The following is a 111,543-nucleotide window of genomic DNA, read 5'->3' as shown; positions in this document are numbered from 1 at the left end:
CAGCGTCACCGAGAATCCCGAGTTTTGTCCATGCTGGTCGACAGCCACTGCCATCTCGACTTTCCGAACTTCGCCGAGGATCTTCCCGGCGTGATCGCCCGCGCCGAGGCGGCGGGCGTGACGGGGATGCTCACGATCTCGACGCGAGTCGCCAAGGCGCGGGTCTACGAGGCCCTGTCCGAGGCTCATCCGCAGATCTGGCACACCGTAGGCACCCATCCCAACGGGGCAGGGGACGAGCCTGACGTGCCGACGGAAGAGATCGTCGCCCTCACCCACCATCCGCGCTGTGTCGGCATCGGCGAGGCGGGGCTCGACTACCATTACGAGGACGCCGCGCCGGAGTCGGTGCAGGAGCGGGTGTTCCGCCGGCATATCGCGGCCTCCCGCGAGACCGGCCTCCCCCTCGTCATCCATGCCCGCGATGCCGACGAGCACATGGAATCGGTGCTCGTCGACGAGATGAAGCGCGGGGCCTTCAAGGCGGTGCTGCACTGTTTCTCCTCGGGCCGACGCCTGGCGGAAGTCGGGGTCGAACTCGGCCTGTCCATCTCGTTCTCGGGCATCGTCACTTTCCGGCGCTCGCACGAGCTGCGCGACATCGCCCTGGCCGTGCCCCGCGACCGCATCCTGGTGGAGACCGACGCGCCGTTCCTGGCGCCCGAGCCGCATCGCGGGCGCAGCAACGAGCCGGCCTATACCGCCGACACCGCCCGCTCCCTGGCCAAGACCCTGGACATGGAGTTCGAGGCCTTCGCGAGCCTGACGACGGCGAATTTCCACCGCCTGTTCGACAAGGCGACCCCGTCCGGCAGCCGGGCGGCATGACAGCGGCCCGCGCGCTCCGCTACCAACGGACCGGGAGGTGCGGATGGGTTCTCTGACGCTGACGATCCTCGGCTGCGGCTCGTCCGGCGGCGTTCCCCGCGTGGGCTACGGCTGGGGCGCCTGCGACCCGGCCGATGCCAGGAACCGGCGGCGGCGCTGCTCGATCCTCGTGGAGCGGCGAGGGGAGGCGGGCGCCACCAGCCTCCTCGTGGACACCTCACCCGATCTGCGCGAGCAATTGCTGTCGGCGGGGGTCAGCCGCCTCGACGCAGTGCTCTACACACATGCCCATGCCGACCACACCCACGGCATCGACGACGTGCGACCGCTGGTGATCCACATGCACCGGCGCATCCCGGTCTATGCCGATGCCGAGACGCGGGCCCTGCTGACGATGCGCTTCGGCTATTGCTTCGAGACGCCCCCCGGCAGCGCCTATCCGCCGATCCTCGACATGAACGATCTCGTGGCAGGCGAGCCGGTCACGATCCGAGGCGAGGGCGGTGCGATCGAGGCCGTGGCCTTCGGCATGGAACATGGCGCCGAGTCCGCCCACGGCTTCCGCTTCGGGCCAGCGGCTTACGCACCCGATGTGAGCCTGATGCCGGAGGCTGCCAAGGCGCGGCTGCGCGGCCTCGATCTCCTCATCATCGATGCCCTGCGCGACACCCCTCACCCGACCCATTACTCGGTCTCGGATGCGCTCGCGCTGATCGAGGAGGTGCGCCCGCGCCGCGCGATTCTCACCAACCTCCACACCGATCTCGACTACGCCACCCTCGCGGCCAAGCTGCCGCCGGGCGTGGTGCCGGCTTATGACGGGTTGTCTGTGAGCGTGGACCTCTGAAGCGCAGGCAGGCGGCGGGGAGAGGGCGCGCCTCAGTTGCGAAGGGGGTCGGCCGGGATCAGGCCGGCATTGACCAGAATCTGCGCCGTGGCGGCCTTGGCGAGGCGGTCGTAGCCCGCATCGGTCATGTGCAGCCCGTCGGGGCCTATCATCTGCGCCGGGCTCAGGAGGCCGCTGGCGGCCCAGGTCCGCATCAGGGCGTGGCGGCGGATCACCGGCACGTCGAGTTCGGCCGCGAGGCTATGCAGCGCCTCGCCATAGCGCTCGGCGCCGTTGGTCGTGCTCAGCCGGCGGCACCATTGCTGGTCCATGAGGATCACGTCCGAACCGGCGGCGCGCATCGCCGTGATGCCCTGGCGGGTCAATTCGGTGAAACGCTCCACCGTGACGCCGGTCATCGGGTCGTTGCTGCCGGTCTGCCAGATCACGAGGTCCGGCCGCTCGGCCAGCACGTCCCGGTCGAGGCGCCGGGCCATGGCCTCGGCGTCGTCGCCGCCCTTGCCGCGGTTGAGGACCGTGACGATGGGGTGCTTGGCGCCGGCGATATCGAGGCGGCCCTGCAGGTCTTCCTGCAATTGCGCGGGGTAGGCGGCGGCCGGGGAGGAGGCCCCCGACCCTTCCGTGGACGAGGAGCCGAAGGCGACGATGCGGATGTCGGATCCCGCCTTCACCAGGGCGGCCACGTGGGAGAGCTTGGCCAGCGCCCGGGCGGGAATGGCCGGCTTCGATGCCACGGGCTCCGCCCATGCCGGAGCGCCGAAGCCCAGAGCCGCGAGGGCCAGGCCGAGAATCGGGGCGGCGCAGGATTTGGGCAGGGTCAGCATTGGATCCGCTTCGAGAACGATCGGGGCGGGCGGTCGTGAAGACCGGTCCCACTCCGCCACGGGTTAGACACGCGGTTTGAGATAGGATTGTGACGATCGCGCCGGAAACTGGCGGATCGCTTAAGGAAGCTGGTGAGCGAGTCGTGAAGTCGCCATCTCTCGGCGGCACCTCATGGAATGGTGAATCCCAGCTTCCTGTCAAGCTGCGGTCGAAGCCCCCCCTCACCCCGCCTCCAGTGGCCCATAGTTCCATAATATATCTTATGCGAATGGCAGATGTGGGCTCTGAAAGGGCTTGATCCGCCGTGCCGGTTCGCCATTCCGGACGGCACCGACCGACGGCTCGCCCCGGATCTCCCTAGGATGTCCGCACCGTATCCGGCGCCCTGCCCTCGCCGGTGGTGAACAGGCCGTAGCGCAGGGCCAGGGTCGGCAGGATCAGGAGGTTCAGGACCGTCGAGGTCACGAGGCCGCCGAGGATGACGATGGCCATCGGCCCCTCGATCTCGCGGCCGGGCTCGCCGGCGCCCAGCGCCAGGGGCAGCAGGCCGAGACCGGTGACGAGGGAGGTCATCAGGATCGGCACCAGCCGGTCGGCGGCGCCCTCCACCGCCGTGTCGCTGTCCCACGCCCGGCCGTCGATGGCGACGAGATGCTCGTAATGCGAGATCATCATGATGGTGTTGCGGAGCGAGATGCCGAACAGCGTCACGAAGCCGACGATGGAGCCGAGCGACAGCACGGCCCCGGTGGCGAAGACCGCCAGTACCCCGCCGACGAAGGCGAAGGGCAGGTTGACCAGGACCAGCATGAGGTTGCGCGCGCTGCCCGTGACCATGGCCAGCAGCAGCACGATACCGAGACCGGCGAGACCGGAGAACAGCAGCAGGTCGCGCTTGGCCCGCGCCTGGGCCTCGGCCGAGCCCGAGAAGCTCACATAGACGCCGCTCGGCAGGGCCACTTCCCTGGCGATCTTGCGCCGGGCGGCTTCGACGAAGGAAGCGACGTCGCGCCCCGTGACGTTGACGGTGATGGCCTGGACGCGCTGGGCGCCCTGGTGCTGGACCTGGTAGCGTCCCGAGGTCTCGTAGATGTCCGCCACCTGGGCGAGGCGGATGAAGCGGCCGTTCGAGGAACGCAAGGGGAGGTCGCCCACAGCCGTGAGACGCCCCCTCGCCCCGGAATCGAGGATGACGAGGACGTTGAAGACCGCATTGCCCTCGTAGGTCTGGCCGACCACGTCGCCCTGATAGGCGGTGCGCACCACCTCCATCACCTCGACGGCCGAGAGCCCCCAATGGCGAAGGTCGTTGGGCCGGAGACCGACGTTGATCTGCGGCAGGCCCGCCGGGGAGGCCTGCTGGATGTCGGTGGCGCCGCGCACCTCGGCGAGCTCGCGGGCGATGTCGCGGGCGGCGGCCTCGATCCGGGCGAGGTCGTTGCCGAACACGTTGATGACGACCGGCGCGGTGTAGCCTGAGACCGTCTCCTCGATCCGCTCGGTGAGGAAGGTCTTGAGCGAGAAGGCAGCACCGGGAAACCCCGCCATCAGGGTGCGGATATCGGCCTCGGCCCTGCCCTGCCCCGCGCCGTCGAGCCCCGGTTCGAGGTCGATATGGATCTCGCTGTAATGGGTGCCGGCGGTGTCCTGCCCCGCCTCGGCGCGGCCGATCTGAGAAGCCACGGCGCGGATGCCGGGTATCTTCCGGAGTTCGGCGGTGATGCGGGTGCCGAGGCGCATGGATTCCCCGAGCGACGTACCCGGAGCCGCCGCCATGTGCAGGATCAGGTGGCCCTCCTTCAGGTCAGGCAGGAAGGTGCTGCCGAAGAAAGGTGTCGCGGCAGCGCCCGCCAGGGTCACCAGGATGCCGCAGGCGATGACGATGCGCGGCGCACGGTTGATCCGCTGGAGGAGGCGGGTGTAGCCGCCGCGCGACCAGCGCATCACCGGCGGGTCGCGCATGTCCGTCTCGTGCCGCCCGGTGAGAAGCATCATCGACAGGGCGGGAGTGACGGTGAGCGCCACGGCGAGCGAGGCCACCACCGCGAGGATGTAGGCGAGGGCGAGGGGGGCGAACAGCTTGCCGGCGATGCCGGACAGGACCAGCACCGGCAGGAACACCAGCAGCACCGCGAAGGTGGCATAGGCGACCGCGGTGCGGACTTCGAGAATGGCGTCGATGACCACCCTCCCCTCCGGGACGGGCGAAGCGAGGCGCCGGTTCTCGCGCAGGCGCCGCACCACGTTCTCGACGCCGATCACCGCGTCGTCCACCACCTCGCCGATGGCGATGGCGAGGCCGCCCAGGGTCATGGTGTTGAGGCTCTCGCCCATGGCCTGGAGCGCCACCACGGCGGCGATGAGCGAGAGCGGGATCGCCACCGACGAGATCACGCAGGTGCGCCAGTCGTACAGGAAGGCGAACAGCACCACGACCACGAGGATGCCGCCGAGCCCCAGCGCCTGGAGCACGTTGGCATTGGCGATGGTGATGAAGTTCGCCGGCCGGAACAGATCCGCCCGCAACGCCACACCTTCGCGGTCGAGGGCCGGACGCAGGTCTTCGAGAGCGGCTTCGACGCGGGCGGTGACCTCGCGGGTATTGGCGCCGTATTGCGCGCCGACCATGAGGAGCACGCCGCGCTTGCCGTCCACCAGGGCGGCGCTGATCGGCGGCTCGCCGGCGGCGACCACGGTGGCGACGTCGCCCAGCGTCACGCTGGCGCCGCCCTCGTTGATGAGGACCGTGCGGGCCAGTTCCTCCGGGGTGAGCGATTGCCCCTCGGTCTGGAGGGTGACGCGCTGGTTGATCGTGTCGACGAAGCCCGCACCGCGCACGCCGGTGGCCTTGCGGGCGGCGGCGAGCACGTCGTTCATGCCGATATTGTAGCGGATGAGGTCGGCCGGCCGGATCTGGACCTGGAGCGAGCGCACGGCGCCGCCATAGACCGAGACCTGACTGACCCCCGGCACCGCCAGCAAGCGGAGGCGCACGGTCCAGTCGGCGATGGTGCGCAGGTCGAGGTCGGAGCGCCGATCCGAGGTCAGGCCGACGAGGAGCACCGTGCTGGTGGCCGAGGTCAACGCTGTCATCGCCGGAGGCAGCACGCCCTGGGGCAGGCGGCCGGCGAGCGCCGTCAGGCGCTCGGTGACAAGCTGGCGGACGCGGTAGACGTCGCTGCCCGTGCCAAAGGTGACGGTGATGACCGACAGGCCCTGGATCGAGCTCGACCGCAGGGATTCGATCCCCGGCAAGCCGTTCACCGCCACCTCGATCGGCTGGGTGACCAGCACCTCAACCTGTTCGGGGTTGAGGCCGGGCGCCTCGGTCTGGACCACCACGGAGGGCGGCGCGAATTCGGGGAACACGTCGTACTTCGCGTCCCCGAGCACGTAGATGCCGTAGCCGGCGAGCGCGAGGCTGAGCGCCAGGACGATGCCGCGAAAGCGCACCGCGAAGGCGACGAGCGCCGCCTGGGGGCCGCTCGGGGAAGCGTTCGGAACGTCGCTCACGTCAATCGTCGTCCACGCCGCCGGAGACGGAGAGCAGGCTCTTCATCTCCTCGGACAGGAGCGCCTGCGCGCCCGTCAGCACGATCTCGGTCTCACCGGGCAGGTCCTCTACCACATAGGCATCGGCCGACATGGGCGGGTCGGCCTTGAGGGCGTGGCGGGCGAAGGCGTCGGGCGCCACCGCGCGGTAGATCCAGGTTCCGCCCTGCCAATGCACCACCGCATCCTCGGGCACGCTGATGCCGGTGACGGTCCGGTCGGAGGCGAGGAAGGCGAGCATGCTCATGCCGGGCAGGAAGCCGCTATCGCCCGGCACGGTGTAGAAGTAGCTGAGGCCCTGGATGCGCTGGTCGGTGCGGGTGGCCGGCGAGACGTAGCGCAGGGTGATCCGCGCGCTCTGCGGCGGCACCTCGGCGAAGGCGGCGGCGGGTTGGCCCTTGATGCTCTCGCCCGGCGGCAGGGTCACCTGGACCAGGAAGTCGACGCGCTCGATCAGCCGGGTGATGGCCGGCGAGCGCTCGACAATGGCCCGTCCGATCACCGGCCCCCATTCCTGCTGCGCGGTGGCGGCGAGGGTGCGGACCTGCGATTCCGCCGCCGCCAGAGCGGCCTGGTCGGTCTGGAACGTGCCCTCGGTGGTCTCGACCTGGACGGTGGTGGCGTAGGGGCCGAGATTCTTGGCACGCTGGAAGGCGTTGCGCGAGACCTCGACACGGGCCTGGGCGGTCTGCAGCTGCGCCCTGGCGCTGGCGTAGGAATTGGTGAGGTCGGTGACCCTGGCGACGTCGAGGACGCTGCCATAGGCCTGGAGTTCCTCGCGGTGAGGAGCGGAGGGCCGCACCTGCGTGGCGATGCCGAGGCGCTCGCGCTCCTCCGGCTTGAGCCGGACCACTGTGCGCCCGTCCTCGATGGCGGTGCGCTGGGCCGGAAGATGGCGCGGGGCAGGGGGACCGGGGGCGACCCGCTCCCGCAGTTCGGCGATGAGGGCCGTGCCGGCTTCGCTCACCGCGAAGGCGGCGATTCCGGCCACGATTCCCGCGAAGAGAAGACCACGCACCCACGACACCAGAACCGCCCTCCCCGGCCTCGCGATCGATGCGCCGCGCTTGATCCTTTGAACGGATACAGCGTCCCTCGCCACCCCGATACGGGGCTTGGCGGGATATCCCACCCTCCCCGGCGGTTGCGCGGCGGTTTCCCGTTGCCGCGCGGGTATGCGATGAACCGGGAGGCCGGAGCCGATCGTGACCCACACCCTCCCCCTGCCCTACAAGCCGCCCTACGACTGGCCCGCGATCCTGGCCTATCTCGGCGGCCGGGCCATTCCGGGTGTCGAGGTGGTGACGGCGGATGCCTATGCCCGGACCGTCTACCTCGGCGGCGGCCCCGGCACGATCTCCGTCATGCAGGGCCGTGGCGATACCCTCGTCGCGACGGTGGATCATCCCGATCCGGCGGTTCTGCCGGACGTTCTGGCACGGCTGAGGCCGATGTTCGATTGCGACGCCGACCCGGCTCTCATCGCGGCCGCGCTCTCTCGCCACCCCGACCTCGCACCCCTGGTGGCCGAACGGCCGGGCCTGCGGGTTCCGGGCGCCTGGGACGGGTTCGAGATCGCGGTACGCGCCATTCTCGGACAGCAGGTCTCGGTCAGTGCGGCGACCCGGCTCGCCGGCCGGCTGGTTGCCGCCTTCGGTGAAGCGATGGCGCCGGAATACGCCGGAACGGGGCTGACCCACCTGTTCCCGACGCCGGATCGTCTGCTCGATGCAGACGTGGCCGCGACGCTGGGCATGCCGGGGGCACGCGGCAGGGCGATCAGCGCCCTCGCGGCTGAGGCCCATGCGAATCCCGCTCTGTTCGCACGGGGACGCGGGCTCGATCCGGCGGTGGCCGCCCTGAGGGCGATGAGCGGGATCGGCGAGTGGACGGCGCAGTACATCGCTCTCAGGGCCTTGCGCGAACCGGATGCGCTGCCGACGAGCGACCTCGCCCTGCTCCGGTCCCTCGATACCGGGGCGGGGCGTCCGACACCGGCGCAATTGCTCATCAGGGCCGAAGCCTGGCGTCCCTGGCGGGCCTACGCCGCCGTGCATCTCTGGATGAGCGACGCCGCGCGGATCGCCGCCGCCCTGCCTATTCCCAAGCGCCGCCCTGCCCGGCCCATCTCCGGGTAGGATCCGTGATGTCAGCCCTGCTTCCGGCGGGCTTGCTCTGCCCGTCATGGACGGGACAGAAGGGGATGGCGGTACCGCCAGCGAAGAACCATCTCCGAGCAAAGCCGCCGAAGGGATCATGACCTCTCCGTCCGCCTCCCCCGGTCCGGCCGTCGAGACCCGCGCGGTCGCCGCCGCCTACCCGCTCCTCCTGTTCACGACCCTACTGTGGGGCGGCAACGTGGTTGCGGGCAAATGGGCCGTCGGGGAAGTCTCGCCCCAGGTGCTCACCTGCCTGCGCTGGGCTTTCGCCTGCCTCGCGCTGGCCTGGCCGGCCTGGCGCGGGATCGTGGCCGAGCGCCACCTGATCGCGCGCCACTGGCGCTACGTCCTGCTGATGGGAGCCTGCGGCTACACCGCCTATGCGAGCCTGTTCTACGCCGCCGGCATCTACACCACCGGGGTGAACGTCGCCCTGTTCCAGGGAGCGATTCCGGTCCTCGTCATCCTGCTGAACTACGTCGTGCACCGTGTTGCGGTCACCGGGGCGCAGATCCTCGGCGTCGTCATCACCCTCGGCGGCGCGGGCGTCGCGGCGACCCACGGCGACTGGCACATCCTGTCGACGCTCTCCTTCAACATCGGCGACATGCTGATGCTCGGCGCCTGCCTACTCTATGCCGGCTACACCGTCGCCCTCGCCGACCGGCCCAAGATGTCCGGCCTGACCTTCTTCTCGGCGATGGCGCTGGCGGCCCTCGTGACCTCCCTGCCCGCCCTCGTCCTCGAACAGGCCGCCGGACGCCTGATCTGGCCGACACCGAAGGGGTGGGCCATCGTCGCCTTCGTGGCCCTCGGCCCGTCCCTCATCGCCCAGCTCTCGTTCATGCGGGGCGTCGAACTGATCGGCCCGAACCGGGCGGGGGTGTTCGTGAACCTCGTGCCGATCTTCGGCTCGGGCCTCGCCATCCTCGTCGTCGGCGAGCCCTTTCAATGGTACCAGGCCGCGGCCCTGGCCCTCGTCCTCGGCGGCATCGTCATCGCCGAGCGCTTCGGCCGCCGCGACAGCGCCAGCGGGAGGTGAGGCCGGACGCCGCGCGCCCGTCTCAGCCGGCGGCCGCGCGCTCGAGGGCGGCGATGTCGAGCTTGATCATGTCCTGCATGGCGGAGAAGACCCGGCTCGCCACGGCCAGATCGGGGTCGGCCAGCAACCGGGGGAGGATCGTGGGTACGATCTGCCAGGGCACGCCCCATTTGTCCCGGAGCCAGCCGCACATGATCTCGGCCCCGCCATCCGCGATGAGCGCCGCCCATAACCGGTCGACTTCATCCTGGTCGGCGCAGGCCACCGAAATCGAAGCGGCGGTGCCGTAATCGGCCGTGGCGCCTCCGTTCAGGGCCTGAAAGCTCTGTCCGCCAAGGGTGAAGGCCACGAGCAGCGCATCGCCCGCCTCCCCGCCCGGCCAGGGTCCGGGCGAGCGCTGGACATGGTCGATCCGCGAATCGGGTACGAGGGAGACGTAGAGGCCGACCGCCGCCTCGATGTCCTTGCCGAACCACAGGCAGGTGCTGACCTTGGCCATCGTCGACTTCTCTCGCGAGACTGGACCCGGATGAAGATATCAACGATCCGGCCTCGAGCCCATCAGATGATGAGCCCCCGCCGCAGGGCGATGGCGACGGCCTGGGTGCGGTTGACGGTGCCGAGCTTGGCGCGGGCGGAGCGCAGGTGGAAATCGACGCCGTGGGCTGAGATCCCCATGACCTCGCCGATCTCCCAGTCGGTCTTACCTTCGGCCGCCCATTGCAGGGCCTCGCGCTCGCGCGGGGCGAGGCGCGCGGAGGCCGCCGGGCTCTGCCCGTTCAGCAGCAGCAGGTGGCCGAACGCGTAGGTGGCGATCAGCTGAAGCATCCCCCGATCCGCCGGATCGATGACGAGGCGCTCGCCCGAGACGCTGAACCCGGCGGTCTCGCCGTCGAGGGTCATCAGCGGGATCGTCAGGCCGTCGCACAGGCCGAAATCCGTCGCCTCGTCCATCACCCTGCGCGCCAGGGGATCGTCGGCTCGCTCCTCGGTGGCGTCACTCCAGGCGAAGGGCGCGGTGGAGTGGCCGAGGCGCCGCACCGTGGGGTCGTGGAAGGCATAGCCGCGCGTCAGGTAGCGCCGGCCCCATTCCATCGGGAAGGTGTTGAGGAGAACGTGGCCGCGCTGCTGTCGGACGGGCGCGCCACGGGCCGGCACGGTGGCCGCCATGATATGGGCGACGCCGAGATCCGCCAGTTCCGCCATCAGAAGCCGGGCGACGTCCTCGCCGCTCGCCGTCCGGTCGAGGGAGCGGAGGAAGCCGAGGGTCTGATCGAGGGATTTGCGCGTCACACGCGTACTGCCAGGAGAGTCCGATCACGTCTTCATGATCGAAGGGCATGTGAGCGACCTAACTCTAGATTGTCAACGCATTCCCTCGGGTAGGATCGATTTTGCGCGACCGGGTTCCGAGGGAGAATCAGCCGAACAGGTCGACGGTCCTGAAACCGGCCGCCTCCAGCCGCTCGGCCAAGACGCGGCGATGGCACCGTTCCGGATCGCGCTCGAAACAGAGGAGACAGGTGGGCGCCCGCGCGGCGAGCTCGCACAGGGCATCGAGGGCGAGGCCGCCATCGGCGGTATCGAGGACCTCCTCGCAGTAGATCCGGCGCATCAGCACCGCGTCATGGGCCCGGGCGGCTTCCCGCCCGGCCTTGGGCGTGCCGAGTTCCCGCGCATGCGCGTAGGTGAGACCCGCCTCCTCCAGGCTCGTCTTCAGGGCGTTCTTCGAAAAACCTCGCTTGCGCGAATTCGCCACCGCGCGAACGTCGGCCAGGGTCGCGACGCCGGCATCCTTCAGGGTCGCCACGAAACGCTCGGAATCGAGCCCTTCGTAGCCGATGGTGAACAAAACCTTCTGCAGTCTCCCCTCCCCTCGAAACACCAGACCGGCTCGTGACTTAGCCTCGGGCGCCGGCCTGCGGCCTAAGCGCCGGAATGCACCCTATGTGGCTCGCAGGCAACGACTTCCGGAATTCCGCCGCATTGCCGTCAAAGCTCTGTTAACCGCGCAGGGGCCATCCCTTAGCGATGAGTGTAGCGCGTGAGAACGGTGGGCCGGGCATCGATGTCGCTTAAGAACGGGATCGCCCCGACAATCATGGCCGGGATGCCACGCGGCGTCGCCATGCGCTGGGCCAAACGCTCTCTGACAGCCGCCCTGCTCGCGACTCTCGCGGCCTGCGCCGGAAACCACAGCGACTTCTACCCCACCAAGGGCGACGTGAAGCCCCATCCGGGGGTGGCGCGCGCCAAGCAGCACCCGATCCAGGGCATCGACATCTCGAAATGGCAGGGGCCGATCGATTGGGCCTCGGTGCGCGGTGCCGGCACGCAGTTCGCCTTCATCAAGGCGACGGAGGGCGGCGACCACGTGGACGAGCGGTTCCGCGCCAATTGGGACGGCGCCGCCAAGGCGGGCGTGCCCCGTGGGGCCTACCATTTCGTGTTCTGGTGCCGCTCGGCCCAGGACCAGATGGAGTGGTTCAAGAAGAACGTCCCCAACGATCCGACCGCCCTGCCCCCCGTCCTCGACGTGGAGTGGAACGGTCATTCGCAGCTCTGCCCCAAGAAGCTGCCGAAAGCCCAGGCGCTGGCGATGATGCGCTACATGCTCGACGAGATGGAGCGCTACACCGGCAAGCGTCCGATCATCTATACCGACATCACCTTCCACAAGGACGTGCTCGAGGACGAGCTGCCCGACTACCCGCACTGGGTCCGCTCCACGGCGGCCGAGCCCGAGCAGCGCTACGCCAAGCGCAAGTGGATGCTGTGGCAGTTCACCTCCACGGGCCGGGTTCCGGGCGTGCGCGGCGACGTCGACCGCAACGCGTTCTACGGCTCCACCGCGGAATGGGCCTCGTTCCTGTCAACGGATTGCGACCCCCGCGACCATAGCCGGCTCGCCGGACAGGGGCTCTGCAGCGGGAAGTAGGGGAAGAACCGAAACGTCGGGGGACGTGTCACCGAGCGCCGCTAGGGAGCGGCGCTCATCACGCTCGCGAGGACGGTGCCGTAATGGCAGGCCGTGGCGGCGAGGACGAAGGCGTGCCAGATCGCGTTCTGGTACGGCAGGCTGCGCCAGACGTGGAAGATGACCCCGGCCGAGTAGAGCACGCCGCCGATCGCCAGAAGCCAGAGGGCCTCGGGGTTCAGTGCGCCGATCACCGATTCGTAGGTGGCGACGCCGCTCCATCCGAGGAGCAGGTAGAGCCCGATGGCGGCCCGGTCGAAACGGCCGGGCAGGAGCAGCTTCAGGGCGATGCCGATCGCCGCCAGCACCCAGATGAAGGCCAGAAGCATCCAGGCCGTCGATCCGCGCCCGACCAGGGCGACGAGAGGCGTGTAGGTGCCCGCAATCATCAAGTAGATGAGGGCGTGGTCGGCCCGGCGCAGGATCCACTTGCGGCGCCCCACGGGCCACATGTTGTAGGTGGCCGAGACACCGAGCATCGACACCAGGGCGGCGGCATAGACCGCGACGCCCGCTCGCTCGGTCCAATCCAACGGCGCCATCGCCGCCAGGATGACGATGGCGATGGAGCCCGCCACACCGAACGCGATGCCGGCGATGTGCACGGCGGCATCCGCCATCAGCTCCCGGCGGGTGTAATTCCAGGTCAGTCCGATGGGTCTACCGTCCTCAGCCAGGAACATCGCTGACTCCGAACTTTCCTAACCCAAGCTTAAGCGCCGAAGGCCCAGACTCGTTCCCTGCTCGAACTGCGTAGGCGGCGAGCATCGTGAACCGCCGCCTACCTGATTGCCGCATATTTTCCCGGCGAAAATATTCCTAGAATGAGAAGGTCGAGAAGCGGCTTGCGAGGACGACGGCCCAGGCGGCGCCGAGGAGTCCCGTGAGACCGACGACGACCTTACGGGTCCGTGCATGGCGCGTCCCGTCCGTGTCGGCGCCTTCGCGTGCCGACTGGTCGCGCTCAACGAGTACCTGCTCTTCCGACACGAGGCGTTGGTCGTGCATGCTGGACGGCCTTTCGGTTGTGGCGTGACATTGCCGGACGCCGCTTTCGCGGCGCCATCGACACATCGGCTAACGGTACGAACCCAAGCTTGGTTTCGCTGCGATGCAACAAAATATGGTCGGGGCGACGCTCGCCGATGTGGACCGACACGGTGCAAGCATCCGGCCAATCCGCACCTACCATCCGGCATAGCGGCGATGCGGTCTGTGCGATGCAGCAGCCGGCGCGCCGATGAGATCCGGAAAGCGGGCCGGGACAGCCCCCCTCGCCTCCGGGCAAGAGGCCGTCTCCCCGAGCCCCCCTCGGCCTCCGCTACGATGTGTTCCCGGAGAGGGGCTAAGCGCCTCGGCCCGTCATGCCCTCGAAACCGAAGGCGGCGGAACTAGCGACGGGAGACGGCAGGGTCCGCGGGGTCGCTCCCCGGCTGAGCCGGGCATGCACCGTCGCCATCATCAGGACCGCCATGGCGAAGACCTGATGGGTGAGGCCCGCCCAGAGGGGCACCGCCAGCAGAAGCGTCACGATGCCCAACCCCGCCTGCGCCAGGGTCAGACCGGCGATGCCCATTGCGCGGCGGGCCGTGCCGCTGCCGGGAAGCCGCTTGCCCGCGTCGACGGCGTGGAACAGCGCCACCGCCAAAAGGAGATAGGCCACGAGGCGGTGGTTGAACTGCACCAGGGTGACGTTGTCGACGAAGTTCTCGATCCACGGGCTGACCGCGAACAGGTCCGACGCCCCCGGCACGAGGACGCCGTCCATGTCTGGCCAGGTGTTGTGCACGAGCCCGGCCTTCGATCCGGCGACGAGGCCGCCGAGACCGATCTGGAGCAGGACGAGGATCGGCAGCAGGGCCGCCATGATCCTCAGGCGACCGGGTGCCGGCTCGGACGGGCCGGACCTCAACCCGGCCGCCAACCAGACGAGGCCCGCCAGGATCAGGCTCGCCGTGGTCAGGTGGAGGGCGAGCTTGAGGGGCGCCACCGCCGTCATGCCCGGCTGGAGGCCGGAAGCGACCATGATCCAGCCGATGGCGCCCTGAAGACCGCCGAGGGCGCCCAGCGCGAGGAGCCCGTATCCCAGGCGCCGGTCGACGAGACCGCGCCACCAGAACACCAGGAGCGGTACGAAGAAGGCGAGCCCGAGGATGCGCCCGAGCAGGCGGTGGCCCCATTCCCAGGCATAGATGACCTTGAAGTCCGACAACCCCATGCCCTGGTTGAGGATGCGGTATTGCGGCGTGTCCTTGTACTTGTCGAACTCGGCGGCCCAGGCCTGTTCGGAGACCGGGGGGACCACGCCCGTCACCGGCCGCCATTCGGTGATCGACAATCCCGATCCCGTCAGGCGGGTGGCACCGCCGACGGCGACCATGGCCACGACGAGGATCGCCAGCGTGTAGAGCCAGATGCGCACCGGGTTCGTGGAACGGACCGGCGCGGTCGGGGTGGTTTCGCGTGAAGGCATCGCGGTGGGGAGCTCGCGTGGTGTCGGGATCGGCGCGGGTTTCCCGTGCCTTGCGCCCCTGCGTTACGCATGCGCGGCCACGGGGGCAACGTCGCCGAGGGCCGCAGAGGGTTTGGATGCGGCGCGAGCGGCAATTGCCTTGCCGGGGCGGTCGGCCTAACCCCGGCGGACCTGACGCTGGGGGAGAAGGCCCCTCGCCAAAGGCCCCTATACAGGAGAGCGCCCATGCGCCGCCGCACCCGCACGCTGCTCGGCACGATCGGCATGCTCGCCTTCGTGGCGCTCTACGCGCCCCTCGCCATGGCCTTGGCCGACAGCCGCATCTCCCAGACGCCCCCGGCCGTGCAGGCGATCCTTTACGCCTTCCTTGGTATCGCCTGGATATTCCCGTTGATGCCGCTGATCCGCTGGATGGAGCGAAAGGACGTCGACGGCGGGAGCTGAGAGCCGGGGTTTCACCCGACGCCGGGATTTCGCCGCACTCGGCCGTCACAGGCTTGGGCACGCTTCGATGTTCCCTCAGACCCAGGCCGAGATCCGCCGCTCCATGAACCGATCCTCATGAACCGATTCCTCGCGTCCTTCCTGCTCGTAGGCGTCGGCTGCGCCGCTCTCCCGGCTCTCGCCACCCGGGCCTCGGCGCAGAATGCGCCCCGCTCGATGGCGGAATGCGAGCGTCTCAAAAACGACCTCGCCTACAACCAGTGCCTCGCGATGTTCGGACCGGCCGCCAAGAATGTCGGAGGCGGGGGCAGCGATGGCGGGTCGGCCTCCTCCGTAGCGACGGCGCTCGCCGCCGTGCCGCCCGTCAGCACCGAATCCCTGCCCATGGCCGACGAGCCCGCGCAGGAGGCGGGCAGGGGCCAGCGCGGCAGGCGCGGGCGCTATACCCGCCACGGCCGCCAGAGCGCCAGCTTCACCGTCGGTGGAAGCGAGGGCCGCTCGTCCTACCGTCGCCGCCGCCGGCATTAGCCGGGTGGGCCGGGCTCATTCGACATCGAGCCGTCGCCCGCGATTCCAGGCGAGGAACGGAACCCCCGACAGCAGCGCGGAGAGCGCCGCCTTCGATTGATGCAGCCCATTCACCGAGACCCGCGGCAGGGCATGGAGATGGGCGGCATGGCCGGGGAAGAGATGGCCGGGGCGGGTCGTCACGGCCGTGACGAACCCGGCCTCGCGGGCGATGTCGAATTCCCGCCCCCCGGCCGAGGTCGGATCGCCGACCGGATAGGACAAGTGCCGCACCGGCCGTCCGATCTCCCGTTCGATCCGCGCCCTGCCCTCCCCGATCTCATGGCGTACCCGCGCCTCCCCGTGTTTCGCCAGCATGGGATGGCCGATCGTATGGGCCCCGATCGACAAGGCAGGATCGGCCGCGAGATCGCGCAACTCCCCCCAGGACAGGCAGAGTTCCTTCGCCACACGCCCGATTCCGATGCCGGCCTCGCCGCAGAGGGCGGCGATGGTGGCGAGTAGGCGCTCCTCCGATCCGGCGCGCAGGTGCCGGTAGATCACGGCGAATGCCGCCATCTTCTCCCCGGCCGTGGCGGCGGGCAGGTCGAGGGGCGGGGCCTCGTCCCGACGCACCCTCACCCGGTCGAGGCGACCGATCGCGCGTTCGAGTTCGATCCACCACAGGCGGCCCCGCCCCTCGGCGAAGTCGCTCGCGACGAACAGCGTCCAGGGAACGCGATGCCGGCTCAGGATGGGAACGGCGTGGCGGGCATTGTCCCGGTAGCCGTCGTCGAAGGTCAGGACGGCGAAGGGCCTGTCCCCGCCGGGCCGGACGAGCCGCTCTGGCACGGAATCGAGGCCGATCACGTCGAACCCCTTCGCGGCCAGCGTGACCATCACCAGGTCGAGGAAGTCCGGCGTGATCGAGAGGAGGCCGTTGGGGGCGTAGGCCCTCGCGGGGGCCGGATCGACATGATGGAAGGTCAGGATCAGGCCGCGCCCCTGCGCGACCCGCCTCAGCCAACGGTCGGCTCCCGAGGCGGCGATGGCGCGAAAGCCCGCATCGAACAGGCGGTGACGGAACTCGGGCGAGGGCATGGACGTCACCAGAGAAGGGCGGGACGGGCGGAGATTCGATCACCAACCCGCAAGGTTTCGTTACCCACATCGCGAGATGATGCCTTGCCGTTTTCCATCGTCACCGGCGCTTAAGGAGCCGGAGGTCTAGTACTGGACGATGCATGCTCGTGCGCCGCGCTTGCGGAGCCGTGCCAGGGAGCGGTGATGGCGGTTCTTGTTCACGATCTCACCGGAGCGGGTATGATTCAGGAGCGCGTCCGCGGGCAACTGGTTCCGGAGGTGTTTCGCGACCTGGCCAGTGTCGAGGCTTTGTGGCGGAGCGTCGAGAGCGATCCGGCCGCGCTGTCTACTCCCTATCAGCGATTCGACTGGGTCTCGGCCTTCGTCTCGGCCAAGCTCGGCTGCACCCCGGCGGAGCAGGACGCCTCCCTGCGGGTCATCGTCCTGCGCGATCCCGGCGGACGACCCCGCGTGATCCTGCCGCTGCAAGTGGCACGCGAGCGCGGCGTCCGCGTGGCGCGGGTGATCGGCTGCAAGCACGCGAACTACCACATGCCGATGTTCGCCTCCCGCGAGGCGGCGGCCATGCGTGCCGAGGATCTCGTTGGGCTGCTGCGCCGCGTCGGGCACGAGGCCGGGATCGATGTCTATCTGCTCGGGCATCAGCCGCGCTTCTGGGACGGCGCCGCCAATCCGTTGAGCCTCCACGCCGCGCCGGCCGTGAGCGACGCCTACGGCCTGATCCTCGGCCCCGACCCCGAGACCACCGCAAAGCGCGTCTTCAGTGCCGATGCGCGCAAGAAGATGCGCTCGAAGGAGAGGAAGCTGATCGAGGCCTTCGGCCCCGTGGAGTATCGGGTGGCCGCGAATGCCGAGGAGGTGAGAGTTTACCTCGCCGCCTTCTTCACGCAGAAGGCCTCGCGCTTCGCCGCCATGAGCATCGCCAATCCCTATGCCGACGAGGGGATCCGCCGCTTCATCGCCACGGGCGCCTGCCGGCAGGACGATCCGAACGAGGTCCGGGGCGCCGCGATCGAGGTCTCCGCCCTGGTGGCGTGCAACGATGGGCGCGTCTTCGCGACCTTCGCCGGTGCGGTCAGCGATGCGCGCTACAGCGGCATGATGACCTCCTTCGATCAGGATCCCGTGGTCGGACGGTCGAGCCCCGGCGACATCCTGCTGCAGCATCTCATCCGCGATCAGACCGAGCGCGGACGCCGCAGCTTCGATCTCGGCGTCGGGGAGGCCCGCTACAAGGCCAATATCTGCGACGAGACGATTCAGCTGGGCGAGGTCACCATCGCCGTCACCCTGCGCGGCCATCTCTTCGCCATTCCGTCCATGGCCGCCACCCGCCTCAAGCGCCGGATCAAGCGGAGCGAGCGACTGGCGCGCTGGGCGAAGGCGGTCCGGAAGGCGATCCGACGCTCGGGCCGCCATGGCCGGAGCGTCGGCGAGGCGCAAACCTGACGCGACGGCTCGCTCAGGCCGCCGAAAGTCCTCAGGCCGCCGAAAGTCTTGCGCCGGCCCCCGGCTTTCCAGCAGCGGCGTGCTCGTTCGCGGGGTACTCTCCGGCGACGAGGACGGAGCCGGATCCCTCCCGGTCGGCCAGGCCGTAGAGCGCGACGAGCTCGGGATCCTCGGGCGACGTGTCGGAGGCGATGACGATGGCGTTCATCCGGCCCGCCATGGCCGTCAGCAGGTCGCGAGCCCCCTCGGACTGGGCCTCGCCCAAGCGATAGACGACCCAATCGTAGCTCTGGGCGAGGGCATCGAGGGCGATGGCCAGGGCCTCCGGCTCGTCCGTGAGGATGTCGCACTCGACGAAGCCGCGCGGGATGGCGTGGAGCCTGCGCACCGAGGGCACCGACCGGATCACGTCGAGGAAGGCCGCCTCGCCCGCCACGAGGTCGGTGAGGCCGGCATCGTCCGAGGGTGAGGCCGGGCCGTTGACGTCTACGAGGAGGACGCGCCCGCTCGCGGCCAAGGCCTCCGCCAGGATCCCGGCGAGCTGCCGGTCGGCGTCCGTATCGGTCTCCGCCACCAGGAGGCTTCCGCCATTGCGGCCCATGCGCTCGCGCAGGCGACGGGTGAGGGCCTGGAGATCGTAGCTGGGAACGGCCGTCCGGCCCGCTTCCCCGGCGGCCTCTTCCATCTCCTCCCGCCCCGGAGACGGCGCGGATGCCGGGGCGGAGGCGGGAGCGGCGGCGACGAGGGGGACGACGACGCGGGCGATCAACGGCGCCTCGTAGAGGGCGGCGGCGGTACCGGTGCGCGACAGGGCCGCGGACGCTTCCGGGAAGGCGAAGGGGGCGGGCTCGGGAGCCCGATCGTCCGGCCCTGTCCGGCGGGTCTCGTCGGGATCGCGGAGGAGATGGCGTGCCGCCACCCCGCCGCTGGACAGCAGCAGCGCCATCACGAGGGCGAGTGCCACGATGGGCAGCTTCTTCGGGAAGGACGGTATCTGGGGCACCACGGCGCGGGAGACCACGCGGGCATCGGCGGGGGCCGCGCTCTCGGCATCGCGGGCCGAGGCCTCGCGATAGCGCGAGAGGTAGGATTCGAGCTGGTCGCGCTGGGCCTTGGCCTCGCGCTCAAGGGCGCGCAACTGGACCTCGCTGGAATTGCCCTTCGAGACGACCTCGCGCTGCGCGTCGACGGCGGCGTTCAGGCTCTCGACCCGGGCCTCGGCGATACGGGCGTCGTTCTCCATCGTCCGCACCACCCGGTCGGCGGTGGCCTTGATCTGCGCATCGAGGTCGCCGATCTGCGCGGTCAGTTCCTTGATGCGGGGATGGGCCGGCATCAGCGTCCGCGATTCGAGGGCGAGCTGCCCGCGCAGGGTGATGCGCTGCTCCACCGTGCGGCGGATGACCTCGTTGTTGGCCACATCCGGGATCTCGAAGGCGCGGCCGTCCTTGATCATCTCGCGGATGAGCTTGGCCCGGCTCGTGAGATCGGCCTTGACCGTGCGGGCCTGGGACAGCTGGGTCGACAATTCGCTGAGCTGCTGGGTGCCCAGAGGTTGGCTGGTGGCGCCGCCGCCGCCGCTGATCAGGCCGTTGCGGGCGCGGAAGGCCTCGACCTTCGCCTCGGCCTCGGACACGCGGGTGCGCAGGGTGTCGATGTTGCCGCCGAGCCAGGTCGAGGCGTAGCGGGCGGTGTCCACCTTCGCCGATTCCAGGGAGGCGATGTAGAGTTCCGCGATGGTGTTGGCGGCCTTGGCCGCGAGGTCCGGATCGCGCGAGCGGAACTCGACCGTCAGGATGCGGGACTTGCCGGCCGGGTAGACCAGGAGCCGGTCGAAATAGGTCTCCAGCACCCGGTCCTCGGGCGCCCGCTCCATCGGGTTCCTGCCGAGCCCGATCATCATCAGGACGCGCTGGACCGGACCGATGCCGTCGACCTCGGGATCGAATTCGGCATTGCCCACGAGCTTCAGGCGGCGGATCGCCTCCCGGGCGATATCCCGGGACATCACCACCTGGACCTGGCTCGCCACCGCCTGTTCGTCGATGGCCAGGGGCTGTTCGCCGCGTTCCTGGGCGGTCCGCGCGAAGCTCGCGTCGCGGCTCTCCAGCAGGATCTTGGCCTCGCCGGTATAGCGGGGCGGAACCACCTGCACGAAGACGATGGCCCCGATGCCCGCCGCCAGGGTGGGAAGGACGATCCAGCGCCAGGACCGCGCCAGCACCCCGAACAGCTGGGACAGGCCGAGCCCCTCGTCCCGCTGTGGGATCGGTTCGATCGAGGAAACGGTCTGCTGCGAGCGGGGCATGAGACGATCTTTACGCAAGGCAGGACGGCGTATCGGACGCCTCACGGAAGAGTAGAACTCGTTAAGATTGATCGTCGGTTAAGATCGACTGCAACGCAGCGCATTCCGGGCGGCGCATCAGCTTTTGTTAACCATATGAACCTACCAATAGAGGCAGAAACTTGCTCTTAGCGGCTTGGATGATGAACCGGCGCTCCCTTCTCCTCGCTCTCTCCTCCACTCTGGCACTGGGCGGATGCCTGCGTCCCGACTTCCGGACCGCGCAGCTCGACGCCACCGCCACCGGATCGATCGGCGGACGCTATACGCTCGCCACCGGCGACCGGCTGCGCGTCATCGTTTTCGGCCAGGACAATCTCTCCAACATCTACGCCATCGACGGGACGGGCGGCATCGCCATGCCGCTCATCGGGCTCGTGAAGGTGGGAGGGCAATCGACGGCCCAGGCCGCCCGGACCATCGAGGCCAAGCTGGCGGCGGGCTTCGTGCGCGAGCCGCATGTGACGGTGGAGGTGGATGCCTATCGGCCGTTCTACATCCTCGGCGAGGTCACCACCTCGGGGCAGTACCCTTACGTGAACGGTATGGCCGTGGAGACGGCGGTGGCGATCGCGGCGGGCTTCGGGCCGCGGGCGGCCCGCGACTATGCCGTCCTCACCCGCGAGGGACCGAACGGCCTCGTCTCGGGCATCGTCCCGATGACCTACCTAGTGAGGCCCGGCGACACGATCGTCATAAAGGAACGCTTCTTCTGAGGACGTCTCGTCGTCGATCGATATCGGCCCGGATCCATCCGATCCGGGCCTTCGTCGTGTCTCGCCCGATCAGACGATGTCGAGATAACTCATGCTCGCGGCACTGGCGGCATTGCTGATGACGACCACCGTGTCGAACATGTGGTCGGCGTTCTGATCGGACAGCAGGTACCCCGTCTTCGTCGAGGTGTTGTACAAGAACAGGTGTGTCATGTCGTCGTTCTTCAGGACGCCGTCATAGCGCGCATAGGCCATCTCGGCAGAGATCGTCGTGGTCCTCGTCTCGAAGTAATTGTCTCGCGTACCTGCATATTTGAGGTCGATGCTGTCGTAGGTCGGATTCCAGTCCAGGATCGTATCCGAGCGTGAGATCGCGCCGGCGGTCTTGTCCAATGCGAAGACGAAGGTATCGAGTCCCTTGCCCCCGCCGCCGGACAGAGTGTCCTTATCGGCGCCGCCATTCAGGATATCGGAGCCGGCCCCGCCGAGCAGGGCGTCCGTTCCCTTGCCGCTGGTGAGGTTGTCATCGCCATCCTGCCCGAGGAGCGTGTCGTTGCCGGAGCCGGCGTCCAGCTTGTCATTACCGTTTCCGCCTTCGAGGCGGTCGTCTCCATAGCGGCCCGCAAGTTTGTCGTTGCCGGAGCCGCCATAAAGCTTGTCGTTGCCGAGATAGTCGCTGTCGGAGCCGTTGCCGCCGTCGAGGCTGTCGTCTCCCCCGCCCCCATAAAGCCTGTCGTTGCCATCATACCCGATCAGCGAATCGTTCGCCGCGGAACCGATCAATTGATCGTTCCCACGAAAGACCAGCTGACGGTTGTCCTCGGCAGAGCGGCCCAGGATCTCGGAGAAATCGACATCGATTTTGGTCAGCTCGAAGGCGCCCTCGTAGCGAACATCGATCGAGAATTCATACCCATCCTCGTCCTCATAATATTCCTCTTCATATTGATAATAATTGTAATTAACCGATTTTATATTACCAGATATAATCTGGTCATAATATACGTATATTTCCCCCTCATCATACTCCTCATAATATTTGAAATTCGACCCTGAATATAGCATCGAGTCACCTGAATCGCCGTCGTCATATCCGAACTGATAGTGACTCTCGCTTCCGTCAATTTCGTCCCAGTATGTCGGCAATTTCGGTAGTTCGATCCAATTCATGTCTATCGAGCCGGAAACAGTCAATTTGGCCATTGGGGTCTCTTTCCGAAGGGCGGGGCGCCTATCGACCCGTTACAAGCCGCTTTGGAAGACGGCATCCCTCACTTGAAGGATGCCGGCAGGGTTCGATGACGAAATCGTCGACCGTCGCCCGATTGGCCGGCGCATTAGCGAAGGATGGACACGATCTGCCGCGCCGTGTGGTATCGGCATGCGCCACGAAACGGCGGTGATCCGATGGGCGCCCCTCACCCGCTTGGGACCGCAGCCTCGTGCAACGCGTCACCCCGACCCGGCCCATTCGATACCCGGCTCAATCCGCCGAGGACCCGTCGTCCGGATCGGAATCTCCAAATGCGAGCCCGGTCCGGGAGATGGGCAGTTCCGAGCCTGCACGCAGCCTCGCCGTCAGATAATATCCAGGTAGCTCATGCTCGAAGCCTTGCCGGCATTGGCCATAATCACCCCAGTATCGAACCTGTGGTCACCATCCTGATCCGAAAGGAGGTATCCGGTCTTCGCGGTCCCGTTGTAAAGGAAGAGGTGTTTCATGTCGGCGTTCTTCAGCCCGCCGCCATAGGGGGCGAAAGCCTCGCCGATAGACTCGGCCTTGGTGCTGGCTTCGAAGTAGTTGGTGGCCGTACCGGCATGCTTCAGATCGATGCTGTCGTAGGTCGTGCTCCAATCCAGGATCGTGTCCGCTCGTGCGATCGCACCCACAGTTTTATCGATCGCGAACACGAAGGTATCCAGCCCGCGCCCGCCGCCACCAGAGAGGGTGTCCTGGTCGAGACCGCCGATCAGCGTATCGGAGCCGGCGCCGCCGATCAGAAGATCAGCTCCCTTGCCACCGGAAAGACTATCGTCGCCGTCCTGTCCCAACAAGGTGTCATCGCCGGACCCGGCATCCAACTTATCGTCCCCCTCGCCGCCTTCGAGGCGGTCGTCTCCGTAGCGCCCCGACAGCCTGTCGTTGCCCGAACCGCCATAGAGCTTGTCGTTGCCGTAATAGTCGCTGTCGGCGCCATTGCCTCCATCGAGCGAATCGTCCCCCTCGGCGCCGTAGAGCTTGTCGCTCCCCCAGTAGCCGACCAGCGTGTCGTTCTCGTTCGATCCCGTGATGACGTCGTTGCCGTCGAAGACCAATTTTTGGCGATCCTCGTTGGACGACGCGATGAAATCGGCGAAGTCGATCTTCAGGCGATAAACCGAATAACCGCCGCTGTAATATTCCTCGCCATACTCGTACTCGCCGGTCTCTTCGTTGATGTATTTATCGTAGTCATGATAATACCACTCATGCCTAATCTGATTTATTGAACCGGATTTAATCATATCGAATTCGTCGTAAGTAAATTTCGATCCATAATACTCTGTGTAATTCCCATCCTCGATGTCGTCATACCCCAGTTTGAGAGAGGTGCTGTTCGCATCGAGATAGTCGCCCTGATAATCGATCTGTGAAAAATCGAACGCGCCCATGTTGATGGCGCTGTACGCATTGAAAATTGCCATGGTGATCTCCGTCGGATGTAGGCGGGTGCCTGATGGGAGCGCGGTCCCGTCAGCGCGGAATCGAACCTTTGTGACGCTTCGACCCCAACGGCCTGGCGCACGACGAGGCGAGGCTCAGCGATCAAGGAATGAGGCACTCGCCGCCGTAGACGGCCTCGGACCGCCGATCGTCTAGAGCGCACTGCGGCGACGTGGATGCCGGTTCGGCGACAGCGAGTGCGGCACCACAAAGGCCGGGAGAGGCGTCCCGACCCGACCTGGTCGGGCGCAACTCCAGGCCACTTTCTCGGCCGAAGCTGCCCCTGGACCTTCGAAGGAGACGGAACCGTCCCCTCCTTTCATCAATGTCGGCACATGTGCCGGCACGGATCACAGGATGAAGTCACCCGCATCGATGGTGGGCCGTCCGGCGATCCTGATCTCGAACTCGGCGGAGGCGTCCTTGTCGACGCTGCCTTCGATCACCGTATAGATGCCGTCACGGGACAGGCGGATCTGGCCGGCACCGGTGAACTGCGCACCCTCGATGTAGGTGAAGCTCTCGTTCGTTGTCGTCGACGACGCGACGGCGTCGATGATCGACAGGTCGATCAGGTCACCGTCCGCCACGCGGAAATCGAGGATGGTATCGCTGGAATAGCCGCTGGTGGTCGCGCGGTCGAAGACGAAGCTATCCGCGCCGCCGCCACCCAGGAGGATGTCCTCGCCGAGATTGCCGAACAGCCTGTCGGCGCCGTCGCCACCGCGCAGGATGTCGCTGCCGCCGCCGCCATAGAGTGTGTCGTCGCCGGCACCGCCGTAGAGCAGATCGCTCCCGCCATCTGCCTCGGTGACGGCCTTGGTCGTGGCGCCTCCGTAAAGGACGTCGTTACCGTCCTCGCCGAACAGGCGATCCCCGCCCTCCCCGCCTATGAGAGTATCGTTGCCGGCACCGCCGAAGAGATCATCCGTGCTCGTCTTGCCCGTGATGCTATTGTTCGCAGCGGATGCACTGAACACGAACGAGCTCACATCGAGTTCGTCGGGGGAAGCTCCGGCGATCACGAGGCGCTGGGCATATCCGTTGCTCGTGATCTCGATGACGGCATTGCCGTCCTCGTCGATGCTGAGGATCTCATCGAGCGCCTCGATCGACCCGATGCCGAAGGCCGACAGGTCGATCCGGTCGCCATGGGCCGTATCGGTCTCGCCATCGAAGCTCGGCGCCTCGAAGTCGAAGATCGTGTCGGTCTCCGATGCCGTCAGCTTCCGCATCACGAAGGTATCGTCGCCGGCGCCGCCATAGAGCGAGTCGTCGCCGTTCTGGCCGAAGAGCTTGTCGGCGCCGTCGCCGCCACGCAGGACGTCGTTGCCCCCGCCCCCGTAGAGGGAGTCGTCGCCGGCGCCGCCGATGAGGATGTCGTCGCCGTCATAGAACGACTTGTCCGCGACGGTCGTCCCGACGCCGCCCTGCAGGATGTCGTTGCCATCCTCACCATAGAGCCGGTCGTTGGCGTCGCCGCCGGTCAGCGTATCGTTGCCGAGGGCACCGAACAGGTCGTCGTTGTAATCCGACCCGGTGATGCGCTCGCTCTGGACGACGAGATCGAAGACGAAGTTGCTCGCCCCGAGCGTAGACCGATCGACGTTGGCCAGGATCAGGTCGGTGGAGATGCCATCGCCTTCGATGGACAGCACGGTATCGCCATCGGAATTGACGCCGAGAAGATCGTTGACCGTCGCCATCGACGAGATGTTGAACGCGCGCAGGTCGACCTTGTCGCTCGCCACGTCGAAATCCCGGACGGTATCGGTCTCGCCGTATTCGTGTGGCGCATAGACGACGGTATCGGAACCGGTACCGGTCACAAGCTTGTCGTCCTCGCTGCCGCCATCAAGGACGTCGTCACCGGAACCGCCGTTCAGACGATCGTAACCGCCATTCCCGAAGAGCCGGTCATTCCCGGCGGCACCGACCAGAAGATCGGCGGAATACGCTTCCGTGGCCTCGTCGGCATCGCCGATCAGCGTGTCGTTGCCGGCCTCGCCGAACAGGCGATCGTTGCCCTCCAGGCCCGTCAGGGTGTCGTTGCCGAGCCCGCCGAACAGATCGTCGCTCGATGAGGTGCCGTCCAGGACATCGTCGGCCGCGACCTTCGACAGCACGAAGTTCGAGGCGCTGAGCCGGAAGGGGGCGACTCCGAGGAACGTCGTCTGCTCCACGTAGGAACCGAATGTGTACGACAGCGTCGCATCGCCACTGCCGGTGGATGTCAGCAGGTGCCGAATCGTATCGAACGACGAGATATTCAGCGACGACACATCGATGAGGTCGGATGCCCGCGAGAAATCGAGCACCGTGTCGTAATTGGAGTAATAATACTCCCCATCCGCGAAACGCTCGATCACGACGACGTCGGCTCCGTCACCGGTCAACAGAGTGTCGCCGCCGTCGCCGCCGGTCAGCCTGTCGTTGCCGGCCCCACCGACGAGCAGGTCGGCACCCACTCCGCCGAACAGCTTGTCGTTGCCGTCTCCGCCATCGAGATAATCGTCACTGTCGTCGTCATCCTCGGGGGCAACGACAGTAGACGTGCCGCCATAGATGGTGTCGTTCCCACCATTTCCATAGATTTCGTCCCCGCCTCCGAACCCTTTTATCACATCCGCTGACGATTTTCCGTTCAGCAGATCAGCGTATTGCGTCCCGTTTATCGAGGCCATGATGGATCACCAACTTAATATTGCAATTATAATATTCAATATATCCATATTCGTCAATAAATTGAACAAGAATCGGGTATATTGCTCGGTTATTGTGACTATTAGGGAGCGTCTATATTGACAACCCCAATTTGAGGTATGAGGGCGCAAAAAATGGAAATCTCGGTATTTTCCGCAGGACGGCCCACGGTGGAGGCAAGGCCAAGCCGCTGGCGGGGGCGGTCGTTCGGGGAGCGGCGTGCCATCGGCGGATCTCCCCGCAAGGCGGAAGCCGGGCTTCACCCTTGACGGGGATGCCGCATCGTCGAGATTCCGTTAGGGGCCGCCTGACCGAACGAGAGGTGTTCGATCTCCCGACCGCCTGAACCGATCCTGCGGCGTACGGTCCTTGACAGTGGTAACATCTCTGGAAACCAGTCTTCGCTAAGGTCGTACCGTCGCCCGGTTCGAATGGTCGTCGCGTGGAGCTTGTCCGTCGTGAGTGCGTCCGCCTCCATCCCGTCCCTTCGCCCCTCCCCCGGCGAGGGCGGGAGCGTCTACCGCATCCTTCACGTCTTCCGCGCGCCGGTGGGAGGGCTGTTCCGCCACGTCTGCGACCTCGTCAGGATCCAGGCCGCCGCCGGACACGAGATCGGCCTCGTCTGCGATGCGTCCACCGGCGGCGAACACGCGGCGCGGGCGCTCGAGGAACTCCTGCCCCACCTCGCACTCGGCATCGTCCGGCTCCCCATGCGGCGCAACCCGCACGGATCGGACCTCGCTGCGGTACGCGCGGTCGCCGCACGGGCGCGGGAGGTCCGCGCCACGATCCTGCACGGCCACGGCGCCAAGGGGGGGGTCTATGCCCGCATCGCCCGCCTGCCCCCGGGTTCGCCCTCGCCGATCCGGGCCTACACGCCGCACGGTGGCAGCTACAATTACAAACCCGGTTCCCTGCGCCACCGGCTCTACATGGGGGTCGAGCGCCTGCTCGCGGCGCGCACCGACGTGTTCCTGTTCGAGAGCGAATACGTGGCCGGCCGGCACCTGCGCTTCGTGGGGGGCACGCCCCGCACCCTACGGATCGTCCATAACGGCATCGACGAGGCGGAGTTCGCGCCGGTGCCGCAACGGGCGGGCGCCTACGACCTCGTCTATGTGGGCGAGCTGCGCGAGGCGAAGGGGATCACGGTCCTGCTCGACGCCCTGGCCGCGCTAGGGGCCGAGGGGCGCCCCTGCCGCCTCCTCATGGTGGGATCGGGCCCGGACGCCGACCTCTTGGCGGAGCGGGCGCGACGGCTCGGCCTGTCCGCTTCCGTGGCGTTCGAGCCGCCCCAGCCGATCCGTGCCGCATTGGCGAAGGGACGGATCATGGTGGTTCCGTCGCTCGCCGAATCCCTGCCCTACGTGGTGCTGGAGGCCGCAGCGGCATGCCAGCCCCTCGTCTCGACCAATGTGGGCGGCATCCCGGAGATCTTCGGGGCGGCGGCGGACGATCTCGTGCCACCCAAAGACCCCGTCGCCCTCAAGGATGCCATCCTGCGCCTGCTCGACGAAGACCCCGCCCGGGGGCTCGCGCGAGCCAAGGCACTCAGCGAATCCGTGCGGACACGGTTCTCGATGAAACGGATGGGGGCGGATGTGCTATCCGGCTACGCCGCCGCCCTGCGGCTTCGAGGAACGTTTACCGTAGCAACAGCGCTGCCGCCGATGAAGGAACTGCCGAAGTCGCGCTAACTTACTCTTTGCCATGCTTTCGGTGGCCGGGCCTTCGTTAAATGTTCCGTGATGCCGGCTTGGCATCGTCCCCCATCTCACCGACGAAAAGTTCGAGCGAAAGCAGACGATGAGCGCCTTCGACGTTCGCGACCTTCTGAAGGCGGCGGGGAATCCCAGCCAGCCGAATGCGGTCGATACGGCTCATAACGGCCGCGCCGAATCCGCGATTCCTCCCGCCGAAATCGGGGCACCCCGCGACCATGGCGGGGTCCTGTCTCCCGTCGTGCTGTCGGGGAGCGTGCGGCTGGCGGACATGGCGCTCATCGCCATCCTCGGCTTCGCCACCCACTTCGCGCAACTCCGCGGCATCGTCGCACTGGGATGGAGCTATCCCACGGCGATCCTGTCTGTGGCCGGGCTCGCGGTGGCGTTGTTCCAGATCTTCGGCAGTTATCGGATCGCCGCCTTTCGGACCTTCTTCAAACCCGCCCTGCGCCTCACCGCCGCCTGGTCGCTGACGTTCCTCGTCGTTGCCACGGTCATGGTCTTCGCCAAGGTCGCCGACCATTATTCCCGCATCTGGCTCGCACTGTTCTACGCCCTGGGGCTGGCCCTGCTCCTCGCCGAACGCCTCGTCCTGCTCCGTTTCGTCACCGCCCGCATGCTGCGGGGACAGTTCGACCGCCGCACGGCCATCGTCGGGGGCGGGCCATTGGCGGAAGAGCTCATCCGCGCACTGGAAGCGGAATCCGATGCGGGCATCCGCATCGTCGGCGTGTTCGACGATCGCGGGGACAACCGGTCCTCCTCGGTGATCGCCGGCTACCCCAAGCTCGGCACGGTGAGCGATCTCGTCGATTACGCGCGCTCCACTCGCCTCGACCTCGTGGTCTTCACGCTGCCGATCGCGGCCGAGGATCGCCTGCTCCAGATGTTGGCCAAGCTCTGGGTGCTGCCCATCGACATCCGCCTCTCCGCCAGGGCGACGAAGCTCAAGCTGCGCCCGAGGGCCTATTCCTATCTCGGCTCCGTCCCCGTCCTCGACGTGTTCGACAAGCCGATGGCCGATTGGGACATCGTCACGAAGGCCATCTTCGATCGCGTCGTCGGCATGGCGATGCTGATCGTGCTGGCGCCGGTCATGCTCGGTCTGGCCATCGCGGTTCGCCTCACTTCGCCCGGTCCGATCCTGTTCCGGCAGAAGCGCCTCGGCTTCAACAACGAGACGATCGAGGTCTACAAGTTCCGGTCGATGTATGCCGACCAATCCGATTTCACGGCCGCGAAGCAGGTCACCCGCGGCGACCCGCGCGTCACGCCCCTCGGCCGGTTCATCCGCAGGACGTCGCTGGACGAGCTTCCGCAGCTGTTCAACGTCCTGAAGGGGGAGTTGTCCCTGGTCGGTCCGCGGCCCCACGCCGTCCAGGCCAAGACCAGCACGACCCTCTACGATCAGGTGGTCGACGGGTACTTCGCCCGCCACAAGGTCAAGCCCGGCATCACCGGCTGGGCACAGATCAATGGCTGGCGCGGCGAGACCGATACCGACGAGAAGATCCAGCGCCGCGTCGAACACGACCTCTACTACATCGAGAACTGGTCGATCCTGTTCGACGTGCAGATCATGCTGGCGACTCCGCTCTCCCTCGTCACCACCAAGAACGCCTACTAATCCGACATCCTCACGGGATGCACCCGGCAACGCAAAAAGGCCGCCCCTCGCATCGCGAAGGGCGGCCTTTGCAGTTTTTGCGCCGGAGGCCGACGCGTCAGGTTTGTTCCGTTACGGCAGGGAGCCCGCGGCCTTCTTGGCCTCGGTCATCGTGTCCTCGCAGCCCTTGGCATCCCCGGCCGCTTCCTGCTTGCGCGCTTGCTCGATCAGGTGACGGGCGTGGTCGACGCTCTTGGCATTCGGGGTGGTCGAGGGATCGGTAGGCTTGCCGCCGGGAGGTGCGTCGAGCCCCATCGACGGATTGGACGCGACCTTGCCGTCGGCCGAGGCGGTTCCAGTGACCGACACGGCGCCGGAACTGTTGAGGCGCCGCTCGATCGTGGCGATCTGGTCGGAACACGCAGAGGCGAAGGCCGGACCGGCAATGGCGGTGAAGACGAGGGCGGGCACGAGGACGCGGATCAGCGGCGAGGCCGTGGTCGGCGAATGCGCCTTGTCCGAGGACGTCCTGGTCTCGTTGAGGGCCTTGGTCATGCGATGCTTTCCGGTGATGTCGAACATGGCACGCCAACGCTCGACCCACCCAGCATGTTGCTGCGACATCGTTGAACCAGGAGCGGATCATTCCCTGTCGAGGCCATCGGCCGCACGCAGCGACCGACAAAAAGGCCGCCGCCCCGTCTCCGGAGCGGCGGCCCATCGTAGGGGCTCGAGGGGCGGCTACCAGAAGATGCGCATTCCGCCATAGGCCGCGATCGGCGCGCCGGGGGCCAGGCTCCGGTTGGAGCTGGCATTGGGCAGGGCCAGGATCGGAACCTCGCCGACCGGCGAGAAGGTGCCGAAGGTCGCGTATTTCGCGTTCAGCGCGTTCTCGACGTAGCCATAGAGCTCGATGTTCTCGTTCACCCGGTAGCTCGTGTTGAACCCGATGACCGCGTAGTTGCCGGTGGTCTTGTTGAGGTTCGATTCGTCGCCCACGAGGAACTTGCCGGTGGCGACACGGCCGAGGACGCCGACCCGCCATTCCGGCGTGACGTTGTACTGCACGCCGACCTTGACCTGATGCGGCGCGACGCCGGGGAGCTTGTCGCCGCGTCGCACGAAGATCTGGTTGGCTTCCGAGTTGTCCGGCTGGGCCGGGTTCGGATTGGCGAACGGATTGCCGCCGGAGGCCAGGGTCAGAGGCGACTGGAAGGTCGCGTCGACGAAGGCGTAGTCGATGAAGGCGTTCCAGACCGGGGTGGTGATGGCGAGGCTCGCCTCGACGCCCTGGCGGCGGGTGGAGCCGACATTCTGGAAATAGGCACGGCCGATGGTGATGTCGGAGGGCACGAAGGTGATGTCATCCTCGTTGCGGGCCCGGAACACGCCGGCCTTCCAGCTGAGTACCCCGAGCTCGATTGGCGAGGGCAGCTTGCCGCGGAAACCCGCCTCCACCGTGCGGGAGATGACCTGCTTCAGCGGCGGATCGCCGACGAAGAAGTTGGTGAGCGAGCACGGGGCGAGCGGATCGGCGCAGGAGAGTTCGGCCGGGGTGGGCGCGCGGTTCGCCTCGACATAGCCGCCATAGACGGTGAGGAGATCGGGCACGAGTTTGTAGGTCGCGCCGACGCCCGGATTGAACCGCTGGAAGTAGTGGTTGCCGTTCAAGGCCGTGCCGAGTTGATCCTCCAGCACGATCTTGGCCATGTTGAACCGGCCCTGCAGCGTCAGGGTCAGGCGATCGGTCAGGTCGGTGTTGTTCTGCAGGTAGATGCCGCCGTAATCGTTGCTCGACTTCACGCTCACCGGCGTGATCGAGTTGTCGTCGCTGCGCACGACGATGCCGGGGCCGAAGAAGCCGCGGTCGAAGGTCAGGCCGCCCACCGCGTTGTCGGCGGTGAAGGCCGTGCGGCCGCCATCGTAGGAGCCGCCCAGCACGAAGCGGTTCGGCAGCCCGAACAGCGTCTCGCGCACGTTGGTCTGGACCGAGACGCCGAAATTCTCGGTGTTGGTCCGGGTCGAGTTGAGGAAGGCGTAGGGGCCGCCCTCATCGAACCGCTCCGCGAAGGCCGGAAGCCGGGCGAAGTTGGCCGTCCTGACACTGCTCGCCTGGACGCGACGGTTCAGCCGGTCGCGCAGGAAGAACTGCTCTTCGTTGGCGCCTTCCGAGCAGAGGAACCGCTCGTTCGCCTCACAGCGCTCCACCTCGGCGGCGTCGCCATTGGCGGTGTTCTGCTCGAACCGACCGTAATAGGCGTTGCCCTGGATCGTCACGGTGGGGGTGATGTCGTAGGTGCCGGAGAGCCCGATGCGTCCGAACGCGTTCAGGGTCTTGTCGGGATAGGTGAAGACCTCGTTGCGCTTAAAGTCCAGCAGATCGACGGGCAGGGTTCCGTTGCCGGTCAGGCTGTTGATCGCGCCCATGAAGTTGAGGTGGAACTCGCCCTTCTCCGCCTGCACGCCGAGATCGCCGTAGAACTGGCGCAGGCGCGAGGGCGAATGGCTGCGCCATCCGTTCTCGGAAAGGGCCGTGCCGGCGACGTAGAGGCCGACATTGTCCGAGCGCTGCCCGTGCTGGAACGAACCGCCGAAGCGCCCGAACGAACCGCCCGAGAGGTTCAGCTCGGTGCCCTGATAGGTGAAGCCGTTCTTGAGCTGGACGCTGAGCGCGCCGCCGAGGGCATTGAGGCCGTAGGCCGGGTTCGAGCCTTCGAGCTCGATGCGGTCGACGGCGATGTCGGGGATGAGATCCCACTGCACCGTGTCGCCGAAGGAGGTGTTGAAGCGGTTGCCGTTGACGTAGACAGCCACGCCCTGGGGGCTTCCGCCCAGGGGCGAGGCTTCGAAGCCGCGATAGGTGATGGTCGGCTGGAAGGGGTTGCCCTGCGCGTTGTTGATGCTGATCGAGCCGATCCGCTCGTCGAGGGCGCGCAGCACGCTCGGGGTGCCGACCCGGTTCACGTCCGCTGAGGTCAGGACGCTGGTGTTCTGGGGAAGCTTGTCACGGTCCTGGCCGAGGAGGACGCCCTGGGCGTTGCGCAGGGTGGGCGTCGGCGTGGTGGCGACCACGTCGAGTTCCTGCAGCGTCACGGCCTGCTGGCCGCCGACGACCGTCGTTTGCGCATAGGCGACGCCCGGCAGCAGCGCTACCGAAACGAGGAGGCTGCTCCGCAGCGTCCGCTTCTTCATGTCCCGAGACCCTTCGATTCACAATGGCGTGGCCGGTTCGTCCCGGCTCGTTACCGAATGTTGCGGGGCGTATCGGGCTTCGACAATGCGGTCGCGGGGGGATTCGACGATTCTAATAAGGACACCACAGAGATGGCGTCCGCGCGTGATCTACGGGCAACACGATTTGCCAGAGAATACAAAGACTTCAGGATCAATAGGAACGACGAACGGGACGATTAGGCAATAAGCGCTGCCGGAATGTTTTCCGTGTCTTGGGGATGGGATCAGCCTATTCGGACGTGGCGGACCGTCTCGAAGGTCGGGCGAATCGATGGCGTCCAATCCTTCCGCGTCCGCGGCGAGCATCCACGGCAAGGAAAAGGCCCGCCGGAGGGTTCGGCGGGCCTGAGGACACTTCGCTTGGCGAAAGCCCGATGGTGACGTCGGGTCAGAGGCGCGCCTGGATCTTACGGGCGACCTCGCCGAGACGCTGCTCCAACAGGGTCGGCACTTCGCAGACATAGGTCAGGGACTGGCTGCGCTCCTGGAAGATGCGCCGGTCCCAGGCGAATTTCGTCTCCAGTTCCGAGGCTTCCTTGGGCATCTCGCGGGCGTCGTTGGCACTGGGGCCGTCCTTCACCGAACTGATCTGATCGGCCTCCTGGCGGATGCGCTCCGCCATCCGCCGCTGCCCCTGCGCGTAGCGCGTGATCCCCCCGATTACCCGGTTGCGCTCGTTGTTCACTACCTCGAACACGCCGGCGAAGACGCGGGTCAGGCGCTTGGCCTTGTCGTCGCCGGCCTTTTCCGCGCCGGCCTTGGCGACGAATTCGTCGAGGAGGGGATCGACCTCGCCGAGCTCGGTGCGGCGCGAGGCGATCTTCTGGGCGAGCGAGGCCGCCTCGTAATCGTCGCCCCACGGGCCGGCGGCCTCCAGATCCGGCCCCGTCCAGACGGTGCCCGGGCTCAGGGTCGAGACCTTGCGCTGGACGCAGGGCCAGTCCGGATCCGCCTTGGGCTGGGCGAGGGCCGGCCCACAGAGGAGGGCGCCGGCCGCCATGGCCAGCACGAATGTCCGCGAAAGAATCATGAATTGTCTCCGGCCGGTCCGCCCCGCCGGGCCATGATGCCGCGACCGGGATCGTAGGCGATGACGGCGAGGGTGAAGAAGGCGATGGTCGTACCCAGGACGACGGCGCAGGCCACGGGTTCGAACTGCCCGTAGAGGGCGAAGCGCACGAGCTGGACGGCATGGGTGAAGGGATTGGCCATGCAGATCAGGTAGAGCGTCTCGCTCGACTCGCGGATGCGCCAGAGCGGGTAGAGGGCCGATGAAGCAAAGAACATCGGGAAGATCACGAAGTTCATCACGCTGGCGAAATTCTCGAGCTGCTTGACCATCGAGGACAGGAGCAGGCCGATGGCGCCGAGCATCAGCCCCGAGGCGATGAAGGCCGGCAGCGCCGCCGCGTAGCCGATGAGCGGGATGTCGAGTTCCCAGAACCAGGCGATGGCGAGAAACGCGTAGGCCTGCACCACCGAGACGGTGACGCCGGCGATCAGCTTGGCCAGCAGCAGCAGCCAGCGCGGATAGGGGCTGGTCAGCAGCACCTTCATCGAGCCGACCTCGCGGTCGTAGACCATGGAGAGCGAGGATTGCATGCCGTTGAACAGCTGGATCATCACGGCCAGCCCCGGCACCACGTAGACCTCGTAGAGCACGTAGGTCTGGTAGGGCGGCTCGATCGAGACCCCGAGCGTGTTGCGAAAGCCCGCGGCGAAGATGAACAGCCAGACCAGCGGCCGCACCAGGGCTGAGAAGAACCGCTCCTTCTGATTGAAGAACCGCAGCAATTCCCGGCGCACGATGCCGCCCAAGCAAATCAGGTAGCCGACCGCGTCGAGCCGACCGAGATGGGGCACGGGTTTTTCTGTCGGGCCGGCAACCGTCGAGGCGGTGGTGGCGACGGACTTCGTCATGACGGTAACCGCTCGTTCGACCGGATCGCGAACAACCCTCCCCCCTCCGCGGGGGAGGGTGCCTGCGGAGCAGGCGGGAGAGGGGACGACCTCTCCGGACGCGGCGCTCCCCTCTCCCGACCCACTTCGTGGGCCACCCTCCCCCGCATAGGGGGGAGGGAAGCAGCGCGGCGCTCGGCCATCGTCGGGTTGAGTCCGAACTGTACGCTCATGCGGCCTGCCTCGGCGGTTCGGCGACGAGGCGCCGGAAGGCGGCTTCCAGGGTCTCGTCGCCTTGCGCGATGGACGAAGCCGTCCCGCGCGCGACGATGCGCCCTTTGTGAAGGACGACCGCGTCGTCGGCAGCGTCGATCTCCTCGAAGATATGGGTCGCCCAGAGGACCGACAGCCCCTCCTCCCGCACCAGGGCGCGGACGATGGCGACGATGTCGGCCCGCGATTCGAGATCGAGCCCCACGGTAGGCTCGTCGAGGAGGAGGAGTTTCGGCTCATGCACCAGGGAGCGGGCGATTTCGATGCGCCGCGACTGGCCGCCGGAGAGGGTGCGCACCTTGTCGTCGCGCCGGTCGCTCAGGCCCACGCGGGCGAGCAGCGCCGCGATGCGGGCCTTCGCGGCCCGGCGCGCGATGCCGTGCAGGCTGGCATGGTAGAGAAGGTTCTGTTCGACGGTGAGGTCGGTGTCGAGGGTGCGGGCCTGGAACACCACGCCGAGGCGGGCGAGCGCCCGGGACGGCTCGCGGTCGAGGCCATGGCCGAAGATCGAGACCCGCCCGTCCTGGTTGGCGTAGAGCCGGGTGATCACCGAGAACAGCGTGGTCTTGCCGGCGCCGTTGGGGCCGAGCAGGGCCATGAACCGGCCCCGCTCCACCCGGATCGAGACGTCGGACAGGGCCGCGCGCGCACCGAAGCGGTGGCTCACACCGGCCACGTCGAGGGCCGCACTCTCCCCTGCCCCGTCGCTCACGGCTTCATCGCCCGCTTGGCGTCACCGACGGCATCGAGGCACTCGTCGAACTCGCCCTCGCCCTGCTCGCGCTCAGCCACGCGCAGCGCCTTCTTCAGCTTCGGCGCGGCCGTCTCGGACGGCCCCTTGGCGAGGGCGTCCTTGATCGTGGCGATGCCCTCGGCACAGGCGGCCTTGTCGTCGGCGAGCACCGGGCCGGCGGCGAGGAGGAGGGTGAAGGTGGGGATGAGGAGACGCATGCGGAGGCCCTGCCTTACTTGACGATGAACTTGCCGGTCATGCCCTTGGACTCGAGCCCATGGATCGACCAGGGATATTCGCCCGGCTTGATCGTGACGAACTCGATGGCGATCTCGCCCGGATCGTCGAATTCGAGGTGGTCCGGCGGGCCGCTGCCGTGGATCTCGAGATGCTGGATCACGATCTGGTTGAACCAGATGTTGCGGAAGAACTCGGTGGCGTAGAACTTATATTCCTGCCGGCCCTTGGCGACGATGCGCAGGCGATAGGCCTTGCCGGATTCGAGTTCGATCTCGCGGTTCTCGACCACGAAATCGTTGCCCTCCTCGTTGCCGAGGACGAGATCGGGGAGATTCGCGCGCTTCTTGGTGAGATCGAGGGCCGAGGCCGGCCCGGTGGCGAGCAGGGCCGCCAGGGCGAGGGCTATCGTCCGTTTCATGGTTCCGTCCTCCCGTGTCGCCGCCTTCGGCGGTCGATGTTTCGTCGAATCCGCGTCCCGCCCTCCACCCTCATCCTGAGGTGACCTGCGGGCGATCATCGATCGGCTGCAGGGCCTCGAAGGAGGGCTCCAGTGAGCGCAACGCGTACTGGAGGCCTCCTTCGAGGCCTCCGCTTCGCTCCGTCACCTCAAGGATGAGGAACAGGGTGGGACGCTGAGGCCCCCTCGAGAATCAATTCGGCGACACCGTCACGCCCCAGGGCAGCAATCCCACCGGGATGCTCTTGATCACCTTGTCCGCCTCCACATCCACCACCGAGACGTCGTTGGAGGAGCCGTTGGTGGAGAACAGGTATTTCTGGTCCGGCGTGAAGGCGAGCTGCCAGACCCGCTGTCCCACAGGCAGGTACTTCTGAACCTCGTAGGTCTTAGCGTCGATCACCGCGATGCGGTTGGCGGGGCCGAGCGCCGCGAAGGCCTTGGTCCCGTCCTTGGTGATGCGGATGCCCACGGGCTGGATCGCCTCGTCGTTCACGCCCGGGATCTTGAAGGTGATCTTCTTGATCACCCGCCGCGCGGCGACGTCGATGATGCTGATCGTGCCGCCGACCTCGGCCGAAACCCAGAGGAACTTGCCGTCCGAGGTGAATTCGGCGAAGCGCGGCCGCGCATCCACCAGCACGTTGTCGATCACCTGGAACGTGGTGGTGTCGATGAAATGCGCCATGTTGGTGGTCTCGGAGGTGTTCACCAGGATCTTTCCGTCCGGCGACAGACCCATTCCCTCCGGTTCCACGCCCACGGGCACCTCGGCCAGGACCTTGTTCTTCTCGATGTCGATGACCGTGACCTGGCTGTCATCCTCGTTGGCGACGTAGAGCGGGTTGCCGCCCGGTCCCAGGATGAACTGCTCCGGGTCGGGTCCGGAGCGGAGCGAGCGCACCACCTTGCCGGTGGCGGTATCGAGCACGTCGATGCGGTCGTCGTCGCTGGCGCAGACGAACAGTTCCTTGCCGTCCTTGCTCGTCGTCACCCCGCGCGGGCGCCGACCGACCTTCCAGGTACCGGTCACGGCCATCGTCGCCGTGTCGATGACGCTGACGGTGTTGCCCTTCTCGTTGGTCACGTAGACCGTGTAGGCCTGCGCGGTGGCGGTCAGAGCCATCGTCGCACCGACGAGGGCGGCCACACACACGCCTGCCTTGAAGCCGAGGCTCATTCCGTCTTCTCCCTGGGCATCGCTTCTTTGCGCGATTGACAGTGATTATAGTGCAGTTTGTCCCGACGGGGAGCGCATGCCTGCACGCGGAACGCAAGCGCGTTGCCGCAGGACGGGCGCGAAAATTTGCAGATCCCCGAACATTCGCGGACCGTCAGAACTTGCACGCCGTCTCGGGAAGGTCGACGCCGAGGGTATCCAGCGGTGTGCGCTGGTGGGTGAAGCCCTGCTCGGGCGCCACGGTCACCATGGCCTTGGGCTGCACCACGATGATCGGCTGGCGCAGCTGGTGGTCCCAGGGACGGTAGGTCAGCGAGACGCCCTTGTAGGCAGGCAGGCTGAAGGCCGGGTCGGCGAAATAGGGTCCGAGCACCGCCGGATCGGCGGTCTTCTTCTGCGCCGCCGCCTCGCCCACCGAGCGCACCGCAGCCCAGACCTGGTAATCGAGGGGCCGCATCAGCCGGCCGGCGAGACGCCGGAAGCGGTTCTGCGCCTGCGCCGCCCCCCAGGTCTCCAGGGTCGGGTGCCAGGTGGCCGCGATGAGCCCCTGCGTTCCCGCGACCGGCCGGGGGTCCACGGTGCGGAAAGGGACGTAATCGCCCCAATCATTGGCCTCGTCGGCGACGATGGCGAGGTCGTAATCGATGCCTCGGGTGAAGACCATCGCCTCGGAGCGGGTCGGCGTGTCGCCCCGCGCCTTAGCCAGCGGCCCGAAGGTCCAGGGCTTTTCGGCGGTGATCTTCAGGGAGAACTTCTTGGCCGAGGCACGGAACGCGTCGGCATAGAGCTTGTCGGTGTCGTTGGGGCCGACGATCAGGAACATCTTGCGCCAGCGCATCAGCGTGAAGAACTGCGCCAGCGCGTCGGTCTGCATCGCCCGGCTCGGGATCACGTGGAAGACGTTCCTTCGGCAATCGGCGCCGCGCAGGCGGTCGTCGGGCGCGGCGGTGTTGAACACGGTCACGCCCTCGCCTTTGACCGCATCGGCGACCGCCAGAACCTCGTCGGCCGGCAGCGCCAGGACGAGATAGCGGATCCCCTTGCCCACGAGGTCGCGGGCGGCGTCGACAGCGCTTTTTCCCTCCGTGAGGGCGACCTCGTCGAGGGCGTAGGTCTGCTTGGTGAAGCGCCCGGTCGTATTGTTGTCCTTCACCGCCATGCGAGCGCCGGCGACGCCCTCGTCCTCCGGCGCGGCCTCGGCATCGTAGGAGGACGGCGCGATCTCGGGCCGGTAGATCAGGCCGATATGGGTGTCACCCGGAGCGGCCTCCGCCGCCTGCGCGGAGGCCGCCGGTTCCTGCGCCACCGCGAGGGACGCCGTGCCGCCGAGGCCGAGCGTGAGGACGAGGGCGGCGGATCGGGAGAGGAGCGATGCGTTCATACGGTCGGCACGCTAACAACATTGCGCGGATACGCTCAATCGCGGAAGCATAAGGAAACCCTAAGACGCGACGGAGCGTCGCTTGCGCGCCGATGGGCACGAATACACGCGAGATCGCTCGGCGCAGGCGAGCCGATTTGCACGACTTGTCAAATCCGGTCACTGCTCGACTTTGAAGGCTCGGGCGCGGTGTCCGCCGCAGGCCGCATCGATCGTGACACAGGTTCGCCATGTCCCCATTCGTCAGGTCTCGTCGCGCCACGCCCATGATGCCAAAGTCCGTGAAGTCATTGCCGCCAACCGGCCTTGGGACCGCGGTGACGCGGTCCGCCGCCCTCGCCCTGGTCGCGATCCTGGCCGGATCGGTCCTGGCAGGACCGGCCCTCGCCGCTCCCGACAAGGCGGCGATCTTCGGCATCGAGCTCAACGATCCGGGTGTGGTCGGCGGCCGCAAGGCCCGGCCGGACGAAGCCCGACGCCTCGCCCTGGTCACGGAGGAGCTCCGCAAGGCGCTCACCGCCAGCAATGCGGTGGAGGTCGTGGACGTGGCGCCCCAGGCCGCCGAGATCGCCAAGCAGGCGCCCCTCTTCAAATGCGAGGGCTGCGCCGCCACCATCGCCAAGACCCTCGGGGCCGATCTGGCCGTCAACGGTTTCGTGGAGAAGGGCTCCAACCAGATCTTCAATCTCTACGTCCTCATCTCGGACGCCGCTTCCGGCAAGGTCGTGCGGGCTGGACAGGTGGTGATCCGGGCCGATACCGACGACACATGGGCCCATGCCATGCGATGGGTGGTCAAGAACCGTCTCCTGGCCGAACCCTTGCCCAACCGATCCTGAGTCTCCCGTTGCCCCATCATTCCGTGTCGAAGCCGATATCATCCGATCTGTGCGCGCGTCCCCGCCTCCTCGTCAGCGTCCGCGACGCCGACGAGGCCGTGATGGCGGCGCGGGCGGGCGCCGACCTCGTCGATGCCAAGGACCCCGTCCGGGGCGCGCTCGGGGCGCTACCGGTCGAGACGGTCCGGGCGATCGTCGCGTCCATCGCGGACGAGGCCGTCAGCAGCGCGGTGGCCGGCGAGCCGCAGGACGCCGCTTCCCTGCCCGGATCGGTGGCGGCGATGGCCGGGACCGGCATCGGCTACGTCAAGGTCGCCGTGCGGGCCGATTTCGACGACGACGCCCTCGCCGCCGCGGCGCGGGCCGCCCCCGGCCGCCTGATCGCGGTCCTCTTCGCCGGAGCACCGATGCCGGACGACCTCGTCGGCCGCCTCGCCGGGGCGGGCTTTGCCGGGGTGATGATCGACACCGCCACCAAGGACGGCCGGCGCCTCGGCGACCTCCTGCCCGCCCCTCGCCTCTCGGCCTTCACCGCCGACGCCCGCCTCCACGGCCTGCTCTCCGGCCTCGCGGGATCGCTGACGATCGCCGACATCGCCGTCCTCGCCGCGCACCGGCCGGACTATCTCGGCTTTCGTGGCGGCCTCTGCGTCGGCAGCGACCGGACGCGCGGCCTCGACCCGGAGCGCGTGGCCCTGGCCGTGCAGACCCTCCGCGGGCTCGACCGGCGGAACGCGGCGTGACGGGCGCGCCTCCCACCATCGTGAAGCTCGGCGGCAGCCTCGTCTCGGACGCAGCGCGGCTCGGACGGCTTCTCGGCGTCCTGGCGGATGGCGGGGAGGGCCGCTGCGTCGTCGTGCCGGGCGGCGGCCCCTTCGCCGATGCGGTGCGTCAGGCCCAGGGGCAACTGGGCTTCTCGGACGCCCTCGCCCACCGCCTCGCCCTCGATGCCATGGGCCGGATGGCGGAGGTCTTTTTCGAGGTCGAGCCACGCCTGCCCATCGTGCGGAGCGCGGCCGAGGCCGGCGCCGCCGGGGCTTCGGCGATCTGGGATCCGGTCGCGCTAAAGGCCGGCGAGCCGGCGATCCCCGAATCCTGGGACGTCACGTCGGACAGCCTCGCCCTCTGGCTCGCCACCGAACTCGGGGCGCCCCGCTGCATCCTGGTGAAATCCATCGATCGCCCGGCGGGTGCGAGCCTGTCCGACCTTGTCCGGATGGGCGTGGTCGACGCGGCTTTTCCCGCCTTCGCCGCATCCTACGCTGGCGAGATCGTGATCCGGGGTCCAGGCGCGGACATTGTAAGGGCCGCCGCGTGAGCACGCCCGAACATCTCGTCTTCATCACCGGCCGGATGGCGAAGGCGCGCTTGGAGAAGGTCGCCGCGACCCTGCCGGCCGAGCGCTTCGCCTGGAGCATCGCCGATGCCGGCGTGAAGGTCGCGGCCCTGATGACCGAGGAGATCATCCGCCGCCGCGTGACGATCCCCGAGGGTGCCACCCGCATCGTCCTGCCGGGCCGCTGCCGCGCCAACCCGGAGGCGCTATCCGCCCATTTCGGGCTGCCGGTGGAGCGCGGCCCCGACGAGGTGGTCGACCTTCCGGCCTATCTCGGCCTCGCAGGACGCAACGTCGATCTCTCGCGCCACGATCTGCGCATCTTCTCCGAGATCGTCGATGCCTCGAAGATGACGCCTGAGCAGATCCTGGCCAAGGGCCTCGACCTGGCGCGACGCGGCGCGGACGTGATCGATCTCGGCGGCCTGCCCGACACCGAGTTCCCGCATCTCGAAGAGTGCGTGCGCCTGCTGAAAGGGGCGGGGCTCAAGGTCAGCGTCGATTCCTTCTCCCTCGACGAGCTGACCCGCGGGGCGAAGGCCGGGGCCGACTTTCTCCTCAGCCTCAACGAGGAGACCCTGGACCTCGCCTTCGAGACCGATGCGGTGCCGGTCCTGGTGCCGATGCGGCCCGACGACCTGCCCTCCCTCGACCGCGCCATCGAGCGCATGGAGAAGGCCGGGCGGCTCTACATGGCCGACCCGATCCTGGAGCCGATCCATTTCGGCTTCGTCGAGTCGATCACGCGCTATCACGAGACGCGCAAGCGCTGGCCCGGCATCGAGATGATGATGGGCACCGGCAACCTCACCGAACTCACCGAGGCCGACAGCCTCGGCGTCACCGCCCTCCTCGTGGGCATGTGCTCGGAACTGTCGATCCGCAACGTTCTGATCGTGCAGGTCTCTAACCATACCCGGCGCACGGTGGAGGAGCACGACGCCGCCCGCCGGGTGATGTTCGCGGCAAAGGCCGATTCCGCCCTGCCCAAGGGCTACGGCCGCCAATTGCTGGCCTTGCACGACAAGCGCCCCTTCGTGCAGAGCCCGGAGGAGATCGCGGCCCAGGCGGCGGAGGTGCGCGACCCGAACTACCGCATCGCGGTGGCCGAGGACGGCATCCACGCCTTCAACCGCGACGTCCACACGATCGGCACCGATGCGATGGCGTTCTTTCCCGACCTCGATGTCGCCGCCGACGGGGCCCACGCCTTCTATCTCGGCGGCGAGCTGACCAAGGCCGAGACCGCCTGGCGCCTCGGCAAGCGCTACGTTCAGGACGAGCCCCTGCGCTGGGGCGTCGCCGCGGACGAGGAGGTCGAGGACACCACCGCCTTCAAGAAGGCCGGACATACCAAGCATTCCGGCCCCGGCGGCGCGGAGCGCGCCACCCGCGATGCGACGCCCGTGGAGGCCGATGCCGCCAAGCCCGAATTGGTGGAATCCGGCGAGGCCAAGTCCTCAGACACCGAGGCCACGGGCGACAGGGGCGCGCGCATCGTCTGCGGCAAGCTCGTTCCCGCTGGCGAGTCCTGATCCGATGCCGCTGATCCTCGAGACCATCGTCACCACCACTTCGCCCTCCGGCGACCTGCATCTCGTGCCCTTCGGCCTCATCCGCGAGGGCGAGGAGTGGGTGCTGGCCCCGTTCCGGCCCTCCCCCACCATCCTCAACCTCGACGCCAATCCGTTCTTCGCCGCGTCGAGCCCGAGCGACGTGCGGGTGATCGCCGGGGCGGTCACCGGGCGGCGCGACTGGGCCACCCTGCCCTGCGACCGCATCCCGGGCCGGCGCCTCGCCGAGAGCTTCGGCCATGCCGAGTTCGAGGTGATCGCTGTGGAGGACGATGCGACGCGCCCGCGCTACCGTGCCCGCATGGTACACAGCGCCAGCCATATGCCGTTCTTCGGCTATAACCGCGCTCAAGGTGCGGTGCTGGAGGCGGCGATCCTGTCGACACGCCTGCACATGTTGGAGCCGGACAAGATCCTGACGGAGATGCGCTACCACGCCATCGCGATATCCAAGACAGCCGGGCCCGCCGAGCGCGAGGCCTGGGACTGGATCGAGGACAAGGTCGCCGCCGCCCTCGGGCGCGACGAGCCGGTTCTCGCACGAGCCCCCCAAGCACCCTAGAAGGTGCGTTCCCGAGGAGACAGGGTTGATGAGATTCAAGACGCTGGCCGCCGTGGCGGCGCTCGCCACGGTATCCTTCGCGGCGCAGGCCCATGGCCCGACCCGCCAGAAGGTCTCCCAGACCATCGAGATCAACGCCCCGGCCGACAAGGTCTGGGCGGTGCTCGGCAATTTCCAGGATGCCAGCTGGATTCCGGTCGTCGAGAAGACCGAGGGCAAGGGCGGCAACGAGGTCAAGGCCAGCCGCGTCCTGACCCTCAAGGGCGGCGCCACGGTCGAGGAAGAGCTCGCCAAGTACGACGCCGAGAAGAAGACCTACATGTACCGGATCACCAAGGTGGACGTGAAGACGCTGCCGGTGAACGACTATTCCTCGACCATCGAGGTCGAGGGCGACGGCGCCAAGTCCAAGGTCACCTGGCGCGGCGCGTTCTACCGCGGCTACATGAACAACGATCCGCCGCCCGACCTGAACGACGACGCCTCCAAGGCGGCGGTCCTCGGCCTCTACAAGGCCGGCCTGGATAACGTGAAGGCCAAGGCCGAGAAGGGCTCCTGATCGGAGCCTTTCCCGAGGCACGGCGGCGGTGCGCATCGCCTCTCCCCGTGCGCGGGGAGAGGATCGCTGGCACTTCGTCGTGCCGGCGATGAGCGTGAGCGAAGCGATGGTAACGGGGCGAATCCGAATGAGGCTGTTCCGGCTCCGCCCCCTCACCCTCGGCTGCCGCCTCGCCGCGCCGACGACGGAGTCGTCGCGGCCCTCTCCCCGCGTGCGGGGAGAGGGGATTGCCGGGATGGCGCGTGCGGGCGCTCTCGCCCTCGCACTGTTCGCATCCCCCGCCCTCGCCGACGAGGCCCTGGTCACGGCGCAGGGCGCCAACATCCTCGCGGTGGTCGATCTCGACACGCAGGTCGTCACCGCCCAGATCCCGGTGGACGGGGCGCCGGCCGGCATCGCTCTGTCGCCCGATCGCAAGACCGCCTATGTCACCCGCCCCGAGGGCCACGGCCTCGCCATCGTCGATCTCGACGCCCGCGCGGTGACGGGCACGCTCGCCCTGCCGGGCGGCCCGCTCGGCGTCGCCGTCAATCCGAAATCCGGGGCGGTCTACGTGGCCGACTGGTACGGCAGCCGCATCTTCGTGGTCTCGGCCGACGGTTCGAAGATCGAGACCGAGATCCAGGTGGGCGCCTCGCCCTCGGGCATCGCGGTGACGCCGGACGGCGCCACGATCCTGGTGGCCAACCGCGAGGGCAATTCCGTCTCCGTGGTCGATGCGGCCACCGCCACCGAGACGGTGAAGATCCCGGTGGGCGAGCACCCGTTCGGCATCACCCTCGATGAGACCGGCACCCGCGCCTATACCGCCAACGTCATGTCGAACGACGTCTCCGTCATCGACGTCGCCGAGCGGCGGGAATTCGGCCGGGTCACCACCGGCGAGCGGCCCTACGTGGTGGCGCTGACCGCCACGCGGGGCTTCGTCACCGACCAGTATTCGAACACCGTGACGGTCTTCAACCTCAAGACCCTCACCAACGTGGCGGCCATTGAGGTGGGCGACCACCCGGAAGGCATCGCCGCCTCCCGCGACGGCAGCCTTCTCTACGTGACGAACTGGGGCTCGAACACGCTGGGCGTCATCGACGCGACGACGCTCAAGGTGATCAAGGACATCCCGGTGCCGGACGGCCCACGCTCGTTCGGGGATTTTTTGCGGTAGGGGGCGCATCCCCGCCGGCGGCGCTACGGCATACGCACCTCTGCTCTCTCAGGCAGAGCGCGTCCCTCTCCCCCTTGTGGGGAGAGGTCAGGAGTGGGGGTGGTTCCGCCAGCCTCCGCAAGCTGAGGGTCGCCCCACCACCCCCACCTCCAACTCCTCCCCACAAGGGGGAGGAGGGTAGGGCGGCGCAGCCCGCGAGGTGTGTGAATCCAAGAGGCTGGCGGCAAGAGGGACGGACACCCGTCCTCCCTACGACACCAGCGACACCGCTCCGCTGCCATGCCGCTCGATCCGGCCGTCGAGTTCGAGTTCCAGCAGCGTCGTCTGGACGATGCGCACGCTGAGTCCCGCCGCGCGGGCGAGGTCGTCGGTGCCGATGGGGGTCGGACTGAGATAGGCGATGAGGCGGGCGCGGTCGTCGGCGGGTTCCGGCTCCTCGGGCTCCAGCCCATCGATCTCCTCCCCCGGCTCGGGGACCGGACCGCCGATCCCGTCGAGCTCGTCCCAGAAGATCGGCGCGTCGGCGAGGTCGGGCCGGTCGAGGGCGAGCTGTCCGCTCTCCTGCTCGAAATCCCCCCGCCCGATCAGCGGCGCGATGGCGGAGGTGACGTGGTCCACGTCCGAGACCAGGGTCGCGCCCTGGCGGATGAGGTCGTTGGTGCCCTCGGCGCGCAGGTCGAGGGGCGAGCCGGGCACGGCGAAGACCTCCCTGCCCTGTTCGAGGGCGAAGCGCGCGGTGATGAGCGAGCCCGAGCGGCGCGCGGCCTCCACCACCACGGTGCCGTAGGCGAGACCGGAGATGATGCGGTTGCGCCGGGGAAAGTCCCGGCCGCGCGGCTCCCAGCCCATGGGCATCTCGGCCAGCACCGCGCCGCCGGCATCGAGAATGCCCTCCACCAGGGCCTCGTGGTTGGCCGGATAGATCCGATCATGGCCGCCGGCGAGCACCGCCACCGTCCCTGAGCCCAGGGACGCCTTGTGCGCGCGGGCATCGATGCCGCGCGCCAGCCCCGAGACCACGACGAGGCCGGCCTCGCCGAGGCCCCGTGCCAGCCGCTCGGTGAAGCCGAGGCCGCCGCCCGAGGCGTTGCGGGAGCCGACGATGGCGATGGCGGGCCGGGAGAGGATCGGCGCCTGTCCCCGGATCGCGATCAGGGGCGGGGCCGAATCGGCGGCCTGGAGCAGTTTGGGGTAATCGTCCTCGCCCATGGCCACGAGGCGGACGCCGATCCTGGCTGCGGCCTCCAATTCGGCTTCCGCCTGCGCCCGCGTTACCGGCACGACGCGCTTGGCCCCGCGTTTCGCGAGGTCCGGCAGGGCTTCCAGCGCCGCGCCGGCTCCGCCGAAGCGGTTGATCAGGGTGCGGAAGGTGCGCGGGCCGACGCCCTCGGTGCGGATCAGCCGGAGCCAGTCGAGGCGCTGGGCGGGGTTGAGTTGCATGCCCATGCCCCGGACCTCCCTCGACGATCGATCGGGTCAGCCCTTCTGCCCGATCCGCCCCTCGGAGCCGTCGAGCAGTCGGCGGATGTTGGGAGCGTGCTTCCACCATAGCAGGATCGCGAGCACGAGGAAGAGCAGCGCAACCGCAGGCTGTCCCGCCGCCCACAAGACGATGGGTGTTGCGGCCGAGGCGGCGAGCGCGGCGAGCGACGAGTATTTCAACGTGAAGGCGAGGCCGAGCCAGATCGCCGCGAAGGCGGCGAGCCCGATGGGGCTGAAGGCGAGGAGCACGCCGAGGAAGGTGGCAACGCCCTTGCCGCCCTTGAACCCGAGCCAGACCGGAAAGAGGTGGCCGAGGAAGGCGCCGAGCCCCGCCGCCAGGGCCGCACCCTCGCCGAAGCGGGTGGCCACCAGCACGGCGAGGGTGCCCTTCAGCGCATCGCCGAGCAGGGTCGCGGCGGCGAGCCCCTTGCGGCCGGTGCGCAGCACGTTGGTGGCACCGATATTCCCCGAGCCGATGGCGCGGACGTCGCCGAGGCCGGCGAAACGCGTGACGATCAGCCCGAACGGGATCGAGCCGGCGAGATAACCACCGGCCAGACTCGCGAGCAGGAGCGGCCAGCCGGCATCGAGGAGAGGGGTCACGCCGCCGCCTCCGTACCCTGCACCGCCCGGAAGACGATGCGCCCGCCGACCATGGTCAGGATCGCCGCCCCCTGTAGCCGCGCCTCGTCGAAGGGGGAGTTCTTGGAGCGCGACTTGAGGCGCCGCTTGTCGAGCACATAGGGCAGGTCGGGATCGATCAGCACGAGATCCGCCGGCGCGCCGACGGCGAGACGTCCGGCCTCGCGTCGCAGGATCGCCGCCGGGGTGACGGTGAGGGCCTCCAGCAGGCGCGGCAGCGCCACGTCGCCGGTATGGACGAGGCGGAGCGCTGCGCCGAGCAGGGTCTCGATGCCGAGCGCCCCGTCGGCGGCCTCGGCGAAGGGCAGGCGCTTGGTCTCCACGTCCTGCGGGTTGTGGTCGGAGACGATGACGTCGATCACGCCCTCGTTCAGGGCTTCCACCAAAGCGAGGCGGTCGGTCTCGTGGCGCAGCGGCGGCGAGAGCCGGCAGAAGGTGCGGTAATGGCCGATATCGCCCTCGTTGAGGACAAGGTTGTTCACCGAGGCACCGCAGGTCACGGGCAGGCCGTCGTGCTTGGCCCGCCGCACGATCTCCACCGAATCGGCACAGGAGATCATGGCGGCGTGGTAGCGGCCGCCGGTGAGACGCACGAGGCGGATGTCGCGCTCCAGCATCACCGTCTCGGCCTCCCGCGGGATGCCGACGAGGCCCAGCCGCGAGGCCATCTCGCCCTCGTTCATTACGCCCTCGCCGACGAGGTCGGGCTCCTCCACGTGCTGCATCAGCAGGGCGCCGAAGTCGCGGGCATAGGTGAGGGCGCGGCGCATCACCTGGGCGTTCCGCACGGCCTTGAGGCCGTCGGTGAAGGCGACGGCGCCGGCCTCCTGCAGCAGGCCGAACTCGGTCATCTCCTGGCCCGCCAGCCCCTTTGTGATGGCGGCGGCGGGCAGGACGGTGACGCAGGCCGTGTCGCGGGCGCGGCGCAGGACGAAATCGACGATGGCCGGCCCGTCGATGACCGGGTTGGTGTCGGGCATGCAGACCAGGGTGGTGACACCGCCCGCCGCCGCCGCCGCGCTGGCGCTGGCCAGGGTCTCGCGGTGCTCGGCGCCCGGCTCGCCGACGAAGGCGCGGAGATCCATGAGGCCGGGGCTGAGGACATGCCCGCCGCAATCGACGATCTCGGCGCCCTCGGGAGCGGCGGGCGACGCGCCCCAGGCGATGTCGGCGATGCGGCCGTCACGGACGAGGACATGCCCCGGCCCCTCGCGACTCGTGGCCGGATCGAGGAGGCTGGCATTGGTAAGGAGGACGTGTCCGGTCATGACCATCACGCGTTCGGCAGATGCGTCGCGAGGGCTTCGAGGACCGCCATGCGGACGGCGACCCCCATCTCCACCTGCTCGCGGATCAGGGATTGCGCCCCGTCGGCGATCTCGGACGAGATCTCGACGCCGCGGTTCATGGGTCCCGGATGCATCACCAGGGCGTCGGGCGCGGCCAGCGCCAGCTTCTCGGCGTCGAGGCCGAAATAGCGGAAATACTCCTTCACCGAGGGGACGAAGGAGCCGTTCATGCGCTCGCGCTGGAGCCGCAGCATCATCACGATGTCGCAGCCCTCGAGCCCCTTGCGCATGTCGGTGAAGACCTCGACGCCGAAGCGCTCGATCCCGGTGGGGAGCAGCGTCGAGGGGCCGATGACCCGCACGCGGGCGCCCATGGCCTGGAGCAGGATGATGTTGGAGCGGGCGACGCGGCTGTGCAGGACGTCGCCGCAGATCGCGACCCTCAAGCCCTCGATCCGCCCCTTGTTGCGGCGGATGGTGAGCGCGTCGAGGAGGGCCTGGGTCGGGTGCTCGTGGGCGCCGTCGCCGGCATTGACCACCGAACAATCGACCTTGCGGGCCAGGAGATGCACGGCGCCGGCCGCGTGGTGGCGCACGACGATGATGTCGGGCCGCATGGCGTTGAGGGTGGCGGCCGTGTCGATGAGGGTCTCGCCCTTCTTCACCGAGGAGGAGGCCACCGACATGTTCATGACGTCGGCGCCGAGACGCTTGCCCGCGAGTTCGAACGAACTCTGGGTCCGGGTCGAGGGCTCGAAGAACAGGTTGATCTGGGTGCGGCCGCGCAGGGTGGTGCGCTTCTTCTCCACCTGGCGGGAGAGCGCCACGGCATCCTCCGCCCGGTCGAGGAGGGCCTCGATGTCGGGGCGCGACAGCCCCTCAATGCCGAGAAGGTGCCGATGGGGGAAGGAGGCGGGTGCGACGGTCATTCTGAGACCATGGCTATAGGGAGGCGGACGGGGAGCGGCAAGGAGCCATGGGCCGGGGACCGGTCGCTTGGTGTGTCGGCGCGACGGGGGCGTGTAACCTTTCCGCCCCGTGGCTCGTAGTCTCTTTTAGAATGCGTGCTTCCGGCGGGTCCGGATGGACGCGATTCGTGATCGAGGCCGGAGTCCGCCCCTTGGCAGCCAGCACGACGAGACGGTCCGACGAGCGGATCGAGACGATCCGCCGCCGCTGGATCTTCCGTCACCCCGCGGTGATCCGGGCCGCCCACTGGATCAATCTCGCCTGCCTCGCCGTGCTTCTGATGAGCGGGCTGCAGATCTTCAACGCCCATCCCGCCCTGTACTGGGGCTCGGCCTCGACCTTCGACGCGCCCCTCCTCGCCGTCACGAACGACGAGACGGCGGAGGGCGCGGCGCGGGGGATCGTCAGGATCGGCGATCACACGCTCGACACCACCGGCTGGCTCGGCCTCTCCACCGCGCAGGGTCAGAGTACGGGCCGGGCCTTCCCCGCCTGGATCACGCTGCCGGCGCACCAGGACCTCGCCACCGGGCGGCGCTGGCACTTCCTGTTCGCCTGGGCCTTCGTCATCAATGGGCTGGTCTACCTTATCTACGGCATCGAGAGCGGCCAGTTGCGCCGCCGGATCGTGCCTCAGAGAGACCAGTTGAAGCATTTGGGCGACTCGGTCCGCGAGCACCTCACCCTGACCTTCCCCAAGGGCGAGGAGGCCCGGCGCTACAACACCCTGCAGAAACTGAGCTACCTCGTGGTCATTGCCATCCTCCTGCCGCTGATGCTGCTCACGGGCCTCGCCATGTCGCCGGGTTTCAACGCCGTGCTGCCCCTGCCCGCTCTGTTCGGCGGGCGGCAATCGGCGCGGACCGTCCATTTCATCGTCACGAACCTGCTCGTGCTGTTCACCCTCGTCCATGTGGCGCTCGTGCTGGTCTCGGGCGCCTGGAACAACCTGCGCGGCATGGCCACCGGCTGGTTCGTGATCGAGACGACCAAGACCTCTTATCCAGGCAAGACCTCCGATCCGAGGAAGAGCCGATGACGCGCGCTCCCAACCGTCGCGGCATCCTCACCGGCGCCGCCGGCCTGCTGGGCGCCACCCTCCTCGGCGGCTGCGACCGCATCGCCGGCAGCGCGTGGGGAAGGCGCACGCTGAAGCTCGGGGAGGATGCCAACCTGTTCGTGCAGCGCCTGCTGCTGACGCCGGCCTCCCTCGCCCACGAGTTTGACGAAGGCGACATCTCGCCCTGGTTCAAGCCGAACGGCACGATCGACCCTCCGGACGACGACTACAAGGCTCTGGTGCAAACCGGGTTCGCGACCTTCAGGCTGAGAATCGACGGCCTCGTCGAGCAGCCGCAGGACCTGTCCCTCGCGGATCTGCGCGCCCTGCCCTCGCGGACCCAGATCACCCGGCACGATTGCGTCGAGGGGTGGAGCGCCATCGGCAAGTGGACGGGCGTCCCGCTCGGCGAAGTCCTGACCCGGGCAAGGCTGAAGCCGAACGCACGCTACGCCGTGTTCCATTGCGCCGACACGATGGAGATGGCCGGTGGCGGTCTCGAGGGCGGGGACGTGGCGGAGACAGAGGCCGGCGATGGCGGTCCGAACGGCCGTCCGATCCGGTACTACGAGAGCATCGACCTTACCGACGCCTTCCACCCGCAGACGATCCTGGCCTACGACATGAACGGCAAGGCCCTGCCCGTCTCGAACGGCGCACCCTTGCGCCTGCGGGTCGAGCGGCAGCTCGGCTACAAACACGCCAAATACGTCATGCGGATCGAGGTGGTGGAGAGCCTGTTCGGTATCGGCGACGGCCAGGGCGGCTATTGGGAGGATCGCGGCTACGAATGGTATGCGGGGATCTGACGGGTACCGCATCTTGCAACGGCACCGCCTCCTCCCGATTTGACAACCCCGCGCCCTTGACCCACTTGTCCCCCGCAAAGCGCCGGGCCGGCCATGGTGCCAGGCCACGTTCGAAGTCTTGCACACAATCTGTGAGTCCCGGTGGGAGAAACCCCGCCGGCTGCGAGTCCCGGCGGCAGCTCGGGCGCTGACGAGAGGCTGATCCGCACATGAAAGTCGTCGTCGTCGAGTCGCCGGCCAAGGCCAAGACGATCAACAAGTATCTCGGCCGCGACTACGAGGTGCTCGCCTCGTTCGGCCATATCCGCGACCTTCCGGCGAAAGACGGCTCCGTCGACCCGGAGGCGGATTTCCGCATGCTGTGGGAGCTCGACGACCGCGGCTCGAAGCGCGTTTCGGAGATCGTCAGGGCACTCAAGGGCGCCGACGGCCTGATCCTCGCCACCGATCCGGATCGCGAGGGCGAGGCCATCTCCTGGCACGTGGTCGAGGCCCTCAACGCCCGCAAGGCGATTAAGGGCATGCCGATCGAGCGCGTGACCTTCAACGCCATCACCAAGGCGGCGGTGGACACCGCCATGCGCAACCCGCGCCAGATCGACCAGGCCCTGGTGGACGCCTATCTGGCGCGGCGCGCCCTGGACTATCTCGTCGGCTTCAACCTCTCGCCGGTCCTGTGGCGCAAGCTGCCGGGCGCCCGTTCGGCCGGCCGCGTCCAGTCCGTGGCGCTTCGCCTCGTCTGCGAGCGCGAGCGCGAAATCGAGACGTTCAAGCCCCGCGAATACTGGTCGCTGGTGGCGACCCTGGTGACCCAGGACGGCGCCGTCTTCGAGGCGCGTCTCGTCGGTGCCGACGGCAAGCGCATCCAGCGTCTCGATGTCGGCAACGGCGAGGACGCCGCCGCGTTCAAGCGCGACCTCGAACTGGCCACGTTCCAGGTCGGCAGCGTCGAGGCCAAGCCCGCCAAGCGTCACCCCGCCCCGCCCTTCACCACCTCGACCCTGCAGCAGGAAGCCTCGCGCAAGCTCGGGATGGCGCCGGCCCAGACCATGCGGGCGGCGCAGAAACTTTACGAGGGCGTCGAGATCGGCGGTGAGACCGTGGGTCTGATCACCTACATGCGGACCGACGGCGTCGACATGGCCCCGGAGGCCATCGCCGACGCACGCCGCGTCATCGGCAAGGAATACGGCGAACGCTACCTCCCCAACGTCCCGCGCCGCTACAGCGCCAAGGCCAAGAACGCGCAGGAGGCCCACGAGGCCGTGCGGCCCACGGACATGAGCCGCCTACCGAAATCCGTAGCCCGCTACGTGGATGCCGAACAGGCCAAGCTCTACGAGCTGATCTGGACCCGCACGGTGGCGAGCCAAATGGAATCGGCCGAGCTGGAGCGCACCACCGTCGACATCGTCGCCTCCGTCGGCCCTCGCAGGATCGAGCTGCGTGCCACTGGCCAGGTGGTGAAGTTCGACGGCTTCCTCACCCTCTACCAGGAGGGCAAGGACGACGAGGAGGACGAGGACGGCAAGCGCCTGCCGTCGATGAAGGCGGGCGACGCGCTCAAGCGTGAGCGCATCGTCTCGACCCAGCATTTCACCGAGCCGCCGCCGCGCTTCTCCGAGGCCAGCCTCGTGAAGCGGATGGAGGAACTCGGCATTGGCCGGCCCTCGACCTATGCCGCCGTGTTGCAGACCCTGCGCGACCGCGAATACGTACGGATCGAGAAGAAGCGCCTGGTGGCCGAGGACAAGGGGCGCCTCGTCACGGGCTTCCTGGAGAGCTTCTTCAAGCGCTACGTCGAGTACGATTTCACTGCCGATCTCGAGACCCAGCTCGACCGGGTCTCCAACGCCGAGATCGACTGGCGCGAGGTGTTGCGCGATTTCTGGAAGGACTTCTCGGCCGCGATCTCCGGCACCAAGGAGCTCCGCGTCACCGAGGTGCTCGATGCCCTGAACGACCTCCTCGGGGCGCACATCTTCCCCGAGAAGGCGGACGGCTCGAACCCGCGCACCTGCCCGACCTGCGGCAGCGGTCAGCTCTCGCTGAAGCTCGGCAAGTTCGGTGCCTTCGTCGGCTGCTCGAACTACCCCGAGTGCAAATACACCCGCCAACTCGCGGCTAATGCCGTTGAGGGCGAGGGCGATGGCACCTCCGGCGGCGGTCAGCCCGGCACGCGGGTACTCGGCGACGATCCGGTCACCGGCATGTCCGTTACCCTGCGCGACGGGCGCTTCGGTCCCTTCGTCCAACTCGGCGAAGCCTCCACCGAAAAGGAGGCGCCCAAGCCCAAGCGTTCGTCCCTGCCGAAGGGATTGAGCCCCTCCGACGTCGATCTGGAAAAGGCGCTGCGTCTCCTCGCCCTCCCCCGCGAAGTGGCGAAGCACCCCGAGAGCGGCGAACCGATCCTGGCCAATCTCGGCCGGTTCGGTCCTTACGTGCAGCACGGGAAGATGTACGCCAATCTCGGCCGCGACGACGACGTGCTGGAGATCGGCGCCAACCGCGCCATCGATCTCATCGTCGCCAAGGAGCAGGGGGGCGGGCGCCGCGGCCCGGCCTCCGATCCCGGCCGGTCGCTCGGCAACCATCCCGAGACCGGCAAGGCCATCGTGGTGAAGTCGGGCAAGTACGGCCCCTACGTCACCGACGGCACCACCAACGCGACGCTGCCCAAGACGCTCGCCGCCGACGACATCGCCCTGCCCCAGGCGCTGGAGCTCATCGCCGCCCGCGAGGCGTCGGGCGGCGGCAAGAAGAAGGCCCCGGCCCGCAAGACGGCGACCAAGACCGCGACGAAGACGGCCGCCAAGGCGGGGGCGGCGAAGGCTCCCGCCAAGAAGGCGGCGGGGACCAAGGCAGCAGCCGGGACGGCAGCGAAGAGCACGGCGACCGCTGCCAAGACGAGCACTCCCAAGACCACCACGGCAAAGAAGCCGGCAGCAAAGACGGCCGCACGCAAGAAGGCCTGATCCGTCGACTCGTCGAGGATGGGGTCGTCACGGCTCTCTCCCCGCATGCGGGGAGAGAGGATGCGCTCCTAGCGCGTCGGCTTTTGCGAGCGGCCGGGACAAGGACCGTTGAGCGTTATGGCCCTGGACGCCGGGGCGGATTGCGCTATCGCTCGCGCCCGAGAAAACGGCGAGACACGGGCGGCCCTACGCGATGCGCTCTCTGAAGGTCCGGTTCGCGCTGCTGCTCGGCGGCGCTGCGTTGCTGGTGATCCTGGCGGCGCTCGGGGTGCTGGGCTCCATCGGCGCGGCCGAGCGCACCATCGACCGGACGCTCGCGGCGCAGGCGCGGCTCGAACTCCTGGTGGAACTGTCCGGCCGCATGACCCAGTACGGCCTCGCCGCGCTGGAGACGGTGAGCAACCCGGACGCCCAACCCGAAGGGCTGTCCATCGCCCGCACCAATGTCGACCGGGCGCTCGTCGCCGTCGACGAAGCGCTGGGCAAGAGCATTGCCGTCAGCGACGATCCCCTCGACCGGATGCAGTACGCCGCGCGCACGCGACCGCTGGCGCAGCTCCGCTCGGCCCGCGCCATCCTCGACCGGCAGGTCTCCCAGGTCCTGCGCCAATCCGAGGAGGATCAGCGGCGCAACTCCATCCGCGGCGCCCTGAACGGGTTCGGCGCCATGACCGGCCAGCCGCTCTCCTTCCTCATCGAGGTCGAGCGCCGCTCGATGATCGCGGGCTCGGACGAGGCGCGCCAGCTCTCAGCGACCCTGCGGATCGCGTCGCTCGCCGCCGTTATCCTGGCACTGGCCCTGGTCTTCGTCCTGTACCGGGCGGTGACCCGGCCGACCTTGGCGCGGATCGAGGCGGTGCGCCAGGCGGCGGGTGCCGTCGGGCGCGGTGAGCTCGACACCCGCCTCTCGGTGGCGACGCGGGACGAGCTCGGCCTGCTGGTGGCGAATTTCAACCGTATGGCCGCGCGCCTCGCCCGGCGCGAAGGGCGCCTCGCCGCCGACCGCGCCGCCCTTGAGGACACGGTGGAGGCGAGGACCACCGACCTGCGCGCCGCCAACGAGCGCCTGGAAGCGGTGGACCGCTCGCGCCGGCGCTTCTTCGCCGATGTCAGCCATGAGCTGCGCACGCCGCTCACCGTGATCCTCGGCGAATGCGACATCGCCGCCCGCTCGGCCGGCCGGGCGGGGGTCGATTACGCCCCGGTCTTCGCCACCATCCGCAAACGGGCCCTGCGCCTTCAACGCCGCGTCGAGGATCTCCTCAGGGTCGCGCGCTCCGAATCCGGCCAGATCGAGCTCGACCGGCGCGCCGCAAGCGCCCTCGCCATCCTCACCGATGCCGTGGACAGCGCCGCCTCCGAGGCGGCACGTCGGCGGGTGAACCTCATCCTCGACCCCGCCCCCCGCGACGCGACGCTTCTCGCCGACCGGGAATGGCTGCGGCAGGTGGTGGAGAGCCTGATCGACAACGCCCTGCGGCACGCCACGGGGCTGACACGGGTGGTGGTCGCCCTCGCCGTCGACGAGGCACGTTCGGCCACGATCACGGTGACGGATGACGGGGCTGGCTTTCCGGCGGTCGGTGCGGACCTGTTCGAACGCTTCCGGCGGGAAGGCCATTCGGGAGAATCGGGTTTCGGCATCGGCTTGGCACTGGCGCGCTGGGTGACGGAGCGCCATGATGGGGCGATCAGCCTCGGGGCCGGCGAGGACGGGACGGGTGCGCGCGTGACGCTCAACCTGCCCGTCCTCGACCTCGATCCCGAGGACGGACGAGAAACGAAGCGGAAGGACGGCGCCGCATGACGCGAGTGCTCATCGTCGAGGACGACAGCGACATCAGGGCCATGCTGGCCCGGGGCCTGGAGGCCGAAGGGTTCTCCGTGGGCGTGGCCGGCTGCGTCGACGACGCCCTCACCTCCGCCCGTGACGAGGCACCCGGTGCGGTCGTCCTCGACATCACCCTGCCCGACGGGTCGGGCCACGACGTCTGCCGCTCCCTGCGCGAGGGCGGCTATCCCGGCCCGATCCTGTTCCTCTCCGCCCGCGACGAGGTCCGCGACCGGGCCGAAGGCCTGGCGCTCGGGGCCGACGACTACATCGTGAAGCCCTTCGTCTTCGACGAGCTGCTGGCCAGGCTGCAGACGCATCTCCTGCGCCGCAAGGAATCGGACCAGCCGCGCACCATCGTCACCGCCGGCAAGCTCGTCCTAGATCTCAACATCCGGCAGGTCTCCCTCGGGGATGCGACGGCGCGCCTCACGCCTCGCGAATCGGAACTGCTCGCCCTGCTGATGGACAAGGCCAACCAGCCGGTGTCGCGCGGCGACATCTTCGATAAGCTCTGGGCCGGCCAGGGTGGCCTGTCGCTGAATGTCGTCGATGTCTACGTGGGTTACCTGCGTACCAAGCTCTCGGACTTCGTCCGCTTCGGCGGCCCGGTCATCGTCACCGTGCGCGGCCGGGGTTTCATGCTGGACCTGCGGGGCCAGGATTTTCGCCACTAAAGTATGAGCCGGGTTCCGGGACGATCCGGCAATTTATCGCTTGAAGAGTCCGGTGGAATTGTCGATATAGCTCCCGCGACAGAAATGACTGCGCCGTCAGTGTCTTAGGATCTTCTTAATCGAGATCCGGATGCTGCTGACGTCCAAGAAACCATTGAGGAGAACACCATGACCTGGGCTGCCCCCGTCGTTTCCGAGATCTGTGTCGGCATGGAAGTCACCAGCTACGAGTCGGCTGAGATCGACACCTTCAACTAAGACATCGTGTCGTGCTTGAGGATCGAGGCAGTGCCGGTTCAGCCATGCATGTCGTGATTCTCGGCTCGGCCGCGGGCGGCGGCCTTCCCCAGTGGAATTGCCGCTGCCCCATCTGTTCGCTCGCCCGGGAGGATTCCTCCAGGGTGCGCCCACGAACCCAGTCGAGCATCGCCGTGTCGCCCGATGGCGAGCACTGGCTCCTGGTGAACGCCTCCCCGGACATCCGGCAGCAACTCTTCGACAATCCGGCGATGCATCCGCAGGAGGGCCTGCGCCACTCGCCGATCCATGCCGTGCTCCTCACCAACGGCGATGTCGACCACGTGGCGGGGTTGCTGACCCTGCGCGAGGGCCAGCCCTACACACTCTACGCCACCTCCGGCATCCTCGATTCCGTCAACGCCAATCGCGTCTTCGACGTGATGGCGGCCGACGTGGTGACGCGCGAGAAGATCGCCCTCGACCACGCGTTCGAACCGGTCCCCGGCCTCACCGTCACGCTGTTCGCGGTGCCGGGCAAGGTGCCGCTCTGGCTCGAGGACGAGACCATGGAGATCGGCGCCGAGACCGAGACGACGGTGGGCGCGATGATCGAGGCGAATGGGCGCCGCCTCGCCTACATTCCCGGCTGCGCGCGCGTCACGGACGGGCTGAAGCAACGCATCTCGGGCGTCGATGCGCTTCTGTTCGACGGGACGGTGCTCCTCGACGACGACATGATCCGCGCCGGGGTCGGCGTGAAGACCGGATGGCGCATGGGCCACGTGCCGATGACGGGACAGGGCGGATCGATCGAGGCGCTGGCCGAGGTGGAGATCGGCCGCCGGGTCTTCGTCCATATCAACAACACCAATCCGGTGCTGGTGGAGGGCTCCGCCGAACGGAGATCGGTGGAGGCCGAGGGCTGGACAGTGGCCCATGACGGGTTGACCCTGTCACTCTAGCCGAATGCACGGCTGGCATTTTAATGCCGCCGCCTTATATTGTGTCCAATAGGATTGCGCACTCGTCGTCCGTGACCTTCACGGGGATCGTCGCCATCTGTAAGAAAAGTTCCGACCGCCGCCCTTCGTCGAAACGCCGAGCCACGCCATGACCGCGCCCTTCCCCACGCCCAAGACCGACGCGTCCCAGCGCCTGCTCAGCCCCGAGGACCTCGAGGCGGCGCTGCGCGACATCGGCGCCCGGCGCTATCACAACCTGCATCCGTTCCATCGCCTGCTGCACGATGGCAAGCTGAACAAGGATCAGGTCCGCGCCTGGGCGCTCAACCGCTATTATTACCAGGCGATGATCCCGGTGAAGGACGCCGCCGTGCTTGCCCGCATGGAGGATGCGAGCCTGCGCCGCGTGTGGCGCCAGCGCATTGTCGACCATGATGGCGACGCGCCCGGAGACGGCGGTATCGAGCGTTGGCTGAAACTCGCCGAGGGTGTCGGTTTCCGTCGCGACTACGTGGAATCGACGCAAGGGATCCTGTCGGCGACGCGCTTCTCGGTGGATGCCTACGTGCATTTCGTGAAGGAGCGCTCGCTGCTGGAGGCCATCGCCTCCTCGCTCACCGAAATGTTCTCGCCGACGATCATCTCCGAGCGCGTAGCCGGGATGCTGAAGAACTACGATTTCATCACGAAGGACACGCTGGCCTATTTCGACAAGCGCCTGACCCAGGCCCCGCGCGATGCGGAATTCGCCATCGACTACGTCAAGCAGCACGCCACAACGCCCGAACTGCAGCGTCAGGCCATGGCCGCGCTGACCTTCAAGTGTAACGTGCTCTGGACGCAGCTCGACGCACTCTACTTCTCCTATGTGGCTCCGGGCATGACCCCGCCGGATGCCTGGACGCCCGGCACCGGTCTCGTCGCCGAAGTGGCGCAGGCGGCCGGCACCGGCACGGTCCGGTCGGGCGACGTGCCACGCCTGCCCCGTGGCGTGCGCCTGCGCCACGACGAGGTCCGCGGTCAGCATGTCCTGCTGGCGCCCGAGCGCACCTTCGACCTCGACGCCAATGCCGTGGCGGTCCTGTCGCTGGTCGACGGGCAGCGCAGCGTGCGCGACATTGCGGTGAAGCTCGCCGAGACCTTTACCGCCGACCCGGACGTGATCGAGGCCGACGTCCTGGCCATGCTCAACGACCTCGCCACGAAACGGGTTCTGGAGCGATGAACGCCATCACGCCGAATACCCCTTCCCTGCCGGCTCCGGTCGGGCTCCTCGCGGAGCTGACCCATCGCTGTCCCCTGCGCTGTCCCTATTGCTCGAACCCGCTCGAACTCGACCGGCGCTCGGGCGAGCTCGACACGGCGACATGGCAGCGGGTGCTGACGGAGGCGGCGGGTCTCGGCGTGCTGCATGTCCACCTCTCCGGCGGCGAGCCCACGGCCCGCAGCGACATCGTCGAGATCACCCAGACCTGCGCCAAGCTGGGGCTGTATTCCAATCTCATCACTTCGGGCGTCGGCGGCGCTCTGGCCAAGCTCGACGCCCTCTACGACGCGGGCCTCGACCATGTGCAGCTGTCGGTGCAAGGCGTCGACGCGGCCAACGCGGAAAAAATCGGCGGCCTGAAGAACGCTCAGCCGCAGAAATTCGCCTTTGCCGAGCGCGTGACGCAGCTCGGCCTTCCGCTGACGCTGAATTCCGTGATCCACCGTGGCAACATCCATGAGGTCGAGGGCTTCATCGACTTGGCCGTCAAGCTCGGCGCCAAGCGCCTGGAGGTTGCCCATACCCAGTATTACGGCTGGGCCTATGTGAACCGCGCCGCCCTGATGCCTGACAAAGCCCAGGTCGATCAGTCGATCCGTATCGTCGAGGCGGCGCGCGAGCGGCTGAAGGGCCAGCTCGTCATCGATCTCGTCGTGCCGGATTACTACGCGAAGTACCCCAAGGCCTGCGCCGGTGGCTGGGGCCGCAAGCTGATGAACGTCACACCCGCCGGCAAGGTGCTGCCCTGCCACGCCGCCGAGACCATCAAGCATCTCGAATTCTGGTACGTCTCCGACCATTCGCTCGCCGATATCTGGGCGAACTCTCCCGCCTTCACCGCCTATCGCGGGACGGACTGGATGAAGGAGCCCTGCCGCTCCTGCGACCGGCGCGAGAAGGATTGGGGGGGCTGCCGCTGCCAGGCGCTGGCTCTGGCCGGCGATGCGGCCGCCACGGACCCGGCCTGCTCGCTCTCCCCGCTCCATTCGAAGGTGCGGGAACTCGCCAAAGAAGAGGCGGCCGAGACGCCGCCCGATTATGTCTACCGGACGATCGGCAGCAACGTGGACCGCGTTGCGCCGCCGCCCCTGAAAGAGGATGCTCCCCTGTGAAGCCCGTTCTCGTCGCGTTCGCCCTCGCGTTTGCCGGCCTGCCCGCCCTGGCGCAGGGCACGCCCCCGGCGGATGCGCCCGCCGTGACCAAAGCCAACACCGCCACCCCGCCCAACGCCTCGGACCTGCTGTTCGAAGAGCCGCAGATGAAGAACGTGGCGCCGGGATCGAGCCTGACCTACGCGTATCTCCGGCGCAGCGGCATTTCCAAGGGCCCATTCGGCCCGACCATGGACGACCAGATCAAGCTCACCATCGAGCCCGGTACGGCACCGGAGAACCGGACGATCCGGGTGCAGATGTTCTCGGGTGCGAACCGCTTCCCCGCCGGCCCGTTCACCGACATGCCTGGCAACCCGGTGATGACCCTTTTCCTGGAACATCACCTCATCGACCTCGCCAAGGTGCTCTCGGCCAACCCGCGTTACATCAAGAACGGCATCCGCAAGGCCCTACGCGACAACGCGACGGTGACCGCGACGACCGCCACCGTGAAGGGCCAGACAGTGGATGCGTGGCGCGTGGAGGTGCAGCCCTTCATCGACGACAAGATGAAGGACCGCATGCGCGGCCTAGAGAACCTGAAATACACCTTCGTGACGTCCCCCGCCGTGCCCGGCGAGTTGCTCTCCATCGAGGCGCAGTCGAAGACGGCGGATGGCGGCGAACTTCTCCAGGAGAACCTGACCTATGATCCGAACGCTGGTTAAAGGCGGCCTTCTCGCCCTCGTGCTCGGCCTCGCCGGCGCCCCCGTCCATGCGGCCGACAGCGAGAACGACTACCCCACCGAGGCGCGGGCGGATTATGTGTTCGGCTGCATGGCGGCCAACGGGCAATCGCGGGAATCGCTCTCGCGCTGCTCCTGCTCCATCGACGCTCTCGCCTCGATCCTCACCTACGACAAATACGTCCAGGCGAGCACGGTCCTGTCCATGCGTCAGGGCATCGGCGCCCGTTCGAACGAGTTCCGCTCGACCAAGGTATTCGACGACAAGGTCGCGGATCTGCGCCGCGCCCAGGCCGAAGCCGAGATCCGCTGCTATCGCGGTGGGGTGTGATCGGCGGGATCCACCCTAGATACGGTGATCCCATTCATCCACCTCATCCCGAGGCGCTACGAAGCGGCCTCGAAGGAGCCCCCAATGCTCGCGGCGAGCTGGAGGCCTCCTTCGAGGCCTTCGCTTTGCTTCGGCACCTCAGGATGAGGTGGAAGAATGGGATCATCCTGGTCTACAGCATAATCATTGATCCCTCGTCGAAGAGCCCCTGTGACGACCTCTCCCGCCTCTGCTCTGAAAACCCTCCTGCCCGGTTTCGGAGAGCGCGTGCTCGTCATGGGCATCCTCAACGTCACCCCGGATTCCTTCTCGGACGGGGGGCGTTTCGAGAATGTGGAAGCGGCGCGCTCCCAGGCCGATGCCCTCGTGTCGGAAGGAGCGGCCCTGGTCGATATCGGCGGGGAATCGACGCGCCCGGGCCATACGCCCGTGTCGGCGGAGGAGGAGCAAGCGCGCATCCTCCCCGTCATCCGGGATCTCGCCCCGCGCCTTGCGGTCCCCATCTCGGTGGACACCTACAAGGCCTCCACCGCCGATGCGGCGCTGGCTGCCGGCGCGCGCATCGTCAACGATGTCTGGGGCCTGCAGCGCGAGCCCGACATCGCCCGCGTGGCCGCAGCCCATGGTGCGCCGGTCATGGTCATGCACAATCGCGAGGCCATCGATCCCGCCATCGACATCGTGGCCGACATGTTGCGCTTCTTCGAGCGCTCCCTCGACATCGCCCGCCGCGCCGGCATTCCGGACGCGGACATCGTGCTCGATCCAGGAATCGGTTTCGGCAAGAGCTGGGCCCAGCATCTCGAAGCCCTGCGGCGCCTGCCTGAGATCAAGGCGCTGGGCTTTCCCGTCCTCGTCGGCGTCTCGCGCAAATCGATGCTCGGGCGCCTGCACGATGCCGAGACGAAGCCGGTGGACCGCCTGATCGGCTCGCTGTCGAGCCATGTCCTCGCCGCCACGCTGGGAGCCGACATCGTCCGCGTCCACGACGTGGCTCCTCATGTCGACGCCCTCCGCGTGGTCGACGCCGTGATGCGGACAGCCCCATGACCGACCGCATCCTCGTCGAACGCATCGCCGTCTTCGCCTATCACGGCCTCCTCGAGGAGGAAGCGCGGATCGGCCAGCGCTTCTACATCTCCCTCGACTGCCGGATCGACCTGCGGCCGGCGGGCCTGTCGGACGACGTGGCGAAGACCGTGAGCTATGCCGACCTCACCGAGATCGTCGTGCGCATCGCCACCACCCGGCGCTTCGCCCTCATCGAAGCTCTGGCCGAGGCCATCGCCGCCGAGATCCTCGAGCGGTTCGAGGGCGTGGACAGCATCGTCGTGCGCGTCGACAAGCCGAGCGCGCCGGTCCCGGCGGTGATCGACGGCGTCGCCATCTCGATCCTGCGCAGCCGGGCCGGACTCCCGCGATGAGTGCCGCCTATCTCGGTCTCGGCAGCAATATCGGCGACAAGGCCGCGACCATCGCCGAAGCCATCCGGCGGCTCGAAGCCAGCCCGGGCATCCGGCTCACGGCACGCTCCAGCGACTACCGCACGCCTCCCTGGGGCGATACGGACCAGGACTGGTTTCTCAACGCCGCGATCGCCATCGAGACCGACCTGACCCCGCACGACCTGCTGGAGACAGGGCTCGCCATCGAGACCGCCATGGGTCGGGTGCGCGAGCGGCGTTGGGGGCCGCGCGTCATCGACATCGATGTGCTCTCGTATGAAGGGGCGGCGATCTCCGACGAGCGTCTCGTCCTGCCGCATCGTTTCGTGCGGGAACGCGCCTTCGTCCTCGTTCCCCTCGCCGAGATCGCGCCGGATCTGGTCATCGGCCCCGAGACCGTGAGCCAAGCCCTGTCGAAGCTCGACACCGCCGGTATCGTGCGGGACTGAAATCCGCCCGCTCAGGGACGCAGTTCGATAGGCGTTCCCACATCCACCCGCGCGTAGATGGCCGCCATCTCGTCATTGGCGACGCCGACGCAGCCGCTGGTCCAGTCCGTGAGCCGGTGCAGCCGGCCGAGCCAGGAGAAGCCGTTCATGATCCCGTGGATCATGATGTCGCCGCCCGGCTCGTAGCCGCCGTCACGGGCGGCTTTCGTATCGGCCTCGTTCGGATAGGACACTTTCAGGGACAGATGGGCAACGCTGAGGGGGTTGCGATAGGCGATGGAATAGAGCCCCTCCGGCGTGCGCCCGTCGCCCTCCCGCTGCTTGTGGCCGATGGGAGAGAAGCCGAGGGAGACGGGATAGGTCGCCAGGACACGCCCTTCTCGGAACAGGGTCAGGCGCCGGGCCGACTTTTCCACGAGGACGCGGTCGGCGCGCTCGGTCTCGGCGACGAGATCGGGAGCGACGCGGCCGATCTGGGCGCGATCGGCCGCCACGATCCCCACCGCGCCGATGGCGACAAGAGCTGAGACCGCAAGGCCAATCCGCCATCGCTCCATCGCCACCCCTCCCCTCGATCTCGGAGGCTCTTAGCAAACTCCACCGATCGTGACGACCGGCCCCGGCCCGGTCTCAGGGCGCGGCCGGCTCGAGCAGCGTGTTGCCTTCGTCCTCCAGCAACGGGACGTCGTAGTCGCGCAGGACCTTCTCGATATCGGCCCGGCGCTTGCGCAGGATCGTGTTGAGGCTGCGCTTCCAATCGTTCTCCTCCATCCGCACGCCCATGGCGATGCGGAAGGTGAGAGCGGGACGATCCGGCTCCTGCAGCAGCGGTACGACCTTCATGGCGACACCGCTCTGCTTGGCGAGCCAACCCGCGGCCGGCCCCCACAGGATCGCGGCGTCGATCTTCTTCTCGGCGAGATCGCCGATGACCTCGGCGGAGACCGTCTGGTACTTGCGCGAGGGATCGAGCTGATAGGGAGCATAGGCCTTCATCGACGCGATGAGGCCGACCTCGCCCATCCGGTTCACGGGCGGGGTGCCGCCGATGACGCCGATGGCTTTGCCCTTCAGCTTCGGGTCGTCGAGCTTCGTCACGCCCTCGAGATCACCGCTGCGGGTGACCAGGGCGTAGCTGGAGCGATAGTAAGGATTGGTGTGCTGGACGAGCTCACCGCCGGCGGCCGAACCGATGATCAGGTCGCACAGGCCGGTGCCCAGCGTGTTGCGGACGAATCCAGGCCCCTGCGTCAGCCAGTAATAGCGGAGCTTGACCTTCAGTTCGTCGGCGAGGATGGCCGCGATCTTGTTCTCGAACCCATCCTCCTTGCGCTGGGAGAACGGCATGTTGCCGGGATCTCCGCAGACGCGCAGGACATCGGTGGTGACGAGATCGGGAAGCGACTGCGCAGATGCGGGGCGCACCCCTGCCGAGATCAGCAGGAGCGCGCAAACCGTCGTTGTGAAGGAGCCAAAGCGAGCCATTAGCCGCCCAGGCACTCCTTCTCGGCCTTCTTGGCGGCTTCCGGCTTGTCTTCCTTGTCGGTCGGACGCACGCGCGGCATCGCACCGGAGGCGCGGGCCTTGAGGTAAGTGTAGAGGTCGTCGGCGTAGCACATCACGTTCTTGTTATCGCCGAAGGCGGGCATCACGTTGGTGCCGCTCGAGCTGATGTCCTGCTTGCCGCCGGCGATGATGCCGACGAACTCCTCGTAGGACAGGCGCTTGAGCGAATCCTTGAGGGCGGGTGCGTAGGTCGAACCCATGGCGTCGGGACCGTGACACACGTGGCACTCGGCGTGATAGCGGCGGTAGCCGGAATAGGCGTACCAGTCGAACTTCTTGCCGTCGTTGGTGATGTGGTAGGTCGGGGCGCCGTCCTTGTCGAAATACTTGCCGTCTTCGACCTTCACCGCCTGATACTTGTCGATCAGCTTGGCGTCCTTCTCAGGCGCATTGGGATCGAGCTGGTTCGCCACGGCGGGATCGGAGGGCTTGGCGTCCTGGGCCTGAACGGCACCGGCGGAGGCGAATGCGAAAACGAGGGCGGCCACGAGCGGACGGATGGCGGCTTTGCTTTGGTACTGCAACGACGTTTCTCCCAGGAGCAACCGTCGACCCGTTCGGCCGACGTTCGAAGTGTTCTTAATAACGATCTAATCATAAAGGTGCCGGCGCGGAAACCCGCGCCGGCACCCTATCGTCTCAGGCTTCGTGCGACCGATTAGTTCGGGAGCGCGAAGACGGTCAGCTGACCACCGAGGTTGGTGTAGTTCGAGAGAGCGGCATAGCCACCCACCGCACCGAGACCGGCATTCGGGTCGGTCAGGCCGGCCGCGAGGCCGATGCCGGCCCAGCCACCGACACCCGACAGGATGCCGACGAACTGCTTGCCCTTGTGCTGGTAGGTCATCACGTTGCCGATGATGCCCGACGGGGTCTTGAACTTGTAGAGCTCCTTACCGGTCTTGGAGTCGACAGCCTTCAGGTAACCCTCGAGGGTTCCGTAGAACACGATGTCGCCAGCGGTGGCGAGAGCACCCGACCACACCGAGAACTGCTCCTGGTTCGACCACTTGATCTTACCAGCGACGCCGTCCCAGGCGATGAAGTTACCCATGCCGCCGTGGCTGTTGGGAGCCGGGTACATGGCCAGGGTCGCACCGACGTAGGGCTGACCGGGGGTGTAGGACACCCGGAACGGCTCGTAGTCCATGCAGACGTGGTTGGTGGGCACGTAGAACAGGTTGGTCTTCGGCGAGAACGCAGCAGGCTGCTGGTCCTTGGTGCCGAGGGCCGCGGGGCAGATACCCTTGGAGTTGGTATCTTCACCGTTCTGCTCGGTGGAGTACTTGGCCTGGACGAGCGGACGACCGTAGGTCTTCGAGCCCTTGTCCATGTCGACCTTGGAGGCCCAGTTCACCACCGGATCGAACTTCTCGGCGACCAGGAGCTCGCCGGTGGCGCGATCGAGGGTGTAGCCGAAGCCGTTACGGTCGAAGTGGGTCAGGAGAGGGCGCTCCTTGCCGTCGATCTTCTGATCCGTGAGGATCATCTCGTTGATGCCGTCGTAGTCCCACTCGTCGTGCGGGGTCATCTGGTAGACCCACTTGGCCGCACCCGTGTCGGGGTTACGCGCCCAGATGGTCATGGACCACTTGTTGTCGCCCGGACGCTGCTTGGGGTTCCAGGTCGAGGGGTTGCCCGAACCGTAATACATCAGGTCGAGCTTGGGGTCGTAGGAGAACCAGCCCCATGTGCAACCGCCGCCGGTCTTCCACTGATCGCCTTCCCAGGTCTTCAGCGAGGAATCCTTGCCGACCGGCTTGCCGAGAGACGTCGTCTTCTCCGGGTCCATGATCATGTCGGCATCGGGGCCCTGGGAGTGGCCGCGCCACACCTTCTTGCCCGTCTTGGAATCGTAGGCGGTGACGTGGCAGTTCACGCCGAACTCGCCGCCGGAGATGCCGACGATGATCTTGTCCTTCACGGGAAGAACGGTGGCGGTGTTGGTTTCACCCTTCTTGGGGTCGCCGTTGACGACGGACCAGTTCACCTTGCCGGACTTGGCGTCGAGCGAGACGACGGTGGTGTCGGCCTGGTGCAGGATGATGGCGCCGTCGGCATAGGCCAGACCACGGTTGACCGTGTCACAGCACATCACCGGGATGACCGACGGGTCCTGCTTGGGCTCGTACTTCCAGACGATCACGCCGTCCTTGTCGAGGTCGAGGGCGTAGACGATGTTCGGGAAGGGGGTGTGGACGTACATCATGTTGCCGACGACGAGGGGCGAACCCTCGTGGCCGCGCAGGACGCCGGTCGAGAACGTCCAGGCCACCTGCAGCTGCTTCACGTTGCTGGCGTTGATCTGGTCGAGCTTCGAATAGCGCGTGTTGGCGTAATCGACCGTCTGCAGAACCTGCTGGGCCGGATCGGCCGAGCGCTTCAGGACGTCGTCATTGGCGAAGGCGGGGGCCGAAGCCACCAGACCAGCGCCGAGTGCGAGAAGATGGACCGCTCTCATGCATTCCTCCGACAAGTCTTTGACACGCCTGGAGAGCAGCGAAACCTGCCCCCACTTGTGCGACCTGTTATTTGCGACAGGGATAGTTCACTTCGATAGAGTTTCCTAAGCGGTTGTTTCCGCGAGATTTTCGCCCAAACCACCGCTTGCTCTCCCGGTCGCCGCTACCCCTTTGCGGCGCCCCTTCGAACCGAAGCTTGAATGAACTCTAAGAAAAATCGCGGCGGCGTCAACTCGATTGAGCAAGCTTGACCTCAGGCGGCATCAAGACCTGGTGAACGAACGTCTTCGTTGACCGTGATCTGAGCGAGCGCACCCTAAAATGTTGCGCTGCAAAATCGAGAAACCGCAAGACAAAAGCATTTAAAAGACTCGGGCGCTTCTTATGCGTCACGCGCATGCAGGCCACTTGGTATGCCAGTCATCCCCTGAACTGACGAAGATTGTTCGATAAAACGGTCGCTTCGTTCGATACGAGGCCAAATTCAAACTCCATCGGCATGAATTATCATGCAATACTCACCGGCAAATCCTGCGCTGGCCGTGCATGTCTCGGGATCGGTTGGGCGCCATTCGATCGAGCGCTGCGTTGTCTCGCCGCATGACTGCGTAGACGCCACCGAGAACGGCCTAAACGCCGAGCACATGTGCATAATGTCGCGTCGGCGATATCGTGCCCTTTCCCCGCTACCGGGAAAGGCCCTTCAGGCGGCGATGACGCCCGGAAAGCGATTCGCGAGATCCGTCCGCATCGCTTCCGCCCAAGCCCTATCGCGCTCGCTTCGAGGCCGGTCGAGGGCGACGGCGGCGAGCAGGCTCGCCGGGCGCGCCGAGACGAGCAGGAGCCGGTCCGCGATCTCGATGGCCTCCGCCACATTGTGCGTAACCATGAGCACGCTCATTCCCTCGCGCGCCACGGTCGCCACCACGATCTCCCGCAGGGACGCCGCGGCCCTGTCGTCGAGGGACACGAAGGGCTCATCGAGCACCAGGATCCGGGGACGGAGGGCCAGGGCACGGGCGAGCGCCACCCGGCGCGCCATCCCCAGGGAGAGCTTTCCCGGATAGCGGCCGCGCCACGGCGTCAGGCCGAGGGACTCGAACAGGGCATCGAGATCGCGCCCCCGCTCGGAACGGGGCAGGCCGAGGCGGACGTTCTGCTCGACACTGCGCCAGGGAAGGAGGCGCGGCTCCTGGAAGACCATGGCGATGCCGGCCTCGCGTGGGTCCGGGGTCACCGCGCCGTCATAGGCGCCGTCGAGCCCGAGCAGGATGCGCAGGGTCGTGGTCTTGCCGGAGCCCGAGGGGCCGATGAGGCAGGCGATCTCCGACCGACGGACGACGAAGGAGAGATCGCGCACCGCCTCCACCGGCTCCGGCCCGCCGGCTCCGTAGACCTTGCTGCGGATGGAGACGGAGAGCACGTCCGCTCTCTCAGCGCCAGCGTCGGACATGGGCTTCGAGGCGCTGGAGGATGAGGATGTCGATGGCGATCATCACGCTCATGAAGACGACGCTGTAACCGATGATGGCCGCCACGTTCAGGCTCTGGACGAAGTAGAAGTTGATGGCGAAACCCACCCCGTTCGGACGCCCGAGCAGCTCGATCACCAGCACGATCTTCCAGGCGAGGGACAGGCCGGAGCGGGCGGCGGCCACCACGAAAGGCTGGAGCTGAGGCACCAGGACGTGGGCGATCCAGGTGCGGCGGTCGAAACGGTAGCTCCGCGCCATCTCCTCGAGCCCCGGATCGAGGCCGCGCGCGCCCTCGCGCACGATCACCGCCACGTTGGGCAACTTGTTGAGCACCACCGCCAGCACCGCCGCGCCCTCGTTGAGGCCGACCCAGATGTAGGCCAGCACCGTGATCACCAGGGCGGGCGTGTTGAGGAGGATGAGGAGCGGCGTATCGAGGACGAGGTTGAGCGCCTTCCAGCGGCCGAGCGCGATGCCGAGCAGCACCCCGAGCCCCATGGCGAAGAAGAAGGAGACGCCCACCCGCGTCAAGGTGATGCCGACGTTGCGCCAGAGGTCGCCGGTGGCGGATTCCTTCACGATGAAATCGAGGATGGCGAGGGGTGCGGGCAGGAGCCGCGATTCCGCCAGCGACGCCGCCACTTGCCAGGCCGCGAGCAGCACCAGCACGGAGACGAGTCGAGTCGCCACTCCCATGGCGTTCGCGCCGGGGCGGGCCACGATTCAGCGTACCGCGGGGGAGGGCGTGACGCGGCTCAACCGTTTCCGGCCCCGTCGAAATACAGGCCGGCGGGCAGGGTCTTGCCCGCCCCCACCAGCCGCTCGCCGCCGAGCCTGGCCAGCACGCCGAACAGGCGCTCGCCGTCCGCGCGCTCGGTGGCGAGCGGCCGGCGCGGGATGCCGGCGAGAAAATCGCGCTTGAGCACCGCGAAGGTCGGCTCGTCCTCCGCCGACATCAGCGGCCGCACCACGTCCCAGGTGGCGGGATCGTTGGCCAGCATCTCCTTGGCGGTGCGAGCGGCGCGGGCGAAGCCGGCGATGGCCTCGGCCTTGTCCGATACGGTGGCGCCCTCGAACAGGTAGCCGATGAGCGCGATGGATCCGGTGGCACCGAACGCGCGCATGATGTCGTCCGACCCGATGAGGCGGGTAAAACCCTTCGGCTCGAGACGGGCGCAATAGGTCCAGTAGAGCAGGGCTGCGTCGAGCTCGCCCTGTTCGAGCTTGAGCGCCAGGAGCGGCGGCGCGCCGTAGGCGACCTGCGCCTGCGATTCGAGATCGATCCCGGCGGCGTCCTTGGCCTGGGCCTTGAGCAGGAGCCAGTTCTTGTCCAGCGGTCCGCCGGCCACCCCGAGCCGCTTGCCGACGAGGTCCTTGAGACCGGCGATGGCGCTGCCCGCCGGCACCATCAGCGAGCCCTCGGTGGTGGAATAGGGGAGGAAGCGCATCGCCCTGCCCTCGTTGCCGAGGCGCCCGGCCCAGAGCAGATCGCCGACGATGGTGTCGACCTGTCCGCCGAGGAAGGCGATGCGGGCGGCATCGTTGCCGGCGAGCTTGACCACGTCGAGGGTGAAACCGTTGGCGGCGTCGAGCCCGCGCGCCTTGATCACCGCCGCCTCCCAGGCCACGGTGCCGAAGGGCAGGCTTCCGACACGGATCGCGGGACCGGCGGCCGCGGCCGCGGCCGTCACAGACCCGGCCAGGGGCCACAGCGCAGCCGTCGCGAGCACTCCGCGCCGTGACAGCATGAACGTCGTCTCCCTGGAACCGGCCCGCATCAAGCCCCGGCAGTCGGGGCCGACGAACTATTATTCTTTCTTAATAGGGTCTCGCCCCCTCGGCGTCCACAGATCCGATCGGCTGCCAGAGGGGGCAGGGCCACCACGTCGCAGGCGACCACGGCCTTCGCGGTTCCGGGGATCTTCGCCGCCGGCCTTGCCCGGACACGCGGCGCGTCGCAGAGTTCCTCGATCACCACCACGACAGTCAAAGGACGTGCAGCCATGGCCGGATCGCGCGAAGACGTCATCGACGACGCCACTATCTCGGAGCGTCTGGCAGCCGAATTGCCGGCCTGGACCTACGAGGACGGCTGGATCCGACGGACCTACAAGACGGCGGGCTGGAAGAGCACCCTCATGGTGATCAACACGGTGGGCCACCTCGCGGAAGCCGCCTGGCACCACCCGGACCTCACCGCCTCCTATGCCTGGGTGGAGGTGCGGCTGATGAACCACGCCGCCAAGGGCATCACCGACAAGGATTTCGCCCTGGCGAAGAAGATCGAGGAGGTCGTGGGCTGGCAGCCGGGCACCGAGGGCCAGGGTCTCGAGGGCACGCCCACCGACGCGCGCTTCGCCTACATCAAGTACGACAAATAGGGGTCACTGCGCCTCCTTCACCCGGCGGCACTCGGTCTTGAGGTAGGCGGTCTTGCCGATCTCCTCGCCGATGTCGGTGCGGGAGATGATCTCCTGCCAGCCGTTGGTGCAGCCGAGTTCGTTCGAGACGCGGACCTTGCGCACCTCGCTCGCCCTGTCGTCGGAGCAGGATTCGATCGGAATCGCGTTGGCGCAGACGAGCACGACGGCGATGAAGGTGTTCATGGGCGACTCCGATCCTGACGCGGGGCGGCGCCCCGGCACGTCCCTACGTAGGGCGGGGGGAGGAGGTTTCGCGGGACGCCGGCTCTCGGAGACGATCCGAGAGCCGAGGCCGGCCGCGCCCGCCCCTCACCCCACCTCCACGAACCGCTCGGCCGAATACGTCCCCCCCTCCACCGGGTTTGCGATCCAGCGGGTGCGGCCAATGCGCAGATCGTGGCCGGCATGGAAATGGCCGGAGACCCAGAGGTCGGGGCGGCTCGCCGCGGGCAGGTCGTCGAGGGCGGTGGTGGCGTAGAAGGCCGGCACCCACCAGGGAACGCCGGGGATGGCCCGGAACGCGTCGGCCGCCAGCGGGCTCGCCGGATGGTGGGTGACGACGATGGTGGGGCCAGGATGCGGCACGGCGAGGGCGGCGGCGAGTTCGGCCTTATGAGCCAGATGCGCCGCCATGGCGTCGGCCGGCGACCAGACGCTACCATCTCCCTTGCGGATCGAGCCGCGGAACTCGCGCGAGCCCGTCACCGGGTCGGTCATCCGCGCGGCGGCAAAGGCGACGGGATCGACCGGGCGGTCGGGCACGGTCTCGTCGAGCCAGCGGCCGGCGAGAGCCCAGTCGCTCCACAGGGTGGTGCCGACGAAGCGCACGCCGTCGAGGACGACGCATGCCCCGTGGTTGAGGAGGTGGACCGGACCGCCCTCCCCCTCGTCATTGATCCGCGCCACTTCCGTTTCGAGGGCGGCGATCAGCGCGGGCGCGGTGCGTGAATCGCCGGTCGGCGCATAATGCTCGTGGTTGCCCGGCACGAGCACGATGGGCCGTCCCTGCGCGATCCCGCGAAGCGCCGCGAGGCCGGCCTCCGGTCGACCCTCGTAGAGATCGCCCGGGCAGACCAGGACGTCGAACGGTGCGTCCGGCCGGGCGATCGTTTCCGGACGGCGGCGTTCGAGATGCAGGTCGGAGATCGGGAACAGGCGCAAGGGAGACCTCTCAGGCCGCTGGATGGGCCGCGCGCCACTCGGCGCGGGCGGCCTTGAGGATGTCCATCGCCGAATCGGCGTTGAGCACGGCGATGCCGGCGGCCACCACGAGATCGGGCCAGGGCGAGAGCGTCAGCGCCGTGACAAGGCCGGCACCGATGATGGCGAGATTGGCATAGGCGTCGTTGCGGGCGGAGAGATAGGCCGCCCGCGTCAGGCTTCCTCCCCCGTCCCGGTGGCGGGCCAGCATCACGGCGCAGGTGAGGTTGACGGCGAGCGCCCCGAGGCCGGCGAGAGTTAGCGGCAAGGGCGCTGGGGGCGCCATGTCCGCCACCTTCTCCCAGGCGGCATAGGCGGTGGCGAGGGCCGGCAGCAGCAGGATGCCGGCCAGGACCATGCCGAGGCGGGCGCGGTTGCGCAGGCTCCAGCCGATCCCGGCGAAGATCAGCAGGTTGAGGGCCGCGTCCTCCAGGAAGTCCAGGCTGTCGGCGATGAGGGCGAGGGAACCGATCGCCACGGCCACCGCGATCTCCACGCCGAAATAGGCGAGGTTCAGCCCCGCCACCCGGAGGACGACGGGACGCAGGGAGATGGGAATCGCCGGGGCGGATGCGTCGGTCATCGGCTTTCAGGATCGGCTCACGGGCAGGTCTTCGCCTCTTGGACCGGGTACGACACCCCTGTCGAGCGCCGATTTTTCGATGTCCCTGCGCTGGATTTGCAGCACCGCTTGTGCGACGCGACACGTCAGACGCGGGATCATGCCCGTGACAACGACGTGAGGCGGGGGAGACTGACCGATGATGCCAGAGCTGCGCGTGCTGTATTTCGAGGATCTCGAAGTCGGCCTGTCCGAAACCTTGAACAAGGAGATCTCCTCCTCCGACGTGGTGGGCTTCGCCGAGATCACCGGCGACCGCAACCCGATCCACCTCTCCGAGCATTTCGCGGCGCGCACGCCCTTCGGCACCCGTATCGCCCACGGCCTCTACACCGCCGGCCTGATCTCGGCGGTGCTCGGCACCCGCCTGCCCGGCCCCGGCGCCATCTACATCAGCCAGACCCTGAACTTTCGCGCTCCGGTCCGCATCGGCGATACGGTTCAGGTCACCGTCGAAGTGGCGGAACTCGTCCCCGAGCGCCGCCGCGCCCGGCTCAAATGCACCTGCTCCGTCGCCGGCGAGGTCGTACTCGACGGCGAGGCCCTGGTGAAGGTGCCCACCAGGGAAGAGGCGGACCCGCTCGCCATCCGCATGGGCGGACGTCCCGCGAGCGCGTAGCGCATCTCCGCCAGGGCATAGGATGCGGTCACCGGTGACACCCATCCCCGTCGACGACCCCGCCGATCCGCGCATCGCCGCCTATGCCGCCATGCGCGAGCGCGACCTCGTCGGACGCGAGGGCCGGTTCATCGTCGAGGGGGAGGTGACCCTGCGGGTGCTGCTCTCGGGGGCCTCGCGGTTCGCGCCAGAATCGCTGCTGCTGAGCCATGAGCGGGTGGCGCCCCTCTCCGATGCGCTCGCCGCCCTGCCCGATTCGGTGCCGGTCTATACGGCCTCGAAGGCGGTGATGAGCGCCATCGCCGGCTTCCCGATCCACCGGGGCGTGATGGCGGTGGGGGTGCGCGGAGCGGAGCCTCCCCTCGCCCTTCCGCCGCCTCCGGCCCCTGCCCTCGTGGCCGGCCTCGTCGGGCTGACCAACCACGACAATGTCGGCGGCCTGTTCCGCAACGCCGCGGCCTTCGGGGCCGACGGCGTGCTCCTCGACCCCGCAACCTGCGACCCGCTCTACCGCAAGGCCATCCGGGTCTCGGCCGGCGCGGCGCTGATCGTCCCCTTCGCCCGCCTCGACGTGGAGGCGATGCTGGACTTCGCGCGAGCCAACGCCCTCATTCCCCTCGCCTTCAGCCCGCGGGGAGACGACGTGCTCGCCGAGCTGCCGCCGCTGCCCCGCACGCTCCTGCTGCTCGGTACCGAGGGGCCGGGCCTGTCGCACGGCCTGATGGCGCGGACCCGCACCGTGCGGATTCCCATGGCTTCCGGTTTCGATTCGCTGAACGTGGCCACCGCCGGGGCACTGGCGCTCCACCATCTGGCCATGCAGCGTCCTTCATGCGGGCACGCGACAATCCGTGGCAATTGTCCCGCCCCTGCCGCCGGTCGAGATTAGGCGGCAAGCTAGACCGGTACGGGTGGCATCCCCGTCTCCGGGCTTTGAGCTTGGCACGGATGCCGATACGCCTGGCGCATGGGAGGTTTCCCATCGGGGGTCGTCGACGAGGGAGTTGATTGCGTTGCTTCAGTCACGGGATGGCCTGCGGACCCTGTCAGGACGCCGCGTCATCGTCGTCGGCGCCGGTCCTGGGGGATTGGCGACGGCACTTCTTCTCGCCCGCGCCGGCGTTCACGTCACCCTTGTCGAGAAGGACCCGGCCGTGGGAGGCCGGACGAAGACCGTGGAGGCCCCCGGCGGCTACCGGTTCGACATCGGCCCGACCTTCTTCCTTTATCCACAGATTCTCGCCGACATCTTCGAGACCTGCGGCGAGCGGCTCGAGGATCACGTCAAACTCGAACGGCTCGACCCGCAATACCACCTCGTCTTCGAGGCGGGCGGTGAGATCCGCGCCACCAACGACATGGAGCGGCTGGAGGCCGAGGTCGCCCGCATCGCCCCGGACGATGCCAAGAACGTCCGGAAGTTCTTCGCCGACAACCGGGTGAAGCTGAAATTCTTCAAGCCGGTTCTGGAACAGGCCTTCCACACCCTGCGCAGTATGGCCTCCCCGGCCATGATCGCCGCCCTGCCCCATCTCCATCCCGGCCGCAGCGTCGACAAGGACCTGCAGCGCTACTTCAAGGACCCGCGGGTCCGCCTCGCCTTCGCGTTCCAGACCAAGTACCTCGGCATGTCGCCGTTCCGCTGCCCGAGCCTGTTCACGATCCTGTCGTTCCTCGAATACGAGCACGGGGTCTACCATCCCGTCGGCGGCTGCGGCGCGGTGTCGGAAGCGATGGCCGGGCTCGCCCGCCGCATGGGCGTGGACATCCGCCTCGGCACCTCAGTGGACAGGGTGCTCTTCGAGGGCAAGAAAGCGATCGGCGTGGTCTGCGGGACCGAGACGCTGAAGGCCGATGCCGTGGTCATCAACGGCGATTTCGCCAAGGTGATCAAGGACCTGGTGCCTCAGACGCACCGCCCGCGCTGGCGCGACGCCAAGATCGACAAGGCCCGCCTCTCCTGCTCGACCTTCATGATGTATCTCGGGATCGAGGGGAAAGTGCCGGCGGGGCTCGGCCACCACACCATCTTCCTGTCGGAGGAATACGCCCGCAACATCCGGGAGATCACCGAGGGCACCCTGCCGATGCAGCCCTCGCTCTATGTCCAGCACGCGGGCTACACCGATGGCGGCATGGCCCCGGCCGGCCATACCAGCCTCTACGTCCTCGTGCCGGTGCCGAACCTGAAATCGGGGATCGACTGGCCCTCCACCCGTCAGAGCTACCGCCGCCTCGTCCTCGACCGGCTGAAGCTGCTCGGCCTCGACGATATCGAGGATCGCATCCGCTACGAGCGCATCGTCGACCCGTCGCAATGGCAGGACGATTTCTTCGTGTATGAGGGCGCCACCTTCAACCTCGCCCACGACCTGATGCAGATGTTGTATTTCCGCCCTCACAACCGCTTCGGACCGGGACTCTACCTCGTGGGCGGCGGCACTCATCCGGGTTCGGGCCTGCCGGTGATCTACGAGGGCGCGCGCATCACCGCCCGCCTCCTCATCGAGGAGCTCTCCGCCGGGCGCGTCGGCGCGGAGGCCGCCGGCATCCCCACCACCCAGCCGCTCGCCACGTCAGGCGACGCTTCGTGAGGGGCGTTTTCGCGATGGCCCTCACCGTCGCCCTGGCCTGCGGCGGTGCGCAAGCGGCCACGGTTGAGGTGCTGGTGGAGGGGATCGAGCCCGGCGCCGGCACGGTCTACGTCGCCCTGTGCCAGGGCGGCCTGTCGGAGACCGAATGCCGCAACGGGCAGGACGTCCCGGCGGACGGCCGCAGCCGGCGGGTGGTCCTCACCGGGATCGAGCCCGGTATCTACGCGGTCGCCGCCTACCAGGATCTCGACGGCAACCGCCGCCTCGACCGCACCGGCCTCGGCCTGCCGCTGGAACCCTATGGCTTCTCCGGCGAGATGGGCCGTGCCCGCCCGGATTTCAGCCGCGCGCGCTTCACCCTGCGCGAGCCCGGGGTCGCGGTACGGGTACGCCTCGTCCGCGCCCTGCCACCCCGCTGACCCCGCCGCACATGAATCCGGGACAGGAGCCCCTGGTCGTGGTCCGGGGCGCCACCCTCGCGTATCGCGGGCATCGCGTCCTGCGCGGCGTCGATTGCCGGATCGAGGCCGGAGAGACCCTCGCCCTGCTCGGCCCGAACGGTGCCGGCAAGAGCTCGCTCATGCGCATCGTGGCCGGACGATTGCCGCCGGAGAGCGGCACCGTGCGGATCGCCGGTGCCGACCCGTTCCGTGAGCGCGAGGCGCGGCGCGCCATCGGCTGGGTGCCCCAGGAGATCGCCCTTTATCCGCGCCTCACCGTGGCCGAGAACCTTTCCGTCTTCGCGCAGCTCTCGGGGATCGGCCGGCGCGAGCGCAAGGCGGCAGTCCAGGCCGCCCTGGATCTGGCCGATCTCGGCGAGGTGGCGCGGCGTCCGGTCGGCCACCTGTCCGGTGGCTACCAGCGCCGGGCCAACATCGCCGCGAGCCTGATGGCGCGGCCGCGCCTCGTCCTCCTCGACGAGCCGACACAGGGAGTGGATCTGCACGCGCGCGCCGCGATCCATGCGGTGCTCGCCCGCCTGCGGGAGCAGGGCGCCGCGATCCTCATCGCCACCCACGATTTCGCCGAGGCCGAACGCCTCGCCGACCGGGTCGCCATCCTGGCGGACGGGCGGCTCATCCATGAAGGCCGGCTCGCCATCCTCCTCGAACGCATCCGCGCGGAAGTACCCGAACACGAGGTGGCGCTCACCAATCCCGCCGGCACGGACGCCGTGGCGGCCCTGCGCCGGGCGGGATTCACCCCCATCGATACCGGACTGACCTGGAGGGCGAGCCACAGGGCTGGGCTCGACGGGACCGCCCTCCTTGTCAGCCTGCGGGCGGAAGGCGTGCCAGTGGGGGAAATCCGCATCCGCGCGCCGGGTCTGGACGCGATCTATCGCGAGGCCCTCGACCGGGCCGGGCCGGAACGGCCCATGCCCCTCCGCACGGGACACGAGGCATGATCACCGCCGCCTTCCGGGTGATGCTGATCAGCCTGCGGCGCGACCGCGCCGCCCTGGTCATGGCCTTCGTCCTGCCGACCGTGATCTTCATGATCTTCGCCGCGATCTTCTCGGGCGCCATCGGCGACCGGATCCGCATCCATCTCGGTCTCGTCGACCTCGCCCGCACGGCGACCACCGAGCGGCTGATGGCGGCCCTGGAGGCCGACACCTCCCTGCGCATCGAGCGGCTCAAGGTCACCGATCTCGCCGGGGCGACGGGCGCGGTCCGGCGCGGGGAGGTGGACGCCGCCCTGGTCCTGCGCGGCGATCTCGACGCGCCCGTGGCCGGAGCCCCGCCCGAGGCCGCCCAGCCGGTGATTCTCATCGAGAACCCCGCCCGCGCACTGGCCACGCCGATCGCGCTCGGCCAGTTGCAGCGCATCCTCAACGAGGCCCTGCCGGACGTGGTCCTCGCCCGGATCGTCGCCGACGTGGAACGGTCGGGCAAGATCGGGCCGGACGAACGCGCCTTCCTCAACTCGGCCTTCGCCGAGCAGCGCGCCCGCAAGGAGCCGTTCTCCTTCGCCTCCCTGGTGGAGCGCCAGAGCACCGCCTCGGGCCGCACCAACGAGCGGGTCAGCTATTATGCCGGCGCCATCACCGCCGTGTTCCTGCTGTTCGCGGCCATGCAGGGGGCGATGTCCCTGGTGGAGGAGCGGCAATCGGGCCTCGCCGACAGGCTCATGGCCGGGCCCGGAGGGCTCGCCGTGGTGGTGGTGGGGAAGTTCCTGTTCCTGGTGATCCAGGGCGTGGTCCAGGCCGGGCTGATCTTCGCCGCCGCCGCCCTGGTCTACGGGGTCGAGATCGGCCCGCACTGGCCGGCCTGGATCGTCACCTCGTTCCTCGTCTCGGCCATGGCGGCTGGGCTCGCGCTCGCTGCCTGCGCGGCGGCCAATACCCGCCAGCAGGCGCATCTCGCCTCCACCTTCGGCGTTCTGCTGCTCTCGGCGGTGGGCGGCAGCATGGTGCCGCGCTTCCTGATGCCGCCCTGGCTGCAGCAGGTCGGCTGGCTCACCCCCAACGCCTGGGCGATTGAGGCCTATCAGACGGCGCTTGGCGAAGGCATGGCCGCGGCCATGCCGGCCTGGGGGGTGATGATCACCGTGGCGGCCTTGGGCCTGGTGGCCGCCGTGGGGCTGGTGGCGCGCCGGGTGGTGTGAGCCAGCGGGCGTCACCTCGAACCCGAAACTGGCCGACCCGGACCTCCTATCCCCGCTCTCGGCCTTGATAAAGGGCGATAAGTCCGATGGCGCGACCGGTTAGCGCGTTGACCGCGCGGCGATCCGGTCTAGCTTCACCCGTGAGGCACGGCATCGGCCGGGCCCAGGGAGTGACGATGAACATGCGGGTCGGGTCTTCGGTCGCCGTGGTCGGCGCAGGGTTGGGCGGCCTCGCGGCGGCCTGCGTCAGCGCGGCGCGCGGCCACGCAGTCACTCTCTACGACAAGAACGATTGGCTCGGCGGCAAAGCGGCGGTGCTGCACGAGGGCGGTTTCCGCTTCGACATGGGCCCGACCATCCTCACCGTGCCGAAGGTGCTGGAGCGCATCTTCCAGGAGGCTGGCCGCAACATCCACGACTATCTCGACCTGCGCCGCCTCGATCCGCAATGGCGCTGCTTCTTCGACGACGACACCCATCTCGACCTCATGGCCGACGTGCCCACCATGGCGGCCGACATGGAGCGTTTCGCGCCCAATACCGGCGCGGGCGAGGGCTACAAGAAGTTCCTCGAAATCTCCGAGCACCTGCACGACGTCTCGAACAAGTTCTTCTTCTGGAAGCCGGTGGAGGATCTGTTCGACACGATCAACATCCGCGCCAACATGAACCCGGGCACCCTGCGGGACGTGCTCTCCCTCCGCATGGGCTCTTCGGTGGCCGGCACCATCCGCTCGAAGGTCAAGGATGCGCGCCTCGCGCAGATGCTCGACCACTTCGTGCAATATGTCGGCTCGTCCCCCTACGGCGCGCCGGCCGTACTCTGCGCCATCGCCCACATGCAGACCGCCGAGGGCGTCTGGTACCCGATGGGCGGCACCCGCGCGGTGGCGGAGGCGCTGACGAAGCTCGCCTCCGAACTCGGCGCCACCCTGCGGCCAGGCGACGAGGTCACCGGGCTCGCCATCGAGAAGGGCACGGTGAAGGGCGTGAAGACCGCCGCCGGCATCACCCCGTTCGACGCGGTGATCTCCAACATGGATTCGGTGCGGACCTACCGCGAGCTCGTCGGCGGCGATGTCGGCAAGGCCTACGAGAAGAAGAGCTTCGAGCCGGCCTGTTCGGGCGTGGTACTCTATCTCGGCCTGAACAAGCGCTACGAGCACCTGAACCACCACGATTTCGTCTTCTCCCGCGATCCGGAGGAGGAGTTCGACTACATCTACCGCAAGGGCGAGCCGGCCCCGGACCCGACCGCCTATCTCGCCGCCCCCTCCTCCACGGACCCGTCGGTGGCTCCCAAAGGCGGCGAGGCCCTCTACGTCCTCGTCCACACGCCCTACCTGAGGCCGCATCACGACTGGTCCAAGATGTTCCCGGCCTACCGCCAGGTCATCCTCGACAAGCTCAAGCGCACCGGCCACATGCCGGATCTCGAAGAGCGCATCGTCGTCGAGCGCCATCTGACGCCGCAGGACATCCACGAGCGCTACAAGGTGCTCAACGGGGCGATCTACGGCCTCGCCTCGCACGGCAAGTTCATGGGCGCGTTCAAGCCGGGCAACCGCTCGCGGCAGGTGCGCGGCCTGTATCTCGCCGGCGGCGCGGCCCATCCCGGCCCCGGCATGCCCATGGTGATGATGTCGGGTTGGATCGCCGCCGACGCGCTCGATTCCGACGCGCAGGGCGGAGACACCCGCGGCGAGGTGCGGCAGAGCGCGTGAGCCCGCCGGCTCCCCCCACGCCGCGCCATTCGCCACCGATCTGGCGGTTCATGGTCTGGTACTTCGACCGGTTCCTGCGCCGCCACATGAACGCGCTCCGGCTCGCCCGCTGGGGCGCGCCGGATTGTACCGGCCATCCCGGCCCCGTCGTCGTCGTCCTCAATCACCCGTCGTGGTGGGACGCGGCCGTGGTGATCCTTCTGGCCGGCCGCCTGTTTCCCGAGCGGACGAGCCACGCCCCGTTCGATGCGGCAGCGTTGGAGAAATACGCGGTCTTCGGGCGAATCGGCGCGTTTCCGGTGGACCTCGAGTCGCTGCGCGGGGCGGCGCAGTTCCTTGCCCATTCCCGCGCGATCCTCGGCGCGCCCGGACAGATGCTCTGGATCACGGCACAGGGACGCTTCGTCGATGTCCGCGCCCGCCCGCTCGACCTGCGCGCGGGGGTGGCGAGACTCCCCGAGATCGCCCCGGACGCGCTGTTCGTGCCCCTCGCCCTGGACTACGCCTTCTGGGAAGAACGAGGCGCCGAAGCCTTCGCGGCCTTCGGCACGCCGGTGCGGGGTGCCGACCTCCTCGCCCTGCCCCGCCCGGAGCGGCTGGCCCGGATGGAGGCCGACCTGACCGCCACCCTCGACCGGCTCTCCGCGGACGTTGTCGCCCGCGAGCCCGAGCGCTTCACGACCCTGACCTCCGGCGGCAAGGGTATCGGCGGAATCTATGACGGCTGGCGCCGGATGCGGGCCGTCCTCACCGGCCGCTGCTTCGACCCGTCCCACAGTTCCGAGAAAGACAGAGCCCCGTGACCTTCGTCCTGGCGCTCGTCGCCCTCGCCTTCGCCCTCCTCCCCGCCATCCTGGCCTGCGCGAACCTCATCGCTCTGCGCACGCCGGAGCCGGAAGCGGCGCAGGACGGGCTGGTCTCGATCCTGATTCCCGCCCGCGACGAGGAAGGCACCATCGCCGAGACGGTCAGGGCCGCGCTGGCGAGCACCGGCATCGCCGTGGAGGTGCTGGTTGGGGACGACCATTCCACCGATGCCACGGCCGGCCTCGTCCGCGCCCTGGCGGAGACCGATCCCCGGCTCCGGCTCGTCCCGGTTCCCGCCCTGCCCGAGGGCTGGACGGGGAAGAACCACGCCTGCGCCGCCCTCGCGGCCGAGGCGAGGGGCGGGCACCTCCTCTTCATCGACGCCGACGTCACCCTCGCGCCCATTGCCGCCGCGGGGCTCGTCGCCCATGCCCGCGCCACGGGGGCCGCCCTGGTGAGCGCCGTGCCGCGCCAGATCATGCGCAGCCTCGGCGAGCGGCTCACCGTGCCGATGATCAACTTCCTCCTCGTCGGCTACCTCCCCGTGCCGATGATGCGCGCCTCGCTCCGTCCGGCTCTCGGCGCCGCCTGCGGCCAGCTCGTCCTCATCGACCGCTCCGTCTACGGTGAGACCGGCGGCCACGGCGCCATCCGCGGACGCCTGCATGACGGCGTGTTCCTGCCCCGGATCCTGCGCCATGCCGGGCATCGCACCGACCTCGTGGCCGGGCACGCGCTCGCCACCTGCCGGATGTACCGGAACCTCGCCGAATCCTGGGCCGGTTTCTCGAAGAACGCCCATGAGGGCATGGCCACGCCCCGCGCCCTCCCCGTCTGGACGCTGCTGCTGCTCGCGGGCCATGTTTTGCCGCTGCTGCTCGTTCTCGCCGCTGCCTTCGGCCTCGCGACTCCGACGGCCGGGCTCGTCGCGCTCGCCGCCCTCGTCGTGTCGCTCGCCACCCGCGCGGCGATCACCCTCATCACCCACGAGCCGGCCGCGACCATCCTCCTCCACCCGTTCGGGGTAGTGGTGGCCCTGGCGATCCAGTGGAACGTCCTGCTGGACCCTAAGCGCGCCGGAGCGGCGGTGTGGAAGGGGCGGAGCTATCCGGTGCGGGGGGCGTAACTCGCCCTCTTCCCGGCCGTAGGCGAGGCTGGGTTTCCGAGCGGCGGCGTCTTCCGTCCGCCTCCCCGGGTGACGGCCGCGCGCACGGTTCCCCTCCCCGCGACGCAAGGACAGTCCCGGCGTCACGACGATGAAGCGTCGACCGAACCGAGGTCCGTCGGACCGTGGAACGAAGTATACCAAGTGTTTGTTTTTTTTGACGTAAATGTCAAAAACTCTTAGTTTTATAATTTATGCAGATCGAATACTCGGGTCTACGCGGCGCGACATTGTCTACCCCGATAGGGATCCGATCATAGCCTGCCCGTGCCAGTCAAACAGCTCGGAATGCGATGGCTTCGATGGTCCCGCTTCTCGTCACCCCCGGGACCGCCCCGCCCCGATTAATTTCCCCGACTGTGGTGGATGAAACATCCTGCTCATTCGTGGGGCGTTATAGGGCAAGATTTCGCGAAATCCCAGCAAATCTCCGCCCTTACATGCATTATGGTGCTTGCCAGCACATCTGATATGCCAAATACTGAATACCAGCCGACGACTTCTGATCCCGACGATCACTTGCCGCGGCCGAGGGAGCCGATCCGCTGGGGTGCCTCGATCTCCAAGCCCTCAAGTATCCATGTCCATGATCAGGGAGAAAGCTCATGGCGACGTCCGTGACCGCGCCCATAACGGCGCAACCTTCAAAGCGATGGCTCCAACTCGTCCTCGGCGTGGCCTGTATGGTCGCGGCGGCGAACATTCAGTACGCCTGGACGCTGTTCGTCCCGGAAATTCAGAAGACCTTCGGCTGGGACCGCGCCGCGATCCAGGTCGCCTTCACGATCTTCGTCGTGGTGCAGACATGGCTGACCCCGATTGAAGGCTACTTCATCGACAAGTACGGCCCGAGCCGGGTCGTGATGTTCGGCGGTCTGATGACCGGCCTCGCCTGGGTCATCAACTCCTACGCCACCTCGCTCACGGGCTTCTATCTCGGCTCCGTGGCCGGCGGCATCGGCGTCGGTTGCGTCTACGCCACCTGCATCAACAACGCCCTGAAATGGTTCCCGGACAAGCGCGGCCTCGCGGTCGGCCTGACGGCGGGCGGCTATGGCGCCGGCTCGGCCCTCACGATCCTGCCGATCGCCAGCATGATCTCGCACGGCAGCTACGCCCAGGCCTTCTTCATCTTCGGCCTGATCCAGGGCGCGGTCATCATGCTGGCCGCCATCGGCCTGCGCTCCCCGGCCAAGGACCAGGTCATCTTCTCGACCAAGGTCCTGCAGAGCCGGCGCGACTACACCCTCGGGGAAGCCCTGCGCACGCCGGTCTTCTACGTCATGCTGCTCATGTTCACCTGCACGGTCACCGGCGGCCTGATGGCCGTGGCCCAGCTCGGCGTCATCGCGCAGGATCTCGGCGTGAAGGAGTTCCAGGTCAACCTGTACTTCTTCGCCATGGCGGCCCTGCCCTTCGCGCTGATGCTCGACCGGATCATGAACGGCATCTCGCGGCCGCTCTTCGGCTACATCTCGGACCGGATCGGCCGTGAGAAGACGATGTTCATCGCCTTCACCATGGAGGGCATCGGCATCGTCGCTCTCGGTTACTTCGGCTCGAACCCCTGGGCCTTCGTGATCCTGTCCGGCATCGTGTTCCTGGCCTGGGGCGAGGTCTACTCGCTGTTCAGCGCCACGGCCGCCGATACGTTCGGCTCCAAGCACATCGGCAAGATCTACGGCGTGCTCTACTGCGCCAAGGGTTTCGCCGCCCTGTTCGTCCCGCTCGGCAACATCCTGATGCAGGCCACGGGCACCTGGGCGACGGTGCTGTATACGGTGGCGATCATGGATCTCTTCGCCGCGTTCCTGGCCGTGGCCGTCCTCCGGCCGATGCTCAAGCGCCACCACGTCGCCAACGGCTCGGTCACTCCGGCCGGCGCCCTGGCCCACGCCTGACCGCCCCCTCGCCCCGCCCGACCGGCGGGGCGAGCCCGGCACGACCGAAGGAGCCGAGGACCGGCTCCTTCCGCGACCGGCCCCGATGGCGTCCCTCCGAGGGGCGCCATCTCCGGCCCGCCACACGGTGCGCGATCCTGTCCGCCCTCCCGTGTCGCCTCATGCGCCGTCATGTCCAACTCTGCTCGGCCATCGCCGGAGTGCCCGAGATGAACATCGCCGCCATCCTCGCCCTGCAGAGCATCCCGTTCGCGGCCCTGGTGCTCGCCACGGCCGGTGCCAACCGCGATCTCTTCGCGGTTCTGTATGTCGCGGCCCTGGGCCTGACCCTATCCATCATCATCTTCGGCGACGGGCATCACACGCTGCCGCTGATGCCCGGCATGTCCGGCGGCAACCATCGCTGAAGCCCCTACTTTCATGGCGGTGGACAAGGCGACATCCTAGCGATGCGCGTCCCTCCCGCCGAGACGACCGCGCAGCTCCGCGACGGAAACATGGCCGTCATACGGAATGTGATATACCAAGCGTCATGGTGCAGTGCGATATATGCTTCATTGCAGCTGCAAGAGAGGCTTGTTCCATGATCGCTCTGTTCATCCTCGGCCTCGCCGCCGTCGCCGTCGGCCCTGCTTTGGCCCTGCTCACGGACCACGCCGAATCGGCACCCTCGGTCACCGGCACCACCTCCGCCGGCATGTTCGTCGCCATCAACGACAACGCCCAGGCGTCCTACCGTCTGGCTGCTTGAGTCGAGACCAGTCGATCGGGCCCCTCCCCCTCGGATTCTCCCCGCCAGGCCCCGCCGCGGCGGGGTTTTTCATGGCCCGGCGGGATGGCGATCGGACGCGCCTCAGCCGCCGGTCTCCGCGAGAATCCACGAGGCGGTGTCGGCATCGGCCCCGCTCGCGGCGAGATGCAGGATGATCGGCGTCTCGTAGGGATGGCGCTGCTTCAGCGCGGCGGTGAGGGAATCGGCGAGCCCCTCCCGGGTCTTGAGGATGGCGACGACCTCCTCGCTCCGTTCCACCGCCCCCTTCCAGGCATAGACCGACCGCATTCCCGGCAGGACGTTGACGCAGGCGGCCAGACGCGCACGTACCAGTTCCTCGCCGATGGCCAGCGCCGTCTCGGCATCGGGAAAGGTGGTGTAGACGAGAAGCGGACGCTCCATGCTATGGGTCTCCGGGTCAGCGGCCTGTTTCGAGGGGAATGAGGCGCGCGGCAAAGCCCGGCGTCAACACGAGCGGACGATCATCCATGGCGCGGCGCTTCCAGAGGATCGCCTTCATCGCGAGTCCCACCGCCGATGCGCGCAGTGCAGCGGACACGCTGATGCGGCGCTACGACAGCGTCGCCCCCGAGGAGGCCGACGTGATCGTGGCTTTGGGCGGCGACGGGCTGATGCTGCAGGCGCTGCACCGCTTCATGCTGGCCGGCACGCCGATCTACGGCATGAATCGCGGCACCGTCGGCTTCCTGATGAACGAGTACCGCGAGGACAACCTCCTCGAACGGCTGGAGAGCACCAAGCGCAGCACCATCCACCCGCTCATGATGGAGGCGGTGGACGTGGAGGGGCGCCGGCACACAGCGCGCGCCATCAACGAAGTCTACATGCTGCGCCAGACGCACCAGACCGCCAAGCTGAAGATCTCGGTGGACGGACATGTGCGCCTGCCCGAGCTCATCGCCGACGGCGTGCTCTGCGCGACACCCGCCGGCTCCACCGCCTACAACCTTTCGGTGGGTGGCCCGATCCTGCCCCTGAATTCGCGGCTCCTGGCGCTGACCCCGATCTCGGCCTTCCGCCCCCGGCGCTGGCACGGCGCCCTGCTGCCGGATCACGCCCGCATCCAGGTGGAGGTGCTCGACGCGGCGCATCGCCCGGTAGCCGCGGTGGCCGACCACACCGAATTCCGCCGGGTCTGCACGGTGGAGACCTGGCTCGACCTCAAGACCGACCTCACCCTCCTCCACGATCCCGGCCACAGCCTCGACGAGCGGATTCTTCGCGAACAATTCGGCTGACGTGACGCTGCGCGACGTCTCGCGCCGGCCGCCGGATCGGGTCCCGCTGGCGCTCCAGCCGTCCGGGGAAGGGGCGCGGCTTTTCCCGCCCCCGTCAGTGCCGGCACGTTTTGCGGGCGCCCGGAGCGTCGGGGCAAGACGTGCCGCGTCAGCGGCGCAGATCCTCATCGATTGCAAGAACGGACGCCTGCAATAGACTGTAAGGACTATAGTTTCCTCGCTCACGCAGCTTGACGCAGATTCTCTCGTTTCGCCCGATACGCACCGACCGTACTGCCCACCGAGGCCGCCATGATGCAGGCGATGGCGGCACCCTGCAGGGGCGTGAGGCGCTCCCCGAGGATGAGGAAGCCGGCGAGCGCGCCGCAGACCGGCTCGAGACTGAGCAGAATGCCGAAGGTCTGGCGCGGCAGGCCCCGCAGGGCCACCATCTCCAGGGAATACGGGATCGCGCTCGACAGGATCGCCACGGCGAGGCCGGCCACGACGAGGGAGGGCGAGAGCAGCGCCATGCCCGCCTGAGCGATCCCGAAGGGCAGGATCACCAGGGCCGCGACACTCATGCCGAGGGCCACTGCCTGCCCGCCGGGCAGGTGCCCCGCCCTCTGGCCGACGAGAATGTAGAGCGCCCAGCACAGGGCCGCGCCCAGCGCGCAGGCGACGCCGACGGGATCGAGGCCGGAGCTCGCCCGATCCAGGGGCAGCAGCAGGCACAGCCCCAGCATGGCGAGCGCCACCCAGACGAGATCGACGGCGCGCCGCGACGAGGCCACCGCCACGAGGAGCGGCCCGACGAACTCGATGGCGATGGCGAGCCCCAGGGGGATCGTCCGCAGGGAGAGGTAGAACAGCAGGTTCATGCCGCCGAGCACGAGCCCGTAGAGCACCACCACACCGGCATCCCGCCGGCCGAGGGTCCGGCGCCAGGGCCGCCACACGGCGAGCAGAAGCACCGCCGCCAGGGTGACGCGGTAGGCGGAGGTGCCCTCCGCGCCGATGACCGGGAACAGCTGTTTGGCGAAGGAGGTGCCGATCACGAGGGAGAGGATCGAGCCCACCAGGGCGGCCACGGGGGCGAGGCCGGCGAGAACGGCTCTGGTATCGGTGCCTGTCATGCCGCCCTCATAGCCGGATGAGGGCGAAGGGGCGACGATCATGGCGCCGGATGGCCGCTCCGGGTCAGGCGGCGAGGCGCATCCTGTCGCGGTCGGCGCGGTAGCTGGCGATGAGGGCGTCGGGAATCGCATCCAGGACCGCATCGACCTCGCGGGTCGGCGACATGCCGACATCGATCCGTACGGGGTCGGGTACGACATCGAATTCCGGCTGGGACACGACGATGGAGGGCACGTCGATCGTCACGAGGTCGTGGCCAGTCAGATCGATCGGCGCGGCGGCGAGCGGGCGGACCTGCGCCCTCGCCTCGCGCACACTCGCGCTGAGCCCGTCGGACAAAGAATCGAGCACGGCTTCCACCGTCCTCCCCCGCTCGACGACGGTGTCGATGCGGATGGGCTGAAGCGCCAGCGGCGTGGGTTGGGCCGGCCGCTGGGAGACGAGCTGCTGCGCCAGGCGCCATTCCACATCGAGGATCTGCATCCGCGTCCGGGTCTCCTGGCTCGCCTTCGCCTCCATGGCCTTGGCGGCGACGCGGGACTCCTCGCGGGCGGCCTCGGCCTCGTAGCGGGCCAGAAGCGCGACGACGCTCTGCGCCTCGGCGAGCGGCATGGTCTCGCAGGCGGTGAGCGCGCGCTCGATCATCCGGCGCGACAGGGTGGCACTCCCGGGCTCGGCCTGGAGACCGGCGTCGCGCCAGGCCGAAAGCGCAGCCACGAAGGCGGGCAGCAGGACGGCCGGCAATCCGGCGCGGCGGTGGAGGGCGGCGAAGCCCGAGGCGGAGGGGTCGTGCATCAGCCCGGCCACGCGGTCGGCCTTCAGGCCGGTGAGATCGGACAAGGCCGCCTCCGCGAAGGCCATGCGGCCCGACAGGATCGCCCGCAGGATCAGGCCGGCATTGAGCTGTCCCCGGATGCGGAGATGGCTCACGAGGCGCGCGAGATCCGCCCCGTCGGCACCGGCGCTCACCTCCAGGGTGCTGCGCTCCAGGGCTTCGCGGCTCGCCCGCTCCCCGCGCGCCGGGGTGAGCCAGCCCGAGGCGATGGCGAAGGCCGAGAGGGATGCCGCCACGCGGGCGGTGACGGCTTGCCGCACTTCGAGGGGTAGATCGGCCCGTATCGTCAGGGCGTTCCTGAGGTCGGCATCGTCGCCGTGCCGCTCCACCATGCGCAGCAGGCTGCCGGTGGTGATACCGGCGCTCCGGTTGCGCACCAGGGCGGTGAGGGAGGGGACGCCGCCGATCTCGGCCATGGCCCCGGACACCGCGTGGGAGAGACCGAGCCGGTCGGCGATGGCGGTGCGGGTGGTCTCGCAGCCGACGGCGATGCCGTCGACGAGATCCGCATCGGTGAGGACGGACGAGCGCCGCAGGACCAGGGCGGCGATGTCGGGCTGGTCGCCGGCCAGGGCCACGACCAGCGGCCGGGGCGCGGTGGCGCAACCGGCGCAGGCCTGCGCCAGGGCGCGGCGCACGGCGGGGGCCGGGTCGTCGAGGAGCGCCAGGATCGCCGAGCGCGCGTCGCGCGCCGCCCCGGCATCGAGCCCGCCATAGAGATAGGCCCGGGTCAGCGCCGCCGCCGCCTCCGCGCGGCGGTCGATGGAAGCGTCACGGGTCCAGGACAGGAATTGGCGGATGATCATTGACCGCTCCGGGTCGCGAAGAGTGAGAGATCGAGAGGTTTGGAGGCGACGGTGCCGGCCTGCCGGGAGGCGGCGGCGGTGAATTCGGCGGGCCGGCGCGGGGGCAGCGGTGCGCCAACGAGAGCGGTGGCCGTGGCGACGGCGGGCAAGGCCGTCGCCGCGACCTTCGCCGGCTCCGCGGGGATTGCGGCCGTTGTCGAGGCCGTCTCTCCCGTCCCGTCCGAGCGCGGGAAATAGGTGGGCGCGCGGCGCGCCGGCTCCGGCGAGGAGGACGGCGGCGAAGAGGACGAGGGCGACGCGGCCCTGCCCTGCCACAGGCGGGCGACCCCCTCGGACATCGCCCCCTGGCGCTTGTCGGTCTGGAACAGGGCCCGCAATCCGCCGCCGTCGATGGCCGCATAGGCGGAGACGGGATCGGCGGTGGAGGCCGGCTCGATGGCGGCGCCCGCCAGGGCCGTGGGGGCGGGCCGCGAGGCGGATTGGCTGGCGGACAGGAGTGCGTAGAGTTCGGCGGCGCCGCGAGTGCGGCCGGTCTTGTCGTAGAACAGGCTCCGGTTGGCGGCGGCCGCCTCCGGCATGTCGAGGGCGGCGGCCCGGGCCGGGCTCGCCTGGGCGGCGGCGATCAGGGTCGCCGCCCCGCGCGCGCCGAGGACGTGGGCGGCGTAGAGGTCGCCGCCGGTGGGCTCGCGCCCGAGGGCGGCGGTGAGCGCCTCGCCGTTGCGCTGGGTCAGGGCACCCGCCATGGTGGCGGCCACGGCCGGGTCACGGCGCAGATCCAGGATGGTCTGGCGGGCCGAGGCGTCCTGCACCGTGTAGGTGCCGTCGGGTCTGGCGGTGATGGCGTCGGCATAGGCCGAGAGGCCGAGCTTGGGCCCCGCATTCTTCATCGTCCCGAGCCAGGTCTGTTCGATGAACTGGAACAGCCCGGTGGCCGAGGAGGTGGCGGCCTTGGCCGACGGGTCGAGGGAGGATTCGCGCTTGGCCGTGGCGAGGAGGTAGTCGAATTCGGTGCCGGTGCTGCGCGCGCCGCTGCGGATCGCATCGACCACGCCCGCCGAAGCCGATCCGGCGGACGTCCCCGTGGTCGCCCCGTTCCGCGTGCCCGCGTCCCGGCCGAGGCCGGTCTCGCGAGTGCTGGCGGGGGGCGTGGTGAAGAGGAACATGGCCGTCCGGCTGCAGGCGGACCTGACGATGTCGGCCTGAGTCTCAACCTGTTCCGATCATGGTAAACAAAGATTAAAGGAAGTGCCGTCCGCACCGTCCCGAACCTGCATAAGTTTCAGGACACGACAGGTTCCGCCACCCCGCGCCGCCGCCGGCGCAGGGCCACCAGCATCGCGAGGCCCGCAGCGGCCATGGCAGCGCCCGCGAGGGGGACGGCCGGGTAGCCGAGCCCCGCATCGATCACGCCTCCGCCGACGGCGGCACCGATGGCATTGCCGAAGTTGAAAGCACCGATATTCATGGCCGAGGCGAGGTTGGGCGCCCCCTGCGCCTGCTCCATCACCCGCATCTGGAGCGGGGGCACCAGGGCGAAACTGGCGACGCCCCAGAGGAAGATCAGGATGGCGGCCGGGACCTGCCAGCGCACGCCCCAGGCGAAGAGGGCCAGCACCATCACCAGTCCGCCCAGCGAGGCGAAGAGCGTACCGTCCACCGACCGGTCGGCGAAGCGCCCGCCGGCCCAGTTGCCCACGGTGAGGCCGATCCCGTAGAGCACCAGCATCGCCGTCACGAACGGCGTCGCGGCTCCCGTCTCGATCCGCAGGATCGGCACGATGTAGGTGAACACCGTGAACATCGCGCTCGACCCGAGCACGGTCAGGGCGAGGGCGGCGAGCACCGGCCCCCGCATGAGGACGCGGAGTTCGGCCCGCATGTCGCCACCGGCCTCGGCCTCGAGGGGCGGCAGGGCCAGGCGCAGCGACAGCATGGCCACGGCCCCCACTGCGGCGATGCCCCAGAAAGCCGCACGCCAGCCGAGCATCTCCCCGATCCAGGCCGCCAGCGGCACGCCGCCGATGGTGGCGATGGTGAGCCCGGAGAACATCGCGGCGACGGCGGCGGCGCGACGCTCGGGCGGCACGATGCCGGCCGCCACCACCGCGCCGACCCCGAAGAACGCGCCATGGTTCAGGGAGGTGACGAGGCGGGCGACGACCAGCATCGCGTAGCTGTCGGCCATCGCCGAGAGGAGGTTGCCAAGGGTGAAGATGCCCATCAATCCGACGAGCAGGCGGCGGCGCGGCATCCGGGCGAAGGCCAGCGTCATCAGCGGCGCGCCGAGGAGCACGCCCATTGCATAGGCGCTGACGACGAGACCCGCCGCCGGGATCGAGACGCGCAGATCGTTCGCGATCAGGGGCAGCATGCCCATCGGCGTGAACTCGGTGACGCCGATGCCGAAGGCACCGGCCGAGAGCGCCAGAAGGGGAAGGTTGAGTCTCATGATTCGTACTTTCCGTCTGTTCCAGAGGAGCACATGGCGGAAGCCGCATCTCCCTGGTAGTACCGCGACGGGACCAACATCCGTGCGCCGGAGGCATCAATGCTGCGCGACAGGGTCGACCGGGCGGGTGACATGGCTCTCTTCCTCGCCGTGGCCCAGGAGGGCAGCCTGTCGGCGGCGGCGCGCCGGTTCGGCCTCACACCCTCGGCGGTGAGCCGGGTGGTGGCGCGGATCGAAGCCCGGCTCGGCGTCCGGCTCCTCGTACGGACCACGCGCTCCCTGCACCTCACCGCCGAGGGCGAGACCTATGCCCGGGCGGCGCGGCGGATCCTGGCCGATCTCGACGAGACCGAAGCGCAGATCGCCGACCAGGGCTGCCCGCGTGGCCGGGTCCGCGTCAGCGCTTCGATGGCCCATGGCAGGCGTGTGGTGGTTCCCCTCATCGGCGATTTCGTCGCCCGCCATCCGGGGATCGTGGTGGAGATCGACCTCAGCGATGAAGTCGCAGACGTGATCGGCGGGCGGGCCGATCTGGCGATCCGGTTCGGGCCACTGGCCGACAGCCCGCTCACCGCCCGGCGCCTCGGCGAGACCGGGCGGATGATCGTGGCCTCGCCCGCCTATCTCGCCCGCGCCGGCACGCCACGGGTTCCGGGGGACCTGGCCGGCCACAACTGCCTCGACTTCAACTTTCGCCGGATCGAGCCGGGCTGGCCGTTCCGCGAGGACGGGCGCGACCACCTCCTGGCGGTGCGCGGCAACATCGCGGCGAATAACGGCGAGACCCTGGTGCAGCTCGCCCTGCAGGGCATCGGCGTCACCCGCGTCGGAACCTTCCATATCTCGGAGGATCTCGCGGCGGGCCGCCTCGTACCGCTTCTGGAGGCGTATAATCCCCAGGACCGGGAGGCGATCCATGCGGTGTTCGTCGGCGGCCCGGCCATGCCTGCCCGCATCCGGGTGCTGGTGGATTTCCTCGCCGAGCGCATGGGCCGCAGCCAGGGACCGGTTCCATGACGGTGCTCGGCGATCGGGCGTCCCGCCCCCCCCTCGGAGAGGCCGTCATGCGTGCATTCCTGATCGTCCCTGCAGATTCAGGGGCCATCGCGGCGGCGATGGCGAGCGACGCGCATGCGCTGATCGTGGACATGACGGGCCTCGCGTCGCCGGCTTTCTTCCCCGAGCGCCGGCCGGGCGTGCCGCTGTTCTACCTGCGCTCGCACGACCTGGAACGCGACCTCCCGGCGATGATGGCCGCGGCACCGCACGGAATCGTCCTGCCCCGTTGCGAGGGCGCCCGCGACGTCATGCGCCTCGGCGCGCGCCTCGCCGTCGAGGAGGCGATGCAGGGGCTGACCGATGGGGCGACGCGGATCCTCGCCTTCATCGAAACGGCAAGGGGCGCGCTGGCCCTGCACACCCTCGCGGATGCGGGGGAGCGCCTCGTCGGAATCGCCTGGGACGCCGCGGCCGTGAGGATCGAAATCGGAGCGCCCACCATCCGCGATCGCGAGGGCGTGCTGAGACCGTCCCTCGCTCAGGTCCGCGCCCTGGTTCGCCTCACCGCTGCGGCGGCGAGGGTCACGGCGATCGATACGCCATGCCTGCCCGGTGGCGACCTCGCCGGTGAGGTCGAGGCGGCACGGGATGACGGGTTCGAGGCGAAACTCATCCTCGAACCGGATCAAGCAGGATTCGTCAGGGAGTTCAGCTTTCGATCCCCGGCCTCGTCCGCGGAGAGCTGACGCGGCGGCGGACGATGCCGGGGAGGAAGCGCTTCGGAGTTAGCCTATTCGGCATCCTCGCCGTCCTCGACCGCCGACACGGCCCGAGCATCCGGCCCGCGCTGGGCCTCGGGCGAGAGGACGTCGTGGCTGACGGGGGTCGCCGTCGCGGTGGGGGTGGAACGCGGTGCCGTATCCGCCAGCATCATCGAGGCGGTCACCGAGATTAGGCCGGCGAGCGAGCGGAGATCGTCGGACTGGCGCACGTCGCGTGAGACTAGGGCTGCCTCGCGCTGGAGACGCAGGTTACAGGCTTTGGTCGGCAGCCCGCCATCCGGCGTGCAGGCGTCGTGCCGGGCGCAGGCCGCGTCGAGGGCATCGATGGGCGGGAGTGGGGCATTGTTGCCGGGCCCGCAGTAATTGCCATGGATCAGCATGGTCGGTGGGCGGTTCGTCGCTTGTGCCAGGGCGGGAGTCGCAAGACCGGCGACGATGAGGAGCGGTACAGTGAACTTGACGATCATACGATGCAGACCTCTGCGAGCGCCCCCTCAGGCGGTTCGCGGAAATGAGCTGCCCCACGGCGGCTCGGGCCATTAAGCATTCGGCCCCGACCTTGGTTCCCTTTTTGGCACGGAGCACTCCCCGGCCGCCCTTGTCCATGGCTGAGCTTGCATCTCTCGCGGGATAGAGGCTGAGACGAGGCTACTGCCCCGCTCCGGGAGGGCGCTTCAACTCGAAACGTGCCTCATCGGTGACGCTGAAATAGTCGAAATAGCCACCGCGCAGGAGCGGATGCATCGCGCCGGTATCGACCCGGCCATCCTTGACGAAGGCATCGTCGACATAGATCGACACGACCTGGCCGATCACCAGGAAGTGACTGGCCTCGCTGCCGTCGAGAGGTGTCAGGGGCACGGTCTGGAGCCAGCGACATTCCAGGGCGGCGGGGGATTCGGCGACCCGCGGCGGGCGCACCTTGCGCGAGGGCACCGGCGTCAGACCGGCCGCGACGAACTCGCTCTCGCCGCGGGCGAGGGGGGCCGAGGTGGCGTTCATGGCGTCGCGCAGCCCGTAGGTAGCGAAGTTGCAGACGAACTCTCCGCCCTCCTCCGCGAAGGTCATCGCGTCCTTGCGGCCTGCGGACGAGAACATCACCATGTCGGGGCCGGTGGCGACGGCGTTGAAGTAGGAATAGGGGGAGAGGTTGACGTGGCCCTGCTTGTTCATCGCGCTGATCCAGCCGATGGGCCGGGGCGCCACCAGGGCCTTCAGCGGGTTATGCGGCAGGGTGCGGTTCTCGGAATCGTAATGCATGGCGCCGCTCAGACTCGTGTGACGATGTCGGACAGGACGGGTCTCGGGCGGTCGCTCGGGACCTCGCGGGCGCGGCCGACATGGATGAAGCCGGCCAGTTTCTCGCGCGGGTCGAGGCCCAGCGCGTCGAGGATGCGGCGGTCGTACGCGAACCACTCGGTCAGCCAGGCGGTGGAAAAGCCCGCCGCATTGGCCGCGACGACGAGGTTCATGCAGACGGCGCCCGCCGACAGCACCTGCTCCCATTCCGGGATCTTGACGTGGGGGGCGGCGCTGGAGACGACGGCGACCACCAGGGGGGCGTGGGCGAGGCGGTGGCGCTCCAGATCGAGGCGCTTGGCATCGGCCTCGGGATGATCCGCCGCGTAGGCCTCCCCGATGGTGTCACCCACGCGCAGGCGGGCCTCACCCTCGATCACCAAGAAGCGCCAGGGGCTGAGCTTGCCATGGTCGGGCACGCGCGCGGCGATGGTGAGGATCGCATCGAGCTCCCCGGCGCTCGGACCCGGCCCGTCGAGATTGACCGGCGGAACTGAGCGGCGGACGCGCAGGAGGTCGATTGTGTCGTTCCGCGGCATGTCGGATATGGTGTCCATGGAACCTGTTCGGCGCGAATGAGGGACGTGGGGGCACCGCCGGGCGGCTGGTCCGAGGCGAGCCGCTTCGGCGATCGATAGAAAGCTTCGGCCTTGGAGCCGCCACGGTCCGGATACAAAGCGGGATGTCGCATTCGGCACGGTGACGGTCGACCAGCGAAAACATGCCGTGCGGCCCGCAGCTTGGCAATCGCCGCTATGCATGGCGGACCCGTGCGGGGCGGACCCGTGAAGGAGACAGCGGATGGGACCGGTAATGCGCGCGCTCGCGGTGACGGGAGCCATGGCGATGGCGGCGTTGCCGGTGCTGGCGCAGGAACGCGGCCCGTTCGGCGGTCGCAACGGCCCGGCCCTGCCCTCACCCTCGATCACGGGGCCGCAATTGCCGCTTCCCCCCGTCGAGGGCGAGGCGCCCCTCACCCTCACCGCCCTGTTCGCGGGCAGCAACCAGCCGGTGCGCTCCGGCCTCGCCTGGCGCATCTACGAGGACCGGTCCGACGGGGTGCGGCCGAACATCGTCGCGCGCTCCGAGGCGGCGGATCCGAGCTTCACCCTGGCGCCCGGCGCCTATGTCGCCACCGTCACCTACGGCTTCGCCAGCGCCTCGAAGCGCATCACCATGGCGGGCGCGGCACTCAGCGACCGCCTGACGATCACCGCGGGTGCGCTCAAGCTCTCGGGTGCCATCGGCGACATGAAGATCACCCCCGCCGACCTCGCCTTCTCGGTCTTCGTGCCCATCGGCACCAATTCGGAAGGGCGCCTCGTGCGCAGCGGCGTGAAGGCGGGCGAGCTGATCCGCCTGCCGGAGGGGACCTACCATGTGGTCTCGAATTACGGGGAATCGAACGCGATCCAGCGCGCCGACCTCAAGGTGGAAAACGGCAAGGTCACCGACGCCACCCTCAACCACCGGGCCGCCACCGTCACCCTCAAGCTCGTGGCCGCCCCCGGCGCCGAGGCCTTCGCCGGCACCGCCTTCAGCGTGCTGACGCCGGGCGGCGACACGATCCGCGAGGCCATCGGCGCCTTCCCGCAGGTGACCCTGGCGGAGGGCGACTACGTCCTCATCGCGCGCCACGACGGCCAGGTCTTCACGCGAGAGTTCAAGGTGGAAAGCGGCATGGACCGGGACATCGAAGTAGTGGCGAAGGCCTCCTGATGCGCGCCGTCGTCCTCGCCGTCGCCCTTCTCGCCGCCGCGCCCGCCACGGCACAGACCGTCATCGACGGGTCCGACGCCACGATCGGGGCCGAGATGTCGGCGTCCGTGATGGCGCTGGTCGGCCGGGGGCTCAAGAGCCCGGCCGAGGCGCGTTACGGCCGGCTGCGCCGGGGCAAGGCGGACGCCATCTGCGGCGAGGTCGACGTGACCAACAGGATGGGCGCCCATGTCGGCCCGCGCCCCTTCGTCGCCGATACCGGATCGGGATTTGCCGGCATTCTCCCCGACGCCGCCGAGATCCGGCACCCGTCCAGCATGGCGCAGTATCAGGGTTTCCAGCGCATTCTGGCGCTGCTCGCCGCGAATTGCGACGGGTGATCGCTTCCCGATTCACTCCTGCGAGGGTGAATCGATGCTGTTCAAGCGTCAGCCCCCCACCGCCGCTAGGCCCGCCCCCGCGACGGCCGTGAGCACGACCACGATCCAGGGCGGGGCCGCCCCGATCGTCAGGAGCAGGAACGCGCCGGCCGCCACGGCGAAGTCACGCGGGCCGAGGACGGCACCGGTCCAGAGAGGATCGTAGAGGGCGGCGGCGAGAATCCCCACCACCGCCGCGTTGGCGCCGCGCATGGCCGCCTGCGCCAGGGGTCTTTCGCGGACGGCATCCCAAAAGGGCAAAGCTCCGTAGACCAGGAGCAATCCCGGCAGGAACACCGCCACCAGGGCGATGGCGGCCCCGGCCAGACCGTTCGGCTGCGGTCCGAGGGCCACGCCGAGATAGGCCGCGAAGGTGAAGAGCGGCCCCGGCACCGCCTGCGCCGCGCCGTAACCGGCGAGGAATGCGTCCGGGCCGATCCAGCCGGTCTCGACCAGGGCCGTGCGCAGGAGCGGCAGCATCACGTGCCCGCCGCCGAAGACGAGGGCACCCGAGCGGTAGAACGCATCGAACAGAGCGAGCCCCTGCGAGGACAGGGATTTCGCGAGGAGCGGCGGGACCGCGAGGAACAGGCCGAACAGAAGGAGGGCCACCGCGCCGGCCCGGCGCGAGACCGGGATGCCGAAATGCCCGCCCGCCGGCCAGGATGCCCGGCGGCAGACCACGAGCCCGGCAACGGCTCCGAGACCGATACCGGCGACCTGACCGGTCGATCCGGCCAGTACAGTGGTCAGGGCGAGGGCTGCGAAGGCGATGGCCGCGCGGGTGGCATCGGGCGCGAGGGTGCGGCCCATGCCCCAGACCGCCTGCGCCACCACCGCCACGGCGACGAGCTTCAGCCCGTGGACGATGCCCGATCCGACCGGGCCGGCGAGGGCGTCCGCCCCATAGGCGAAGGCCACGAGGAGGAGCGCCGAGGGCAGGGTGAAGGCGGTCCAGGCCGCCAACCCACCGGCCAATCCCCCTCCCCGCATCAGGCCGAGGGAAAACCCGACCTGGCTCGAGGCCGGGCCGGGCAGGAACTGGCACAGGGCCACGAGGTCGCCATAGGCCGCCTCGTCGAGCCAGCGGCGGCGGTGCACGAACTCGTCGCGAAAGTAGCCGAGATGGGCGATCGGGCCACCGAAAGCGGTGAGGCCGAGCTTGAGGAAGGCGAGGAAGACTTCCCGCACGGAACCCTCGCGGGCGAAAAGGGGTGTCGTCACGTCGGAGGACCTCGAGGGGACGGGGGCGGGCTCGCTCCCGCGACGTCTTCCTACCCGAATTCCTCATCCCGAGATGCCGCGAAGCGGCCTCGAAGGAGGGCTCCAGCCTGACTGGCGGTCCCCGGACGCCTCCGTCGAGGGCTCCGCTGCGCTGCGCCGCCTCAGGATGAGGTGGGTTGATCGGATGATTCCGCGGAGGCAACCTATCCCAGCCCGCCGGCCTCGACGATGAAGCGGGCCACCGTGTCCGCGCCGTGTCCCTCGCGCAGGGAGGAGAACACGTAGGGCCGCGTGCCCCGCATGCGCCGGGTATCGGCCTCCATCACTCCAAGATCGGCGCCGACCATGGGAGCGAGGTCGGTCTTGTTGACGATGAGGAGATCGGACCGAGTGATGCCGGGGCCGCCCTTGCGCGGGATCTTCTCGCCGCCGGCGACGTCGATGACGTAGAGGGTGAGGTCGGCGAGCTCCGGCGAGAAGGTCGCGGCGAGGTTGTCGCCGCCGGATTCGATCAGGATCAGGTCGAGCTTGGGGAAGCGACGGCGCATCTCGGCCACCGCCGCGAGGTTGATCGAGGCGTCCTCGCGGATCGCCGTATGCGGGCAGCCGCCGGTCTCGACGCCCATGATCCGCTCCTCGGGCAAGGCGCCCGCCACGGTGAGGATGCGGGCATCCTCCTTGGTGTAGATGTCGTTGGTGATGGCGCAGATCTCGAAGCGATCGCGGAAGCGCTTGCAGAGCTGTTCCATCAGGGCGGTCTTGCCGGAGCCGACGGGGCCGCCGATGCCGACGCGCAAGGGGCCGTTCGGTGAGTGGCCGTTCAGTGAGGTCATGACGGGGTCTTTCACGAGCGGAAAATCCGGGAATACTGAGTCTCGTGCCGGGCCGAGCCGAGATCGAGGCGCAGGGTCGCGGTGCCGATCTCCTCGAGGCTCAGGGGCGGGATGGTCGCGGCCAAAGCCGCCACCCGGCGGGTGAGGGACGCGATCACCCGCGTGCCGGCGCTCTGGCCGATGGGCGCGCAGCGCAGCGCCGCCGAGACGAGGTTCTGCAGGAAGGCGAGGCCGAACCCGGCGAGCACCGGGGCGAGCGCCATGCGGTGGGCGCCGGCCGAGAGCCCCACCGCCACCGGGTAGGCCACCTCGCCGGGCAATGCCTCGCTCAACCGGTCGAGGTCAGGCAGGCCCCAGGCGGCGCGGGTGGCGTCGAGGAAGCTGCGCCCCTGCTGGGTCGTCTCGAGGTGGAGTTCGCGCGTGGGCGCCAGGGCGACGGCGAGGTCGTTGACCTCCGCCAGCGCCGCGACGTCCCCCGCCTCGGCGGCGGCATGGGCATGAGCCAGAAGAATCAGGTCGGTGCGCACCGCGCCCCGTTCGAGCACGTCGCAGAGCCAGGCCAGCAGCGAGGCCTCGCCGCCGACATCGCCGCATTCCACCGCCCATTCGAGCCCGTGCGAATAGGCATAGGCCCCGACGGGATAGCCCGGCGAGAGCCAGGCCATGAGCCGGACGGTGTCGATCATCGGGGATCATCCCTCATGGCGCCGGGCGCCCTTCCCTGGAGCCTCTGCCCGCCAACGGCTCATGGGTCGGAGGACGAGGCTCAACCGGACACCGTGTCGTGGCTGTGCGGATGAGGGTGGTCGTGACCATGACCATGACCATGATCGTGGGCATGGCCATGCCCGTGGTGGTGCCCGGCGGCCTCGCCGGCATAGGCGCCCCCCTCGGGCCGGAACGGACGCTCCACCGGCTCGGCCGTGCCGCTCAAGCCCCGCACCATCTCGGCCAGCACGTGGTCATAGGCGATGTAGACCGCGTCCGCGCCGATCTCGGCTGGGATGTGCCGGTTGCCGATGTGCCAGATCAGGCGCTTGAGGGCGAGGTCGTCGGCGGCCCGGATTTCGAGCAGGCGCTCGGGAGCGGCCTCGACCCAGACAAGGCGGCCATCCTGCAGCACCAGGGCGTCGCCGTCGTCGAGGACCGTCGGGGCGGGCAGGTCGAGCAGGAAGGACAGTCCGCCGACCCCACGCATGGCCATGCGCCGGCGGTGGCGGTCGCCATGGTCGAGGACGATGCGGTCGACGATCTCGCCGGAGAGGGCGTCTCGGCGCAGGACGCGTGTGGCGCGGATCATGGGGTCAGAAACGCTTCCTTGGGCAGCTCGATCATACCGATCCTCGGCATCAGAGAACCTCCGGATCTACCGGACCAGGGTAGAAGCCATCGTCCATGATCTGCTGCAGCGAGTAGGGACAGGCTTCAGGAAAGGCACGCTCGCTCAAGCCCGTCTCCGCTGCCGCGCGGACGCATGCCAAGCGATGAGCCTTGGCGAGCACCACCTCGGGCCATGCCTTGAGGCTGGGACTGACATCGAGAAGGCCGTCGATCTGGAGCCGTTGCTCGACGATGGAGGCACGCCAGCCGTACTTGCGCTTCTGCGGCTGAAACTCCCACTTCAGCAGATACTGAATCAGGATGGAGAGTCGGTTGCGGATCTCGGATTTCTGCGACCCACCCAAGCTCTCGATCTCCTCGGCGAGGTGATTCAGGTCGACATCCTGCCAAAGGCCCGCGCGCAGGAGCGCCGCCTGCGCCTGTGTCCAGAGATACAGATCGGTCTCGTGGAGATCCTGCCCCAGGGGCAGCCTCACAGCAGCCTTTGCCATGGCATGTCTCCTGTCAGCGCCGCCATTCTACCTCAAAACAGGAAATACCGCTGCGCCATCGGCAGCACCTCGGCCGGCTCGCAGACCAGGAGTTCGCCATCGGCGCGCACGTCGTAGGTCTCCGCGTCGATCTCGATGTTCGGCGTGGCGTCGTTGAGGATCATGCTCTTCTTCGAGATGCCGCCGCGCACGTTCTCCACGGCGACGAGCCGCTTCTGCACCCCGAGCCTCTCGCCGAGCCCGTCCTCGATGGCGGCCTTCGAGACGAAGGTGAGCGCGGTGGCGAAGGGCGAGCGGCCGATGGCCCCGAACATTGGGCGGTAATGCACCGGCTGGGGCGTGGGGATCGAGGCGTTGGGGTCGCCCATCGGTGCGGTGGCGATCATGCCGCCCTTGATGACGAGGTCGGGCTTCACCCCGAAGAAGGCCGGCGTCCACAGGACGAGATCGGCGAGCTTGCCCGCCTCCACCGAGCCGACATGGGCCGAGACCCCATGCGCGATGGCCGGGTTGATCGTGTATTTCGCGATGTAGCGGCGGGCGCGCAGGTTGTCGTTGCCGGAGGTGTCGCCCGGCAGGCTCCCGCGCTGGCGCTTCATCTTGTCCGCCGTCTGCCAGGTCCGGATGACGACCTCGCCGACCCGGCCCATGGCCTGGCTGTCCGACGACATCATCGAAAGCGCGCCGATATCGTGCAGGATGTCCTCGGCCGCGATGGTCTCCTTGCGGATGCGGCTCTCGGCGAACGCCAGATCCTCGGGGATCGCCGGATCGAGGTGGTGGCAGACCATGAGCATGTCGAGATGCTCGTCGATGGTGTTCTGCGTATAGGGGCGCGTGGGGTTCGTCGACGAGGGCAGGACGTTCATCAGCCCCGCCACCTTCATGATGTCCGGCGCATGCCCGCCCCCCGCCCCTTCCGTGTGGAAGGCATGGATGGTCCGCCCCGCGAAGGCGCGGATCGTGTCCTCGACGAAGCCGGATTCGTTGAGCGTGTCGGAATGGATCATCACCTGCACGTCGTGCAGGTCGGCCACCGTGAGGCAGGTGTCGATGGCCTGGGGCGTGGTGCCCCAATCCTCGTGGAGCTTCAGGGCGCAGGCGCCGGCGCGGACCATCTCGACGAGGCTCTCGGGCCGCGAGGCGTTGCCCTTGCCGGCGAAGGCGAGGTTCATCGGGAAGCTGTCCGCCGCCTCGATCATCCGGGCGAGATGCCAGGGGCCGGGGGTGCAGGTGGTGGCGAAAGTGCCGTGCGCCGGGCCGGTGCCGCCGCCGAGCATGGTGGTGACGCCCGAGCATAGGGCCTCCTCGATCTGTTGCGGGCAGATGTAGTGGATATGGCTGTCGAACCCGCCGGCCGTGAGGATCTTGCCCTCTCCCGCGATCACTTCGGTGCCGGGGCCGACGATGATGTCGACGCCCGGCTGGATGTCCGGGTTGCCGGCCTTGCCCAGCTTAAAGATCCGCCCCTTCACGATGCCGACATCGCATTTCACCACGCCCCAATGGTCGAGGACCACGGCGTTGGTGATGACGGTGTCCACCGCGCCATCGGCATTCGTCACCTGCGACTGCCCCATCCCGTCGCGGATGACCTTGCCGCCGCCGAACTTCACCTCCTCGCCATAGGTGGTGTGGTCGCGCTCCACCTCGATGACAAGGGAGGTGTCGGCGAGGCGGATTTTATCGCCCGTGGTGGGGCCGAACATGTCGGCATAGGCCGAGCGGGCGAGGGAGGCGGGGCGGGGTGTGTTGGACATCAGGCGGCCTCTCGTGCCTCTGCGACGGCGCGGTCGAAAAGAGCATCCAGCGCCGCGTTGACGCCGCGACAGCCGGCGACGACCTCTTTCGCCCAATCGATGTAGTTCGCCACGCGCTCCGCGCCCCAATCGTCCGGGGGGCTCGCCACGAGCGAATGCAGGTTGCTGATCTTGTCCGCGATCTTGAGGGCGCGGGCGCCGGGCGACTTGTGCGGCGCCTGCTCGACCTGGAGACGCTTGCGCTCGGCCTTGGGCAGCGATTTGTCGTCGGTGACCTCGGCCACGAGTTCGGCGACGCGCCGACCGAACAGTTGCTCGATCTCCTCGCGGCTCGTCCCGGTATCCTCCACCGTGTCGTGGAGCCAGCCCGCCGCCACCAGATTGGCATTGGGCTCCTCGGCGGTCGCGGCTAGGAGCGAGGCCACCTCGGCGAGGTGGTTCACGTAAGGCTCGCGCGCCGCGCCCTTCCGGGTCTGTCCCACGTGACGCCGCGCGGCGAACTCGGCGGCACGGGTGACGAGGAGGATGCCGTCGCGCAGACGGGACGTCTCGTCGCTCATAGGGACCCCATCACGTCGCCGCGGAACCCGTAGACCGTCCGGGCGCCGAGCAGCGGCACCAGCGAGACCTCCCGCGTGGCGCCCGGCTCGAACCGCACCGCCGTGCCCGGCGCGATGTCGAGGCGCTGGCCCCTCGCCTTCTCGCGCTCGAACGTCAGGCCCGGATTCACCTCGTAGAAATGGTAGTGCGAGCCGACCTGGATCGGCCGGTCGCCGACATTGGACACGGTGAGCAGGGTGCGCGGGGCGCCGTCGTTGAAGACGATCTCGCCCGGAAGCGTCGTCACCGTGCCGGGCACGTCCGAAGAGGGCGCGCCACGGATCGGATGATGGACGGTGACGAGCTTGGTACCGTCGGGGAACGTCGCCTCCACCTGGATGTCGTGGATCATCTCGGCGATGCCCTCCATCACCTGATCGGCGGTCAGCACATGGGCGCCCGCCTGCATCAGTTCTGAGACCGAGCGGCCGTCCCGCGCGCCCTCCACCACCGCATCGGTGATGAGCGCGATCGCTTCGGGATAGTTCAGCTTGACGCCGCGGGCGAGCCGGTTGCGGGCGACCTGGGCGGCCATGGCGACGAGGAGCTTGTCCTTTTCGCGCGGGGTCAGGAGCACGGGAAACCTCGGGTGTTGGTCGCGGGGTGCGGGACGCAGGCAAGGACCATGCGCGGGCCGTTCCTAGGGAGCCGGGACCACTGTCGTCGTCAAGCGCAGGTTGAGGGCTTTCAGGACGCGCATGGTCGTATCGAGGCTCGGATTGCCCTCGTCGGACAGGGCTCGGTACAGGCTCTCGCGGGAGAGACCCGTCTCTCTGGCGATCTGGGTCATGCCATGAGCGCGCGCGGCGACGCCAAGCGCATGTCGCAGGAGAGCGGCGTCTCCCTCCTCGAACGCAGCGGCCAGATACTCGGCCACCGCTTCATCGGTGTCGAGATAATCGGCGGAATCATAGGGCTGGGTCGTGGTCATCGCTCATTCCTTGCGGAGTTCTCGCTTTAGGAGTCTCACCTCACACAGTCCGCGCGATCGCCTTGGCCCGAGCGATGTCGCGATCCTGGCTTCCTTCGTCACCGCCGCACAGGAGAATGACGAGAGCCTCGCCCCGACGAACGAAATAGATCCGGTAGCCGGGCCCATAATCAATTCTCAGTTCGCTCACGCCCTCTCCGACGGGCTTTACATCGCCAGGATTGCCATGGGCGAGACGGTCGACGCGCAACGCGATCCGTGCCGTTGCGCGCGTGTCGCGAAGGCCCCTGAGCCAGCCGTCGAACACGTCGGTGCGGCGCATGTCCATGATTCAGGAATGTAGCTCATGGACTACGTTTCTACAATCAATGGAGCAGGCGCGATCTGGATCGAGGGGACAGGTCGTGGCAGGACTGTGCGTCGAACGTCCATATGTCCATCCGAACGGCAGGCCCCGTGACCTATCCCCGCGACCTCGTCGGCTACGGCCGCAACCCGCCCCATCCGCGCTGGCCGAACGGCGCGCGGATCGCGGTGCAGATCGTGCTCAACTACGAGGAGGGCGGCGAGAACTGCATCCTGCATGGCGATGCTGCCTCGGAGGCGTTCCTGTCGGAGATCGTCGGCGCCCAGGCGTGGCCGGGCCAGCGGCATATGAACATGGAATCGATGTTCGAATACGGCTCGCGTGCGGGCTTCTGGCGGATCTGGCGGCTGCTCCAGGCGCGGAACATTCCCGTCACCGTGTTCAGCGTCGCCACGGCACTGGCCCGTCACCCCGACATCGCCGCGGCCATGAAGGAGGCCGATTGGGAGATCGCCTGCCACGGCCTGAAATGGATCGACTACCGCGACTTCACCCGCGAGGAGGAGAAGGCGCATATGGACGAGGCGATCCGCATCCATACCGAGATCACGGGGGAACGGCCGCTGGGCTGGTACACGGGCCGTTCCTCGGTCCACACCCTCGATCTCGGGGTGGAGGCCGGCTTCACTTGGCTCGCCGATTCTTACGCCGACGACCTGCCCTACTGGATCGAGGCGCCGAGCGGGCGGGGCCTCGTGGTGCCCTACACGCTGGACGCCAACGACATGCGCTGTGTCGCGCTGCAGGGGTTCAACACCGGCGACCACTTCTTCACCTACCTGCGCGACACGTTCGATGCGCTCTACGCGGAGGGCGAGAGCGCGCCGAAGATGATGTCGGTGGGGCTGCATTGCCGCCTCGTCGGACGGCCGGGCCGGATCGGGGCGCTGGCCCGCTTCCTCGACCATATCGCCGCCCATGAGGACGTCTGGGTGGCACGACGGATCGACATCGCCCGGCACTGGATCGACCATCACCCGGCGGGGGCATGACCATGTCCGACTGGAAGAGATTCTTTCTTTTCGCCCATGCATTGGCACTGATCACAGTGCTCGCTCAACCTGCAGCCGCGAAGAAGACGAAAGCAGCCTGGGACTTGGGAGGCTGCTGGACGAAAGATATGAAGCCTCGGAATCTGGATGGCGGTGAAAGTCCAGGCAGCAAAACACTGTGCTTCGGGAAAAACGGTCGACTTGGGACAAGCATCTTTTCTCATGCCCACAAGGAATCATTTCAGAGTGAAGGCCAGTATCGCGGCTCGCAGACCGAAATCGAGCTTCTGGGTTTTCCCGGTGACGGGTGGGTCGGCAGCAAACCACTCGAAAGGTGTACCTATTCCTTCGGCACAGGCGCCGAGACGATGACCCTGAGCGACTGCAGCCTCGTGGGCGAGTGGACACGGACGTGTCGGGCGGTTTCAGCCGACCTGTCCTGCACTCCTTGAGTGTGACGATACCGGACGAACAAGCGCTTTCGAGATCGACATGCATCGTGACGGTATCGCCTCGGTCGGGGCACCAGGAGACGACCAGGTGCCGGTGATCGCAGACAAGCCCCCCGCCCGCCGCCGCCGCAAGGACGGCGAGGCGCGGCGCGAGGCGATCCTTGATGCGGGGCTCGAGATCTTTTCGGGACTCGGCCTGCACGGGGCGAGCCTGGACCGGCTCGCCGAGCGGGCCGGGCTGTCGAAGGCCAACCTGCTCTATTACTTCCCCTCGAAGGAGGAGCTGTATCTGGCGGTGCTCCGCCGCGTCCTCGACGTCTGGCTCGACCCGCTGCAGGAACTCGACGCCGACAGCGATCCGGCCGAGGCGATCCGGGCCTATATCCGCGCCAAGCTCACCCTGTCGCGGGACGCGCCGCAGGCCTCGCGGCTGTTCTGCCTGGAGATCGTCCAGGGCGCGCCGCTCCTGCGGGCCGAACTCGAAGGCCCCCTGCGAGGGTTGGTGGACAGCAAGGCGGCGATCCTGCGCGGATGGATCGACCAGGGCCGCATCGGTGCCCACGACCCCCACCACCTGATCTTCTCGATCTGGGCGATCACCCAGCACTACGCCGATTTCGCGGTCCAGGTGGATGCGGTCACGGGCCGGAGCCTCGACGAATCCGACTTCTTCGAGAGCACCGTGGCGAGTACGCAGGCCCTGATCCTCACCGGGCTCGGCCTGCGATAGGCACTGGGAAACGAGCCCCGCCGGCGGAATTCCGCTCCATCGGCGAGGCTCGCGAAATGGCCTACTTCTTCGAGGCGAGATACGCGATCACGTCGTCGATCTTCTTGTCGTCGGGATAGCCGGCGAACACCATCTTCGTCCCCGGCACCTTGGCCTTTGGGTTCTTCAGCCATTCGTGCAGGTTCGCCTCGTCCCAGGTGATGCCCGACGCCTTGAGCGGGGCCGAGTAGGAATACCCGTCGAGGGAAGCTGCCTTGCGCCCGACGACCCCGGTCAGATCCGGGCCGACACCGTTCTTGCCGAAGGCATGGCAGGCCTTGCAGGGCGCGAACGCCTTCTCGCCGGCGGCCGCATCGCCTTCGGCATGGGCCGCCATCGGAAGCAGCATCGCGACGATAGCACCGAGCATCGGGTACCGCATGGGGTTTCCTCTCCGTGGTTGTTTTGAATACCTCCAGAAAACTGACCGCGCCCTCCGCGAAGGCAATGTCCGCGAGTGAGACCTCACGAGAACGTGTCACGGCGGGGGATGAACCGGCCCGCCGACGCGAACCTGCTCGGCCCGCCCGCCGTTTCAGCAGAAACCGCCTTCCCCCCGGGCAGATCGAAGAGAGTTTGAGCAAACGGCCGAAAAGGTCGATTTCGAGTTTGACCATATGGTCCAAACAACTACCGTTCACCATCGGACGGGACGAGCAGGACACTCTTCCGTTCGCAACCTTGACCGGGATTGGATCCCATCGTCCAATCTCCGCCAGAATAGCGAGGCGGTCATGAATGTCGGCGTCTTCATTCCCATCGGCAACAACGGTTGGCTCCTGTCGGAGAACGCGCCGCAATACAGGCCGAGCTTCGAGCTCAACAAGCAGGTCGTGTTGAAGGCCGAGGGCTACGGGTTCGATTTCGCCCTGTCGATGATCAAGCTGCGGGGCTTCGGCGGCAAGACCGAGTTCTGGGACCACAACCTCGAATCCTTCACGCTGATGGCGGGCCTCGCCGCCGTGACGAGCCGGATCAAGCTCTTCGCCACCGCCGCCACCCTGTGCATGCCCCCCGCCATCACCGCGCGGATGGCCTCCACCATCGATTCCATCTCCGGCGGCCGCTTCGGCCTCAACCTCGTCACCGGATGGCAGCGGCCGGAATACTCGCAGATGGGGTTGTGGCCCGGCGATGAGTACTTTTCACGGCGCTACGAATACCTTTCCGAATACGCCCAGGTGCTTCGTGACCTGTGGGAGACGGGCTCCTGTGACCTCAAGGGCGAGTTCTTCCAGATGGACGATTGCCGGCTCTCGCCCCGGCCGCAGGCGGAGATGAAGATCATCTGCGCCGGCCAGTCGGCCGCCGGCATGGAATTCACCGCCAGATACGCCGACTACAATTTCTGCTTCGGCAAGGGCGTGAACACGCCCAAAGCCTTCGCCCCCACGGTGGAGCGGCTGGAACTCGCCAAGGCCGAGACGGGCCGGGACGTGTCGTCCTACGTGCTGTTCATGATCATCGCCGCCGAGACCGACGAGGAGGCCCGCGCCACCTGGGAGCATTACAAGGCGGGAGCGGATGCCGAAGCCATCGCCTGGCTCGGGGTCCAGGGAGCGGCCGACACCAAATCCGGCTCGGACACCAACGTGCGCCAGATGGCCGACCCGACTTCGGCGGTGAACATCAACATGGGCACCTTCGTCGGCTCTCACGCTGAGGTGGCGCGGATGCTCGACGAGGTCGCCACCGTGCCAGGCACCGAAGGCGTGCTCCTGGTCTTCGACGATTTTCTCAAAGGCCTCGACGCCTACGGCACCCGCATCCAGCCGCTGATGCGCTCGCGGGCGCATGTCACCGCCGATGCGGTGCCGATGGCGAAGGTGGCGTGATGGTCGCCGGCTATCACGATCCGGCAGGGCGCCATGGCGGCATCACCCTCCCCGCCCGGCCCGAGCCCATCGCCTTCGATGCCGAGGCCACGGCTCTCATCGTCGTCGACATGCAGAATGCCTATGCCACCAAGGGCGGCTACCTCGATCTCGCCGGGTTCGACGTCTCGGCGACCGGCCCGGTGATCGAGCGGATCGCGACGGCCGTCGCCGCCGCCCGCAAGGCCGGAATCAGGGTCGTCTGGTTCCAGAACGGCTGGGACCCCGACTATGTCGAGGCCGGCGGGCCGGGCTCACCGAACTGGCACAAGTCGAACGCCCTCAAGACCATGCGCAGCCACCCCGACATGAACGAGCGGCTGCTGGCCAAGGGCACCTGGGACTACGCCCTGGTGGATACGCTGAAGCCCGAGCCCGGCGACATCCTGCTGCCCAAACCGCGCTACAGCGGCTTCTACAGCACCCAGCTCGACAGCCTGCTGCGCTCGGCCGGCATCCGCACCCTGGTCTTCACCGGCATCGCCACCAACGTCTGCGTGGAATCGACCCTGCGCGACGGGTTCTTCCTCGAATATTTCGGCATCGTGCTGGCCGACGCAACGCACCAGGCGGGGCCGGACAGCCTGCAGGCGGGCGCGCTCGCCAATATCGAGACCTTCTTCGGCTGGGTCTCGGACGTGGCGAGCTTCAAAGCGGCGCTGGCTGAGCGGGACGCCGTGGTGGCGGAGTGACATCCTCCCTCCCGCCCTCGACCTCATCCTGAGGTGCCCGCGTCAGCGGGCCTCGAAGGAGGCCTCCAGGCCCCTGGGAGCGAGCTGAAAGCCTCCTTCGAGGCCTCCGCTACGCTGCGGCACCTCAGGATGAGGTCACGGGCGGGCAAGACGACACAGGCAACACAGACGACGAAGACGGCCATTTCGACGATCGAACGGGAGTACTGCGAACCATGCCCAAGACCGCGATCATTCCCCCCGGCACCGGCAAGCCGTTGGCCCCCTACGTGCCGGGCACCCTCGCCGACGGCGTACTCTACGTCTCCGGCACCCTGCCGCTGGATGCCGACGCCAACGTCGTCCATGTGGGCGATGCCGGCGCCCAGACCGGCCATGTGCTGGAGACGATCAAGGGCGTCGTCACGGCGGCCGGCGGCACCATGGACGACGTCACCTTCAACCACATCTTCCTGAAGGACTGGGCCGATTACGCCGCGATCAACGCGGTCTATGCCAGCTACTTCCCCGGCGAGAAGCCGGCGCGCTACTGCATCCAGTGCGGCCTGGTAAAGCCCGACGCCCTGGTGGAGATCGCCACCATCGCGCATGTGGGCAAGCCGTGAGCGCAGCCATCCACCACGAGATCCACGGGGCCGGAGCGCGCACCATCCTGCTCTCGCCGGGTCTCGGCGGCTCCTGCGGCTATTTCGCGCCGCAGATCCCGGCTCTGGCCGAGCGCTTCCGGGTGGTCGGCTACGACCATCGCGGCACCGGGCGCTCGCCCGATGCCCTGGAGGAGGGCCACGACATCGCGGCGATGGCCCGCGACGCGCTCCGGGTGCTGGACGATCTCGGCATCGCCAGTGCCGACATCGTCGGGCATGCGCTGGGCGGCCTGATCGGCCTCGAGCTCGCGCGCACCCATCCCGACCGGGTCGGGCGCCTCGTGGTCGTCAACGGCTGGGACAGGGCCGATCCGGCGACGAAGCGCTGCTTTGCCGCCCGCAAGGCGCTGCTGACCCATGCCGGACCGGATGCCTATGTGGCGGCGCAGGCCATCTTCCTCTACCCGGCGCCCTGGCTGTCCCTCAACGCCGGGCGGGTGGCGGCGGACGAGGCCCATGCCCTGGCGCATTTCCCCGGGCCTGAGAACACGTTCCGGCGGATCGCGGCACTCGAGGCCTTCGGTCTCAGCGATCGTCTCGCCGACATCCCGCACGAAACCCTGGTGATGGCGGCGGAAGACGACGTGCTGGTGCCCTATCTGTGCTCGGAGCGGCTCGCGTCGGGCCTGCCCGACGCCAGGCTGGATCTGGCCAAGGGCGGCGGCCACGCCCATAGCGTGACGCAGGCGGAGGCGTTCAACCGCGCCCTCCTCGCCTTTCTCGACCGACCCTGAGCAGGTTCGCATTGGCAAGCCAACGCGTCACCTCGCTCAGGCCTCTGAAGTGTCGCAGGTTTTGAGGCGCAAAACCGGTGATCACTTTCGCTGAACCCGCTGAGAGGAAAGCCCCCGGCCATGAGCGAGACGACGATGCCCACGGTCGAAGCCGGCGCCTTCCGCGAGGCGATGTCGCATCTGGCCAGCTCGGTCCATCTCGTCACCAGCGATGGACCGGGGGGACGGGCGGGCTTCACCGCCTCCTCCGTCTGCAGCGTCAGCGACGCGCCGCCGACCCTCCTCGTCTGCATCAACCGCACCTCCTCGGCCTACGCGGCGGTGAGCGCCAACGCGGTCCTGTGCGTGAACACCCTGTCGGGCGAGCAGGCCGGCATCGCGGGTGCGTTCGGCGGTCGCACCCCCATGGACGAGCGCTTCGCCGCGGCGGCGTGGGGCGAACTCGCCACCGGGGCGCCGGTGCTGGAGGGGGCGCTCGCCGCCTTCGATTGCCGCATCGTCGCGCG

The 111,543-nt window shown here is 68.1% G+C and carries 113 protein-coding genes and 1 pseudogene (1 of these 114 only partly in view); 58 read left to right on the top strand and 56 right to left on the bottom strand.

Features of this window, described 5'->3' with window-relative positions:
- The first annotated feature begins 30 nt into the window (after positions 1-30).
- On the top strand, positions 31-828 hold the full coding sequence (locus ASF26_RS17030) for a TatD family hydrolase (RefSeq protein WP_056256477.1): 798 nt from the start codon (positions 31-33) through the stop codon (positions 826-828).
- Between the two features lie 43 nt (positions 829-871).
- The gene (locus ASF26_RS17025; protein ID WP_056256472.1) at positions 872-1,675 is read left to right on the top strand and encodes an MBL fold metallo-hydrolase; all 804 of its coding nucleotides are present in this window, start codon (positions 872-874) and stop codon (positions 1,673-1,675) included.
- Between the two features lie 32 nt (positions 1,676-1,707).
- On the opposite strand, the gene ASF26_RS17020 is transcribed toward ASF26_RS17025, so the two are convergent.
- From ASF26_RS17020 to ASF26_RS17010, 3 genes are all read right to left on the bottom strand, one after another.
- Positions 1,708-2,499, bottom strand: coding sequence for an SGNH/GDSL hydrolase family protein (locus tag ASF26_RS17020; RefSeq protein WP_056256467.1), 792 nt, complete (start codon positions 2,497-2,499; stop codon positions 1,708-1,710).
- A 358-nt stretch (positions 2,500-2,857) separates the two neighbouring features.
- A complete protein-coding gene (locus ASF26_RS17015) occupies positions 2,858-6,013 on the bottom strand; it encodes an efflux RND transporter permease subunit (protein WP_056256457.1) in 3,156 nt (1,051 codons plus the stop codon).
- 1 nt (position 6,014) lies between these two features.
- Positions 6,015-7,070 (bottom strand): efflux RND transporter periplasmic adaptor subunit, encoded by a 1,056-nt coding sequence (locus tag ASF26_RS17010; protein ID WP_056256965.1) that lies wholly within the window; start codon positions 7,068-7,070, stop codon positions 6,015-6,017.
- A 187-nt stretch (positions 7,071-7,257) separates the two neighbouring features.
- Between ASF26_RS17010 and ASF26_RS17005 the strand changes: the two genes are divergently transcribed.
- Positions 7,258-8,190, top strand: coding sequence for a DNA-3-methyladenine glycosylase (locus ASF26_RS17005; protein WP_056256453.1), 933 nt, complete (start codon positions 7,258-7,260; stop codon positions 8,188-8,190).
- A 118-nt stretch (positions 8,191-8,308) separates the two neighbouring features.
- Positions 8,309-9,253: a DMT family transporter gene (locus ASF26_RS17000; RefSeq protein ID WP_056256449.1), complete on the top strand. Its 945-nt coding sequence runs from the start codon at positions 8,309-8,311 to the stop codon at positions 9,251-9,253.
- Between the two features lie 22 nt (positions 9,254-9,275).
- Here the strand turns inward: ASF26_RS17000 and ASF26_RS16995 are convergent, their stop codons facing one another.
- The 3 genes from ASF26_RS16995 to ASF26_RS16985 all read right to left on the bottom strand — a co-directional run bounded on the left by ASF26_RS16995 (position 9,276) and on the right by ASF26_RS16985 (position 11,117).
- Positions 9,276-9,752 carry a VOC family protein gene (locus ASF26_RS16995; RefSeq protein WP_056256445.1) on the bottom strand — a complete coding sequence of 159 codons (477 nt, stop codon included), beginning with the start codon at positions 9,750-9,752 and terminating at the stop codon, positions 9,276-9,278.
- 62 nt (positions 9,753-9,814) lie between these two features.
- Entirely contained in the window at positions 9,815-10,546 is a 732-nt protein-coding gene (locus ASF26_RS16990) for a LuxR family transcriptional regulator (protein ID WP_056256441.1), read from the bottom strand.
- A gap of 127 nt (positions 10,547-10,673) precedes the next feature.
- Complete coding sequence (locus ASF26_RS16985) at positions 10,674-11,117, bottom strand: DUF488 domain-containing protein (protein WP_056256962.1); 444 nt, start codon at positions 11,115-11,117, stop codon at positions 10,674-10,676.
- Positions 11,118-11,321: 204 nt separating this feature from the next.
- On the opposite strand from ASF26_RS16985, the gene ASF26_RS16980 reads away from it, so the two are divergent.
- Positions 11,322-12,191 carry a GH25 family lysozyme gene (locus tag ASF26_RS16980; protein ID WP_056149489.1) on the top strand — a complete coding sequence of 290 codons (870 nt, stop codon included), beginning with the start codon at positions 11,322-11,324 and terminating at the stop codon, positions 12,189-12,191.
- A 41-nt stretch (positions 12,192-12,232) separates the two neighbouring features.
- Here ASF26_RS16980 and ASF26_RS16975 read toward each other — a convergent pair whose 3' ends face one another.
- The 3 genes from ASF26_RS16975 to ASF26_RS16965 form a co-directional block, all read right to left on the bottom strand.
- Entirely contained in the window at positions 12,233-12,913 is a 681-nt protein-coding gene (locus tag ASF26_RS16975) for a hemolysin III family protein (RefSeq protein WP_056256435.1), read from the bottom strand.
- A gap of 136 nt (positions 12,914-13,049) precedes the next feature.
- A complete protein-coding gene (locus ASF26_RS16970) occupies positions 13,050-13,238 on the bottom strand; it encodes a hypothetical protein (protein ID WP_056256432.1) in 189 nt (62 codons plus the stop codon).
- 337 nt (positions 13,239-13,575) lie between these two features.
- Positions 13,576-14,703, bottom strand: coding sequence for a COX15/CtaA family protein (locus ASF26_RS16965; RefSeq protein ID WP_056256428.1), 1,128 nt, complete (start codon positions 14,701-14,703; stop codon positions 13,576-13,578).
- A 225-nt stretch (positions 14,704-14,928) separates the two neighbouring features.
- Here ASF26_RS16965 and ASF26_RS16960 point away from each other — a divergent pair, with 225 nt between their 5' ends.
- Together ASF26_RS16960 and ASF26_RS16955 are read left to right on the top strand one after the other, a co-directional pair.
- On the top strand, positions 14,929-15,147 hold the full coding sequence (locus tag ASF26_RS16960) for a DUF2842 domain-containing protein (RefSeq protein WP_018043571.1): 219 nt from the start codon (positions 14,929-14,931) through the stop codon (positions 15,145-15,147).
- Positions 15,148-15,264: 117 nt separating this feature from the next.
- Positions 15,265-15,675: a hypothetical protein gene (locus ASF26_RS16955; RefSeq protein ID WP_056256425.1), complete on the top strand. Its 411-nt coding sequence runs from the start codon at positions 15,265-15,267 to the stop codon at positions 15,673-15,675.
- A 15-nt stretch (positions 15,676-15,690) separates the two neighbouring features.
- Here the strand turns inward: ASF26_RS16955 and ASF26_RS16950 are convergent, their stop codons facing one another.
- Positions 15,691-16,755, bottom strand: coding sequence for a polysaccharide deacetylase family protein (locus ASF26_RS16950; RefSeq protein ID WP_056256421.1), 1,065 nt, complete (start codon positions 16,753-16,755; stop codon positions 15,691-15,693).
- Between the two features lie 186 nt (positions 16,756-16,941).
- Here ASF26_RS16950 and ASF26_RS16945 point away from each other — a divergent pair, with 186 nt between their 5' ends.
- Positions 16,942-18,207, top strand: coding sequence for a GNAT family N-acetyltransferase (locus ASF26_RS16945; protein WP_056256420.1), 1,266 nt, complete (start codon positions 16,942-16,944; stop codon positions 18,205-18,207).
- A 31-nt stretch (positions 18,208-18,238) separates the two neighbouring features.
- On the opposite strand, the gene ASF26_RS16940 is transcribed toward ASF26_RS16945, so the two are convergent.
- Entirely contained in the window at positions 18,239-20,515 is a 2,277-nt protein-coding gene (locus ASF26_RS16940; RefSeq protein WP_056256417.1) for a GumC family protein, read from the bottom strand.
- Positions 20,516-20,697: 182 nt separating this feature from the next.
- Here ASF26_RS16940 and ASF26_RS16935 point away from each other — a divergent pair, with 182 nt between their 5' ends.
- Positions 20,698-21,270 carry a polysaccharide biosynthesis/export family protein gene (locus ASF26_RS16935; RefSeq protein ID WP_018043576.1) on the top strand — a complete coding sequence of 191 codons (573 nt, stop codon included), beginning with the start codon at positions 20,698-20,700 and terminating at the stop codon, positions 21,268-21,270.
- A 69-nt stretch (positions 21,271-21,339) separates the two neighbouring features.
- On the opposite strand, the gene ASF26_RS23700 is transcribed toward ASF26_RS16935, so the two are convergent.
- The 3 genes from ASF26_RS23700 to ASF26_RS23525 form a co-directional block, all read right to left on the bottom strand.
- Positions 21,340-22,473 (bottom strand): calcium-binding protein, encoded by a 1,134-nt coding sequence (locus tag ASF26_RS23700; protein ID WP_082477684.1) that lies wholly within the window; start codon positions 22,471-22,473, stop codon positions 21,340-21,342.
- A gap of 375 nt (positions 22,474-22,848) precedes the next feature.
- On the bottom strand, positions 22,849-23,955 hold the full coding sequence (locus ASF26_RS16925; RefSeq protein WP_056256411.1) for a calcium-binding protein: 1,107 nt from the start codon (positions 23,953-23,955) through the stop codon (positions 22,849-22,851).
- Positions 23,956-24,324: 369 nt separating this feature from the next.
- On the bottom strand, positions 24,325-26,658 hold the full coding sequence (locus ASF26_RS23525; protein ID WP_156463027.1) for a calcium-binding protein: 2,334 nt from the start codon (positions 26,656-26,658) through the stop codon (positions 24,325-24,327).
- 477 nt (positions 26,659-27,135) lie between these two features.
- On the opposite strand from ASF26_RS23525, the gene ASF26_RS16915 reads away from it, so the two are divergent.
- The gene (locus ASF26_RS16915) at positions 27,136-28,374 is read left to right on the top strand and encodes a glycosyltransferase family 4 protein (RefSeq protein WP_244475967.1); all 1,239 of its coding nucleotides are present in this window, start codon (positions 27,136-27,138) and stop codon (positions 28,372-28,374) included.
- Between the two features lie 109 nt (positions 28,375-28,483).
- Complete coding sequence (locus ASF26_RS16910; protein WP_056256402.1) at positions 28,484-30,028, top strand: undecaprenyl-phosphate glucose phosphotransferase; 1,545 nt, start codon at positions 28,484-28,486, stop codon at positions 30,026-30,028.
- 111 nt (positions 30,029-30,139) lie between these two features.
- On the opposite strand, the gene ASF26_RS16905 is transcribed toward ASF26_RS16910, so the two are convergent.
- The 9 genes from ASF26_RS16905 to ASF26_RS16865 all read right to left on the bottom strand — a co-directional run bounded on the left by ASF26_RS16905 (position 30,140) and on the right by ASF26_RS16865 (position 39,404).
- Positions 30,140-30,562 (bottom strand): hypothetical protein, encoded by a 423-nt coding sequence (locus ASF26_RS16905; RefSeq protein WP_244475966.1) that lies wholly within the window; start codon positions 30,560-30,562, stop codon positions 30,140-30,142.
- Between the two features lie 186 nt (positions 30,563-30,748).
- Entirely contained in the window at positions 30,749-33,199 is a 2,451-nt protein-coding gene (locus tag ASF26_RS16900) for a TonB-dependent receptor (protein WP_056256394.1), read from the bottom strand.
- Between the two features lie 430 nt (positions 33,200-33,629).
- Positions 33,630-34,271: a hypothetical protein gene (locus tag ASF26_RS16895; protein ID WP_056256390.1), complete on the bottom strand. Its 642-nt coding sequence runs from the start codon at positions 34,269-34,271 to the stop codon at positions 33,630-33,632.
- Entirely contained in the window at positions 34,268-35,161 is an 894-nt protein-coding gene (locus tag ASF26_RS16890; RefSeq protein WP_056256387.1) for an ABC transporter permease, read from the bottom strand. Before ASF26_RS16890 ends, ASF26_RS16895 begins: the two co-directional genes overlap by 4 nt.
- Before the next feature lie 208 nt (positions 35,162-35,369).
- The gene (locus ASF26_RS16885) at positions 35,370-36,125 is read right to left on the bottom strand and encodes an ABC transporter ATP-binding protein (protein ID WP_056256384.1); all 756 of its coding nucleotides are present in this window, start codon (positions 36,123-36,125) and stop codon (positions 35,370-35,372) included.
- The gene (locus ASF26_RS16880) at positions 36,122-36,364 is read right to left on the bottom strand and encodes a hypothetical protein (RefSeq protein WP_056256379.1); all 243 of its coding nucleotides are present in this window, start codon (positions 36,362-36,364) and stop codon (positions 36,122-36,124) included. The genes ASF26_RS16885 and ASF26_RS16880 overlap by 4 nt, the downstream gene beginning before the upstream one ends.
- 14 nt (positions 36,365-36,378) lie before the next feature.
- Complete coding sequence (locus tag ASF26_RS16875) at positions 36,379-36,804, bottom strand: hypothetical protein (RefSeq protein ID WP_056256376.1); 426 nt, start codon at positions 36,802-36,804, stop codon at positions 36,379-36,381.
- Between the two features lie 232 nt (positions 36,805-37,036).
- On the bottom strand, positions 37,037-38,023 hold the full coding sequence (locus tag ASF26_RS16870) for a YVTN family beta-propeller repeat protein (protein WP_056256373.1): 987 nt from the start codon (positions 38,021-38,023) through the stop codon (positions 37,037-37,039).
- A 154-nt stretch (positions 38,024-38,177) separates the two neighbouring features.
- Positions 38,178-39,404, bottom strand: a complete 1,227-nt coding sequence (locus ASF26_RS16865; RefSeq protein WP_056256368.1) for an ABC transporter substrate-binding protein — start codon at positions 39,402-39,404, stop codon at positions 38,178-38,180.
- 269 nt (positions 39,405-39,673) lie between these two features.
- Between ASF26_RS16865 and ASF26_RS16860 the strand changes: the two genes are divergently transcribed.
- The 7 genes from ASF26_RS16860 (at position 39,674) to ASF26_RS16830 (ending at position 45,439) form a co-directional block, all read left to right on the top strand.
- A complete protein-coding gene (locus ASF26_RS16860; RefSeq protein ID WP_200925958.1) occupies positions 39,674-40,243 on the top strand; it encodes a DUF3280 domain-containing protein in 570 nt (189 codons plus the stop codon).
- 8 nt (positions 40,244-40,251) lie between these two features.
- The gene (locus tag ASF26_RS16855) at positions 40,252-40,986 is read left to right on the top strand and encodes a (5-formylfuran-3-yl)methyl phosphate synthase (RefSeq protein ID WP_280136362.1); all 735 of its coding nucleotides are present in this window, start codon (positions 40,252-40,254) and stop codon (positions 40,984-40,986) included.
- Positions 40,983-41,561: a uridylate kinase gene (locus ASF26_RS16850; RefSeq protein WP_056256359.1), complete on the top strand. Its 579-nt coding sequence runs from the start codon at positions 40,983-40,985 to the stop codon at positions 41,559-41,561. Before ASF26_RS16855 ends, ASF26_RS16850 begins: the two co-directional genes overlap by 4 nt.
- Complete coding sequence (locus tag ASF26_RS16845) at positions 41,558-43,114, top strand: DUF6513 domain-containing protein (protein ID WP_056256356.1); 1,557 nt, start codon at positions 41,558-41,560, stop codon at positions 43,112-43,114. The genes ASF26_RS16850 and ASF26_RS16845 overlap by 4 nt, the downstream gene beginning before the upstream one ends.
- A 4-nt stretch (positions 43,115-43,118) precedes the next feature.
- Positions 43,119-43,715, top strand: coding sequence for a DUF447 domain-containing protein (locus tag ASF26_RS16840; protein ID WP_056256352.1), 597 nt, complete (start codon positions 43,119-43,121; stop codon positions 43,713-43,715).
- 28 nt (positions 43,716-43,743) lie between these two features.
- Positions 43,744-44,274, top strand: a complete 531-nt coding sequence (locus tag ASF26_RS16835) for an SRPBCC family protein (protein WP_056256348.1) — start codon at positions 43,744-43,746, stop codon at positions 44,272-44,274.
- Positions 44,275-44,509: 235 nt separating this feature from the next.
- A complete protein-coding gene (locus ASF26_RS16830; RefSeq protein WP_056256955.1) occupies positions 44,510-45,439 on the top strand; it encodes a beta-propeller fold lactonase family protein in 930 nt (309 codons plus the stop codon).
- 249 nt (positions 45,440-45,688) lie between these two features.
- On the opposite strand, the gene dprA is transcribed toward ASF26_RS16830, so the two are convergent.
- From dprA to ASF26_RS16810, 4 genes are read right to left on the bottom strand one after another with little or no spacing between them, the layout of a single operon-like run.
- Positions 45,689-46,879: a DNA-processing protein DprA gene (gene dprA / locus ASF26_RS16825; RefSeq protein WP_056256951.1), complete on the bottom strand. Its 1,191-nt coding sequence runs from the start codon at positions 46,877-46,879 to the stop codon at positions 45,689-45,691.
- Between the two features lie 36 nt (positions 46,880-46,915).
- The gene (gene plsY / locus ASF26_RS16820; RefSeq protein WP_056256345.1) at positions 46,916-47,524 is read right to left on the bottom strand and encodes a glycerol-3-phosphate 1-O-acyltransferase PlsY; all 609 of its coding nucleotides are present in this window, start codon (positions 47,522-47,524) and stop codon (positions 46,916-46,918) included.
- Positions 47,521-48,831 carry a dihydroorotase gene (locus tag ASF26_RS16815; protein WP_056256949.1) on the bottom strand — a complete coding sequence of 437 codons (1,311 nt, stop codon included), beginning with the start codon at positions 48,829-48,831 and terminating at the stop codon, positions 47,521-47,523. Before ASF26_RS16815 ends, plsY begins: the two co-directional genes overlap by 4 nt.
- 5 nt (positions 48,832-48,836) lie before the next feature.
- The gene (locus tag ASF26_RS16810) at positions 48,837-49,781 is read right to left on the bottom strand and encodes an aspartate carbamoyltransferase catalytic subunit (RefSeq protein ID WP_056256342.1); all 945 of its coding nucleotides are present in this window, start codon (positions 49,779-49,781) and stop codon (positions 48,837-48,839) included.
- Positions 49,782-49,972: 191 nt separating this feature from the next.
- Between ASF26_RS16810 and ASF26_RS16805 the strand changes: the two genes are divergently transcribed.
- The 14 genes from ASF26_RS16805 (at position 49,973) to folK (ending at position 63,707) form a co-directional block, all read left to right on the top strand.
- Positions 49,973-50,860, top strand: coding sequence for a cytochrome b/b6 domain-containing protein (locus tag ASF26_RS16805; protein WP_056256944.1), 888 nt, complete (start codon positions 49,973-49,975; stop codon positions 50,858-50,860).
- The gene (locus ASF26_RS16800; protein ID WP_056256338.1) at positions 50,857-51,690 is read left to right on the top strand and encodes a molybdopterin-binding protein; all 834 of its coding nucleotides are present in this window, start codon (positions 50,857-50,859) and stop codon (positions 51,688-51,690) included. Before ASF26_RS16805 ends, ASF26_RS16800 begins: the two co-directional genes overlap by 4 nt.
- 209 nt (positions 51,691-51,899) lie before the next feature.
- Positions 51,900-54,665 (top strand): type I DNA topoisomerase, encoded by a 2,766-nt coding sequence (gene topA, locus ASF26_RS16795; protein WP_056256335.1) that lies wholly within the window; start codon positions 51,900-51,902, stop codon positions 54,663-54,665.
- A gap of 193 nt (positions 54,666-54,858) precedes the next feature.
- Positions 54,859-56,472, top strand: coding sequence for a HAMP domain-containing sensor histidine kinase (locus ASF26_RS16790; protein WP_056256333.1), 1,614 nt, complete (start codon positions 54,859-54,861; stop codon positions 56,470-56,472).
- Entirely contained in the window at positions 56,469-57,173 is a 705-nt protein-coding gene (locus ASF26_RS16785; protein ID WP_018043603.1) for a response regulator transcription factor, read from the top strand. The genes ASF26_RS16790 and ASF26_RS16785 overlap by 4 nt, the downstream gene beginning before the upstream one ends.
- Positions 57,174-57,341: 168 nt before the next feature.
- Positions 57,342-57,431 carry a pyrroloquinoline quinone precursor peptide PqqA gene (pqqA, locus tag ASF26_RS16780; RefSeq protein ID WP_018043604.1) on the top strand — a complete coding sequence of 30 codons (90 nt, stop codon included), beginning with the start codon at positions 57,342-57,344 and terminating at the stop codon, positions 57,429-57,431.
- Positions 57,432-57,475: 44 nt separating this feature from the next.
- Positions 57,476-58,375: a pyrroloquinoline quinone biosynthesis protein PqqB gene (gene pqqB, locus ASF26_RS16775; protein ID WP_056256330.1), complete on the top strand. Its 900-nt coding sequence runs from the start codon at positions 57,476-57,478 to the stop codon at positions 58,373-58,375.
- A 148-nt stretch (positions 58,376-58,523) separates the two neighbouring features.
- Positions 58,524-59,600 (top strand): pyrroloquinoline-quinone synthase PqqC, encoded by a 1,077-nt coding sequence (gene pqqC / locus ASF26_RS16770; RefSeq protein ID WP_056256326.1) that lies wholly within the window; start codon positions 58,524-58,526, stop codon positions 59,598-59,600.
- Positions 59,597-60,754, top strand: coding sequence for a pyrroloquinoline quinone biosynthesis protein PqqE (gene pqqE / locus ASF26_RS16765; RefSeq protein WP_056256323.1), 1,158 nt, complete (start codon positions 59,597-59,599; stop codon positions 60,752-60,754). Before pqqC ends, pqqE begins: the two co-directional genes overlap by 4 nt.
- Entirely contained in the window at positions 60,751-61,464 is a 714-nt protein-coding gene (locus tag ASF26_RS16760; protein ID WP_056256319.1) for a hypothetical protein, read from the top strand. The genes pqqE and ASF26_RS16760 overlap by 4 nt, the downstream gene beginning before the upstream one ends.
- Positions 61,445-61,813 (top strand): hypothetical protein, encoded by a 369-nt coding sequence (locus ASF26_RS16755; protein ID WP_056256314.1) that lies wholly within the window; start codon positions 61,445-61,447, stop codon positions 61,811-61,813. Before ASF26_RS16760 ends, ASF26_RS16755 begins: the two co-directional genes overlap by 20 nt.
- Positions 61,814-62,023: 210 nt before the next feature.
- Positions 62,024-62,863, top strand: a complete 840-nt coding sequence (gene folP / locus ASF26_RS16750; RefSeq protein ID WP_056256310.1) for a dihydropteroate synthase — start codon at positions 62,024-62,026, stop codon at positions 62,861-62,863.
- Positions 62,860-63,237 carry a dihydroneopterin aldolase gene (gene folB / locus ASF26_RS16745; protein WP_056256306.1) on the top strand — a complete coding sequence of 126 codons (378 nt, stop codon included), beginning with the start codon at positions 62,860-62,862 and terminating at the stop codon, positions 63,235-63,237. Before folP ends, folB begins: the two co-directional genes overlap by 4 nt.
- A complete protein-coding gene (gene folK, locus ASF26_RS16740; protein WP_056256303.1) occupies positions 63,234-63,707 on the top strand; it encodes a 2-amino-4-hydroxy-6-hydroxymethyldihydropteridine diphosphokinase in 474 nt (157 codons plus the stop codon). The genes folB and folK overlap by 4 nt, the downstream gene beginning before the upstream one ends.
- A gap of 11 nt (positions 63,708-63,718) precedes the next feature.
- Here folK and ASF26_RS16735 read toward each other — a convergent pair whose 3' ends face one another.
- From ASF26_RS16735 to ASF26_RS16705, 7 genes are all read right to left on the bottom strand, one after another.
- On the bottom strand, positions 63,719-64,264 hold the full coding sequence (locus ASF26_RS16735) for a L,D-transpeptidase family protein (RefSeq protein WP_056256298.1): 546 nt from the start codon (positions 64,262-64,264) through the stop codon (positions 63,719-63,721).
- Between the two features lie 73 nt (positions 64,265-64,337).
- A complete protein-coding gene (xoxJ, locus tag ASF26_RS16730) occupies positions 64,338-65,192 on the bottom strand; it encodes a rare earth element methanol dehydrogenase accessory protein XoxJ (RefSeq protein WP_056256294.1) in 855 nt (284 codons plus the stop codon).
- On the bottom strand, positions 65,192-65,797 hold the full coding sequence (locus ASF26_RS16725) for a c-type cytochrome, methanol metabolism-related (protein WP_056256291.1): 606 nt from the start codon (positions 65,795-65,797) through the stop codon (positions 65,192-65,194). The genes xoxJ and ASF26_RS16725 overlap by 1 nt, the downstream gene beginning before the upstream one ends.
- 134 nt (positions 65,798-65,931) lie before the next feature.
- Positions 65,932-67,734: a lanthanide-dependent methanol dehydrogenase XoxF1 gene (gene xoxF1 / locus ASF26_RS16720; protein WP_056256287.1), complete on the bottom strand. Its 1,803-nt coding sequence runs from the start codon at positions 67,732-67,734 to the stop codon at positions 65,932-65,934.
- 704 nt (positions 67,735-68,438) lie between these two features.
- The gene (locus ASF26_RS16715) at positions 68,439-69,188 is read right to left on the bottom strand and encodes an ATP-binding cassette domain-containing protein (protein ID WP_056256283.1); all 750 of its coding nucleotides are present in this window, start codon (positions 69,186-69,188) and stop codon (positions 68,439-68,441) included.
- Positions 69,169-69,906, bottom strand: a complete 738-nt coding sequence (locus tag ASF26_RS16710; protein ID WP_056256280.1) for an ABC transporter permease subunit — start codon at positions 69,904-69,906, stop codon at positions 69,169-69,171. The genes ASF26_RS16715 and ASF26_RS16710 overlap by 20 nt, the downstream gene beginning before the upstream one ends.
- Before the next feature lie 59 nt (positions 69,907-69,965).
- The gene (locus ASF26_RS16705) at positions 69,966-70,958 is read right to left on the bottom strand and encodes an ABC transporter substrate-binding protein (RefSeq protein WP_056256276.1); all 993 of its coding nucleotides are present in this window, start codon (positions 70,956-70,958) and stop codon (positions 69,966-69,968) included.
- Between the two features lie 255 nt (positions 70,959-71,213).
- Here ASF26_RS16705 and ASF26_RS16700 point away from each other — a divergent pair, with 255 nt between their 5' ends.
- The gene (locus ASF26_RS16700; protein ID WP_056256274.1) at positions 71,214-71,591 is read left to right on the top strand and encodes a 4a-hydroxytetrahydrobiopterin dehydratase; all 378 of its coding nucleotides are present in this window, start codon (positions 71,214-71,216) and stop codon (positions 71,589-71,591) included.
- A gap of 3 nt (positions 71,592-71,594) precedes the next feature.
- On the opposite strand, the gene ASF26_RS16695 is transcribed toward ASF26_RS16700, so the two are convergent.
- The 3 genes from ASF26_RS16695 to ASF26_RS16685 all read right to left on the bottom strand — a co-directional run bounded on the left by ASF26_RS16695 (position 71,595) and on the right by ASF26_RS16685 (position 73,416).
- Complete coding sequence (locus tag ASF26_RS16695; protein WP_056149563.1) at positions 71,595-71,816, bottom strand: hypothetical protein; 222 nt, start codon at positions 71,814-71,816, stop codon at positions 71,595-71,597.
- A 126-nt stretch (positions 71,817-71,942) separates the two neighbouring features.
- Positions 71,943-72,794 carry a metallophosphoesterase gene (locus ASF26_RS16690; RefSeq protein WP_056256270.1) on the bottom strand — a complete coding sequence of 284 codons (852 nt, stop codon included), beginning with the start codon at positions 72,792-72,794 and terminating at the stop codon, positions 71,943-71,945.
- A gap of 10 nt (positions 72,795-72,804) precedes the next feature.
- Positions 72,805-73,416, bottom strand: a complete 612-nt coding sequence (locus ASF26_RS16685; protein ID WP_056256267.1) for a cation transporter — start codon at positions 73,414-73,416, stop codon at positions 72,805-72,807.
- Positions 73,417-73,594: 178 nt separating this feature from the next.
- Here ASF26_RS16685 and croR point away from each other — a divergent pair, with 178 nt between their 5' ends.
- The 12 genes from croR to ASF26_RS22815 all read left to right on the top strand — a co-directional run bounded on the left by croR (position 73,595) and on the right by ASF26_RS22815 (position 85,626).
- On the top strand, positions 73,595-74,074 hold the full coding sequence (croR, locus tag ASF26_RS16680) for a 3-hydroxybutyryl-CoA dehydratase (protein ID WP_018043624.1): 480 nt from the start codon (positions 73,595-73,597) through the stop codon (positions 74,072-74,074).
- 91 nt (positions 74,075-74,165) lie between these two features.
- The gene (locus tag ASF26_RS16675) at positions 74,166-74,963 is read left to right on the top strand and encodes an RNA methyltransferase (RefSeq protein ID WP_244475975.1); all 798 of its coding nucleotides are present in this window, start codon (positions 74,166-74,168) and stop codon (positions 74,961-74,963) included.
- Positions 74,964-75,087: 124 nt separating this feature from the next.
- The gene (crtI, locus tag ASF26_RS16670; protein ID WP_056256260.1) at positions 75,088-76,668 is read left to right on the top strand and encodes a phytoene desaturase family protein; all 1,581 of its coding nucleotides are present in this window, start codon (positions 75,088-75,090) and stop codon (positions 76,666-76,668) included.
- A gap of 14 nt (positions 76,669-76,682) precedes the next feature.
- Positions 76,683-77,087 carry a DUF2141 domain-containing protein gene (locus tag ASF26_RS16665; RefSeq protein ID WP_056256257.1) on the top strand — a complete coding sequence of 135 codons (405 nt, stop codon included), beginning with the start codon at positions 76,683-76,685 and terminating at the stop codon, positions 77,085-77,087.
- Positions 77,088-77,098: 11 nt separating this feature from the next.
- Entirely contained in the window at positions 77,099-78,076 is a 978-nt protein-coding gene (locus tag ASF26_RS16660; RefSeq protein WP_056256252.1) for an ABC transporter ATP-binding protein, read from the top strand.
- A complete protein-coding gene (locus tag ASF26_RS16655; RefSeq protein WP_056256248.1) occupies positions 78,073-79,278 on the top strand; it encodes an ABC transporter permease in 1,206 nt (401 codons plus the stop codon). Before ASF26_RS16660 ends, ASF26_RS16655 begins: the two co-directional genes overlap by 4 nt.
- A gap of 182 nt (positions 79,279-79,460) precedes the next feature.
- Complete coding sequence (gene crtI, locus ASF26_RS16650; protein WP_056256245.1) at positions 79,461-81,002, top strand: phytoene desaturase family protein; 1,542 nt, start codon at positions 79,461-79,463, stop codon at positions 81,000-81,002.
- A 50-nt stretch (positions 81,003-81,052) separates the two neighbouring features.
- Positions 81,053-81,805: a lysophospholipid acyltransferase family protein gene (locus ASF26_RS16645; RefSeq protein ID WP_056256242.1), complete on the top strand. Its 753-nt coding sequence runs from the start codon at positions 81,053-81,055 to the stop codon at positions 81,803-81,805.
- Entirely contained in the window at positions 81,802-82,935 is a 1,134-nt protein-coding gene (locus tag ASF26_RS16640) for a glycosyltransferase family A protein (RefSeq protein WP_056256239.1), read from the top strand. The genes ASF26_RS16645 and ASF26_RS16640 overlap by 4 nt, the downstream gene beginning before the upstream one ends.
- 644 nt (positions 82,936-83,579) lie before the next feature.
- Entirely contained in the window at positions 83,580-84,875 is a 1,296-nt protein-coding gene (gene oxlT, locus ASF26_RS16635) for an oxalate/formate MFS antiporter (RefSeq protein WP_056149589.1), read from the top strand.
- Positions 84,876-85,036: 161 nt separating this feature from the next.
- Positions 85,037-85,282, top strand: a complete 246-nt coding sequence (locus ASF26_RS16630; RefSeq protein ID WP_238253892.1) for a hypothetical protein — start codon at positions 85,037-85,039, stop codon at positions 85,280-85,282.
- 176 nt (positions 85,283-85,458) lie between these two features.
- Entirely contained in the window at positions 85,459-85,626 is a 168-nt protein-coding gene (locus ASF26_RS22815; RefSeq protein ID WP_156463026.1) for a hypothetical protein, read from the top strand.
- A 102-nt stretch (positions 85,627-85,728) separates the two neighbouring features.
- Here the strand turns inward: ASF26_RS22815 and cutA are convergent, their stop codons facing one another.
- A complete protein-coding gene (gene cutA / locus ASF26_RS16625; protein WP_056256234.1) occupies positions 85,729-86,049 on the bottom strand; it encodes a divalent-cation tolerance protein CutA in 321 nt (106 codons plus the stop codon).
- An 86-nt stretch (positions 86,050-86,135) separates the two neighbouring features.
- Here cutA and ASF26_RS16620 point away from each other — a divergent pair, with 86 nt between their 5' ends.
- A complete protein-coding gene (locus ASF26_RS16620) occupies positions 86,136-86,906 on the top strand; it encodes an NAD kinase (RefSeq protein ID WP_056164421.1) in 771 nt (256 codons plus the stop codon).
- A 221-nt stretch (positions 86,907-87,127) separates the two neighbouring features.
- On the opposite strand, the gene ASF26_RS16615 is transcribed toward ASF26_RS16620, so the two are convergent.
- The 4 genes from ASF26_RS16615 to ASF26_RS16600 form a co-directional block, all read right to left on the bottom strand.
- Complete coding sequence (locus ASF26_RS16615; RefSeq protein ID WP_056256941.1) at positions 87,128-88,021, bottom strand: DMT family transporter; 894 nt, start codon at positions 88,019-88,021, stop codon at positions 87,128-87,130.
- Between the two features lie 64 nt (positions 88,022-88,085).
- The gene (locus ASF26_RS16610) at positions 88,086-89,663 is read right to left on the bottom strand and encodes a DUF2336 domain-containing protein (RefSeq protein ID WP_056256231.1); all 1,578 of its coding nucleotides are present in this window, start codon (positions 89,661-89,663) and stop codon (positions 88,086-88,088) included.
- Positions 89,660-90,826, bottom strand: a complete 1,167-nt coding sequence (locus tag ASF26_RS16605) for a lytic transglycosylase (RefSeq protein ID WP_056256224.1) — start codon at positions 90,824-90,826, stop codon at positions 89,660-89,662. The genes ASF26_RS16610 and ASF26_RS16605 overlap by 4 nt, the downstream gene beginning before the upstream one ends.
- A 116-nt stretch (positions 90,827-90,942) precedes the next feature.
- Positions 90,943-92,112 (bottom strand): MFS transporter, encoded by a 1,170-nt coding sequence (locus tag ASF26_RS16600; RefSeq protein ID WP_056256220.1) that lies wholly within the window; start codon positions 92,110-92,112, stop codon positions 90,943-90,945.
- 99 nt (positions 92,113-92,211) lie between these two features.
- Here ASF26_RS16600 and ASF26_RS16595 point away from each other — a divergent pair, with 99 nt between their 5' ends.
- Together ASF26_RS16595 and ASF26_RS16590 are read left to right on the top strand one after the other, a co-directional pair.
- Entirely contained in the window at positions 92,212-93,129 is a 918-nt protein-coding gene (locus ASF26_RS16595; protein WP_056256213.1) for a LysR family transcriptional regulator, read from the top strand.
- Between the two features lie 47 nt (positions 93,130-93,176).
- On the top strand, positions 93,177-93,857 hold the full coding sequence (locus tag ASF26_RS16590) for an aldolase/citrate lyase family protein (RefSeq protein WP_056256939.1): 681 nt from the start codon (positions 93,177-93,179) through the stop codon (positions 93,855-93,857).
- A 44-nt stretch (positions 93,858-93,901) separates the two neighbouring features.
- Here ASF26_RS16590 and ASF26_RS16585 read toward each other — a convergent pair whose 3' ends face one another.
- From ASF26_RS16585 to ASF26_RS16575, 3 genes are all read right to left on the bottom strand, one after another.
- Entirely contained in the window at positions 93,902-94,360 is a 459-nt protein-coding gene (locus ASF26_RS16585) for a hypothetical protein (RefSeq protein WP_056256208.1), read from the bottom strand.
- Between the two features lie 181 nt (positions 94,361-94,541).
- Positions 94,542-95,153, bottom strand: a complete 612-nt coding sequence (locus tag ASF26_RS16580) for a flavin reductase family protein (protein ID WP_056256205.1) — start codon at positions 95,151-95,153, stop codon at positions 94,542-94,544.
- A gap of 8 nt (positions 95,154-95,161) precedes the next feature.
- A complete protein-coding gene (locus ASF26_RS16575) occupies positions 95,162-95,749 on the bottom strand; it encodes a nitroreductase (RefSeq protein WP_056256201.1) in 588 nt (195 codons plus the stop codon).
- A gap of 283 nt (positions 95,750-96,032) precedes the next feature.
- On the opposite strand from ASF26_RS16575, the gene ASF26_RS16570 reads away from it, so the two are divergent.
- Both ASF26_RS16570 and ASF26_RS16565 read left to right on the top strand, forming a co-directional pair.
- Positions 96,033-96,911, top strand: a complete 879-nt coding sequence (locus ASF26_RS16570; protein ID WP_244475974.1) for a hypothetical protein — start codon at positions 96,033-96,035, stop codon at positions 96,909-96,911.
- Positions 96,911-97,291, top strand: coding sequence for a hypothetical protein (locus ASF26_RS16565; protein WP_056256195.1), 381 nt, complete (start codon positions 96,911-96,913; stop codon positions 97,289-97,291). The genes ASF26_RS16570 and ASF26_RS16565 overlap by 1 nt, the downstream gene beginning before the upstream one ends.
- A gap of 48 nt (positions 97,292-97,339) precedes the next feature.
- On the opposite strand, the gene chrA is transcribed toward ASF26_RS16565, so the two are convergent.
- From chrA to ASF26_RS16515, 10 genes are all read right to left on the bottom strand, one after another.
- A complete protein-coding gene (chrA, locus tag ASF26_RS16560; RefSeq protein ID WP_056256191.1) occupies positions 97,340-98,554 on the bottom strand; it encodes a chromate efflux transporter in 1,215 nt (404 codons plus the stop codon).
- A 203-nt stretch (positions 98,555-98,757) separates the two neighbouring features.
- On the bottom strand, positions 98,758-99,387 hold the full coding sequence (ureG, locus tag ASF26_RS16555; RefSeq protein ID WP_056256188.1) for an urease accessory protein UreG: 630 nt from the start codon (positions 99,385-99,387) through the stop codon (positions 98,758-98,760).
- Between the two features lie 11 nt (positions 99,388-99,398).
- Entirely contained in the window at positions 99,399-100,073 is a 675-nt protein-coding gene (locus tag ASF26_RS16550; RefSeq protein ID WP_056256186.1) for an urease accessory UreF family protein, read from the bottom strand.
- Positions 100,074-100,153: 80 nt separating this feature from the next.
- Positions 100,154-100,687, bottom strand: a complete 534-nt coding sequence (locus ASF26_RS16545) for an urease accessory protein UreE (protein WP_056256181.1) — start codon at positions 100,685-100,687, stop codon at positions 100,154-100,156.
- 49 nt (positions 100,688-100,736) lie between these two features.
- Complete coding sequence (locus ASF26_RS16540; RefSeq protein WP_056256178.1) at positions 100,737-101,219, bottom strand: DUF29 domain-containing protein; 483 nt, start codon at positions 101,217-101,219, stop codon at positions 100,737-100,739.
- A gap of 32 nt (positions 101,220-101,251) precedes the next feature.
- Positions 101,252-102,979, bottom strand: coding sequence for an urease subunit alpha (ureC, locus tag ASF26_RS16535; RefSeq protein ID WP_056256175.1), 1,728 nt, complete (start codon positions 102,977-102,979; stop codon positions 101,252-101,254).
- Positions 102,979-103,539: an HD domain-containing protein gene (locus ASF26_RS16530; protein ID WP_056256171.1), complete on the bottom strand. Its 561-nt coding sequence runs from the start codon at positions 103,537-103,539 to the stop codon at positions 102,979-102,981. The genes ureC and ASF26_RS16530 overlap by 1 nt, the downstream gene beginning before the upstream one ends.
- A complete protein-coding gene (locus ASF26_RS16525; protein ID WP_082477683.1) occupies positions 103,536-104,156 on the bottom strand; it encodes an urease subunit gamma in 621 nt (206 codons plus the stop codon). The genes ASF26_RS16530 and ASF26_RS16525 overlap by 4 nt, the downstream gene beginning before the upstream one ends.
- A gap of 63 nt (positions 104,157-104,219) precedes the next feature.
- Complete coding sequence (locus ASF26_RS16520; protein ID WP_056149621.1) at positions 104,220-104,510, bottom strand: addiction module antidote protein; 291 nt, start codon at positions 104,508-104,510, stop codon at positions 104,220-104,222.
- Between the two features lie 40 nt (positions 104,511-104,550).
- Positions 104,551-104,841, bottom strand: coding sequence for a type II toxin-antitoxin system RelE/ParE family toxin (locus ASF26_RS16515; RefSeq protein ID WP_056256168.1), 291 nt, complete (start codon positions 104,839-104,841; stop codon positions 104,551-104,553).
- Between the two features lie 125 nt (positions 104,842-104,966).
- On the opposite strand from ASF26_RS16515, the pseudogene puuE reads away from it, so the two are divergent.
- From puuE to rutR, 3 genes and pseudogenes are all read left to right on the top strand, one after another.
- Positions 104,967-105,857 (top strand): annotated as a pseudogene (gene puuE / locus ASF26_RS16510) (allantoinase PuuE); the annotation flags it as partial.
- A gap of 8 nt (positions 105,858-105,865) precedes the next feature.
- Positions 105,866-106,321 (top strand): hypothetical protein, encoded by a 456-nt coding sequence (locus ASF26_RS22810; protein ID WP_156463025.1) that lies wholly within the window; start codon positions 105,866-105,868, stop codon positions 106,319-106,321.
- Between the two features lie 88 nt (positions 106,322-106,409).
- Positions 106,410-107,051 carry an HTH-type transcriptional regulator RutR gene (gene rutR / locus ASF26_RS16505; protein WP_056256937.1) on the top strand — a complete coding sequence of 214 codons (642 nt, stop codon included), beginning with the start codon at positions 106,410-106,412 and terminating at the stop codon, positions 107,049-107,051.
- A gap of 61 nt (positions 107,052-107,112) precedes the next feature.
- On the opposite strand, the gene ASF26_RS16500 is transcribed toward rutR, so the two are convergent.
- Entirely contained in the window at positions 107,113-107,472 is a 360-nt protein-coding gene (locus ASF26_RS16500) for a cytochrome c family protein (protein ID WP_056256163.1), read from the bottom strand.
- Between the two features lie 352 nt (positions 107,473-107,824).
- Between ASF26_RS16500 and rutA the strand changes: the two genes are divergently transcribed.
- From rutA to ASF26_RS16475, 5 genes are all read left to right on the top strand, one after another.
- A complete protein-coding gene (rutA, locus tag ASF26_RS16495) occupies positions 107,825-108,925 on the top strand; it encodes a pyrimidine utilization protein A (protein WP_056256154.1) in 1,101 nt (366 codons plus the stop codon).
- Complete coding sequence (rutB, locus tag ASF26_RS16490; RefSeq protein WP_056256151.1) at positions 108,925-109,656, top strand: pyrimidine utilization protein B; 732 nt, start codon at positions 108,925-108,927, stop codon at positions 109,654-109,656. The genes rutA and rutB overlap by 1 nt, the downstream gene beginning before the upstream one ends.
- A 215-nt stretch (positions 109,657-109,871) precedes the next feature.
- Positions 109,872-110,261, top strand: a complete 390-nt coding sequence (gene rutC, locus ASF26_RS16485; protein ID WP_056256148.1) for a pyrimidine utilization protein C — start codon at positions 109,872-109,874, stop codon at positions 110,259-110,261.
- Positions 110,258-111,037: a pyrimidine utilization protein D gene (gene rutD / locus ASF26_RS16480; RefSeq protein ID WP_056256140.1), complete on the top strand. Its 780-nt coding sequence runs from the start codon at positions 110,258-110,260 to the stop codon at positions 111,035-111,037. The genes rutC and rutD overlap by 4 nt, the downstream gene beginning before the upstream one ends.
- A gap of 120 nt (positions 111,038-111,157) precedes the next feature.
- Positions 111,158-111,543, top strand: partial view of a flavin reductase gene (locus ASF26_RS16475; protein WP_056256136.1) — the 5' portion only. 172 nt of this gene lie beyond the right edge of the window; only the first 386 of its 558 coding nucleotides appear in the window; it begins with the start codon at positions 111,158-111,160; its stop codon lies beyond the right edge, outside the window.

It is taken from the genome of Methylobacterium sp. Leaf93 (assembly GCF_001422345.1).
Lineage (GTDB): Bacteria > Pseudomonadota > Alphaproteobacteria > Rhizobiales > Beijerinckiaceae > Methylobacterium > Methylobacterium bullatum.
Note: the sequence above shows the minus strand (reverse complement) of the source record. Positions and strands in the feature narration are given on the sequence as shown.

Bases quoted from the DNA above. Each gene is read 5' to 3' on its own strand.
- pqqC (WP_056256326.1), top strand. From the start codon at position 58,524: ATGACCGCGCCCTTCCCCACGCCCAAGACCGACGCGTCCCAGCGCCTG.
- ASF26_RS16575 (WP_056256201.1), bottom strand. From the start codon at position 95,749: ATGGACACCATATCCGACATGCCGCGGAACGACACAATCGACCTCCTG.
- ASF26_RS16520 (WP_056149621.1), bottom strand. From the start codon at position 104,510: ATGACCACGACCCAGCCCTATGATTCCGCCGATTATCTCGACACCGAT.
- ASF26_RS16945 (WP_056256420.1), top strand. From the start codon at position 16,942: ATGGCGGTTCTTGTTCACGATCTCACCGGAGCGGGTATGATTCAGGAG.
- ASF26_RS16710 (WP_056256280.1), bottom strand. From the start codon at position 69,906: ATGGGAGTGGCGACTCGACTCGTCTCCGTGCTGGTGCTGCTCGCGGCC.
- ASF26_RS16880 (WP_056256379.1), bottom strand. From the start codon at position 36,364: ATGCGTCTCCTCATCCCCACCTTCACCCTCCTCCTCGCCGCCGGCCCG.
- ASF26_RS16715 (WP_056256283.1), bottom strand. From the start codon at position 69,188: ATGTCCGACGCTGGCGCTGAGAGAGCGGACGTGCTCTCCGTCTCCATC.
- ASF26_RS16940 (WP_056256417.1), bottom strand. From the start codon at position 20,515: ATGCCCCGCTCGCAGCAGACCGTTTCCTCGATCGAACCGATCCCACAG.
- ASF26_RS16735 (WP_056256298.1), bottom strand. From the start codon at position 64,264: ATGGAGCGATGGCGGATTGGCCTTGCGGTCTCAGCTCTTGTCGCCATC.
- ASF26_RS16545 (WP_056256181.1), bottom strand. From the start codon at position 100,687: ATGATCCGCGCCACACGCGTCCTGCGCCGAGACGCCCTCTCCGGCGAG.
- ASF26_RS16960 (WP_018043571.1), top strand. From the start codon at position 14,929: ATGCGCCGCCGCACCCGCACGCTGCTCGGCACGATCGGCATGCTCGCC.
- ASF26_RS16830 (WP_056256955.1), top strand. From the start codon at position 44,510: ATGGCGCGTGCGGGCGCTCTCGCCCTCGCACTGTTCGCATCCCCCGCC.
- ASF26_RS16755 (WP_056256314.1), top strand. From the start codon at position 61,445: ATGATCCGAACGCTGGTTAAAGGCGGCCTTCTCGCCCTCGTGCTCGGC.
- ASF26_RS16600 (WP_056256220.1), bottom strand. From the start codon at position 92,112: ATGAGACTCAACCTTCCCCTTCTGGCGCTCTCGGCCGGTGCCTTCGGC.
- ASF26_RS16705 (WP_056256276.1), bottom strand. From the start codon at position 70,958: ATGCTGTCACGGCGCGGAGTGCTCGCGACGGCTGCGCTGTGGCCCCTG.
- pqqA (WP_018043604.1), top strand. From the start codon at position 57,342: ATGACCTGGGCTGCCCCCGTCGTTTCCGAGATCTGTGTCGGCATGGAA.
- ASF26_RS17000 (WP_056256449.1), top strand. From the start codon at position 8,309: ATGACCTCTCCGTCCGCCTCCCCCGGTCCGGCCGTCGAGACCCGCGCG.
- ASF26_RS16875 (WP_056256376.1), bottom strand. From the start codon at position 36,804: ATGAAACGGACGATAGCCCTCGCCCTGGCGGCCCTGCTCGCCACCGGG.
- ASF26_RS16955 (WP_056256425.1), top strand. From the start codon at position 15,265: ATGAACCGATTCCTCGCGTCCTTCCTGCTCGTAGGCGTCGGCTGCGCC.
- ASF26_RS16840 (WP_056256352.1), top strand. From the start codon at position 43,119: ATGCCGCTGATCCTCGAGACCATCGTCACCACCACTTCGCCCTCCGGC.
- ASF26_RS16500 (WP_056256163.1), bottom strand. From the start codon at position 107,472: ATGCGGTACCCGATGCTCGGTGCTATCGTCGCGATGCTGCTTCCGATG.
- ASF26_RS16980 (WP_056149489.1), top strand. From the start codon at position 11,322: ATGTCGCTTAAGAACGGGATCGCCCCGACAATCATGGCCGGGATGCCA.
- ASF26_RS16905 (WP_244475966.1), bottom strand. From the start codon at position 30,562: ATGACCAAGGCCCTCAACGAGACCAGGACGTCCTCGGACAAGGCGCAT.
- ASF26_RS22810 (WP_156463025.1), top strand. From the start codon at position 105,866: ATGACCATGTCCGACTGGAAGAGATTCTTTCTTTTCGCCCATGCATTG.
- ASF26_RS16580 (WP_056256205.1), bottom strand. From the start codon at position 95,153: ATGCATTACGATTCCGAGAACCGCACCCTGCCGCATAACCCGCTGAAG.
- ASF26_RS16530 (WP_056256171.1), bottom strand. From the start codon at position 103,539: ATGAGCGACGAGACGTCCCGTCTGCGCGACGGCATCCTCCTCGTCACC.
- ASF26_RS16675 (WP_244475975.1), top strand. From the start codon at position 74,166: ATGCGCGAGCGCGACCTCGTCGGACGCGAGGGCCGGTTCATCGTCGAG.
- ASF26_RS16590 (WP_056256939.1), top strand. From the start codon at position 93,177: ATGCGTGCATTCCTGATCGTCCCTGCAGATTCAGGGGCCATCGCGGCG.
- ASF26_RS16540 (WP_056256178.1), bottom strand. From the start codon at position 101,219: ATGGCAAAGGCTGCTGTGAGGCTGCCCCTGGGGCAGGATCTCCACGAG.
- ASF26_RS16865 (WP_056256368.1), bottom strand. From the start codon at position 39,404: ATGAACGCATCGCTCCTCTCCCGATCCGCCGCCCTCGTCCTCACGCTC.
- ASF26_RS16570 (WP_244475974.1), top strand. From the start codon at position 96,033: ATGGCGATGGCGGCGTTGCCGGTGCTGGCGCAGGAACGCGGCCCGTTC.
- ureG (WP_056256188.1), bottom strand. From the start codon at position 99,387: ATGACCTCACTGAACGGCCACTCACCGAACGGCCCCTTGCGCGTCGGC.
- pqqB (WP_056256330.1), top strand. From the start codon at position 57,476: ATGCATGTCGTGATTCTCGGCTCGGCCGCGGGCGGCGGCCTTCCCCAG.
- oxlT (WP_056149589.1), top strand. From the start codon at position 83,580: ATGGCGACGTCCGTGACCGCGCCCATAACGGCGCAACCTTCAAAGCGA.
- ASF26_RS16975 (WP_056256435.1), bottom strand. From the start codon at position 12,913: ATGTTCCTGGCTGAGGACGGTAGACCCATCGGACTGACCTGGAATTAC.
- ASF26_RS16565 (WP_056256195.1), top strand. From the start codon at position 96,911: ATGCGCGCCGTCGTCCTCGCCGTCGCCCTTCTCGCCGCCGCGCCCGCC.
- dprA (WP_056256951.1), bottom strand. From the start codon at position 46,879: ATGCAACTCAACCCCGCCCAGCGCCTCGACTGGCTCCGGCTGATCCGC.
- rutA (WP_056256154.1), top strand. From the start codon at position 107,825: ATGAATGTCGGCGTCTTCATTCCCATCGGCAACAACGGTTGGCTCCTG.
- ASF26_RS16870 (WP_056256373.1), bottom strand. From the start codon at position 38,023: ATGAGCCTCGGCTTCAAGGCAGGCGTGTGTGTGGCCGCCCTCGTCGGT.
- ASF26_RS16685 (WP_056256267.1), bottom strand. From the start codon at position 73,416: ATGACCGACGCATCCGCCCCGGCGATTCCCATCTCCCTGCGTCCCGTC.
- ASF26_RS16835 (WP_056256348.1), top strand. From the start codon at position 43,744: ATGAGATTCAAGACGCTGGCCGCCGTGGCGGCGCTCGCCACGGTATCC.
- ASF26_RS16965 (WP_056256428.1), bottom strand. From the start codon at position 14,703: ATGCCTTCACGCGAAACCACCCCGACCGCGCCGGTCCGTTCCACGAAC.
- ASF26_RS16950 (WP_056256421.1), bottom strand. From the start codon at position 16,755: ATGCCCTCGCCCGAGTTCCGTCACCGCCTGTTCGATGCGGGCTTTCGC.
- ASF26_RS16595 (WP_056256213.1), top strand. From the start codon at position 92,212: ATGCTGCGCGACAGGGTCGACCGGGCGGGTGACATGGCTCTCTTCCTC.
- ASF26_RS16700 (WP_056256274.1), top strand. From the start codon at position 71,214: ATGGCCGGATCGCGCGAAGACGTCATCGACGACGCCACTATCTCGGAG.
- ASF26_RS16785 (WP_018043603.1), top strand. From the start codon at position 56,469: ATGACGCGAGTGCTCATCGTCGAGGACGACAGCGACATCAGGGCCATG.
- ASF26_RS16645 (WP_056256242.1), top strand. From the start codon at position 81,053: ATGGTCTGGTACTTCGACCGGTTCCTGCGCCGCCACATGAACGCGCTC.
- ASF26_RS16610 (WP_056256231.1), bottom strand. From the start codon at position 89,663: ATGATCATCCGCCAATTCCTGTCCTGGACCCGTGACGCTTCCATCGAC.
- ASF26_RS16895 (WP_056256390.1), bottom strand. From the start codon at position 34,271: ATGATTCTTTCGCGGACATTCGTGCTGGCCATGGCGGCCGGCGCCCTC.
- xoxJ (WP_056256294.1), bottom strand. From the start codon at position 65,192: ATGGCTCGCTTTGGCTCCTTCACAACGACGGTTTGCGCGCTCCTGCTG.
- ASF26_RS16790 (WP_056256333.1), top strand. From the start codon at position 54,859: ATGCGCTCTCTGAAGGTCCGGTTCGCGCTGCTGCTCGGCGGCGCTGCG.
- ASF26_RS23700 (WP_082477684.1), bottom strand. From the start codon at position 22,473: ATGGCCAAATTGACTGTTTCCGGCTCGATAGACATGAATTGGATCGAA.
- ASF26_RS16695 (WP_056149563.1), bottom strand. From the start codon at position 71,816: ATGAACACCTTCATCGCCGTCGTGCTCGTCTGCGCCAACGCGATTCCG.
- ureC (WP_056256175.1), bottom strand. From the start codon at position 102,979: ATGTCCAACACACCCCGCCCCGCCTCCCTCGCCCGCTCGGCCTATGCC.
- ASF26_RS16935 (WP_018043576.1), top strand. From the start codon at position 20,698: ATGAACCGGCGCTCCCTTCTCCTCGCTCTCTCCTCCACTCTGGCACTG.
- ASF26_RS16615 (WP_056256941.1), bottom strand. From the start codon at position 88,021: ATGACAGGCACCGATACCAGAGCCGTTCTCGCCGGCCTCGCCCCCGTG.
- ASF26_RS16800 (WP_056256338.1), top strand. From the start codon at position 50,857: ATGACGCGCGCTCCCAACCGTCGCGGCATCCTCACCGGCGCCGCCGGC.
- croR (WP_018043624.1), top strand. From the start codon at position 73,595: ATGATGCCAGAGCTGCGCGTGCTGTATTTCGAGGATCTCGAAGTCGGC.
- folK (WP_056256303.1), top strand. From the start codon at position 63,234: ATGAGTGCCGCCTATCTCGGTCTCGGCAGCAATATCGGCGACAAGGCC.
- pqqE (WP_056256323.1), top strand. From the start codon at position 59,597: ATGAACGCCATCACGCCGAATACCCCTTCCCTGCCGGCTCCGGTCGGG.
- ASF26_RS16655 (WP_056256248.1), top strand. From the start codon at position 78,073: ATGATCACCGCCGCCTTCCGGGTGATGCTGATCAGCCTGCGGCGCGAC.
- rutC (WP_056256148.1), top strand. From the start codon at position 109,872: ATGCCCAAGACCGCGATCATTCCCCCCGGCACCGGCAAGCCGTTGGCC.
- ASF26_RS16925 (WP_056256411.1), bottom strand. From the start codon at position 23,955: ATGGCAATTTTCAATGCGTACAGCGCCATCAACATGGGCGCGTTCGAT.
- ASF26_RS22815 (WP_156463026.1), top strand. From the start codon at position 85,459: ATGATCGCTCTGTTCATCCTCGGCCTCGCCGCCGTCGCCGTCGGCCCT.
- crtI (WP_056256245.1), top strand. From the start codon at position 79,461: ATGCGGGTCGGGTCTTCGGTCGCCGTGGTCGGCGCAGGGTTGGGCGGC.
- ASF26_RS16605 (WP_056256224.1), bottom strand. From the start codon at position 90,826: ATGTTCCTCTTCACCACGCCCCCCGCCAGCACTCGCGAGACCGGCCTC.
- xoxF1 (WP_056256287.1), bottom strand. From the start codon at position 67,734: ATGAGAGCGGTCCATCTTCTCGCACTCGGCGCTGGTCTGGTGGCTTCG.
- ASF26_RS16860 (WP_200925958.1), top strand. From the start codon at position 39,674: ATGCCAAAGTCCGTGAAGTCATTGCCGCCAACCGGCCTTGGGACCGCG.
- cutA (WP_056256234.1), bottom strand. From the start codon at position 86,049: ATGGAGCGTCCGCTTCTCGTCTACACCACCTTTCCCGATGCCGAGACG.
- ASF26_RS16910 (WP_056256402.1), top strand. From the start codon at position 28,484: ATGAGCGCCTTCGACGTTCGCGACCTTCTGAAGGCGGCGGGGAATCCC.
- topA (WP_056256335.1), top strand. From the start codon at position 51,900: ATGAAAGTCGTCGTCGTCGAGTCGCCGGCCAAGGCCAAGACGATCAAC.
- folB (WP_056256306.1), top strand. From the start codon at position 62,860: ATGACCGACCGCATCCTCGTCGAACGCATCGCCGTCTTCGCCTATCAC.
- ASF26_RS17025 (WP_056256472.1), top strand. From the start codon at position 872: ATGGGTTCTCTGACGCTGACGATCCTCGGCTGCGGCTCGTCCGGCGGC.
- ASF26_RS16815 (WP_056256949.1), bottom strand. From the start codon at position 48,831: ATGACCGGACACGTCCTCCTTACCAATGCCAGCCTCCTCGATCCGGCC.
- ASF26_RS16665 (WP_056256257.1), top strand. From the start codon at position 76,683: ATGGCCCTCACCGTCGCCCTGGCCTGCGGCGGTGCGCAAGCGGCCACG.
- ASF26_RS16550 (WP_056256186.1), bottom strand. From the start codon at position 100,073: ATGATCGACACCGTCCGGCTCATGGCCTGGCTCTCGCCGGGCTATCCC.
- rutB (WP_056256151.1), top strand. From the start codon at position 108,925: ATGGTCGCCGGCTATCACGATCCGGCAGGGCGCCATGGCGGCATCACC.
- ASF26_RS16890 (WP_056256387.1), bottom strand. From the start codon at position 35,161: ATGACGAAGTCCGTCGCCACCACCGCCTCGACGGTTGCCGGCCCGACA.
- ASF26_RS16630 (WP_238253892.1), top strand. From the start codon at position 85,037: ATGCGCCGTCATGTCCAACTCTGCTCGGCCATCGCCGGAGTGCCCGAG.
- ASF26_RS16620 (WP_056164421.1), top strand. From the start codon at position 86,136: ATGGCGCGGCGCTTCCAGAGGATCGCCTTCATCGCGAGTCCCACCGCC.
- ASF26_RS23525 (WP_156463027.1), bottom strand. From the start codon at position 26,658: ATGGCCTCGATAAACGGGACGCAATACGCTGATCTGCTGAACGGAAAA.
- ASF26_RS16810 (WP_056256342.1), bottom strand. From the start codon at position 49,781: ATGACCGTCGCACCCGCCTCCTTCCCCCATCGGCACCTTCTCGGCATT.
- ASF26_RS16970 (WP_056256432.1), bottom strand. From the start codon at position 13,238: ATGCACGACCAACGCCTCGTGTCGGAAGAGCAGGTACTCGTTGAGCGC.
- ASF26_RS16995 (WP_056256445.1), bottom strand. From the start codon at position 9,752: ATGGCCAAGGTCAGCACCTGCCTGTGGTTCGGCAAGGACATCGAGGCG.
- ASF26_RS16660 (WP_056256252.1), top strand. From the start codon at position 77,099: ATGAATCCGGGACAGGAGCCCCTGGTCGTGGTCCGGGGCGCCACCCTC.
- ASF26_RS16585 (WP_056256208.1), bottom strand. From the start codon at position 94,360: ATGATCGTCAAGTTCACTGTACCGCTCCTCATCGTCGCCGGTCTTGCG.
- ASF26_RS17030 (WP_056256477.1), top strand. From the start codon at position 31: ATGCTGGTCGACAGCCACTGCCATCTCGACTTTCCGAACTTCGCCGAG.
- ASF26_RS17020 (WP_056256467.1), bottom strand. From the start codon at position 2,499: ATGCTGACCCTGCCCAAATCCTGCGCCGCCCCGATTCTCGGCCTGGCC.
- ASF26_RS16900 (WP_056256394.1), bottom strand. From the start codon at position 33,199: ATGAAGAAGCGGACGCTGCGGAGCAGCCTCCTCGTTTCGGTAGCGCTG.